This window comes from Rosenbergiella epipactidis, assembly GCF_018494055.1.
Taxonomy (GTDB): Bacteria; Pseudomonadota; Gammaproteobacteria; order Enterobacterales; family Enterobacteriaceae; genus Rosenbergiella; species Rosenbergiella epipactidis.
Map to the genome: position 1 here is coordinate 461,369 of NZ_JABBFQ010000002.1, position 86,273 is coordinate 547,641.

General features: G+C 46.9%; 78 protein-coding genes, 1 rRNA gene and 1 pseudogene (1 of these 80 cut by a window edge). 42 read left to right on the forward strand and 38 right to left on the reverse strand.

The window, feature by feature from the left end:
• On the reverse strand, window positions 1–450 hold the 5' portion of the coding sequence (locus tag HGT71_RS05025) for a fumarylacetoacetate hydrolase family protein (RefSeq protein WP_214216857.1). It extends 159 nt beyond the left edge of the window; the window shows 450 of its 609 coding nt (coding positions 1–450); it begins with the start codon at window positions 448–450; the stop codon falls past the left edge of the window.
• A gap of 300 nt (window positions 451–750) precedes the next feature.
• Between HGT71_RS05025 and HGT71_RS05030 the strand changes: the two genes are divergently transcribed.
• Window positions 751–1,050, forward strand: a complete 300-nt coding sequence (locus HGT71_RS05030) for a helix-turn-helix domain-containing protein (RefSeq protein WP_214216858.1) — start codon at window positions 751–753, stop codon at window positions 1,048–1,050.
• A 72-nt stretch (window positions 1,051–1,122) separates the two neighbouring features.
• On the opposite strand, the gene murA is transcribed toward HGT71_RS05030, so the two are convergent.
• The 7 genes from murA to mlaF form a co-directional block, all read right to left on the reverse strand.
• Window positions 1,123–2,391, reverse strand: a complete 1,269-nt coding sequence (gene murA / locus HGT71_RS05035) for a UDP-N-acetylglucosamine 1-carboxyvinyltransferase (RefSeq protein WP_214216859.1) — start codon at window positions 2,389–2,391, stop codon at window positions 1,123–1,125.
• Between the two features lie 68 nt (window positions 2,392–2,459).
• The gene (ibaG, locus tag HGT71_RS05040) at window positions 2,460–2,714 is read right to left on the reverse strand and encodes a BolA family iron metabolism protein IbaG (protein ID WP_099822931.1); all 255 of its coding nucleotides are present in this window, start codon (window positions 2,712–2,714) and stop codon (window positions 2,460–2,462) included.
• Window positions 2,715–2,814: 100 nt separating this feature from the next.
• Entirely contained in the window at window positions 2,815–3,114 is a 300-nt protein-coding gene (mlaB, locus tag HGT71_RS05045) for a lipid asymmetry maintenance protein MlaB (protein WP_214216860.1), read from the reverse strand.
• Window positions 3,111–3,776: a phospholipid-binding protein MlaC gene (gene mlaC / locus HGT71_RS05050; protein WP_048911369.1), complete on the reverse strand. Its 666-nt coding sequence runs from the start codon at window positions 3,774–3,776 to the stop codon at window positions 3,111–3,113. The genes mlaB and mlaC overlap by 4 nt, the downstream gene beginning before the upstream one ends.
• Before the next feature lie 11 nt (window positions 3,777–3,787).
• Window positions 3,788–4,324 carry an outer membrane lipid asymmetry maintenance protein MlaD gene (gene mlaD, locus HGT71_RS05055; protein ID WP_062812231.1) on the reverse strand — a complete coding sequence of 179 codons (537 nt, stop codon included), beginning with the start codon at window positions 4,322–4,324 and terminating at the stop codon, window positions 3,788–3,790.
• A 4-nt stretch (window positions 4,325–4,328) separates the two neighbouring features.
• Window positions 4,329–5,111, reverse strand: coding sequence for a lipid asymmetry maintenance ABC transporter permease subunit MlaE (gene mlaE / locus HGT71_RS05060; RefSeq protein ID WP_214216861.1), 783 nt, complete (start codon window positions 5,109–5,111; stop codon window positions 4,329–4,331).
• 3 nt (window positions 5,112–5,114) lie between these two features.
• The gene (mlaF, locus tag HGT71_RS05065; protein WP_048911366.1) at window positions 5,115–5,930 is read right to left on the reverse strand and encodes a phospholipid ABC transporter ATP-binding protein MlaF; all 816 of its coding nucleotides are present in this window, start codon (window positions 5,928–5,930) and stop codon (window positions 5,115–5,117) included.
• 202 nt (window positions 5,931–6,132) lie between these two features.
• Here mlaF and HGT71_RS05070 point away from each other — a divergent pair, with 202 nt between their 5' ends.
• The 10 genes from HGT71_RS05070 to npr all read left to right on the forward strand — a co-directional run bounded on the left by HGT71_RS05070 (window position 6,133) and on the right by npr (window position 13,812).
• On the forward strand, window positions 6,133–7,116 hold the full coding sequence (locus HGT71_RS05070) for a calcium/sodium antiporter (protein ID WP_214216862.1): 984 nt from the start codon (window positions 6,133–6,135) through the stop codon (window positions 7,114–7,116).
• Between the two features lie 10 nt (window positions 7,117–7,126).
• Window positions 7,127–8,113, forward strand: coding sequence for an arabinose-5-phosphate isomerase KdsD (gene kdsD / locus HGT71_RS05075; protein WP_214216863.1), 987 nt, complete (start codon window positions 7,127–7,129; stop codon window positions 8,111–8,113).
• A gap of 17 nt (window positions 8,114–8,130) precedes the next feature.
• Window positions 8,131–8,694, forward strand: coding sequence for a 3-deoxy-manno-octulosonate-8-phosphatase KdsC (kdsC, locus tag HGT71_RS05080; RefSeq protein WP_214216864.1), 564 nt, complete (start codon window positions 8,131–8,133; stop codon window positions 8,692–8,694).
• The gene (gene lptC / locus HGT71_RS05085; RefSeq protein WP_214216865.1) at window positions 8,691–9,254 is read left to right on the forward strand and encodes an LPS export ABC transporter periplasmic protein LptC; all 564 of its coding nucleotides are present in this window, start codon (window positions 8,691–8,693) and stop codon (window positions 9,252–9,254) included. Before kdsC ends, lptC begins: the two co-directional genes overlap by 4 nt.
• On the forward strand, window positions 9,238–9,789 hold the full coding sequence (lptA, locus tag HGT71_RS05090) for a lipopolysaccharide ABC transporter substrate-binding protein LptA (RefSeq protein WP_214216866.1): 552 nt from the start codon (window positions 9,238–9,240) through the stop codon (window positions 9,787–9,789). The genes lptC and lptA overlap by 17 nt, the downstream gene beginning before the upstream one ends.
• Window positions 9,790–9,794: 5 nt before the next feature.
• Window positions 9,795–10,520, forward strand: coding sequence for an LPS export ABC transporter ATP-binding protein (gene lptB / locus HGT71_RS05095; protein ID WP_048911363.1), 726 nt, complete (start codon window positions 9,795–9,797; stop codon window positions 10,518–10,520).
• Window positions 10,521–10,563: 43 nt separating this feature from the next.
• Window positions 10,564–11,997 carry an RNA polymerase factor sigma-54 gene (gene rpoN, locus HGT71_RS05100; RefSeq protein ID WP_214216928.1) on the forward strand — a complete coding sequence of 478 codons (1,434 nt, stop codon included), beginning with the start codon at window positions 10,564–10,566 and terminating at the stop codon, window positions 11,995–11,997.
• Between the two features lie 159 nt (window positions 11,998–12,156).
• Window positions 12,157–12,639: a PTS IIA-like nitrogen regulatory protein PtsN gene (gene ptsN, locus HGT71_RS05105; RefSeq protein ID WP_048911362.1), complete on the forward strand. Its 483-nt coding sequence runs from the start codon at window positions 12,157–12,159 to the stop codon at window positions 12,637–12,639.
• A gap of 50 nt (window positions 12,640–12,689) precedes the next feature.
• Complete coding sequence (gene rapZ / locus HGT71_RS05110) at window positions 12,690–13,550, forward strand: RNase adapter RapZ (protein WP_099822940.1); 861 nt, start codon at window positions 12,690–12,692, stop codon at window positions 13,548–13,550.
• Window positions 13,540–13,812 carry a PTS phosphocarrier protein NPr gene (gene npr / locus HGT71_RS05115; protein WP_048911360.1) on the forward strand — a complete coding sequence of 91 codons (273 nt, stop codon included), beginning with the start codon at window positions 13,540–13,542 and terminating at the stop codon, window positions 13,810–13,812. Before rapZ ends, npr begins: the two co-directional genes overlap by 11 nt.
• A gap of 4 nt (window positions 13,813–13,816) precedes the next feature.
• On the opposite strand, the gene mtgA is transcribed toward npr, so the two are convergent.
• Together mtgA and arcB are read right to left on the reverse strand one after the other, a co-directional pair.
• Window positions 13,817–14,539, reverse strand: coding sequence for a monofunctional biosynthetic peptidoglycan transglycosylase (mtgA, locus tag HGT71_RS05120; protein ID WP_214216867.1), 723 nt, complete (start codon window positions 14,537–14,539; stop codon window positions 13,817–13,819).
• 733 nt (window positions 14,540–15,272) lie between these two features.
• Window positions 15,273–17,600 (reverse strand): aerobic respiration two-component sensor histidine kinase ArcB, encoded by a 2,328-nt coding sequence (arcB, locus tag HGT71_RS05125; protein WP_214216868.1) that lies wholly within the window; start codon window positions 17,598–17,600, stop codon window positions 15,273–15,275.
• 627 nt (window positions 17,601–18,227) lie between these two features.
• On the opposite strand from arcB, the gene gltB reads away from it, so the two are divergent.
• Both gltB and HGT71_RS05135 read left to right on the forward strand, forming a co-directional pair.
• Window positions 18,228–22,694, forward strand: coding sequence for a glutamate synthase large subunit (gene gltB, locus HGT71_RS05130; RefSeq protein ID WP_214216869.1), 4,467 nt, complete (start codon window positions 18,228–18,230; stop codon window positions 22,692–22,694).
• A gap of 9 nt (window positions 22,695–22,703) precedes the next feature.
• Window positions 22,704–24,122 carry an FAD-dependent oxidoreductase gene (locus HGT71_RS05135; RefSeq protein ID WP_214216870.1) on the forward strand — a complete coding sequence of 473 codons (1,419 nt, stop codon included), beginning with the start codon at window positions 22,704–22,706 and terminating at the stop codon, window positions 24,120–24,122.
• A 43-nt stretch (window positions 24,123–24,165) separates the two neighbouring features.
• Here HGT71_RS05135 and sspB read toward each other — a convergent pair whose 3' ends face one another.
• The 5 genes from sspB to zapE all read right to left on the reverse strand — a co-directional run bounded on the left by sspB (window position 24,166) and on the right by zapE (window position 27,791).
• Window positions 24,166–24,648, reverse strand: a complete 483-nt coding sequence (sspB, locus tag HGT71_RS05140; protein ID WP_099822946.1) for a ClpXP protease specificity-enhancing factor — start codon at window positions 24,646–24,648, stop codon at window positions 24,166–24,168.
• 14 nt (window positions 24,649–24,662) lie between these two features.
• Window positions 24,663–25,292: a stringent starvation protein SspA gene (sspA, locus tag HGT71_RS05145; RefSeq protein WP_214216871.1), complete on the reverse strand. Its 630-nt coding sequence runs from the start codon at window positions 25,290–25,292 to the stop codon at window positions 24,663–24,665.
• Between the two features lie 287 nt (window positions 25,293–25,579).
• Window positions 25,580–25,972, reverse strand: a complete 393-nt coding sequence (gene rpsI / locus HGT71_RS05150) for a 30S ribosomal protein S9 (RefSeq protein WP_048911352.1) — start codon at window positions 25,970–25,972, stop codon at window positions 25,580–25,582.
• A gap of 15 nt (window positions 25,973–25,987) precedes the next feature.
• On the reverse strand, window positions 25,988–26,416 hold the full coding sequence (gene rplM, locus HGT71_RS05155) for a 50S ribosomal protein L13 (RefSeq protein ID WP_048911351.1): 429 nt from the start codon (window positions 26,414–26,416) through the stop codon (window positions 25,988–25,990).
• Window positions 26,417–26,654: 238 nt separating this feature from the next.
• Entirely contained in the window at window positions 26,655–27,791 is a 1,137-nt protein-coding gene (zapE, locus tag HGT71_RS05160; RefSeq protein WP_214216872.1) for a cell division protein ZapE, read from the reverse strand.
• Window positions 27,792–27,990: 199 nt separating this feature from the next.
• Between zapE and zapG the strand changes: the two genes are divergently transcribed.
• The 4 genes from zapG to argR all read left to right on the forward strand — a co-directional run bounded on the left by zapG (window position 27,991) and on the right by argR (window position 31,664).
• Window positions 27,991–28,389 (forward strand): Z-ring associated protein ZapG, encoded by a 399-nt coding sequence (gene zapG, locus HGT71_RS05165; RefSeq protein ID WP_214216873.1) that lies wholly within the window; start codon window positions 27,991–27,993, stop codon window positions 28,387–28,389.
• 12 nt (window positions 28,390–28,401) lie between these two features.
• Window positions 28,402–29,778, forward strand: coding sequence for a Do family serine endopeptidase (locus HGT71_RS05170; RefSeq protein ID WP_277755736.1), 1,377 nt, complete (start codon window positions 28,402–28,404; stop codon window positions 29,776–29,778).
• Between the two features lie 84 nt (window positions 29,779–29,862).
• Window positions 29,863–30,924 (forward strand): outer membrane-stress sensor serine endopeptidase DegS, encoded by a 1,062-nt coding sequence (gene degS, locus HGT71_RS05175; RefSeq protein ID WP_214216875.1) that lies wholly within the window; start codon window positions 29,863–29,865, stop codon window positions 30,922–30,924.
• Window positions 30,925–31,193: 269 nt separating this feature from the next.
• Window positions 31,194–31,664 carry a transcriptional regulator ArgR gene (gene argR, locus HGT71_RS05180; protein WP_048912807.1) on the forward strand — a complete coding sequence of 157 codons (471 nt, stop codon included), beginning with the start codon at window positions 31,194–31,196 and terminating at the stop codon, window positions 31,662–31,664.
• Between the two features lie 55 nt (window positions 31,665–31,719).
• Here the strand turns inward: argR and aaeB are convergent, their stop codons facing one another.
• Genes aaeB through aaeX form a run of 3 tightly spaced genes read right to left on the reverse strand, consistent with a single transcriptional unit; the run spans window position 31,720 to window position 34,831 of the window.
• A complete protein-coding gene (gene aaeB / locus HGT71_RS05185) occupies window positions 31,720–33,675 on the reverse strand; it encodes a p-hydroxybenzoic acid efflux pump subunit AaeB (protein ID WP_214216876.1) in 1,956 nt (651 codons plus the stop codon).
• A 12-nt stretch (window positions 33,676–33,687) separates the two neighbouring features.
• The gene (aaeA, locus tag HGT71_RS05190) at window positions 33,688–34,620 is read right to left on the reverse strand and encodes a p-hydroxybenzoic acid efflux pump subunit AaeA (RefSeq protein ID WP_214216877.1); all 933 of its coding nucleotides are present in this window, start codon (window positions 34,618–34,620) and stop codon (window positions 33,688–33,690) included.
• A 7-nt stretch (window positions 34,621–34,627) separates the two neighbouring features.
• Complete coding sequence (gene aaeX, locus HGT71_RS05195) at window positions 34,628–34,831, reverse strand: p-hydroxybenzoic acid efflux pump operon protein AaeX (RefSeq protein WP_048912810.1); 204 nt, start codon at window positions 34,829–34,831, stop codon at window positions 34,628–34,630.
• A gap of 265 nt (window positions 34,832–35,096) precedes the next feature.
• On the opposite strand from aaeX, the gene aaeR reads away from it, so the two are divergent.
• Window positions 35,097–36,017: an HTH-type transcriptional activator AaeR gene (gene aaeR / locus HGT71_RS05200; protein ID WP_214216878.1), complete on the forward strand. Its 921-nt coding sequence runs from the start codon at window positions 35,097–35,099 to the stop codon at window positions 36,015–36,017.
• Window positions 36,018–36,039: 22 nt separating this feature from the next.
• On the opposite strand, the gene tldD is transcribed toward aaeR, so the two are convergent.
• From tldD to mreB, 7 genes are all read right to left on the reverse strand, one after another.
• Complete coding sequence (tldD, locus tag HGT71_RS05205; RefSeq protein ID WP_214216879.1) at window positions 36,040–37,485, reverse strand: metalloprotease TldD; 1,446 nt, start codon at window positions 37,483–37,485, stop codon at window positions 36,040–36,042.
• Between the two features lie 60 nt (window positions 37,486–37,545).
• Window positions 37,546–41,376 (reverse strand): AsmA2 domain-containing protein YhdP, encoded by a 3,831-nt coding sequence (gene yhdP / locus HGT71_RS05210; protein WP_214216880.1) that lies wholly within the window; start codon window positions 41,374–41,376, stop codon window positions 37,546–37,548.
• A 32-nt stretch (window positions 41,377–41,408) separates the two neighbouring features.
• A complete protein-coding gene (gene rng, locus HGT71_RS05215; protein ID WP_214216881.1) occupies window positions 41,409–42,878 on the reverse strand; it encodes a ribonuclease G in 1,470 nt (489 codons plus the stop codon).
• Between the two features lie 21 nt (window positions 42,879–42,899).
• Window positions 42,900–43,463, reverse strand: coding sequence for a Maf family protein (locus tag HGT71_RS05220; RefSeq protein WP_214216882.1), 564 nt, complete (start codon window positions 43,461–43,463; stop codon window positions 42,900–42,902).
• 8 nt (window positions 43,464–43,471) lie between these two features.
• Window positions 43,472–43,960 carry a rod shape-determining protein MreD gene (mreD, locus tag HGT71_RS05225; RefSeq protein ID WP_214216883.1) on the reverse strand — a complete coding sequence of 163 codons (489 nt, stop codon included), beginning with the start codon at window positions 43,958–43,960 and terminating at the stop codon, window positions 43,472–43,474.
• Entirely contained in the window at window positions 43,957–44,988 is a 1,032-nt protein-coding gene (gene mreC / locus HGT71_RS05230; RefSeq protein WP_214216884.1) for a rod shape-determining protein MreC, read from the reverse strand. The genes mreD and mreC overlap by 4 nt, the downstream gene beginning before the upstream one ends.
• Before the next feature lie 120 nt (window positions 44,989–45,108).
• Window positions 45,109–46,152, reverse strand: coding sequence for a rod shape-determining protein MreB (gene mreB, locus HGT71_RS05235; protein ID WP_048912818.1), 1,044 nt, complete (start codon window positions 46,150–46,152; stop codon window positions 45,109–45,111).
• A gap of 638 nt (window positions 46,153–46,790) precedes the next feature.
• Between mreB and aroQ the strand changes: the two genes are divergently transcribed.
• From aroQ to fis, 9 genes are all read left to right on the forward strand, one after another.
• Complete coding sequence (gene aroQ / locus HGT71_RS05240) at window positions 46,791–47,243, forward strand: type II 3-dehydroquinate dehydratase (protein ID WP_048912819.1); 453 nt, start codon at window positions 46,791–46,793, stop codon at window positions 47,241–47,243.
• Between the two features lie 20 nt (window positions 47,244–47,263).
• Window positions 47,264–47,737, forward strand: coding sequence for an acetyl-CoA carboxylase biotin carboxyl carrier protein (gene accB, locus HGT71_RS05245; protein ID WP_214216885.1), 474 nt, complete (start codon window positions 47,264–47,266; stop codon window positions 47,735–47,737).
• Between the two features lie 10 nt (window positions 47,738–47,747).
• The gene (gene accC, locus HGT71_RS05250) at window positions 47,748–49,097 is read left to right on the forward strand and encodes an acetyl-CoA carboxylase biotin carboxylase subunit (RefSeq protein WP_214216886.1); all 1,350 of its coding nucleotides are present in this window, start codon (window positions 47,748–47,750) and stop codon (window positions 49,095–49,097) included.
• Between the two features lie 67 nt (window positions 49,098–49,164).
• The gene (locus tag HGT71_RS05255) at window positions 49,165–49,395 is read left to right on the forward strand and encodes a DUF997 family protein (protein ID WP_214216887.1); all 231 of its coding nucleotides are present in this window, start codon (window positions 49,165–49,167) and stop codon (window positions 49,393–49,395) included.
• A 4-nt stretch (window positions 49,396–49,399) separates the two neighbouring features.
• A complete protein-coding gene (gene panF, locus HGT71_RS05260; protein WP_214216888.1) occupies window positions 49,400–50,848 on the forward strand; it encodes a sodium/pantothenate symporter in 1,449 nt (482 codons plus the stop codon).
• A 10-nt stretch (window positions 50,849–50,858) separates the two neighbouring features.
• On the forward strand, window positions 50,859–51,743 hold the full coding sequence (prmA, locus tag HGT71_RS05265; RefSeq protein WP_214216889.1) for a 50S ribosomal protein L11 methyltransferase: 885 nt from the start codon (window positions 50,859–50,861) through the stop codon (window positions 51,741–51,743).
• A 109-nt stretch (window positions 51,744–51,852) separates the two neighbouring features.
• The gene (locus tag HGT71_RS05270; RefSeq protein ID WP_099822962.1) at window positions 51,853–52,581 is read left to right on the forward strand and encodes a carbonic anhydrase; all 729 of its coding nucleotides are present in this window, start codon (window positions 51,853–51,855) and stop codon (window positions 52,579–52,581) included.
• 240 nt (window positions 52,582–52,821) lie between these two features.
• Complete coding sequence (gene dusB, locus HGT71_RS05275; RefSeq protein WP_214216890.1) at window positions 52,822–53,787, forward strand: tRNA dihydrouridine synthase DusB; 966 nt, start codon at window positions 52,822–52,824, stop codon at window positions 53,785–53,787.
• A 25-nt stretch (window positions 53,788–53,812) separates the two neighbouring features.
• Window positions 53,813–54,109: a DNA-binding transcriptional regulator Fis gene (fis, locus tag HGT71_RS05280; RefSeq protein WP_048912826.1), complete on the forward strand. Its 297-nt coding sequence runs from the start codon at window positions 53,813–53,815 to the stop codon at window positions 54,107–54,109.
• 370 nt (window positions 54,110–54,479) lie between these two features.
• Here the strand turns inward: fis and HGT71_RS05285 are convergent, their stop codons facing one another.
• The 6 genes from HGT71_RS05285 to ssuD all read right to left on the reverse strand — a co-directional run bounded on the left by HGT71_RS05285 (window position 54,480) and on the right by ssuD (window position 62,615).
• Window positions 54,480–55,685: an acyl-CoA dehydrogenase family protein gene (locus HGT71_RS05285; RefSeq protein WP_214216891.1), complete on the reverse strand. Its 1,206-nt coding sequence runs from the start codon at window positions 55,683–55,685 to the stop codon at window positions 54,480–54,482.
• Window position 55,686: 1 nt separating this feature from the next.
• Entirely contained in the window at window positions 55,687–57,135 is a 1,449-nt protein-coding gene (locus HGT71_RS05290; RefSeq protein WP_214216892.1) for an MFS transporter, read from the reverse strand.
• A gap of 327 nt (window positions 57,136–57,462) precedes the next feature.
• Window positions 57,463–58,872 carry an LLM class flavin-dependent oxidoreductase gene (locus HGT71_RS05295; RefSeq protein WP_214216893.1) on the reverse strand — a complete coding sequence of 470 codons (1,410 nt, stop codon included), beginning with the start codon at window positions 58,870–58,872 and terminating at the stop codon, window positions 57,463–57,465.
• An 80-nt stretch (window positions 58,873–58,952) separates the two neighbouring features.
• The gene (locus tag HGT71_RS05300; RefSeq protein WP_214216894.1) at window positions 58,953–60,353 is read right to left on the reverse strand and encodes an FAD/NAD(P)-binding protein; all 1,401 of its coding nucleotides are present in this window, start codon (window positions 60,351–60,353) and stop codon (window positions 58,953–58,955) included.
• Window positions 60,346–61,440, reverse strand: a complete 1,095-nt coding sequence (gene sfnG / locus HGT71_RS05305) for a dimethylsulfone monooxygenase SfnG (protein WP_214216895.1) — start codon at window positions 61,438–61,440, stop codon at window positions 60,346–60,348. Before sfnG ends, HGT71_RS05300 begins: the two co-directional genes overlap by 8 nt.
• Window positions 61,437–62,615: an FMNH2-dependent alkanesulfonate monooxygenase gene (ssuD, locus tag HGT71_RS05310; RefSeq protein WP_214216896.1), complete on the reverse strand. Its 1,179-nt coding sequence runs from the start codon at window positions 62,613–62,615 to the stop codon at window positions 61,437–61,439. Before ssuD ends, sfnG begins: the two co-directional genes overlap by 4 nt.
• A gap of 259 nt (window positions 62,616–62,874) precedes the next feature.
• Between ssuD and HGT71_RS05315 the strand changes: the two genes are divergently transcribed.
• Complete coding sequence (locus HGT71_RS05315) at window positions 62,875–64,770, forward strand: sigma 54-interacting transcriptional regulator (protein ID WP_214216897.1); 1,896 nt, start codon at window positions 62,875–62,877, stop codon at window positions 64,768–64,770.
• A gap of 184 nt (window positions 64,771–64,954) precedes the next feature.
• Here the strand turns inward: HGT71_RS05315 and HGT71_RS05320 are convergent.
• Both HGT71_RS05320 and HGT71_RS05325 read right to left on the reverse strand, forming a co-directional pair.
• A pseudogene (locus HGT71_RS05320) lies at window positions 64,955–66,354 on the reverse strand (APC family permease).
• A gap of 137 nt (window positions 66,355–66,491) precedes the next feature.
• Window positions 66,492–67,328, reverse strand: coding sequence for a helix-turn-helix domain-containing protein (locus HGT71_RS05325; protein WP_214216898.1), 837 nt, complete (start codon window positions 67,326–67,328; stop codon window positions 66,492–66,494).
• 195 nt (window positions 67,329–67,523) lie between these two features.
• Here HGT71_RS05325 and HGT71_RS05330 point away from each other — a divergent pair, with 195 nt between their 5' ends.
• From HGT71_RS05330 to HGT71_RS05340, 3 genes are read left to right on the forward strand one after another with little or no spacing between them, the layout of a single operon-like run.
• The gene (locus tag HGT71_RS05330; protein ID WP_214216899.1) at window positions 67,524–68,663 is read left to right on the forward strand and encodes an ornithine cyclodeaminase family protein; all 1,140 of its coding nucleotides are present in this window, start codon (window positions 67,524–67,526) and stop codon (window positions 68,661–68,663) included.
• Between the two features lie 21 nt (window positions 68,664–68,684).
• Complete coding sequence (locus tag HGT71_RS05335) at window positions 68,685–69,107, forward strand: RidA family protein (protein WP_214216900.1); 423 nt, start codon at window positions 68,685–68,687, stop codon at window positions 69,105–69,107.
• Window positions 69,108–69,129: 22 nt separating this feature from the next.
• Entirely contained in the window at window positions 69,130–70,425 is a 1,296-nt protein-coding gene (locus HGT71_RS05340; RefSeq protein ID WP_214216901.1) for an NAD(P)/FAD-dependent oxidoreductase, read from the forward strand.
• Between the two features lie 226 nt (window positions 70,426–70,651).
• Here the strand turns inward: HGT71_RS05340 and HGT71_RS05345 are convergent, their stop codons facing one another.
• Complete coding sequence (locus HGT71_RS05345; RefSeq protein WP_214216902.1) at window positions 70,652–70,891, reverse strand: YdgH/BhsA/McbA-like domain containing protein; 240 nt, start codon at window positions 70,889–70,891, stop codon at window positions 70,652–70,654.
• 806 nt (window positions 70,892–71,697) lie between these two features.
• Between HGT71_RS05345 and HGT71_RS05350 the strand changes: the two genes are divergently transcribed.
• The 9 genes from HGT71_RS05350 to HGT71_RS05390 all read left to right on the forward strand — a co-directional run bounded on the left by HGT71_RS05350 (window position 71,698) and on the right by HGT71_RS05390 (window position 81,686).
• A complete protein-coding gene (locus tag HGT71_RS05350) occupies window positions 71,698–72,840 on the forward strand; it encodes a porin (protein ID WP_048914064.1) in 1,143 nt (380 codons plus the stop codon).
• Window positions 72,841–73,282: 442 nt separating this feature from the next.
• The gene (gene proP / locus HGT71_RS05355; protein WP_214216903.1) at window positions 73,283–74,746 is read left to right on the forward strand and encodes a glycine betaine/L-proline transporter ProP; all 1,464 of its coding nucleotides are present in this window, start codon (window positions 73,283–73,285) and stop codon (window positions 74,744–74,746) included.
• A gap of 377 nt (window positions 74,747–75,123) precedes the next feature.
• Window positions 75,124–75,666 (forward strand): type 1 fimbrial major subunit FimA, encoded by a 543-nt coding sequence (gene fimA, locus HGT71_RS05360; protein ID WP_099822986.1) that lies wholly within the window; start codon window positions 75,124–75,126, stop codon window positions 75,664–75,666.
• A gap of 68 nt (window positions 75,667–75,734) precedes the next feature.
• A complete protein-coding gene (locus tag HGT71_RS05365; RefSeq protein ID WP_214216904.1) occupies window positions 75,735–76,283 on the forward strand; it encodes a fimbrial protein in 549 nt (182 codons plus the stop codon).
• Window positions 76,284–76,367: 84 nt separating this feature from the next.
• Window positions 76,368–77,063, forward strand: a complete 696-nt coding sequence (locus HGT71_RS05370; protein ID WP_214216905.1) for a fimbrial biogenesis chaperone — start codon at window positions 76,368–76,370, stop codon at window positions 77,061–77,063.
• A 52-nt stretch (window positions 77,064–77,115) separates the two neighbouring features.
• A complete protein-coding gene (locus HGT71_RS05375; protein WP_244986398.1) occupies window positions 77,116–79,698 on the forward strand; it encodes a fimbrial biogenesis usher protein in 2,583 nt (860 codons plus the stop codon).
• An 11-nt stretch (window positions 79,699–79,709) separates the two neighbouring features.
• Entirely contained in the window at window positions 79,710–80,234 is a 525-nt protein-coding gene (gene fimF / locus HGT71_RS05380; RefSeq protein ID WP_214216907.1) for a type 1 fimbrial adaptor subunit FimF, read from the forward strand.
• A 16-nt stretch (window positions 80,235–80,250) separates the two neighbouring features.
• On the forward strand, window positions 80,251–80,757 hold the full coding sequence (gene fimG, locus HGT71_RS05385; RefSeq protein ID WP_214216908.1) for a type 1 fimbrial minor subunit FimG: 507 nt from the start codon (window positions 80,251–80,253) through the stop codon (window positions 80,755–80,757).
• An 8-nt stretch (window positions 80,758–80,765) separates the two neighbouring features.
• The gene (locus HGT71_RS05390; protein WP_214216909.1) at window positions 80,766–81,686 is read left to right on the forward strand and encodes a fimbrial protein; all 921 of its coding nucleotides are present in this window, start codon (window positions 80,766–80,768) and stop codon (window positions 81,684–81,686) included.
• Between the two features lie 51 nt (window positions 81,687–81,737).
• Here the strand turns inward: HGT71_RS05390 and HGT71_RS05395 are convergent, their stop codons facing one another.
• Window positions 81,738–83,123, reverse strand: a complete 1,386-nt coding sequence (locus tag HGT71_RS05395) for a sugar porter family MFS transporter (RefSeq protein ID WP_241595737.1) — start codon at window positions 83,121–83,123, stop codon at window positions 81,738–81,740.
• 26 nt (window positions 83,124–83,149) lie between these two features.
• Window positions 83,150–83,770: a nucleoside/nucleotide kinase family protein gene (locus HGT71_RS05400; protein ID WP_214216910.1), complete on the reverse strand. Its 621-nt coding sequence runs from the start codon at window positions 83,768–83,770 to the stop codon at window positions 83,150–83,152.
• A gap of 243 nt (window positions 83,771–84,013) precedes the next feature.
• Between HGT71_RS05400 and HGT71_RS05405 the strand changes: the two genes are divergently transcribed.
• Window positions 84,014–84,673: an HAD family hydrolase gene (locus tag HGT71_RS05405; RefSeq protein WP_244986399.1), complete on the forward strand. Its 660-nt coding sequence runs from the start codon at window positions 84,014–84,016 to the stop codon at window positions 84,671–84,673.
• Window positions 84,674–84,754: 81 nt separating this feature from the next.
• Here HGT71_RS05405 and HGT71_RS05410 read toward each other — a convergent pair whose 3' ends face one another.
• On the reverse strand, window positions 84,755–85,672 hold the full coding sequence (locus HGT71_RS05410) for a polysaccharide deacetylase family protein (RefSeq protein ID WP_214216912.1): 918 nt from the start codon (window positions 85,670–85,672) through the stop codon (window positions 84,755–84,757).
• 115 nt (window positions 85,673–85,787) lie between these two features.
• Here HGT71_RS05410 and HGT71_RS05415 point away from each other — a divergent pair, with 115 nt between their 5' ends.
• Complete coding sequence (locus HGT71_RS05415) at window positions 85,788–85,940, forward strand: hypothetical protein (RefSeq protein WP_168174344.1); 153 nt, start codon at window positions 85,788–85,790, stop codon at window positions 85,938–85,940.
• 62 nt (window positions 85,941–86,002) lie between these two features.
• Here HGT71_RS05415 and rrf read toward each other — a convergent pair.
• Window positions 86,003–86,118 (reverse strand): 5S ribosomal RNA (gene rrf / locus HGT71_RS05420).
• Between the last annotated feature and the right edge of the window lie 155 nt (window positions 86,119–86,273).

The window sequence follows — 86,273 nt, forward strand, 5'->3', positions numbered from 1 at the left end:
ACTGAATACCATTTCACTGCTCACGCCTTGCTGAACTGTCTTACCATTGATAGCCAACCCAAAATGGATCAGTTGCGGTACAGTCTGTTTCGCAACAAAATCACTGACATAGCAGGAGCCATTAAATCCCTTAGCCAGTAACCAGGGTAATTTTTTACTCTTTAAATCGGCTTGCAGATCACGGGCAGTAAGATCTAAGCCTATGGCTACACTGTCGTAATATGCATCAGCTTGATCCGGTTCGATCTGAAAAGCAGGTGCAGAGATCCTAATCACAAGCTCCGTTTCATAGTGAACATCTTGGGAGAACGTCGGCAAGGTGATGGTATTGCCAACGATCAACGCGCTATTTGGTTTACTAAATACCACAGGATCTTCTTCAACTCGATTGCCTAGCTCTTGGGCATGTTCAACGTAATTACGGCCAATACAGTAAATGTTATTGATCATTATTCACTCCAGCTGAGGGGATACGACAGGTTTCCGCTATTTTGATTAGCACTATGCTTGAACATAGCAGGACTGCGTACGCTTTTCCTTATAAATACTCTGTACCCAGACGGGTAATAACCTAATTTTTTGGAATTAATAGGAATATTAACGCATTACAGTAATTACAATAAATTTGCGATATATCCTGCATCTAAAAGTAAACTAATCATATTTATATGGAAACTTTAGGTAATTTTCTGCTATAAATTTCTATAGCATAAGAATTAAATGGATAATTCAAACAGCATGGAGAATGACATGGAAAAGTTAAAAAACGACTGGCACAGCGCTGATATTATTGCAGCATTACGTAAGAAAGGGACATCGTTAGCGGCCGTCTCCAGGGATGCAGGCCTCAGCTCTTCGACCCTTGCCAATGCCCTTTCGCGTCCTTGGCCAAAAGGGGAACTCTTAATTGCACAAGCTATTAATATTCACCCCGCCGAAATCTGGCCGAGTCGTTACTACGATCCGATTACAGAAGAGTTATTAGATAGATCGCAATTGATTCGAACAAAAAGAAAGAAAAAGTCTAGCGAGCCCGATGTCAGCCCTTAACACTACTGCACTCTAGAAATAAAAAAGCCCCGATACTAAGTTGCAGTCGGGGCTTATTATTAGATTACAGCGTTATTCATTATCGCCGGGGACTCGGTCGATGGTTGCCCCTAATCCACGGAGTTTGTCTTCGATATGCTCGTAACCGCGATCGATGTGATAGATGCGCTCCACGTAGGTTGTCCCTTCAGCAATACATCCCGCAAGAACTAAGCTAGCTGAAGCACGTAAATCGGTCGCCATAACTTGCGCGGCAGAGAGTTTTTCAACACCGTGGCAGATTGCAGTGTTGCTCTCAATCTCCGCGTGAGCGCCCATACGAATAAGTTCAGGGATATGCATAAAACGGTTCTCGAAGATCGTTTCAGTAATGATCCCCGTGCCCTCAGCAACTAAGTTAAGCAGCGTGAATTGCGCTTGCATGTCAGTAGGAAAGCCTGGATGAGGTGCAGTGCGTATATTTACCGCCTTTGGTCTACGCCCATGCATATCCAATTTAATCCAATCTTCGCCGGTCTCTACCGTTGCACCCGCGTCACGAAGTTTTGCCAGCACAGCATCCATAGTATCGGGACGTGCTTTCTTACAGAGGATGTTCCCACCCGAAATCGCCGCTGCAACTAAAAACGTTCCCGCTTCGATACGGTCAGCCACTACGGTATAGATGCCGCCCCCAAGACGTTCAACGCCTTCAATGGTAATTTTATCCGTACCCGCTCCGCTAATTTTCGCGCCGAGGGTTTTTAAAAATTCAGCGGTATCGACGATTTCTGGTTCACGCGCTGCATTTTCGATAATGGTTGTGCCTTCAGCGACAGTTGCCGCGCTCATTATCGTGACGGTTGCGCCCACACTCACTTTATCCATGACGATGTGTGCACCTTTTAAGCGTCCATCGACTGTCGCTTTCACGTAGCCTTCTTCAAGCTTGATCTGTGCACCCAGTTGTTCCAGACCAGTGATATGTAAGTCAACAGGACGAGCGCCAATCGCACAACCACCTGGAAGCGAAACCTGACCGTGACCAAAACGCGCGACCAGTGGGCCAAGTGCCCAAATCGATGCACGCATAGTTTTTACTAGCTCATACGGGGCGCAGAAGATATTGACTTGGCTAGCATCAACCAGAACCGCACCATCTTTGCGCTCGACTTTTGCCCCTAATTGGGTCAGCAACTTCATCGTTGTATCGATATCACGCAGTTCAGGAACATTTTGGAGTGTTACAGGTTCCTCAGCGAGCAAAGCGGAAAAAAGAATGGGTAGCGCCGCATTTTTTGCGCCGGAAATGGTGACTTCACCGCTTAAACGTGAAGGCCCCTGTACTCGAAATTTATCCATTGATACGGTTCTCAATTAACACTCAATATGCAGAATAGTGACCGCGGCAAGTCCGCCATCACTATAGTTTAGAAGCCATTTAATTTACGATCACGGGCCCATTCAGTGGGGGTGTAGGCTTTAATGGATACAGCATGAATGCGGTTATCCGCAATATATTGCATTAGGGGCGCGTAAACCGCTTGCTGCTTCTTAACACGGCTAAGCTCAGTAAACATCTCGCCAACCGCTATCACTTGGAAGTGACTGCCATCGCCAGTGACATGGACTTCATCTAGCGTCAGTGCTTGCTCTAGCACCGCTTGGATTTCATTGGTTTCCATTGCGCTTTCCTACTCCTCAATTTAGGGCCGTTATCTTAGTCCAATTTGCCCTCATCATAAACAAGGAAAGCTCCTGAATCTATCAGCCAAATTTATTTGTTTACGCACTAACCTCACAAGGCAAGATACCCTGTAGATTATAGAGAACGACCAGTGAGCGTAGCGCGGGCTGCACCCCCTGCAAGATCAGTGGATCTTTTGCTTCATCAGACGCGGTGAAATGCACCAATAGGGCAAGCCCTGCAGAATCGACACGCGAAAGCTGCGAGAGGTCAATAGTGCGTACCCCTGATAATACCTGATGTCGCTGCTGCCATAGATCGGCAAGCGTGTTATGCACTAATTCGCCTTGTAAGGAGAGAGTGCTCTCCTTACATTGCCAATGGAGTGTCGGGCTCATTTAGCGCCCTGACCTAGAGTAATAGGTTGGTTCGCATAAACTTTTAATTGGGCCGTCAAACCATCAATCCCCTTGGTACGCAGCAGATCCGCCCACTCATTTTGCTTAGTCGTGATCATGCTAATCCCTTCTGCAACCATATCGTAGGCTTGCCATTTACCTGTTTGGGTATTCTTACGCCATTGGAAATCTAAGCGAACTGGCGGGCGACCATCAGGGTCGATAATAGAGACGCGGATCGCAAGCATCTTCGCATCACCTACCGGTTGAGCCGGAGCGATTTGATAGGTTTGTCCATGATAGAGCGCTAACGCTTGACCGTAAGCCTGTGCGAGGTAATCCCCAAAAGCATTAAAATAAGCCTCTTTTTGCGCCGGTGTCGCTTGGCTGTAATAGCGGCCAAGTACCAATGCCCCAGCGTATTTTATTTGTACGTAAGGCAATAACTCTTGGCGCACGACATCGCGTAGGTAGTTTGGATTCTGCTTAATTTTAGGCTGTTCATTTTTCAAACGGTTAAATGTTTTCGCCGCCGCCTGATTCATCAGAGTATAAGGGTTAGTTTGATCCACTTGCCCTTCAGTAGGCGCCGCGGCATACACAGAACCTATTGTCATCGGCATTACAGCCAGTACGCCTGCTAGAAGTAGTGATTTAGACATCGTATTTCCTCTTAGTGAGCGACAGGAGTCGGTTGGGGAGCAGCGCTATCTGACGTGTTATTGTCAGAAGATTTACTATCGTTACTCTTATACAAGAATTGACCGATCAGGTCTTCCAGCACCATCGCCGATTTCGTATCAGTGATTTTCCCGCCATTTTGCAACATGCTGGTTCCCAATTCAGGATCGCTGAAACCTAAGTTTAGCGCGAGATATTGCTCGCCTAATAACCCTTGGGTGCGAATAGCCAGACTACTGCTGTCTGGAATCTTATTCTGGTAGTGATTATCAATCGCCAGCGACACGGTTGGCGTTAACGTGGCATCGTCAAGGGAAATATGGGTGACTCGGCCGATAACAACGCCACCAATTTTCACCGGTGAGCCTGCTTTTAATCCCCCAATATTGTCAAATTGGGCACTTAATGACCACGTTGGTGCACTGCGCCAAGCAGTGATATTCGCGACGCGTAGGCAGAGAAATAATCCTGCAAGGATCGCCAATAATAGAAATAATCCTACCCAGATTTCACTCTTTTTATTTTGCATAACCTTAATTCCCAAACATCAGTGCAGTGAGCACAAAATCTAATCCAAGGATCGCTAACGAAGCATGGACGACCGTTCGTGTCGTGGCACGACTGATCCCTTCAGAAGTCGGCGTCGCATCGTAGCCGTTGAACAGGGCTATCCAGGTCACCGTAATCGCGAAAACGATACTTTTAATCACAGAGTTAACGAGGTCAGTCTGAAAATCGACACTGCTCTGCATTGCGCCCCAAAAGAACCCCGCGTCAATACCTTTCCAGAGCACCCCTACCAGCGCACCGCCTAATATGCCGACTGCGGTAAACATAATGGAGAGCAACGGCATACTGATAACACCTGCCCAAAAACGTGGGGCTACGACTCTACGCAACGGATCAACCGCCATCATTTCCATACTGGAGAGTTGCTCAGTCGCTCTCATTAAGCCGACTTCAGCCGTTAACGCAGATCCCGCACGGCCAGCAAAGAGTAGTGCGGTGACCACCGGTCCTAATTCTCGCAGTAGCGAAAGCGCAACGACCATGCCCAAACTGGTTTCAGCGCCATAAGTTTTTAAAACCATATAACCTTGAAGACCGAGCACCATACCAATAAAAATACCGGAAACTACTATGATCAGTAACGATAAAACCCCTAGGCTATAAAGCTGCCGAAGAAGCAATCGCCCTTGTTGTAAAGGCTCGGGTTTCCCTACAATGGCGTGGAATAACATTAAACCGGCGCGCCCTAGCGCTTGGCAGCGTGCTATTCCCCAGCGGCCAAGCTTCGCAAATACAGTTAATACCATGACTTAGACACTCCTCGTCCCGACTAAATCTGTCAGATAATCTCCGGCAGGATAGCGGAAAGGTACCGGCCCATCAGCTTCCCCATTAATAAACTGCCGTACTTGCGGATTATCGTTCGCGCGTAAATCAGTCGGCACGCCTTGGGCAACAATACGTTCCCCTGCCACAATGTAAGCATAGTCGGCAATACTTAGCACTTCAGGCACATCGTGCGAAACCACAATACAGGTTACGCCTAACGCTTGGTTAAGCTCGTCAATTAACTTCACTAACACACTCATAGTGATGGGATCCTGCCCAACGAACGGCTCATCGAACATGATTAGGTCAGGCTCTAACGCAATCGCCCGCGCTAAGGCAACACGACGGGCCATCCCACCCGATAATTCTGCGGGCATCAACTTTTCTGCCCCGCGTAAGCCGACCGCCTCCAATTTCATCATGACGGTCGTGTGCAATAGCGCAGCGGGGAGCTGTGTATGCTCCCGTAGCGGCCAGGCCACGTTGTCGTACACGTTTAAATCCGTGAAAAGCGCTCCCGATTGGAAAAGCATGCTCATTTTCTTCCGAGCCTGATAAAGCTTACTTCTCGATAGTGTCGGGATATTCTGGTTTTGAAACAAAATTTCTCCAGAATCTGGGGTTAGCTGCCCACCAATCAAGCGTAATAAGGTGGTTTTACCAATGCCCGATGGCCCCATAATCGCGGTGACTTTCCCTTTAGGAACCGTTAACGAAATATTGTCGAAAATCGTTCGGTTTCCCCGTTTAAACGACATATTACGAATATCCACAATGGGAGTTTGTGACTGCACCATAACGACCTCATTTCATGGATAGTGGTGATTAAGGCTAGCGTAAATTTAGCTAGTTGAACGAATTCTACCGAAAGGAGAAATTTTTTTTTAATTAATTACGGCTTAAAATTTACTTTTAGGCAAAGTACCTTCAAAATTCTTAAAAATTAGAGGCTAATCGCCTATACCCCTCTCGTTCGTTTGCGCTTACCAAGGAATATGGATGTTAATCTCAGCCATGCTATTTATTGTTGGCTTATTTTTGCTCGCCTATGGCAGTGATCGGCTAGTTTTTAGCGCAGCAGTATTGAGTCGTATGCTGGGGATTTCTCCCCTCATCATTGGGGGGGGGATTGTAGGACTAGGGACCTCACTTCCGGAGATTATTCTCTCTTTCTCTGCCTCTCAGCAAGGTTTACGGGAGCTTGCGGTTGGACTCGCCTTGGGCTCAAATATTACCAATGTATTGTTCATTCTCGGTATTGCCCTAATACTACGCCCGATTTCCTTGCACTCGGCATTATTACGCCATGAGCTACCGTTGATGTTGCTGGTGACCCTGCTTGCAGGCCTAGTTCTGGTGAACCGGCAATTAACGCTTTGGGATGGTATTGCGCTACTTTTCGTCGCGCTAGTCTATCTTTACGGTATGTTACGCCTGATTACACGCACCTCCCGCGTCACGCCCGATCAGCTCACTCAAGAACAGCTATCAGTATTACCCGATCAGCAAATTTCTTTTACCGTGGCACTCTTATGGTTGGGTGTAGCGCTGATACTCTTACCGATCGCTACCCGAATGATCCTCGATAATGCGTTGGTCGTGGCCGATTTCTTTGGGTTGAGTCAACGTGTTGTCGGACTCCTTTTCTTATCCATCGGCACCAGCCTGCCCGAATTAGCCACCGTCATTGCAGGCGTAACCCGTGGACAACAGCATTTAGCGATAGGGAATTTAGTTGGCGCACATATTTATAATCTCGCCATCGCATTAGGATTACCGGCCCTTATCGATCCTGGCAATATTTCCGAAAAAACCGTTAATTACGATTTTTGGCTAGTATTTGGCGCCAGTTCACTATTAACTTTACTTTGTCTTAAACAAAATAAAGTTAATGGGCGTATTATAGGAATACTTTTGCTAACTGGATTTTTAATCTGGGCGTTTTGGCTATGCTGTCCATTCAGGCCAACGATGACATCTTAAGGATAATACTATGGGTTTTCAGCCTGAACCGAAAAACATCAATTTTATTGATGCGGGCAAGAAAGTGCTGCGTATTGAACGAGAGTGCTTAGAACAATTAGAAGAATTTATTAATCAACAGTTCGCCACCGCCTGTGAAATGATGTTCCATTGCCCTGGAAAAATCGTTGTGATGGGAATGGGTAAATCGGGCCATATTGGTCGTAAAATTGCGGCCACACTCGCCAGCACCGGTACACCGGCCTTTTTCGTTCATCCAGGAGAAGCCAGTCATGGCGATTTAGGGATGATTAGCCCGAATGATATCGTCTTGGCGATCTCGAACAGTGGAGAGTCCCAAGAAATCCTTTCGCTCATCCCTGTTATTAAGCGATTAGCGATCCCACTGATTTGTATGACGGGAAGGCCTGAAAGTACTATGGCACGAGCTGCGCTAGTCCATCTGTGTATTAAGGTTCCTTTTGAGGCTTGCCCGCTCGGATTAGCGCCAACCAGCAGTACAACGGCAACACTGGTGATGGGGGATGCGCTCGCGGTCGCTTTATTAGAAGCGAAAGGGTTTACCCAAGAAGATTTTGCCTTGTCACATCCTGGCGGTGCGTTAGGCCGGAAACTACTGCTTCATGTAAGTGATATAATGCACTCAGGAGATGAAGTCCCTATCGTCACGGAGTATGCCTCGCTGCGCGACGCGCTTTTGGAAATCACCCGGAAAAAAATGGGAATGACCGTGATTACCAAGACTGAAGGCCAAATTGCCGGCATTTTTACCGATGGCGATTTACGTAGGGTGATCGATATGAATATTGATCTACAATCGACGCCTATTGCTCAGGTTATGACGCATGGCGGTATTCGTGTTCCCCCACAAATTTTGGCAGTGGATGCGCTGAATATCATGCAACAAAAAAATATCACCTCCCTCCTCGTTGAGGAGCAGGGAAAACTAATGGGTGTTGTACACTTGCACGATATGTTGCGTGCTGGCGTCGTATAAACAGGATAGATTATTTAATGAATGCAGAAAGCCAGGTTGACACATGTTACGGCCCTATTCCACGTGAAGTGATGGAACGCGCAGCGCAGATAAGACTTCTTATTTGCGATGTGGATGGCGTAATGTCCGATGGTAATGTCTATCAAGGGAATTCTGGTGAAGAACTCAAAGCGTTCAATGTTAGAGACGGTTATGGCATCCGCTGCCTATTAACCAGTGACATCGGCGTGGCAATTATTACTGGGCGAAAAGCCAAATTGCTCGAAGACCGCTGTGCGACGCTTGGTATCCAACATTTATATCAAGGACAATCCAATAAAGTCATCGCCTATCAACAGCTACTGGACACATTGCACTGTGAACCTCATCAAGTCGCCTATATTGGCGATGACCTGATCGATTGGCCAGTAATGAAACAAGTAGGGCTAAGTGTTGCGGTCGCAGATGCTCATCCATTAATTCAGCAAAGAGCACATTACACAACAGGTATTGCCGGTGGACGGGGCGCAGTCAGGGAACTTTGTGATATTATCCTTATGGCACAAGATAAATTTGAACAAGCCGAAGGGTTATCAATATGAGTAACGCGCGTAAATGGATAATAGGGCTTCTCGCGATAATCGCGCTAGTCCTTATCGGCTGGAATATAACGTCATCGGACAATAAAAGCGCTTCTTCGGCAATGAGCGATCAATCTCCGACGTATACCAGCGAAACGTCTAAAACGACTGTTTACAACCCGCAGGGATCATTAGCGTACCAACTCGTCTCTAAGCAAGTCGAATATTTCGACGCACAACAACTGACTTGGTTTACCCAGCCAGTACTAACAACCTATGACGAAACAAAACGCGCGACGTGGGTATTGACTGCTGATAAGGCAAAGCTTACGCAGGACAGAATGCTCTATCTCTATGGGCATGTTGTCGTGCAATCTCAACTTTCAGACTCGCGCTTACAACGTCTTACGACCGATTCCGCGCAAGTTAATTTAGTGACCCAAGATGTCACCTCTAATGATAAAGTGAATCTTCAAGGCATTGGATTTGAGTCTAACGGAATGAAATTACGCGGTAATTTACGCGCGAAAACAGCCGAGTTGCTTGAAAAGGTAAATACTTCTTATGAAATTCAAAAATAAATCTTCATTAAATCTGTTATTAGCAAGCGGATTACTTGCGCTGAGTCTCCCTGCATTAGCCGTCACTGGCGACTCAGATCAGCCTGTTCATATTAACTCGATTAATCAATCCTTAGATATGGATGGCAATATTGCGACGTTCACCGGGAATGTCGTGATCACGCAAGGGACGATTAAAATCCAAGCGGATAAAGTTGTCGTCACCCGCCCGGGGGGCGATAGTAAGAAAACCTTAGTCGATGCTTACGGTAACCCCGCAACTTTCTACCAAATGCAAGACAATGGTAAACCGGTTAAAGGTAGCGCGAGTAAACTTCACTATAATTTAGCCGCAGATTCCGTCGAACTGACGGGTAAAGCTCATGTCCAGCAACTTGATAGTAATATCAACGGCGACCGCATTACCTATCTGGTGAAGGCGCAGAAAATGCAAGCTTATAGCCAAGGTCAATCGAAGCGTGTAACGACAGTATTGATGCCGTCTCAGCTACAGGACGATAAAAAATCCTCCCCCCCTAAAACCAGAGGTCAATAAGTCCTATGGCAACGTTAACGGCAAAAAATTTAGCGAAGTCCTATAAAGGCAGACAAGTCGTCGGTGATGTCAGCCTAGACGTTAAATCGGGTGAAATCGTCGGTTTATTAGGGCCAAATGGTGCAGGAAAAACCACCACGTTCTACATGGTCGTCGGCATTGTCCAACGTGATGCCGGACGGATCATTATTGATGACGAAGATATCAGCTTACTTCCCTTACATGCACGGGCACGGCGCGGAATAGGTTATCTTCCACAAGAAGCCTCTATCTTCAGACGATTAAGCGTTTATGATAACTTAATGGCGGTATTACAGATCCGTGACGATCTGAACAATGACCAACGTAAAGCACGCGCCGATGAGCTTTTGAAAGAGTTCCATATCGAACACTTAAGAAAGAGTTTAGGTCAGTCATTGTCCGGTGGTGAGCGCCGCCGTGTAGAAATTGCACGTGCTTTAGCGGCTAATCCTAAATTTATTTTATTGGATGAACCCTTTGCAGGTGTTGACCCGATCTCGGTGATTGATATAAAAAAGATTATCGAACATTTACGCGACAGTGGCCTAGGTGTGTTGATCACAGACCATAACGTGCGAGAAACTCTCGCGGTCTGTGAACGTGCCTATATAGTCAGCCAAGGACAATTGATTGCTCACGGAACGCCAGAAGAGATTCTCGAAGATGAGCAAGTGAAACGGGTGTATTTAGGAGAGGAATTCCGACTGTAGTATCAGGCTGTTTTTTTACTTTCTGGCAATTGGGTCTAAGATGATGAAACAAAGTCTGCAATTCAGACTCAGCCAGCAGCTGGCAATGACTCCGCAGTTACAGCAGGCGATTCGCTTGCTGCAACTCTCTACTCTTGAACTACAGCAAGAACTGCAATTAGCGTTAGAGAGTAATCCATTATTGGAACAAACTGACTCGCTCTCTGAAATTGATACGGTAGAAGATGTAGAAAGTGCCTCACTTGATACGCGCGAAGCATTAGAACAGCATGATATGCCGTCTGAACTGCCTCTTGATACCGAATGGGACTCGATCTATACCGCGGGTACACCATCCGGTACCGGCAGTGATTATCATCAAGACGAACTCCCCGTTTATCAAGGTGAAACGACGCAATCTCTGCAAGATTACTTAACTTGGCAAGCCGATCTTACGCCCTTTTCAGAAACGGATCGTGCGATCGCCACCTCCATCATTGATGCCATTGACCCCACTGGATACCTCACTGTCCCGCTTGAAGATATTTTGGAGAGCGTGGGAATTGACGACTGCGATCTCGATGAGGTCGAGGCAGTATTAAAACGACTCCAACACTTTGATCCTATCGGTGTTGCGGCTCGGGACCTGCAAGAGACTCTATTAATACAACTCTCGCAATTCGCGGTAAATACCCCTCACCTGCCTGAGGCGAGGAGTATTATTCAACAGCATCTCGACCTGCTCGCTAACCACGACTTTAGGGGATTGATGCGTGTCACACGGCTAAAAGAAGAGGTTTTGAAAGACGCCATACAGCTGATCCAGACCCTTGACCCGCGACCGGGACAGTCAGTGAACACCGGCGACTCAGATTATGTTATCCCCGATGTGTTGGTCAAAAAGATCGGTAAAAAATGGGAAGTTGCACTCAACTCGGATAGCCTGCCGCGCTTAGGTATCAATCAGCATTACGCCGCAATGAGTGGCGGGTCGACCAATGAAAGTGATAATCAATTTATCCGTAGCCACCTGCAAGAGGCTCGTTGGTTAATCAAAAGCGTGGAAAGCCGCAACGAAACGCTGCTGAAGGTTTCTCGGTGTATTGTCGAACAACAACAAGCCTTCTTCGAGCTAGGCGAAGAGCATATGCGCCCGATGGTCTTGGCGGATATTGCCGACGTGATAGAGATGCATGAGTCAACCATTTCACGCGTCACGACCCAGAAATTCTTACACAGCCCGCGAGGCATCTTCGAGCTTAAATATTTCTTCTCGAGCCATGTTAATACGGATAATGGTGGCGAAGCATCGTCTACCGCTATTCGAGCGCTGGTGAAACGCTTTATTGCTGCCGAAAATCCCGCTAAGCCACTTAGCGATAGTCGACTGACGACCTTGCTGTCTGAACAAGGCATTATTGTTGCCCGTCGGACGGTAGCCAAGTACCGAGAGTCTCTGGCCATCCCTCCCTCTAATCAGCGAAAACGGCTTATTTAAGCATATTGCGCAACGGGGATAAAAAGCGCATAGTGATTTCAGCTATGTAAATTATTTGCCTGCATAAAGTGTTCTGTTACCATGCAGGCCAATCAATGATCGTCATTAACCACGGTGTATGTGTCTGACTCATCGTCAAACCGTCAGCAAGTGAATACTATGAATAGCGACCTCCCTTTAGAATTAGGTAATGTGCTAACGCTTGATTGCACGCGCAATAATGTTAACTGCCAAAGTAAGAAAAGAGCGTTAGAGATAATTAGCGAAATCGCGGCGGGCCAGCTTAATCTGCCTCATCAACTCATATTTGAAACGATTCTCAATCGTGAAAAAATGGGCAGTACCGGTATTGGCGGGGGAATAGCTATTCCTCACGGAAAGCTTGAACAAGATACGTTACGTTCAGTCGGCGTATTTATTAAGCTCGAACATCCCATTGCGTTTGATGCCGTCGATAATCAACCCGTCGATCTGCTGTTTGCGCTGTTAGTCCCTGCTGGACAATGCAAAATACACCGCCACACCCTGTCGTTAATCGCTAAACGTTTAGCGAATAAAGCCGTCTGTCGACAACTTCGGCAAGCCGAAAGCGACGAAATGCTCTATCAAATTTTGATGGGCAATGAAGATGATGAAGAGTGATAACCCTCAATCCAGAGTGACTCGTAAGGTTCGCAGGAGAAAATAAAGTCATGGCACTGATGATCGTTAGCGGTCGTTCCGGCTCCGGTAAATCGGTCGCGTTGCGCGCGCTGGAGGATATGGGGTTTTATTGTGTCGATAACCTTCCCGTTGAGCTTTTACCCGAACTTGCGGCAACCTTAGCCAAAAGAGAGATATCAGCGGCGGTGAGTATCGATATCAGGAATATGCCCGAATCTCCGCAGTTGTTTGAAGCCGTCTTGGATAGGCTTGATGTCGAATTCTCTCCTCAACTGCTGTTCTTTGATGCCAATACCAACACTCTCATCCGTCGTTATAGTGACACCCGCCGACTCCACCCATTAACCGCGAGAAATCTCTCGTTAGAAGATGCTATTGAGCACGAGTCTGAACTACTTGAGCCGTTACGCTCTCGGGCAGACCTCGTGGTCGACACCTCTGAAATGTCCGTACACGAACTGGCGGAGATGCTACGTACTCGGCTCTCGGGTAAGCCGGAGCGAGAGCTCACCATTGTCTTCGAATCCTTTGGGTTTAAGTATGGTTTACCCGTCGATGCCGACTACGTGTTTGATGTAAGATTTCTGCCCAATCCACACTGGGATGCAAAGCTCCGCCCGATGACCGGATTGGATCGTCCAGTCTGTCAGTTTTTAGAACGTCATACCGATGTTCACCAATTTATCTATCAGACACGTAGCTATCTTGAGTTATGGCTGCCGATGCTGGAACGTAATAATCGTAGCTACCTCACCGTCGCTATCGGCTGTACGGGTGGTAAGCATCGTTCTGTCTATATTGCTGAGCAACTTGCAGATTACTTTGCCTCTCGCGGTAAAAATGTTCAACGTCGGCATCGCACCTTGGAAAAAAAACATCATGACCGTTAAGCAAACTGTTTCTATCCAAAATAAACTGGGAATGCATGCACGACCTGCAATGAAGCTGTTTGAATTAGTTCAGAGCTTCGATGCTGAAGTTTTACTGCGAAATGAGGCGGGAACCGAAGCTGAAGCAAACAGTGTGATTGCCCTGTTAATGTTAGATTCTGCCCAGGGCGGCAAGATCGAAGTCGAAGCAACTGGCCTGCAAGAAGTTGAAGCCTTACAGGCCGTTGTCGAGCTTTTCGCCTCACGATTTGACGAAGAGTAAGTATTTAATAAAGGTGATGCTGCGTTAAAAAAGGCTGGCCACCCAATTGACGCATTTGACGCATAATCCATTGCTGTCTCATTTGTATGTAACGTGAGGGGGCCTTGGCGCTATAACGCAATGGTGAAGGTAAAACGGCTGCAAGCAGTGCCGCCTGTCCTTCAGTCAGCTGCTTAGCCGGCTTGTGGAAATAGGCCTGTGAAGCAGCTTCAACCCCAAAAATTCCCGGTCCGAACTCTGCTACGTTAAGATAGACGGTAAGGATACGCTTTTTCCCCCAAACCGCTTCAATACCCAGCGTCATGCCAGCCTCAATTGCCTTACGTACCCAACTGCGTCCATCCCATAAAAACATATTTTTAGCCGTTTGCTGTGATAGGGTCGACGCGCCACGTAAATGGGTTTCACCTTGCTGGGTAAGCGCAGTATTGAGCGCGCCAAAATCGATCCCCCAATGTTCAGGAAAGCGCTGGTCCTCCGACGCGATCACGGCGAGAGGCATCCACGGAGAGATCTCATCCATAGCAACCCAATCAGAATGTGCACGGTATGCAAAGTTACCTGATGCCCAAGCACTGATTTGCCGCTCAGCCATTACCGCAGAAAAAGGGACGGGCAGAAAAGTCCATAACAAGACAGCGAGAAACCAGAGGCCTGCGCAAGCTAAAAAAACCTTTAAAAGGCCTTTTTTAATCGATCCCAACCTCGCTTTACGTTTTGATTTCATTGTCTACGTTCGCTCTAACAGGAGACCTTCAATTTTTCATGCCCTATTATAAAGAGTCGTCTCAGCAAGAGGTATCTTTCTGCGCAACTTTCATAGGTCACCAAAAAGGTAACGGTTCCAAAAAATTTCGTACATCGACGATGTACGATAGTTTCCCGATGAGTTATGAATAAAGTTTAAACATATTGAATTAGATATCGCCAATAACACCATCATTTGCTAAACTAATAATTAACATAATGTTAACCATTAGTCTCAAATGCTAGCGGACTATCCTCTTTGAAGATCATCTGTAGGCTGTGTAGAAGAGAAAGATTAAGCTGCGTATGACTAATTCTACCTTTCAATCTTCTAAATCATTAGCAGAATCTATCGATTTTTAAAGATCGAAAGGTATTACCTTAAAACTCTTAGTGCTTCGTATGGGAAAATGGTTGCCTACCCTGTATATCCCTTGATAATATAAGGTTATTAGGCATTAGTAAGGCTTGAGTATCAACATAACTAAGGTTGATGATGCTTTTTTAGCCACTCTGATATTAAATGCATTACTTATGCTAATGTTTTATAGAAATCGATACCATTTTTTTGTTACAGTAGTCTCAGTACCCAATACCACTGAATAGCAACGCGATTACTCTCAAAAAAAGACGATATTTTGCGCTGTTCAGTATAATTTCCCTGGTGTTGGCGCAATCTTCGCGCACCCCGGTTTAACCGGGGTAATTTTTCTCTACGATTTACTTCCTACCCACTCTTTCAGTATTGCGATATCTTTCTGCCAAGTGCTATGCAGCTCGTCTACCCAATCTTGAACATTATCCCACCATGCTGGTAATTCGGGTGACTGGATTTGTTGAGCCACTTTCTGTAGATGCTTAAGACCAATTGCTCCTGCTGCACCCTTAATCTTATGCCCCTGCTCAGCAATCTCAGTTTGATCCCGTGCCAACATATTGGAATCTAGTGCTTCAAGATAGCCCGGCATCATTTTCTCGAACATATTAAGTCCATCATGAATGAGTGAAGGCCCAACTAAACCTAAGTACTGCTCTAACATTTCGGTATCCAGCTTATCCGACAGCTCAGAAGTCAGCGGTTCAACTCGATCAGCTGCCTCTGCCGCATGAGGGTCCCAGAACTGTTTAATTGTTGCCGTCAACGCAGGGACTGAAAGCGGCTTACTTAATACTGCATCGAGCCCAGCGTTGAGATACTCGCTTTTATTCTTCAATACGTTGGCGGTCAAGGCGACCAAAGGGGGAAGCTGTTGTGCAGTGAAGCGCTGTTTTAATGCCCTGGCGACATCTAATCCCGTCATATCCGGTAACTGAATATCGAGCAACACCATATCGAACTCATCAGGCTCAAAAAGATCTAGCGCCTCTTGCCCTGTCATCGCGACGTCAATCGAACAACCTAGGTTTTCGAGCACTGAGCGGGCGACCACGACATTTAACTCAATATCTTCGACCAATAAGATATGCAGAGCGGGAAGTAGCCACTCTTCCTCTTCCTGTGCCTTAGACGTTTCGGTCACCACCTCTGGGGCGCAGACATCGAGGGTAAAACAGGCTCCGTGATGCGGCTCACTTTCTACGCTAAGGCTACCGCCCATGGCTTCAGCAATACGGGCCGACACCGCCAATCCTATTCCGGTTCCCGTTGCAGGTTTCCCCCCATGCTCATCTTCAACTTGATAATACATAGCAAAGATCTTGTCTTGTTCAGACTGAGGGATACCGATACCCGAATCTTGAACCGCAAAGGTCAGATGTTGCGACTGATAACTCACATGGATAGAGATTTCGCCTTCTTTGGTGAACTTGACGGCATTGCTGATTAAATTCCACAGGATCTGCCGTAAGCGCGTCCCATCAGTCATGACAGTTTGCGGCAATGGCGTATCCGCCTGCATCGTGAAAATCAACCCTTTGGGTTGGACCAATAGCCCTGCGAGGTTTTCAAGGTCGGCGATAAAATCTGTAAAGTTAGTCGGCTGGCGGTCCAGTTTAATATTCTGACGTTCGATTTTATCCATCTCGATAACGTCGTTGAAAATATTCCCTAACGTAATGGCAGAAACATGAATGGTTTTTAAGTAATTTAACTGCTCATTGTCCAATTGAGTATCTAGAAGGATACGACTCAATCCAACAATACCATTCAACGGCGTACGCAGCTCATGGCTGATTGTCGAGATAAAAGTTGTTTTATCACGACTCGCATTTTCTAACGCTTCTTGGTAACGCTTACGCTCTGTTATATCGCGACCAAAACCCATCAAACCATTACGCTTCCCGATGCGATCGTAATAAGGGACTTTACGTACCTCAAAGCATGCCTTTTTTCCATCAGGGTAATGCAACCATTGTTCATAGGTCAGCGCAATATTGTGGCGAAAAACCTTTTCATCAGTGGCTAAAATTTTCTCCGCCGCTTCTGGATCATAGACATCTTGTGGGGTTAAGCCCACAAGCTGCTGTTCGCTTTTTCCGGTTAATAACTCTAATGCACGGTTACATCCTGAAAATTGACGATCGATATCGCGGTAGAAGACCAAATCTGGCGACGCATCTAAGAAAGAACGTAAAAATGAAGATTGCTGTTCCAGCTCCGTTTGTGCCTTGATGCGCCCTTCCATCTCTTCTTCTAATTTAACAATCGCGCGTTCACGCGCTTGCTCAGCATTACGACGCTCAGCAATTTCCTGATTAAGCTGCGTAATAGTTTGCTGCTTCTGCTGATTAAGCTGCAAATCGCGGTCACGCATCTCTTCTAATTTATCAACTAATCTCGCTAAGCGCTGGCGAGACTCCTCAAGCTGATCGACGACGACAGAGAGGAAATAAACGGCCCAAGGAGTGATTAATAACCCAAAGAAAATGGAGCGTACGACATCAATCGATTCGACATGGCCATGCAGCAGAAGCGTTACCGCCATTTGCACGATCATCGCCAAGACCACTAACGCAGAAGCAAGGAGAAGGGAAAAGCGAACGAGGCCAAGTTTGACCATCAAATCAACGTAATACTGCGCTAATAGCCGGATATGTTTCATAATCACTCCATCGTCGAGAAGTGAACATGATAGCGTAAAAATAAAGCGGTAAGCAGAAGATTCACTCATGAATTTAAATGCTAATCATTTGCATTTAAATTCAATTTTTCTGACGTCATCGCACAATTCGTGTAGGGGTAAAAATAAAAAAAACACAATAATTAAAACAGTTTAAAAATTCATTAAGTGGCAAATTCACGATATATATCACTAATATTGCCAATCCGAACAGAATTCAGCGATCGAATTCGGGCTGCACCATAGTGATACAGCTCACACAAAACCACTGCACCATAACAATGCAAACGGCTAAAAATAAGGTAAAAAAATAATTAAATCAAGATGATACAATAAAATCGTCAATGAAACATTTGTTACCTTCCTTATTTGACCTCGGTCATAATTCCCGATAAGTTGGAATTCAACTGGTAGCTATCTGTGCGGAAAGCAGCATTCCCGCCCAAATTTTTAGTAATTACACGTTCCCTGCGGCGGCACATTTTGGTCTGCCAAGGTCACAGGCGCTAACGCGAATTTACTCTCCTAACCATTACCCTAGCCCATGCAGCGTTACCTGTAGCAAAGTGCTGGAAGAAAAGGGCCGCAGAGCCCGTGGAGGTTGACTCAATGTTGTATGATAAATCCTTTGAAAAGGATAACTGTGGCTTCGGACTTATTGCTCATATAGAGGGCGAACCCAGTCACAAAGTTGTCAGAACGGCAATCCATGGTCTCGCACGTATGCAACACCGCGGTGCAATTTTAGCGGATGGCAAAACGGGTGACGGTTGCGGACTCTTGCTGCAAAAACCAGACCGCTTCTTTAGATATATTGCGGAAACACAAGGATGGAGCCTAGCGCGCAACTATAGCGTTGGGATGCTATTCCTTAATAACGACCCGGAAAAAGCGGCGATTTCGCGTAAAATCATTGAAGAAGAAGTGCTACGAGAAACCCTGTCTGTCGTAGGTTGGCGTGAAGTGCCGATTAATCGCGATGTCCTCGGCGAAGTTGCCCTCTCTTCGCTTCCGGTCATTGAGCAGCTCTTTATTAATGCTCCTGCGGGTTGGCGCCCACGGGATATGGAACGTCGCCTATATATGGCGCGTCGTCGTATCGAAAAACGTGTTGAGGCGTTAAGAGATACTGAATTCTATATTTGTAGCTTCTCTAACCAGGTCAACATCTATAAAGGCTTATGCATGCCCGCCGATTTACCGAGATTTTATCTCGATCTGGCTGACTTGCGCTTAGAATCTTCTATCTGTCTATTTCACCAACGTTTCTCGACCAATACCGTTCCACGCTGGCCGCTGGCTCAGCCTTTCCGGTATATGGCCCATAATGGCGAGATTAATACCATTGCGGGTAACCGTCAGTGGGCAAGAGCCCGTGCTTACAAATTTAATACGCCATTGATCCCTGATCTGCAGACGATTGCCCCGTTTGTGAATGAAACCGGCTCCGACTCGAGTTCAATGGATAACATGCTGGAGCTATTCTTAAACGGCGGGATGGACTTAGTCCGTGCCATGCGTTTACTGGTCCCGCCAGCCTGGCAGAATAATCCTGATATGGACCCCGATTTACGCGCCTTCTTCGATTTCAACTCTATGCATATGGAACCTTGGGATGGCCCCGCGGGGATCGTGATGTCGGATGGCCGTTATGCTGCCTGTAACTTAGACCGCAATGGTTTACGTCCCGCGCGCTACGTTATCACTAAAGATAAGTTAATCACTTGTGCCTCTGAAGTAGGTATTTGGGATTACCAGCCCGATGAAGTGGTTGAGAAAGGTCGTGTCGGTCCAGGCGAGTTAATGGTTATTGATACCCGTAATGGGCGTATCCTCCATTCGGCAGAAACCGATAATGACTTGAAAAGCCGCCATCCTTACAAAACTTGGATGGAGAAAAACGTTAAACGCTTGGTACCTTTTGAAGAGCTTCCTGAAGACCAAGTGGGTAAACGTCAGCTTGACGACACACAGCTCGCCACTTGGCATAAACAGTTCGGTTATAGCAGTGAAGAGTTAGACACCGTTATTCGAGTACTGGGTGAAAATGGACAGGAAGCCGTCGGTTCGATGGGTGACGACACCCCCTTTGCCGTACTCAGTAGCCGTCCGCGGATTATTTATGACTACTTCCGTCAACAATTCGCTCAGGTGACTAACCCCCCTATCGATCCATTACGTGAAAATCATGTGATGTCGTTAGCGACCTGTATTGGGCAAGAGATGAATGTCTTCTGCGAGGCAGAAGGTCAAGCACACCGTGTCAGTTTTAAATCGCCTATCCTTCTCTATTCAGATTTCTCACAGCTGACGCAATTAGACACTCAATACTACCGTGCGGATACGATTGACTGTACCTTTAACCCAGATGAAGAAACGTTAGAGGCCGCTATCCATCGCCTAAACGACCAAGCAGAGGAGATGGTTCGTAACGGCACCGTATTACTTGTCCTGTCGGATAGACAGATTACGACCGAGAGACTGCCCGTCCCAGCACCAATGATCGTCGGTGCCGTACAAGCGCGTTTGGTGGAGAAGAGTCTTCGTTGTGATGCGAATATTATTGCCGAAACCGCGTCGGCACGCGACCCACATCACTTTGCGGTCCTACTAGGATTTGGTGCAACCGCGATCTATCCTTGGTTAGCCTACGAAACCTTAGCGAAAATGGCAGACAGTGGCATTATCGATCATGACTACCGTAAAGCAATGTTGAACTACCGTAATGGTATCAACAAAGGCTTGTACAAGATCATGTCGAAAATGGGCATTTCAACGGTTGCCTCTTACCGCTGTTCGAAACTCTTTGAAGCCGTAGGTCTACATACCGACATTACAACGCTCTGCTTCCAGAATGTCACCAGCCGTATTGGCGGTGCGAATTTTAGCGACTTCGAACAAGATCTGGTGAATCTATCTAAGCGTGCTTGGCTAGCCCGTAAGCCTATTGATCAAGGTGGATTACTGAAATATGTCCACGGCGGTGAGTACCACGCTTATAATCCGGATATTGTGAACAGCTTACAGCGTGCGGTAGAGAGTGGTGATTATGCAGACTACCTCAACTACGCCCAACATGTGAATAACCGCCCCGCGGCGACGCTACGCGATTTGCTCGCGCTCAAACCGAGCGAACAGGTTATTAAGATTGATGAGGTTGAACCAGCGACTGAGCTGTTCAAACGCTTCGATACTGCTGCCATGTCGATTGGTGCACTCAGCCCAGAGGCCCATGAAGCGCTCGCTGAAGCGATGAACAGCATCGGGGGTTTCTCGAACTCCGGTGAAGGTGGAGAAGATCCCGCGCGCTACGGCACAAATAAAGTGTCGCGCATCAAGCAGGTCGCTTCTGGACGTTTCGGTGTGACACCTGCCTACTTAGTCAACGCAGATGTGATTCAGATTAAGGTTGCACAAGGGGCTAAGCCAGGTGAAGGCGGTCAATTGCCGGGTGATAAGGTCACGCCTTATATTGCACGGTTACGCTATTCCGTCCCGGGTGTCACCTTGATATCGCCTCCGCCACATCACGACATTTATTCGATTGAGGATTTGGCGCAGCTTATTTTTGACCTCAAGCAAGTCAACCCTAAGGCGATGATTTCCGTCAAACTGGTATCAGAGCCAGGCGTAGGAACCATTGCGACCGGCGTTGCAAAAGCCTACGCCGATCTGATTACCGTTGCAGGGTACGATGGCGGTACCGGGGCAAGCCCGCTCACCTCAGTGAAATATGCCGGTTGTCCTTGGGAACTCGGCTTAGTGGAAACACAACAAGCGTTGGTTGCAAACGGATTACGTCACAAAATCCGCTTACAAATTGATGGTGGGTTAAAGACGGGTCTCGATATCATCAAGGCTGCCATTCTTGGTGCAGAAAGCTTCGGTTTCGGTACGGGTCCGATGGTCGCTTTGGGCTGTAAATACCTCCGTATTTGTCACCTGAATAACTGTGCGACAGGCGTTGCAACACAAGACGAGAAATTACGTAAGAACCACTACCACGGTCTCCCTTTCAAAGTGACCAACTACTTTGAATTTATTGCTCGTGAGACACGTGAAATCATGGCTTCCTTAGGGGTAAGTCGCTTAACCGACTTGATAGGCCGGACAGATCTCTTGACCGCATTGGAAGGATTCACAGCAAAACAACAAAAGCTTAATCTAGGCTCGTTACTCGAAACAGCAACGCCAGTTGCTGGAAAGGCGCTGTATTGCACAGAATCGAATCCACCTTTCGATAAAGGAACGCTGAATAAAGCGCTGTTGGAACAGGCACTGCCGTACATTGAGACGAAACAGAGCAAACACTTTTACTTTGATGTCAAAAATACTGACCGCTCAGTTGGTGCAACCCTATCCGGTGCAATCGCCCAACGTTACGGCGATCAAGGATTGGCGAGTGACCCAGTTCAGGTTCATTTAACCGGTACAGCAGGACAAAGCTTCGGTGTCTGGAATGCCGGGGGTCTTGAAATGATCCTAACGGGTGATGCCAATGACTATGTCGGAAAAGGGATGGCTGGCGGCCTCTTGGCGATTCGGCCCCCTATCGGTTCAGCCTTCCGTAGCCACGAAGCGACCATTGCTGGCAACACCTGCTTATATGGCGCAACCGGCGGAAAACTGTTTGCAGCGGGCCGTGCAGGTGAACGTTTTGCGGTACGTAACTCCGGCGCTATCACGGTTGTCGAGGGTATTGGCGACAATGGCTGTGAGTACATGACAGGAGGCGTTGTCTGTGTGATCGGTCGTACAGGGGTCAATTTTGGTGCCGGCATGACCGGGGGCTTCGCTTACGTCCTTGATGAAGACGGGGAGTTCCGTAAACGTGTCAACAGCGAGTTGGTCGAGGTCTTGGACGTCGCCACCCTGCCGATTCACGAAGAACATCTGCGGGGCTTAATCACCGAGCACGTACAATATACCCAATCGAGTCGTGGTGAAGAGATCCTTGCACAATGGGCGAACTGGTCAGAGAAATTTATGCTGATCAAACCTAAGTCAAGCGATGTGAAAGCACTGCTAGGACACCGCAGCCGGTCAGCGGCAGAATTACGAGTACAGGCGCAGTAAGGAGCGACAATGAGCCAAAATGTGTATCAATTTATTGACTTACAGCGCGTTGATCCTCCGAAGAAACCGCTACAACTCCGTAAAATCGAATTTGTTGAAATCTACGAGCCCTTCTCTGAAGGGCAAGTTAAAGCGCAAGCCGACCGTTGTTTAGATTGCGGTAACCCTTATTGTGAATGGAAGTGTCCGGTACATAACTACATTCCCAACTGGTTAAAACTAGCCAACGAGGGGCGGATCATTGAGGCGGCAGAACTGTCACACCAGACCAACAGCCTGCCAGAGGTCTGTGGTCGCGTCTGCCCACAGGATCGTCTCTGCGAAGGATCCTGTACGCTAAATAATGATTTCGGTGCCGTCACTATCGGGAATATCGAACGCTATATCAACGATAAAGCGATGGAAATGGGCTGGCGCCCAGATATGTCGCAAGTTAAATCCGTGAATAAGCGCGTTGCGGTCATCGGTGCAGGCCCTGCCGGACTTGCTTGCGCCGATGTACTCACCCGAAATGGTGTGAGCGTCACCGTCTTTGATCGCCATCCAGAGATTGGTGGGTTACTAACCTTCGGTATCCCCTCTTTCAAATTGGAAAAAGAGGTAATGATCAAGCGCCGGGAACTGTTCGAAGGAATGGGTATTGAGTTCCGATTAAATGTCGAAGTGGGCCAAGATATCACGATGCAAAGCCTGATTGATGAGTATGACTCCGTGTTCTTAGGGGTCGGTACCTATCAATCCATGCGGGGTGGACTCACTAATGAAGATGCCGAAGGTGTCTACGACGCCTTACCCTTCCTTATCGCTAATACCCGTAAAACGATGGGCTTCGAAGCGTTGACTGAGCAACCCTACTTAGATATGAACGGAAAGCGTGTTGTGGTACTCGGCGGTGGTGATACCGCGATGGACTGTGTGAGAACCTCGATTCGCCAAGGCGCGACCAACGTCATTTGTGCCTACCGCCGCGATGAGGCCAATATGCCGGGTTCGCGCCGCGAAGTGAAAAATGCACGTGAAGAAGGCGTCGATTTCCAATTTAACTTACAACCCTTAGGCGTCGAAATTGACGGTAGCGGTAAAGTTATCGGCGTGAAAATGGTTCGTACCGAAATGGGCCCAGCAGATGCTGCCGGTCGCCAACAGGCTCAGCCAGTAGCAGGCTCAGAGCATGTTATCGCAGCCGACGCAGTGATCCTCGCTTTTGGATTCCGTCCACACAGTATGCCTTGGCTCGACGCATTCAACGTTGAGTTCGATGCAACCGGACGCATTGTGGCGCCAGAAGCGGCTGAAATCGCCTTCCAAACCAGCCATCCCCAAATTTTTGCGGGCGGTGATGCGGTAAGAGGATCTGATTTAGTCGTGACCGCGATAGCGGAAGGCAGAAAAGCAGCAGAAGGTATTCTTGATTACCTGGAAGTGTAGAGAAAGAAAAAGAGCGCGAAAGCGCTCTTTTTTTTAGCCGATATTATTTAACGACACGTAATGCTGGTCGGCCACCCTTAGGTGGGGGGGTATCATCATCATCGCCATCGGTATGCTCAGTCTCACCATCGCCATCAATGACTGACATTTTAGGCTCATGCGTGACGTCAAGATCAACATTAGCCTCAACATCATCATACTGCGGCTCAGGCTCAAACATAGTGCCAGCACCGTTTTCACGAGCATAGAGTGCCATAACGGCGGCAAGAGGGACGAAAACCTGACGCGGTACGCCTCCGAAGCGCGCATTGAAGCTAACGAACTCATTACCCAGTTCTAAGTTCCCGACTGCACGCGGCGCAATGTTAAGAACGATTTGTCCATCACGTGCAAACTCTAGAGGGACTTCCACACCAGGTAGATTAATATCAACCACTAGGTGCGGCGTTAGCTCGTTATCTAACAACCAATCATAGAATGCCCGCAGTAAATACGGGCGACGTGCCGTTAAATTTGTCATATCCATAATAGTAGCCTCGATTAGAGACGCATTTCACGCTCAGCTTCGGTAAGAGAAGCGAGGAACGAATCACGTTCAAAGACACGATTCATATAGCCTTTAAGATCTTTAGAACCCGCACCCGATAAATCAACGCCTAAAGAAGGTAAACGCCATAGTAAAGGAGCAAGGTAGCAATCCACCAAGCTGAACTCTTCGCTCAGGAAGTAAGACGTGCGAGCAAACAGTGGCGCGATGGCAAGTAACTGCTCACGTAATTGTTTACGCGCGTCATCGGCTTCTTCACTTGAACCTTGTTCAATCTTGAACAGCAGGCTATACCAATCTTGTTCGATACGATGCATCATCAAACGACTTTCACCGCGAGCAACCGGATAAACTGGCATTAACGGTGGATGCGGGAAACGTTCGTCCAAGTATTCCATAATGATCTGAGATTGATATAACGTCAGCTCGCGATCCACTAAGGTAGGTACAGTGCAATACGGATTTAGATCGATCAAGTCTTGTGGAAGATTTGACTTATCCACCTGTTCAATTTCTACACTCACACCTTTCTCAGCCAGTACAATACGTACTTGATGGCTGTAGATATCAGTGGGTCCAGAAAACAGTGTCATTACCGAACGTTTGTTGGCAGCGACAGCCATGAAAACCTCCACATATACTTATAAGAGCCGCGATTAACCATCTGAATGACCGATGGCAGATAATAGACCATAAACTGCGCGATAGTTTACCAGAAATTGAAGCCTTTGTGGGCAACCTTTCGATTTTGCTGCGAATTCTGGGTAGTTGAAGCGTTTTTGGAAGGAAAAAGTAACAATTGTCGCGAATCGGGAGTACGCGATAACCGATATAGCCCCCTTTTACCGGCAATAAAAAACCCGCCGAAGCGGGTTTTTTCGAAAACACATCGCTGCAGAGCAGCCATGAATTAACGCTTAGAGAACTGTGGACGACGACGTGCTTTACGCAGACCGACTTTCTTACGTTCAACTTCACGCGCATCACGAGTAACAAAGCCCGCTTTACGTAGTTCAGAACGAAGAGATTCGTCATATTCCATCAGAGCGCGAGTGATACCGTGACGGATCGCTCCTGCTTGACCAGAAATACCACCACCTTTAACAGTGATGTACAGATCTAATTTACCAATCAAATCAACCAGTTCCAGAGGTTGACGCACGACCATGCGCGCAGTCTCACGACCGAAATATTGCTCTAAAGAGCGTTGATTGATTACGATGTTTCCGCTACCCGGCTTGATAAAGACGCGTGCGGAAGAGCTTTTGCGGCGACCTGTGCCGTAGTTTTGAGTTTCAGCCATTGCCATTGATCCCGATTAAATGTCCAGAACTTGCGGTTGCTGTGCCGCATGGTTGTGCTCGTTGCCCGCGTAAACTTTCAGTTTACGGAACATTGCACGGCCCAGAGGGCCTTTCGGCAGCATGCCTTTTACCGCGGTTTCAATGACACGCTCAGGAGCACGAGCAATCATTTCTTCAAAGGTCGCTTGCTTGATACCACCGATGTGACCAGTGTGGCGATAGTAGATCTTGTCGCTACGTTTGTTACCTGTTACAGCAACTTTGTCAGCGTTAAGAACGATGATGTAATCACCAGTATCTACGTGCGGAGTGTATTCCGCTTTATGTTTACCACGCAGACGACGAGCCAGTTCAGTCGCTAAACGACCTAAGGTTTTGTCAGTTGCGTCAACAACATACCAGTCGCGTTTGACGGTTTCTGGTTTAGCTGTAAAAGTTTTCATCTAAAAGCTTACCCAAATATAAGTTACACGTTGGTGAAATCCCAAACGCTATTAACGGTTGAGGCTCACACGACCATTTTGCCAGTAAGCCTACCCCTTCGGATAGAACTACCGGAACACAAAGGTTTTTGGGAATAAAACCATTTGTTGTAACGTGGGGTCGCAAGATTATAAAGAAGTCGACATTAAAAATCGACCTCTTTTATCATTAATTCGCAACTCCACGAATATTTCTGCCTTACGGCAAATGAGGAAGACGCAAATATTCTTCGCTTTGCATCTCCTGAAGACGAGATAAGCAACGTTGGTATTCAAATTTCAATTGATTACCTTGATAGATAGCTTCCAACGCCACTTCCGCAGAAACGACAAGTTTAACATGTCTTTCGTAGAATTCATCTACCATTGCAAGAAATCGACGCGCATGATCTTCAGTCTGGCTAGTTAATTGTGGGACATCGAGTAATAATACCGTGTGAAACTGCTGAGAAAGCGCGATGTAGTCATGTTGACTCCGGTTTTCACCACACAGCACACTAAAGCGAACGGCAAGCACCCCCTCAGCAACATGCTCAGTCTTCATCGCACGGTGATTAATCTCTAACACCGGTGAAGGGGCCTGCGCAAAATCAGTACCTGATAGGTTTTTAAATAACGTACTAATGGCTGACTGGGTCTCGTCGTTGATCGGCGATTTCCAGAGATGAGCTGCCGTCAAGGCGCGTAAACGGTAATCGACGCCAGCATCCACATTCATGACTTGGCAATGTTTCTTTATTTGCTCAATCGCCGGTAAAAAGCGTGCGCGTTGTAATCCATTACGGTAGAGCTGATCAGGAGGGATATTAGAGGTCGCCACCAAGGTAATCCCCCGCTCAAATAATGCCTCCATTAACGTGCCGAGTAGCATGGCATCGGTAATATCCGACACAAAAAACTCATCAAAACACAGCAGATCAGTCTGCTCGCGAAAGCGTTCGGCAATAATCAACAGTGGGTCGCTGTGGCCTTGAAGTTGACTCAGTTCCTCATGCACTCGCAGCATAAAACGGTGGAAATGTAATCGTAACTTACGATCACCTGGAACAGATTGGTAAAACATATCCATAATCCAAGTTTTACCGCGCCCTACGCCTCCCCACATATATAAGCCTTGAACCGGTTGTTCGCTGCTCTCACTGCGCTGGAAAAGTTTTGAAAAGCGTCCGAAAAGTCCTTTCTTATCCGTCGAGGGTGAGGCCGTTTGCTGACGGGCGATTAGCGCTTTTTGAATCTTATCAAGCTCCGTTACCGCAGCTTTTTGGACATCATCAGGCTGATAATCACCCTGTTCAAGGGCTTGTTGGTAACATGTCAGGGGAGAAATGGTTTGCATAGTGGGTACCGTTAAGATAATCGAAGACGACAAACACAACATTGAAAACCGCTATACAGTACGCCAGGTTAACTCAGGATTCCACATCCTGAGCATTAACAGGTATAGTGAGGTAAACTATTTTCGACTAGCATCTTACTGTAAATGGGTAGTTGCTTATCGTCGCCCCCTTAGAACAACGGATATTATGGGAGTCATTATGACCTGGGAATATGGGCTTATCGGATTAATTGTCGGCGTTATCGTTGGGATTGTTATCACACGTTTTAGTAGCCGTAAACTGCGTGATCAGCACGCGCTGCAGTACGAATTAGAAAAAACCAAAGATGAACTTAAAGAGTTAAAACAAGAACTCAATGGCCACTTTGTTCGCAGCGCTGAACTGCTGGAAAATATGTCACAGAACTATCAAGAGCTCTATCAACATATGTCGAGCACGACCAAAGAGCTGCTACCAGAGCAAGCGGCACAGAGCAACCCGTTCGTTTGGCAGCAGGGTGCTAAAAACGTTGAATCTGAGAATGGATTAGCTGAAATGCCGCGAGATTACTCTGAAAAATCTTCAGGTTTATTAAGAAATTCTAACACTGAAAAATAATCGTAAGGGTCAATGATGAAGAAAAATCGTACACCCTTGGCGCTAGCGATAGCGCTAAGTATGAGTTTGGGTATGGCTTACCTGCCCGCTTCGTATGCGAATTTACCTGCACAGGTTGGTGATCAACCCTTACCCTCGCTCGCACCAATGCTTGCTAAAACGCTACCTTCTGTTGTCAGCGTACAAGTCAGCGGTACGACGACGGAAAGCCAAGATCAGCAGCTTCCTGAACCGTTGAAACGTTTTCTTGGCCAAGCTCCGCAACAGCAACAGCCAACACCGTTTCAAGGTTTGGGGTCAGGTGTCATCATTGACGCTAAAAATGGTTACATTCTGACCAATAATCATGTCGTCAATGGTGCAGATAAGATTACGGTGCAGTTGGGCGATGGCAATGAATACCCCGCAAAGTTAGTGGGTCATGATAGCCAAACCGATATCGCGCTTATCCGAGTTAAGAACGCGAAAAATTTAGTCCAAATTAATGTTGCGGATTCCGATGCTTTACAAGTGGGTGATTTCGCAGTCGCCATTGGTAACCCCTATGGTCTCGGGCAGACAGCCACCTCTGGCATCATCTCTGCGCTCGGACGTAGCGGCTTAAATATTGAAGGCTTAGAAAATTTCATCCAAACCGATGCAGCGATTAACCGCGGCAACTCCGGCGGCGCCTTGGTTAACCTGAAAGGTGAACTCGTCGGGATCAACACCGCTATTTTAGCTGCCAGCGGCGGAAATATTGGTATCGGCTTTGCTATCCCTTCCAATATGGCGATGAATCTTGCCCATCAGCTGATTAAAAACGGTAAAATTACCCGCGGCCAGCTCGGCTTGAAAGGGACAGAGATGTCTTCGGATATGGCGAAAGCATTCCATGTCGATGTGCAACGTGGGGCATTTGTTGCAGAGGTTTTACCCAATTCAGCTGCCGCCAAAGCGGGGATTAAGGCGGGAGACATTATCACTGGCTTGAATGGTAAACCTATCACCAGTTTCGCCGAACTTCGGGTGAAAGTTGGCACCAGCGCGCCAGGCGATAAAGTGACCTTAACCTTATTGCGAGACGGTAAATCGATTAATGCCGAAGTCACTTTAGAGCAAGGTACACCCGAGGTGGTCCCGACCACCATTGACCTCCCAGCGTTACAAGGTGCAGCGTTCAGCGATGGGATGACCTTGAGTAAAGCGAAAGGCGTCAAAGTAGACAACGTTACGCCGTCTAGCCCTGCTCAACAAATTGGCTTACACACCGGTGACGTCATTACGGCCATTAACCGTCAACGTGTCGAGTCACTTGATGCAATGAGTAAGATTTTAGCGACCAAACCTCCCGTTATCGCCATGAGTGTTATGCGCGGCAAAGATAACCTCTTTTTACTGCTTCGCTAACCGCAATAAGGATAGGTACAGAGGTGCGTACCTATCCTTCTCATGGTATTCTGCAGCAACCTCTCCCTTGGCAACTAAATTAGCATGTTATTTAAATTACTTCGTTCAGCGCTTATCGGCCTTGTTGTCGCCATAATTTTACTTGTCGGTATGCATTTGCTGCGTAACGGTGGCGCACTGTTTTCGAATAATGAAGCACCTGCTAATACCCAAGAATCGGTGTTTAGTTTCAGCCAAGGCGTGCGTCGAGCCGCGCCAGCCGTCGTGAATGTTTATAACCGCAACTCACAAACACAAGGTAAAAGAGACTTCACTACCTTGGGGTCGGGAGTGATTATGAACCAGCGCGGCTATATTCTAACGAATCGCCACGTTATCAGTAATGCGGATCAAATTATCGTCGCCTTGCAAGATGGTCGCTTTTACGAAGCAACCTTGGTCGGTTCTGATGCCATGACTGATCTGGCGGTACTTAAAATTTCTGCACCGAGCTTACCCATTATTCCGATTAACGACGAACGTAACCCGCATATTGGTGATGTCGTTATGGCGATAGGTAATCCCTATAATCTTGGTCAGACCGTTACCCAAGGCATCATTAGTGCTACTGGCCGTGTCGGCTTAAGCTCTTCCGGACGGCAAAACTTTCTACAAACAGATGCCTCGATCAACCAAGGTAACTCTGGAGGCGCATTGATTAACTCATTGGGTGAACTCATGGGGATCAATACACTGACCTTCGATAAGAGTAATGATGGCGAAACGCCTGAAGGAATTGGTTTTGCCATTCCAACACCGTTAGCGATTAAGATTATGAATAAACTTATTCGCGATGGTCGTGTGATCCGTGGCTTTATCGGGATTACTGGTCGAGAAATTCCTCCGATGCATGAGCAAGGGAATAGCTACGAAAAATTACAAGGCATTATTGTGACTAAAGTCACCGGGCCTGCCGAGTTGGCGGGAATTAAGGCCAATGACCTTCTACTCAGTGTTAACAACAAGCCCGCGGTTTCCGCACAAGAAACCATGGATCAAGTTGCAGAAATACGACCTGGCTCTGTCATTGACGTACAGATCCTTAGACAAGGTCAGAAAAAAAGCCTACCTGTCACTATTCAAGAATTCCCTCAGGATAGTAATTAATCATCCTCCTCAGTTCTCTCGCTATTTATGAATAATAAATCGGTTTACTGAGGGGGATGCGTTAAATTCCTTACGTATTATCAGGTGTAAAGCGAGCAACTTTCATAGTCTTTGACCCTGTTTTTATTTACACATAGAATATAATTCGTCTGTATCCTTAGTTATTAAGATTAATTCTCTATAAGCTAATTTTCTCTGTACAGAGTTTATTGAATAAAAATGCAGCAAGATGCATAATAATATTACTCCCCCTATTTCAAAGGTTTTTTATGCGAACCCCTTCTAAACAAGATGATCTGGTACGAGCCTTTAAGGCGCTTCTTAAAGAAGAAAAATTTAGCTCTCAAAGTGAAATTGTTCATGCCCTGCAAGAAGATGGTTTTCAGAATATCAACCAGTCGAAAGTGTCACGTATGCTGACGAAATTTGGCGCGGTAAGAACCCGTAACGCCAAAATGGAAATGGTTTATTGCTTACCCGCTGAATTAGGCGTGCCTACCACGAGCAGCCCACTGAAAAACCTGGTGACCGATATCGACTACAATGACGCCTTGGTCGTTATTCGTACCAGTCCAGGGGCCGCGCAGCTCATTGCTCGTCTATTAGATTCATTAGGTAAGTCAGAGGGAATTTTGGGGACCATTGCTGGCGATGATACGATTTTTATTACGCCTTCCCGCGGCTTTACTGTAAAAAAACTCCATGCCGTTGTACTGACGCTTTTCGAACAAGAGCTTTAATCTGCCTGGTGATAGGTCACTGGCAGACAGCCATCGCCGGCTGCCAGTTAGGGTGTTAGATATTAATCATCGTAGATTGATAACGGGTTAAAATATCCGTTAAGCGGTGAACCGACTCTTGCATTGGGATAGACGCCTGATGCTCACTCAGTAATTGCTCGTAAGCCGTCAACTCCTTTAGCAATCGCATATAGTAGTACTCTTTCTTCTCGACACTGTGTGCCGCTATCACCTTATCCCCCGTTAACCGCAACTGCTGATGAAACTCTGATAACACAGGGTTTGGCGGAATAGCAAAACTCCGCAGACGTTGCTGGCTAATAATGAGTGTTAGGGCTAAGCGGTATTTATTAAGATCCCCAGGAAACATATTGAGCAACATAAAGAGCTGTTGATACAGGGCCGGTAAATGGTTTTCACGGCGACGAGAAGGATTGGTGGTCAAGGATGCCACGGCGGAATACATCAATCGGTTAAGTATTTTACGCCCCGTCTTAGCTTTTGATTTATCCCTAATCAGTAATATCACCATTAACGCTAAGAAACAGCCAATCATTTGCCCCAACGCACTATCTAGAAAAGACTCAATCGGGAACGTAATGGGGTTACTCAGCACAATAATATTGAGCGTACCAATGAATCCCCCTAAGGCCCCTACCTGCCGACGTTGAATCAGCACCCCGGCGACAAAGGCTAATACACCGATAATGAGACAAAGTAAGAAAATACTCTGTTGGGTATTAGGCATTAAGTAAGCGTAGTAAAGTAAACCGATAGGAAACGCTGCAGTCATACCATAAAGGAAATCTTTCGCCATCATCAGTGGATTGGGAATTCGCATCGCCAGTGCAGTTACCACCGCCAGCATGATCATACAACCGCTGCCAGCATTCCAACCGGAATAAAGCCAAAATAATACTCCAGAGAACGTTGCAACAAAGGTACGAATACCATTGATCATCGCGTGATGCGTTTCAGCGGACCGAGGTGCGACAATGACTTCACGACGAAGGATCGCCTCTTCTGTACCATTGATTCTCACGTTGCTGCGGATCCCTTTTGATAGCAAGAGATACTCTGACGCCGCCGTCACCCACGTAGAGAGTGCTAAAGGCACTGACTCTGCCGGATACTCATTGAAAAGCTTACGTAACTCGCGAACTTTATTACGTAACTCACCAATAGTCTCAACCTTCTGATCGATCACTTCGACAAATGCACTAGAAAGATATTCCGGATGCGCCTGCAGGTTGAGGTAGGTTTCGGTAGAGTGGGTGATCATCGTTAGAGAAAGGGTATTTAACATTTTCAATCGACGGCTACTGTTCTGCCAATGCGACGATTCCATTTTTAGCTGGCTTCGCATACCACCGAAGGCACTACTGCGTGCCACTAAGCCACTCCATGCCTTATCGATCGTCTCTTTCTCGCCCTTTCCTACACACAATTGCAGTAGTTGATACTGCACGAGTAAAAGCTGGTCAACCTCTTGGTCGATAACGCGTTTAATGGAACGCGGAGAGAAAAACGTATCAGATAAAATGGCACAGAGAATACCGATAAAGATCTCGCTGCAACGCTCGACGGCTAATCGAGGCATTAGCTCCATAGAGCCAGAAGCGTTTGAGGAAATAATGATAATTAACGCGGTGTAGCCGGCTAAGCCAAAAGCGTAAGAGTTATCCACTTTGACCAACGACGAGATCCAGACACAAAAGCCCGCCCAGAGGCAGCTAAGGAACAGCATAATCATCGGCGCCCTAATCGTCGTCATCACGATAGCCAACGCCGCGATACAACCTAAGAAGGTACCAATAATACGGAGTAATCCGCGGTAGCGGAGCGCACCGGAGTAAGGATCGCCCCCGGCGGCAAAAGCTTGCCCGCCGGCCACAATACCGGCGGTCATCACCGCCCAACGTGGGGTTTCTAAATTAAAGTAGAACCCCAACAACATCGCTAACAAGACAGCAAAAGTTAATTTAACTGGGAAGCGTAAGAACTGAATCATACCGCCTCCCGATTATCCAAATTCGCGTAGTCGATTGGTTAACTTTTCCAGAGGAGAAGGTTCACGATCTTGACGATCTTTTTCACCCGTAATAATCACCGTGGCCGTGGTACCTGCTGGGAAACGATTACCCACTTGTTCATCAAGATGAATACGAACCGGCACACGCTGTGCTAGACGAACCCATTCCAAGTTCGAATCGACGTTCGCCATTCCTTTACTGTCATTACTGCTACTACTATTGGTGACACCCGAGGCGACACTTTCTACCGTCCCGCGCAGTTTTAAATTACTCCCTAAAGGCGTAATCTCTGCACGAAGGCCACGGCGTACCGCATGAAGTTTCGTCTCTTCTAAGTAAGCGGTGACGTAGAAGGTGCGGTCTTTCACCAATGCTACAGCAACTGAACCACGATTGATAAATTCGCCACCGTAAACATTAAGGTTAGTGACCCAGCCATCTGCCGGCGCTTTAACCGTTGCACGAACCAGGTCGAGCTGAGCCAGATCCCGTGCTGCAGCCGCTTTAGCAAGTTGGTGTTCACTGGTTTGGAGATCGTTGTTCGCCTGCTCTACCGCTTCCCGAGATAACGCCACAGTGCTAAGTTGATTACGCCTTGCCGCTTCGCGTCTTTTTTCGGCAACCACTGCTTGGTAGTAATCGACATCGGCCTGCGCTTCGTCTAAGGCTTCCTTAAATCGCGGGCGATCAATTTCAAACAGTGTTTCTCCCTGCTTCACGTATTGGTTATCGTGCACGTTCACTTGTGTAATCAATCCCGTTACGTCGGGTGCAATCGCGACCACATCGGCGGAGAATTTTGCGTCACGTGTCCAAGGGGATTCGGTGTAATACACCCATGTACGAAAAACAATCACAATGGCGATAATCACTAGCACAAAAGTAATCGCGTAGCGGGCCACTTTTTTTATTAACGTTTTCACTGAAACCTCAGACAATTAGACTCGAAACCAGATAAAACACACAGCAGTAAAGGGCGGTATTAACCAGTGCCGGATGCCACACCAAATCGTAGATTCCCGTTGGCGTAAGCACTTTTTTCACTAGCCAAAACACAATGAGAGATAAGATAAGCTCAACAAAAATAGGTGGAAATGAGAGCCCAAATATCACCAAAACTGGATGCACACTCATGTAAAATCCTTTAACACATTAGCCAGCGAGCCACTCGGCATGGGTTACTGGAAAGCTTTAAGATCCATAATGGCGACTTACTTGGTTAGAAGGTAACAAAAACTGTACTATTACCCGTCGGGGACCAAACCAAAAAATCACTACAGTTAGAAACGACGATGCGAGAATAGAGAAATAAACTTCTATTTATATCGCTATAGTAACGTGTCTTTGCGATCATTTTCTATATTTTGTGAACTAAATCACTTTTAACTCAGAGTTAATAATGGAACGATTAAAACGAATGGCTGTGTTTGCCAAAGTTGTCGAACAAGGCTCATTTACCGCCGTTGCACAGCAAATGCAGGTCAGCGTTTCTTCAATCTCACAGACCATCTCCCGCTTAGAGGATGAGCTAAATATTAAGCTGCTCAACCGCAGTACTCGGCGTATTGGAATGACTGAAGCGGGAAAAATTTATTACTTGGGTTGTCAACGAATGCTCAATGAGGCCACTCGCGTCCACGAGCAATTATTTGAGTTTAATAATACGCCAGTGGGGACGTTACGTATTGGCTGCAGCACGACAATGGCACAAAACGTTCTCGCCCCTATCGCAATGAAATTGTTGGCCGATTATCCGGGGCTCGAGATCGATCTGATCACGGATAACCCAACCCCCGATCTGATTACGCATGGACTGGATCTGGTCCTCAGGACCGGACACTTAGAAAATTCTACGCTGTTCTCTCGCCAGATTGGCGCGATGCCGATGGTGATTTGCGCCAGTAAAGAGTATCTCAGCCAAATTTCGCTTCCCACCCATCACAGTGAGTTAGCGTCGCTATGTTGGCTAGAGTATACCTTGTCGCCTTATAATGAGATGGAACTCACCGCCCCAGATGGCGAATTAATTCACCTTTCTCTTAGCGGTCGTTTCGCCACCAATGACCCACAAACCTTGGTGCATTGGCTCAAGTCAGGCGCCGGCATCGCTTATATGCCAATGATGTGGATAATGGATGAAGTGAAACAAGGGAATATCCACATATTACTGCCCGACTACAGTTCTAAGCCGCGTCCCGTCCATGCGTTATATACAGAAAAAGATAAATTACCGCTAAAAGTCCAAATCTGCTTATCTTTACTCGCCGACTATTTTAAAGAGATGGCCACGCGCTACGAGCTGTTTTTAAGTAAAAGGTAGCGTTACGCTACCTTCTATCTCTCTAGGCCGTACCACCTACCGTCAAGCGGTCGAGTTTTAAGGTCGGTTGACCGACACCGACGGGGACACTTTGTCCCTCTTTGCCACACACCCCAACGCCTTTATCAAGCGCCAAGTCATTACCGACCATTGAGATCTGCTGCATCGCTTCAATCCCTGACCCAATCAAGGTTGCCCCTTTAACCGGAGAGGTAATTTTTCCTTTCTCAATTAAATACGCTTCCGACGTCGAGAAGACGAATTTGCCTGACGTAATATCAACTTGCCCGCCCCCAAAATTAGGCGCGTAGATACCATAATCGACACTTTCAATGATCGCTTGCGGGGTTGATTGACCTGCTAACATATAGGTATTGGTCATTCTTGGCATAGGCAGATGTGCATAAGACTCCCTTCGACCGTTACCTGTCGGTGGAAGCCCCATTAATCGTGCGTTCAATTTATCTTGGATAAAGCCTTTCAAGATACCCTTTTCAATCAATACATTGTATTGACCTGGCACCCCTTCATCGTCGATAGCAATCGATCCACGTAGACCATTCAAGGTACCGTCATCCACGACAGTGCACAGCTCCGATGCTACAGGCTGCCCCATTTGGCCGCTAAACATTGACGTACCACGACGGTTAAAATCGCCTTCTAAGCCGTGACCGACCGCTTCGTGGAGTAACACTCCCGGCCAGCCTGCGCCGAGGACCACTGGCAGCGTGCCAGCCGGAGCTGCCACGGCAGAAAGATTGACGAGAGCCATTCTTACCGCTTCTTTTGCCCAGCCGTCACAGCGCGTTTCACCCTGTTCATCGAGTAAGAAGAATTCATAGCCGGTCCGTCCACCCCCGCCGCACGAACCATGCTCGCGTTTCCCTTGATCTTCAACCTGAACGCTAATCGATAAGCGTACTAAGGGCCGAATATCGGCAGCAAAAGTACCATCTGTGGCGGCAATTAGGACTTCTTCGTAAACGCCCGATAAGTGAGCACTTACCTCTTGAACACGTGGGTCGGCATCACGTGCTACGCGGTTAACTCGGTGCAACAGGGCGATTTTATCTTCGCGCGTCAAACTGTCTAATGGGTTAATCGCAGCATATAACGCTTTATGCTCTACCGCGGCGAGGGTGCGTATTTTACCATCGCCTTGCTCTTGAACGATGCTGCGTGCAGCACCGGCACTTTGTTCGAGGGCCTTTAACGTCAGCTGATCCGCATAAGCAAAACCGGTTTTCTCACCGCTCACAGCACGAATACCGACACCTTGGTCAATATGCCAAGACCCTTCTTTAATGATGTTATCTTCAAGTCCCCACGATTCATGCATGCTGGACTGAAAATAGAGATCACCGTAGTCCAAATGGCGTTCTGAAAGCTGGCTGAGTACGCGTGAAAGGTCATCGTGCGTAATAGTATTTTGAGTTAGTAAATGCTCGCTAACCAGGTTCAGTTTCATAAGTTCTCACTTTTAATTTACGCCAACGAGATAATCACTCGTTATGGCTTTTTTCATTCTTTACTTACGCAGGACTTCTTTGACGTGCGGTTTGTCCATAGGTCCAGTGATACTGTAACGTAATAAGGATATTTTACTCCAGATCGGGGACAATACTTTACTTGCCGCCACGACTGAAGCGCCCACAATAGGGTTGATTGCGAAGGCCGCGGCAACACCGACCGGTACTGAAATTTCAGGGGCAACGGTGGCTAACAGATCAAACTGACGATTGACGAAATTCACCTCACCGCGCATACCAATATCCGCTTCTAAGCCATCGATATTAAGATTTTCAGTATGTAACACCCCTTTGTCTAACCAAGCGGTTCCTGTAATGCTGTCGTAGTAAAAACCGCTATCCAAGGTGCCGCGAAAATCTAAACTGACTTTACGCAGTAACGCATCGACGCTTAATAGGCGTAATACTTGCCCGGCAGTACCTGTCTCGACATGCCTGAACGTTCCCTTACCTGCATTCAATGTCAGTAATCCACTTAATGTTTTAATGGAGGGCTGCCAAGGAACATCTTTCCAATGTAAGTCGTAACCAAGATGTAGCGGGGTATCACTCACAGGCACCTCAACGCCAAACCAATGGGCAGCATCCTCTAAATTATCGGTATGCAGATGGCCTTTAAGGGCCGTACGTTCTTGTCCAGGAACATTATTCCACTCTCCCATCACGGATAAACGGCTACGCCCTGTGTCGACAGTCCCCTCTCGTAAGGTTAGCGTGTGCTGATTAGCACTTAATTTTCCTTTAATTTGACCAAAGTTTTGTCCGGCAAACCAACAGGAAGAGCAGGTCGCATCCAATTTCGGCCATTGGCTAAAATCGAGATGATTATCGGGTAGGGCTTTTTCGGCGTGTTGCTCCGTGCGGCGAGTGGAGAACTGTGGATTATAATAGAGGTAATCCATATTGAGCAGCCAAGGCTGCCCCGGCCGAATCTGTAGGGAGCCTCGTGCCTCATCGCTGTTCACCGATAGATGAGGGCTTGACAGTAACTGTTGTACCTGAAGACGAAGGTTACGCCATTGCTGCCCATACAGGGCTAATGCCGGCGTCGTTACCTGCAGTGTTGCAGGCAGCTCAAAGGGAATCGACTCCCGCCAATTTTGCTCTGTGGTAGAGGGCTGCCGCGTTTTTTTCGCCGAGCTTGGTGTGGCTGAAGGAAGCTTTTTCAATGTCGCCATCAACTTGTCGCCGTCAAGGGCGGGTAACCGAATATCCATCATCGCTTGCAAGGGTAAGGATGGATGTTCGTCAGCCTGACTGGTCCACTGCCCTTTCTCAAGTGCCAGCCGAGGTGATAACCGCCATTGGGTGGTGAATCGTTGTTGATGATCGATCACGCCCTGCACTTGTAGCGTCGATAAATTGCCCGTGGCCTCAACAGAGAGCGGGAAGGCACTGGGTTTAAGGTTTAATGCTTCCGGCAGTTTGCCTCTGACTCGGGTTGCATCACTGACGACCTTAACCTGGTAAGTGGCCCCACCATGATGAGGCAAAGCAATTGCCACTTGGCTATGCCAAGGTAACCGCCCAATTAACTGCTGATGTAACGTTTTTGGGAAGGCGTTAATTTTCTCTAAAGCCCAATCACCCTCAGCCTGAATATCAATCGCAAACTGTTGCGCTTGTTCTTGCGTAGAGAAATTCACCTTGATCGGTTGTCCAAACCACTGGGCTGATATCGGGGTACTCTGTAAGCGTCCATTATTATACGTAAACCGCCCCGTTACGCCTTTCATTTGCGTTTGCAGCGGCACAATAGTGAGTTGATTATTTTTTAGGTTAACGTCCCCCTTTGCGATCACCTCTTTTCCATCCAAAGGAATCGTTAACCCTAAATGCCCGTAGACTTCCCCATTAACCTTAAGTTGGTCTAATGCACTGCCGACACTTTTCGCTAGGGGCGTCTGTTTCATATAACGGTGGATATCTTCCCCTTGCCCACGAATATCCCCCTCGATCAATAATTGTTCTTTATGATAGTCGGGGATATCAGCCGTCACCTGTGTGACAGGAACATTACCTAAGCGGATTGCATCAGCTTTCATCCATAGTCCGTTATTGACAAAGTTCAGATCAATATCAAGAGGTGACAATGCAGGCCACCCTGGCTGAAAAGCAAATTTTGCTTGTTTTAACGGAACGGTGACTTGGAACGTTCCCTCGTTATGGATAAACGGGAATTGATGTGGATTCCCCGCAAAGACTAAGGTGGCATCCTTTGCCTTACCCCCTTTAATAGCGGTACTCAGGTAATGCACTAACCCTTTTGGCATAATCTTTATAGGAAAATAACGCCAAGCATCCGCACCATCTGTGGCATTAATCCCCGCCAAAATCTGCAAATTCGGTGGACCATCATTCGACTGTTGGTACGAGAAATCTCCTTTGGCGGCAACCGATTTTGCGCTAACGTCGATATCGTGTCCTGAGAGGGCGAGAGCCTTATCCTGCCGCTTCCATGCAAATCCCCCGGAGAAATGGTTAAGTTCGATCGGAGCCAGCAGTTGTCCCTGAGAGGCCAAAGTTTGTTGGCCTAATTCTAGCGTGGTTTCACCTTGCGCCATCCCTCCAGTCAACGAGCCAGAAAATCCTGTGACTGCCGGTAATTTCTGAAAGGCTTGCCAACTCAGTTGCTGCCACTGCGCGGCAACACGGGTCTGCTGCAGATCGTGAAGCGGGATATCAGCAGCAAGACGAGTGATCAGCCCTTGAGGGTTAGCCTGCTGCCATAAGTTGGCATAAGTAGACTGTAATGGAGAAAGCAGTGGCACCAGCGGGCTAAGGCGAGCAAGATCGATATTGGCTGCACGGAGGCGTATCGCTGAATGCTCTGCCGGTAACCAAGGCTGCTCGTTGTCAGCTTGCCAATTTAGGGCTAAGCTTCCTCGCGGCCAGCGCGTATTGTCGATACTGATCCCTGTATCAGGAAGCAGTAAGACAAAACCTTTACCCACCCGCGTTAACTTAGCCGATAGCTGCGTCAACGATAACTGATGAGCCGCTTGATTTGCCTGTTGCCACTCGGCGTCGCCGCGATTAATGATAACATCGCCAGAGGATAGCTCCCCATCTGACATATGCAGCCAAACCATTAAACTGAGGTGGGCTTTTTTTAAGTTGGTATTCTTATTGACCCAATTCCCTAACCACGGTTTGGCGTCAATATCATCCACTTTGATCCAGACAGTGCCTTTATCCAGTAACTGCTGCTTATCCTGCAAATCCACCCGCAATTGCGCGGTACCATGTTGGCTGGTAAAGCTGCTCAGATTCACTAAACCTTCTGCTCGATGTAATTTCCCTTCATTAAACCAAGTCAAGGTGGGTATGTTCAGCGTCACACGCTGGCCTGAAGGAGAGGGAAAATCAATCGTACTTTCACGGAGAATAAAATGGTCAAAACGCTGTAAAAAGAGATTCTTCACTTTATTACTGTCGTAACCGTTATGCGTCGAAGACTCTTTTTGTGGGAATTGCTGTATAAAGAAGTGAAGCTGCCAGAAGGTTAGGTCGCGGAATTGTAACTTAGCATGAAGGAGAGATTGCCAGACGTCTAAAGCGAGCGTGACTTTCTTTATCTGTAATTTACCGCCATCGGCCAACTCCGCCGAAAAATTATCGACGTTAAGGGTAGGACCAAAGTTTTTCCACTCACCTTGAAGCTTATCGGCCGAGAAGTGGATGCCGGTTGCGGTCGATGCAGCATTAAGCAGTTGTGCGCGATAATGGTCCATGTGAGGCATAGCCAAGCGTAAAGCCGTCACAAACAGTGCAGCAATTACAATCAGCGCGGTAATTATCCGTAATATCCATTGTGATAACCTGCTCACTGTCCCCTCACTCTACGATCCATCGACTGCGATTACATAAGTACTACATCAAACTGCTCTTGAGTATAGAGGGGTTCGACTTGTACCTTGACCTGTTTACCTAAAAAGATTTCGACTTCCGCCAGTGCATGGGCTTCTTCATTCTTTAACGCCTCACAGACTCTCGGCGACGCATACACTAAATAGCTGTCGGAATCGTAACTATGATGAACACGCACAATCTCGCGCATGATCTCATAGCAGACCGTATCGGCGGTTTTCACGCTGCCACGTCCTTGGCAGGTTGGGCATTTTCCACACAAAATATGTTCGAGGCTTTCGCGGGTCCGCTTACGGGTCATTTCCACTAAACCTAACGATGAAAAGCCATTGATACTGCTTTTCACTCTGTCTTTACTCATCGCACTTTCTAATGTGTGTAATACTCGGCGACGGTGTTCTTCATTACTCATATCAATAAAATCGATGATGATAATGCCGCCTAAATTGCGTAACCGAAGTTGACGGGCAATCACTTGTGTGGCTTCGATATTGGTATTGAAAATCGTTTCTTCGAGATTACGATGCCCCACAAAGGCCCCAGTATTAATATCGACGGTGGTCATTGCCTCGGTCTGATCAATAATCAGATAACCACCAGACTTTAACGTCACTTTTCGTTCCATCGCCCGTTGGATTTCATTCTCCACGTCAAACAGATCGAAAATAGGCTGCTTACCGCTATAGTGCTCGAGTTTTTCCGTTAGCTCAGGGACATACTCGGCGGTAAACTCCAGTAGCTTTTCGTAGGTCGCTTTAGAATCGACCCGAATATGGTCAAGCGGTGCCTCAACGAAATCGCGTAATACCCGTGCCGCCAAGGCAATCTCACCATAAAGCTTAATTCGCGTCTGATTACGCTTCTTACGCTTACAAACCTTTGCCCATAAACGCTTTAGAAAGGCGGCATCTCGTGCCAGCTCAGCATCGCTGATCCCTTCTGCTGCGGTACGAATAATGAATCCACCTTGCTCATCACAATATTGATGAACTGCCTGTTTGAGGCGTGCGCGCTCCGCTTCACTCTCGATGCGTTGTGAGACCCCTACATGGGAGGCACCAGGCATAAAAACCAGATAGCGGGAAGGCAGTGTGATATCCGTTGTCAGCCTCGCCCCTTTCGTTCCAAGCGGATCTTTAACCACTTGTACCATCAAATCTTGGCCAGGCCGAACTAATTCAGAAATATTTTTAACATGAAATTTCTTCTGCTCTTCTCCTGCCACACATTCGGTATGTGGCACGATATCGGAAGCATGGAGAAACGCAGATTTATCTAAGCCAATATCGACAAAGGCCGCTTGCATACCGGGCAAGACACGGCTTACACGACCTTTGTAGATATTGCCGACGATCCCTCTTTTCGCTTCTCGCTCAATATGGATTTCTTGCAAAATTCCACTATCGAGGTAAGCAACACGTGTTTCAGAAGGCGTAACATTGATCAGTAGTTCAGCAGTCATTAACACTCCTTATCGCTATCGCTAGGATTGAAAGTCAGTCAGCAATTCATACGTTTCCACCAGCGGCAATCCAACCACTGCAGAATAACTGCCCTGAATTTCACGGACAAAATTTCCACCCAGCCCTTGGATTCCATAGGCGCCCGCTTTATCCATGGGTTCCTGAGTCTCGATATAGTGACGAATTCGCTCGGGCGTCAAATGACAAAAAGTTACCGTTGTTTGTACACACCGCGTTATTATTTTATGTGAATCAGCAAGGGTAACGGCAGTGAATACTTGGTGAGAGTGACCTGATAATTGGGTCAGCATATCAAAGGCATGGCTAGGCGATAACGGTTTTTCCAGCACCCGATCCCCCACCACAACGATAGTATCTGCACCTAATACTGGCCGATTATCTGGGGCTATCTTAACCCCGGCCAGCGCTTTATCTCTCGACAACCTTGTCACATAATCGAGCGGTGACTCATTCGCCTGTCGTTGCTCGACAACCTCAGTAACTAAACGAGTAAAGGGTACGCCTAATTGTGTGAGCAACTCGGCACGACGAGGAGAGGCTGATGCAAGATAAATGGGCAACATAAATAGCCTTACTGAATCGAGAATTGATAACGTATCTTACGCATCAATAAAAATAGCCAAGGCCACAATAATCCATCGACCAATGCACCCATAAAAATTCCTGGGCGGAAGGTGATATCCGTCACCATAAACTGAACCCAAAAAACCATCACATCACTGACCAGCGAGAACAGCACGACAACACCAGCTTGTTGCCACAGCGCCAAATTACGAAATAGCTGAAATCGGTAAACAATCAGGTAAGCAATAATACTGAACGTTAAGGCCCGGATCCCTAGGGTGGAGCCTGACACCAGGTCCATTACCATGCCGATAAAGAAACCTGTGCCGATATTCACGCGATGGGGTAACGCAAGAATCCAGTATAAGAGTAGCAGCAACATCCATGATGGCCGGAACATGTAATATTGCTCCGGCCAAGGCATCACTTGTAAAACGAGGGCGATGACAAACGAAAGCCAGATAACCCAACCACCTTGTCTACGATAGCGACTCAAGGACGCCCTCCAGACGGTAGAGACTGTCCTGTAGCCGCTGGAACTGTAGCGGCAGGGGGTGTTGCACTAGCCGAAGGGGAAGTTGGCGTCGGCGCCGTTGTCGCAGGGGATGTCCCAGCCGGAGTCGGTATTTGCGGCATCATCTGCTGTAAACGCTCATTCGCCACTTGATTGACCTCTTGGGGGGTTGCCGATACGCCGGATTTATTGTCATTGTTCCACAATAATAATAGATAGCGTAAACGTTGCAAGTCCGCCGCAGGCCGCACTTCAATCACCGTTGTCGCGCGCTGCATATCCGGTGTGACAGAAGACACGACACCGACCGGATACCCCTCAGGGAAGCGTCCACCTAACCCGGACGTCACGAGCACATCCCCGACTTTTACATCGGCATTTCCAGTCAAGTGTTCAAGTTGAAGGTTTTCGGTACAACCATTACCCGTTGCAATAGCCCGTAAATCGTTACGGAGTACTTGCACCGGTAGAGCATGTGAACCATCGCAGATCAGTAAGACTCGGCTGGAGAATTGGGCAACCGCAATTACCTGCCCCACGACGCCTTTATCACTAATCACTGGCTGGCCTTCGTACACGCCACTGCGTGAGCCTTTATCGATCACCACTTGATGACTATAAGGGTCGGTAGCTTCCGAAATGACTTGGGTCACCATTTTATGTTCGTCTTGGCGGAGCGGAGAACCGAGGAGTTCTCGTAGGCGCACGTTCTCTTGACGATATTGCCCCAACAACAATAACTGACTATTTTTCAGTCGTAACTCTCGCTGAAGTGCTTGGTTTTCTTGTTCAAGTGTCTGACGGGAGGTGAGAGCGTCTGCAGTACTGTCGAGGAAACGACGAGGGCCGTCAGCCATAAAGTAGAAAGGGCTGACTGAGGTATCGAGGTAGTCGCGTATCCCACGAAACGAGCTAACGTGACTGTCGGTTATGATCACTGCAATAGCCGCCAATACAGCTAATACTAAGCGTATCTGCAGAGAAGAGCCTCTGCTAAAAATCGGCTTCATAAAATCCTGCGTGTTTTTCACAAAAAACAAGGGAGCGCGTTTCGATGCACTCCCAAAGGCCGGAAAGGTAATTATGCTGAATTAAGCGTAGTGCAAGATCCTTTATTCAGCGAATAACCGCTACTCCTCGCTAAAGAGATCGCCGCCGTGAATATCAATCATCTCAAGAGCTTTACCACCCCCACGCGCAACGCATGTCAGCGGGTCTTCAGCAATGACGACAGGAATACCGGTTTCTTCAATCAATAAACGGTCAAGATTACGTAATAACGCACCACCGCCCGTTAGGACCATCCCACGCTCTGAAATATCCGAAGCAAGTTCTGGTGGGCACTGCTCTAATGCCACCATGACGGCACTGACAATACCGGTTAACGGTTCTTGTAGCGCTTCGAGGATTTCGTTTGAGTTCAGGGTAAAGCCACGCGGAACACCTTCAGCAAGGTTACGGCCACGCACTTCAATTTCTAAAACTTCATCGCCCGGGTAAGCCGAACCGATCTCATGTTTAATCCGCTCAGCCGTGGCTTCACCGATGAGTGCCCCATAGTTACGACGAACATAGTTGATAATCGCTTCATCAAAACGGTCACCGCCTACGCGGACTGATGCAGAGTACACCACACCGTTTAGGGAGATCACGGCAACTTCTGTCGTCCCGCCACCAATATCGACAACCATTGAACCTGTTGCTTCAGAAACAGGTAAACCCGCACCAATGGCAGCAGCCATAGGTTCTTCGATAAGGAAGACTTCGCGCGCACCAGCACCTAATGCTGATTCACGGATAGCTTTACGCTCGACTTGCGTCGCGCCAACCGGCACACAAACCAATACGCGTGGGCTTGGGCGCATAAAGCTGTTGCTGTGGACTTGCTTAATAAAGTGCTGAAGCATTTTTTCAGTCACAAAAAAGTCAGCAATGACGCCGTCTTTCATTGGACGAATTGCCGCGATATTACTCGGCGTACGGCCAAGCATTTGCTTAGCCCCTTGGCCCACCGCAGCAACGCTTTTTGGCGAACCGGCGCGATCTTGGCGAATTGCCACAACGGAAGGCTCATTCAGAACGATGCCTTGCCCTTTTACATAAATCAGGGTATTGGCAGTACCCAGGTCAATGGACAGGTCATTAGAAAACATGCCACGAAATTTTTTAAACATACTAGGGGGTAATCCTGCAAGCTGGGGGCGAAAATAAAATCCGCCTACTCTACCAACCACTCGAAGCAGCGACAAGCCACAAAATCTGGCGCTTCGGTGAAAACTTTAAGTTAATTGACATTCAGCACTCGTTAATCGTTTACGATCGAACAAATACTTTTAAAAACAATTCGTTACCCAATTTTTTTAGAAAACGCAAAAACGTATCGAGAAATAAAATCTAACACTTATACTTTATTTCTTTGTCCACCTTCATAGCAGAAAAATTCAACAACGCTTTGCAATGGATAAACGTTGGGGGATTCTACCCTTATTTGGTGATATTTGCTCAACTTTTAGCGTAATAATTCAACATAAAATTGCCACTAAACACTAGCCATCATTCAATTGAATTTTTTCTAAGCAGAATCTTTCGGAACATTCTTTACGGGGAAGCGCGATTAAGTGACAATTAATTGGAAATCTCCCGCCAACTTATCCTCAATACTCAGTTGCTTTAGGGGCTAAAATCGCCAAAACTGCACGACTCAATCACTAAATGACGTTAAATTCGGCTTTTTTTTGGCGTAACGAGTGACAAATAGATTCGGGCAGAGTATTTTACGCAGTGCTTAACTATTGCAGGAGATACCCGCAAGATGGCTAATAAATTTCACATTTTGCTCTTAAACGGTCCAAACCTTAACTTGTTAGGGACCCGAGAGCCAGAAAAATATGGTCATGACACACTAGACGATATCGTGTCATCACTGCAGATTCAGGCTCAGGATTTGAATGTGCAATTAAGTCATTACCAATCCAATGCGGAATCGGCCTTGATCGATCAAATCCATCTTGCCCGTGGCAATGTGGATTATATCATCATCAATCCTGCAGCGTTTACACATACCAGTGTAGCAATACGTGATGCGTTTTTAGCGGTCAGCGTTCCTTTTATTGAAGTGCATCTCTCCAATGTGCATGCGCGTGAACCTTTCCGCCACCATTCATATCTTTCAGATATATCATCCGGCGTGATCTGCGGCCTTGGGGCTGATGGATATCGTTGGGCTTTACATACAGCGGTAAAACGCCTGTTAAATTCAAATTAATATAGAGTACGGAACCCACCATGGATATTCGTAAGATTAAAAAATTAATCGAACTGGTTGAAGAATCAGGCATTGCTGAGCTAGAAATTTCAGAAGGTGAAGAGTCAGTACGTATTAGCCGTTCCCCGGCAAATACCGGTTACCCGATGATGCAACAAGCCTATGCTGCACCGATGCAACCTGCACCAGCCTTAGCGGCAGCCGTCGCGCCAGCGGCAACTGAAGCTGCTGCACCGGTCGCTGCTGCACCAGAAGTGACCGGACACACTGTTCGCTCACCAATGGTCGGGACGTTCTACCGTACCCCAAGCCCAGATGCTAAGCCTTATATCGAAGTTGGCCAAAAAGTTAACGTTGGTGACACACTCTGCATCGTTGAAGCGATGAAGATGATGAACCAAATCGAAGCGGATAAAGCAGGTGTCGTTAAAGCGATCCTCATCGAGAGCGGTCAACCGGTGGAATTCGACGAGCCAATGGTCATCATCGAATAACGAGGTCCCTATGCTGGAAAAAATTGTTATCGCAAACCGCGGTGAAATTGCACTGCGTATTTTACGTGCCTGTAAAGAGCTCGGTATCAAAACGGTGGCCGTTCACTCCACCGCTGACCGCGAGCTGAAGCACGTGCTGATGGCTGACGAGACAGTCTGTATCGGTCCAGCACCATCAGTAAAAAGCTATCTGAATATCCCTGCACTCATCTCCGCCGCGGAGATTACCGGTGCAGATGCTATTCACCCTGGCTATGGATTTTTATCTGAGAACGCCGATTTTGCTGAACAAGTTGAGCGTTCAGGCTTCGTGTTTATTGGTCCTAAAGCAGAGACCATTCGCCTGATGGGTGATAAAGTCTCCGCGATCAATGCAATGAAGAAAACGGGTGTTCCTTGCGTGCCAGGATCCGACGGATCGCTGGGTGACGATATGGATAAGAACCGTCAAATTGCTAACCGTATCGGTTACCCAATTATTGTTAAAGCCTCTGGCGGCGGCGGCGGACGCGGTATGCGTGTCGTGCGCAGCGACAAGGACCTTGAAACTTCCATTAAAATGACTCGTGCTGAAGCCAAAGCGGCCTTCAACAACGATATGGTCTATATGGAAAAATATCTCGAAAATCCACGTCATATCGAGATCCAGGTTCTTGCTGATGGCCAAGGCCAAGCTATCTACCTTGCAGAACGTGATTGTTCGATGCAACGTCGCCACCAAAAAGTGGTCGAGGAAGCGCCAGCACCTGGGATTACGCCTGAATTACGTAAGTTTATTGGCGATCGCTGTGCTAAAGCCTGTATCGATATTAACTATCGCGGTGCTGGGACATTTGAGTTCCTTTTTGAAAACGGCGAGTTCTATTTCATCGAAATGAACACCCGTATTCAGGTAGAGCATCCAGTGACCGAAATGATCACCGGTGTCGATCTGATCAAAGAGCAACTGCGTATTGCGGCAGGGTTACCTTTAAGCATTAAGCAAGAAGATGTCGACGTAGTAGGTCATGCCATTGAATGTCGTATCAATGCTGAAGACGCTAATACCTTTTTACCAAGCCCAGGTAAAATTACTCGTTTCCACTCCCCGGGTGGTTTTGGCATCCGCTGGGAATCGCACATCTACTCTGGCTACACCGTTCCGCCACACTATGACTCCATGATTGGTAAATTGATCACTTATGGAGAAACACGTGAGGTGGCGATTGCGCGGATGAAGAATGCCTTAGCAGAGTTGATCATCGACGGAATTAAAACCAACGTTGATCTGCAGCTTCGCATCATGAACGATGAAAACTTCGAAAAAGGTGGGACTAACATCCACTACTTAGAGAAGAAACTCGGTCTGCAAGAGAAGTAATTGCCTAGCAACCTTTATCAAGGCCGGTCTAACCGGCCTTTTTCTTTGGTCTACTTTGAGGGCGAAGATGGATCCTCGTTTTATACAAGCGCATAAAGAAGCACGCTGGTCCCTGTTACTCAGTATAGCTTGGGTCTTAATTTGGGTCGTAACGGCTTATACTGGTGGCCAAGAGTTAGGGCTATTCGGCTTCCCCCGTTGGTTTGAATGGTCATGTTTGTTTGCCCCTGCCCTATTTATTTTCCTCTGCTGGATGATGGTTCGATATCTCTTTGCAGACCTCCCCTTAGAGGACTGATTCCATGAACACTCATGTGCTCATTCCACTCATTATTTATCTCTTACTCGTCGTCATGATCTCCATCGTGGCCATGGTGCAGCAAAAACGTGCGAAAGGCCCCTTCCTCACAGAATATTTTCTGGGTGGCCGGACGATGAGCGGTTTTCTTCTTGCCATGACCCTTACCACGGCCTATATCAGCGCCAGTTCGTTTATAGGCGGCCCTGGCGCAGCGTATCAATACGGATTAGGGTGGGTAATGATTGCGATGGCCCAAGTGCCAACGGTCTGGCTCTCACTGGGCGTATTGGGGAAAAAATTTGCTATCCTCGCTCGACGCTATCAAGCGATCACCTTAAACGATATGTTATATGCCCATTATCGTAGCCAGTGGGTCGTGTGGATAGCCAGTATCACCTTATTGATTGCATTTATTGCAGTGATGACGGTGCAGTTTATCGGCGGAGCACGGTTGCTGGAAACAGTGGTCGGTATTCCTTACACCCAAGGGCTATTAATCTTTGGGGCGAATATCGCGTTATACACCTCACTCGGCGGTTTTAGAGCCAGCGTTCTCAATGATGTCTTACAAGGTGTGGTGATGTTAGTCGGCACATTTTTGCTTCTCTATGCGGTCATTCATGCTGCAGGGGGGACGGCGCAGGCGGTGCATCAATTAAAACTGATTAATCCACAGCTGATTGAGCTACGAGGTGCGGGAAATATCATTACCCCTAGCCTGATTATTTCTTTTACTGTGCTGGTCTGTTTCGGCGTGTTAGGGCTACCCAATACCGCGATACGGTCTATTTCCTACAGAGATAGCCGCTCCCTACATCGCGGTATCTTATTGGGGACGGCACTGTTGACCGTCTTAATGCTCGGGATGCATCTTTCTGGGGCCTTAGGCCGAGCGATACTGCCTAATCTTACCGTCCCCGATCAAGTCATCCCAACCCTGATGATGAAAGTATTACCGCCTTTTGCCGCCGGTATTTTTCTTGCCGCGCCGATGGCAGCCATGATGTCGAATATTAACGCTCACCTTCTGCAAGCGTCGGCTACCTTAGTAAAAGATCTCTATTTACGGCTACGCCCAGCTGCTGCAACGCAGGAGAAACATCTGCGCCGCCTCTCCGTTAGCTTTACTTTCGTGTTGGGCGTTGCGGTGATCTTGGCGGCGTGGCATCCACCACAAATGATTATTTGGTTAAACTTACTCGCCTTCGGTGCGTTAGAAGCCGTATTCTTATGGCCTTTAGTGTTAGGACTTTACTGGCGAAATGCCAACGCCTATGGTGCAATAAGTGGCATGCTGGTGGGCGCTGTGCTTTATAGTCTTCTCGCCACGTTTTCGATACACCTTGCAGGCTTACACCCGATCGTTCCGGCGTTAATCGCGAGTTTCCTCGCATTTGTTATCGCGAACCGTGTTGGACAGCAGGCCGCCCCTGCCACCCCTAATCAATAATGGAAATGCTATGCCTTGGATTCAAATTAAGATCAATACCACTGGAAACCATGCGGAACAGCTCGCGGAGGCCTTGGAGGAGACAGGTGCAGTCTCTGTCACCTTTCAAGATACCCATGATAATCCGGTCTACGAACCGCTGCCGGGTGAAACGCGTTTATGGGGCGATACCGATATCATCGGCCTATTCGATGCTGAAACCGATATGGCAACAGTTGTGACTATGATGGCGGCTCACCCACTATTAGGGGAAGACTTCCACCACAAGATAGAACAGATCGAAGATAAAGATTGGGAACGTGAATGGATGGATAATTTTCATCCCATGCGCTTCGGTGAGCGTTTATGGATTTGCCCTAGCTGGCGCGATGTCCCCGACGCCAATGCGGTCAATGTGATGCTCGACCCTGGCTTAGCGTTTGGGACGGGTACACACCCAACCACCTCACTTTGCTTAACCTGGTTAGACGGATTGGATCTTGAGGGGAAAACCGTGATCGATTTCGGCTGTGGATCAGGGATCTTAGCGATCGCCGCGTTGAAACTCGGGGCTTCACGGGCTATTGGTATCGATATCGATCCGCAAGCGATCCAAGCAAGCCGTGATAACGCTGAACGTAATGGCGTGGCAGAGAAACTCGACCTTTATCTCCCCCACGAGCAACCGGAAAATCTTCAAGCGGATGTCGTGGTTGCCAATATTCTTGCCGGCCCCTTACGCGAGCTCGCACCGTTAATTCGTGTGCTACCGGTCGCCGGTGGCGAACTGGGCTTATCAGGGATCTTAGCGAGCCAAGCAGAAGGCGTTTGCGAAGCCTATGCAGAACACTTCGTCCTTGATCCCGTTGCTGAAAAAGAAGAGTGGTGCCGTATCACGGGTAAGCGTCGCACTTAATAGGCAAAAGCTTTACATATGCTTTGCATAACCCGTTAATAAGCTTACCTCCGGTAAGCTTATATTATCGCCGCACTAATGATGGTGCAGCGATAATATAGGAAGATACATGAAAGGATTTCTCCCACTCTGTCTAACCGCTCTCCTAGTCACCCCTTCAGCCTATGCAATACCTTGGTCCTACGAAGGGAATAACTCGCCGGAAAACTGGGGAGCCCTAGGCAGTCAATACCAATTATGTAAAGAAGGTGCCTACCAATCGCCCATTGATATCCACGGGACAATTGAAGCCAAACTCCCCCCTTTACCTCTTCATTTTCGTGCCCATGCGACCACTATCATCAATAATGGCCATACCCTACAACTGAACGTCGATGATGAAGATAATTTTTCTTTGGATGGCATTAACTTTACACTTAAGCAATTCCACTTCCATACGCCCAGCGAGAATAGGATAGAGGGTAAATCTTTCCCGCTCGAAGCCCATTTTGTGCACAGTGATACAAAAGGTCACTTAGCGGTACTGGCCGTGATGTTTGACGTCGGCGAGGAAAACGAAGCACTCCAACACATTATCGACCAAGCTCCCGCCGACAAAAACCAAACGCTACCACTTGATAAAGTGATTGATATCGCCTCGTTATTTCCTACCTCAAAACACTATTACCGATTTAGCGGTTCACTCACCACCCCACCTTGTACCGAAGGGGTTCGTTGGCTAGTGATGAAGGAGAGTGTCTCACTTTCTTCACAACAACTTGACCGTATTAAATCGCTGCTTGGCACAACCAATAACCGCCCCACCCAGCCGTTGAATGGGCGGATGGTGGTTCAATAGCAGCATAACACTAGGGAGGGGGATAACTTTTTCAAAGGTTTTTGTCCCCCTAACCCGTGAATTTGAAAACAAAAAAATAGATAACATACTGTTTAATAGAGATATTGTTATACCCCCCCCTAGGCAGCAGTGAACAAAAGGTGACTTTAAAACAAATTGTTCAAAGTTTGGCCTTTCATCTTCCATAAAAAATGCGTAATATACGCCGCCTTGCGAACATTTAAGGCCACTTTCTACCCTATGCGCATTGGACAATACCAGCTTCGAAATCGCCTGATTGCCGCGCCGATGGCCGGGATCACTGATCGTCCTTTTCGTACGCTTTGTTATGAAAATGGTGCTGGATTAACCGTGTCAGAGATGTTGTCATCGAACCCACAAGTATGGGCGAGTGATAAATCTCGACTGCGTATGGTACATAGTGATGAGCCAGGTATCCGCTCGGTACAGATAGCAGGATGTGATCCCGATGAGATGGCTGCAGCCGCGAGAATTAACGTTGATTCTGGCGCGCAAGTTATTGATATCAATATGGGTTGCCCAGCCAAAAAAGTGAATCGTAAGATGGCGGGTTCAGCCTTACTCCAACATCCCGATATCGTAGAGTCTATTCTACGTGCCGTGGTAAATGGGGTTGACGTACCTGTCACGCTAAAGATTCGTACCGGATGGGATACCGATAATCGCAATTGTGTTGAAATTGCCCAATTGGCTGAGCGCTGTGGTATTCAAGCATTAACCATTCATGGCCGGACTCGTGCCTGCTTGTTTAATGGGGAAGCGGAATACGACAGTATTCGGACAGTTAAGCAGAATGTTTCTATTCCCGTTATTGCGAATGGAGACATCACTGACCCGCATAAAGCCAGAGCGGTACTGGACTACACTGGGGCTGATGCCCTAATGATAGGCCGTGCTGCTCAGGGAAGACCATGGATCTTCCGGGAAATCCAGCATTACCTGGACACAGGGGAGCTACTTGCACCGAAACCACTCGTTGAGGTGAAGTCTATGCTAATCGGACATATACGGGAGTTGCATAGCTTTTATGGCCATGCCAAGGGATACCGTATTGCCCGCAAACATGTCTCTTGGTACTTACAAGAACATGCCCCTGATGACCAGTTTCGGCGCTCATTCAACGCTATAGAGGATGCCAGTGAACAACTGGAAGCGTTGGAAGCATACTTCGAAAACCTGGCGTAAACGAAAAAAAAGAGCTTAAAGAACTATGTTCGAACAACGCGTAAATTCTGACGTACTGACCGTTTCAACTGTTAACTCACAAGACCAAGTCACCCAAAAACCATTGCGTGATAATGTAAAACAAGCTTTGAAAAACTACTTTTCACAGTTAAATGGTCAAGATGTTAATGAACTCTATGAATTGGTCCTGGCTGAAGTAGAACAGCCCCTGTTGGACATGGTAATGCAGTACACCCGTGGTAACCAGACTCGTGCAGCACTGATGATGGGTATCAACCGTGGTACGCTGCGCAAGAAACTGAAAAAATACGGCATGAACTAAGTTTCATTCGTAACTGATTCAAAAGAAAGGCATTATCTGCAAGGATAGTGCCTTTTTTTATGGGGGACATTAGGCCTTTTTTATACATCCTATAAGGCTCTAAAATAGTGTAGCGCTGGTCATTGTCTCAGTCCGTTTATCCTCTATTTATCACTAACATCCTTCCTTATTTATCGAGCAAATGCGGTACTACTGCGTTAACTGACTACATAGCAAAAAACACTTTTAAACAGCAAATAGAGGTGTTGGCATAAAAATACCTTAAAGTAGCTCTGTTATTAGGACTAACTACCCAAAAGTGTGCTCCCCTATTTATCCAGCAGCCCCACCGTTATCTCACTAAGACAGTAGAGGACTTAACCCCTCTTCCTCAATCTCCCCCTTTACCAATCTGCCAAATAAAAGTCGGGGTGTTCTTATTAACGTGCCAATCACCGATATCTCTCGTCTTATAAATCACCGGGTTATGAGAAGAGAGCGTACGCGCATTACGCCAATGACGATCAAGGGCTTTGCTTAAACGCGTATCGGAGGCACCTAATGCATTAAAAAGCTCACTCGTACTACGCAGCACTAACTCCGTGGCGATGACTTGAGCTTTAGCTACTTCGACCTCTGCGATAATATTGGCTTGCTGGATAAGCTCCTCATCCACACTATCGTGTACGATAAAGGCATGTTCCAAAGCTTGTGAGGCTCGTTCAACGGTCGCCTCCACCGCATAAGACCAACTGGCAAGCTGGCCGATTACCTGCAGTACTTGAGCATCATGCCTGACTAATTTAGCGTTACCATGGCTATAGACACGTTGGCGAGCAACCACCGCCTCACTTGCGTCGCGGGTCAGGGCTTTGCTGACTCCCGCTAACGTCGCGAGCAGCACTTGCTGATAGAACGCGGTTTGATAACGGAAACGCTGGCTAAATGGATATACGTGCGGTGTCTCGACTTTCGCTTGCACAAAACGCGTGGTCCCACTCCCCGTTAAGCGTTGCCCGAAGCCATCCCAATCATCCTCTCGCTGTACGCCAGCTTGATGAACATTCACTAAAGCAATCACATCACTGCCATCGTCCGACCGTTGCGCATAAACATCGATCCAGTCAGCATATAATGTTCCAGTACTGTAAAACTTCTCCCCATCAAGCCACCAGCCCTCAGTGTCTGGCGTAACTTTGGTGAGGACTTCGCCAACGTTGACCTCACCGATTTCTGTCCAGCCACTGCCGACCAACTCGCCCGCAACAAAGCGAGTAAACCAACGTCGACGTAGCTCGGTATCCGGTTGGTTTAGGAGGTCTTCAATAAAGGCAAAGTGCGCGCGTAAAGCTTGAGGAAGGTTGGAGTCAGCTTCTGCAAGCTCGGTGAGTAAAGTAAAAAGCTGCGGTAAGGTCAGACCATAACCGCCCTGCTCGACAGGGATACGTAACGTTCCGAACTTGGCTTTTTTTAGCCAAGCCAATTGCGTATGAGGTAACTCGCGATCTCTTTCTCGTTGTACGGTTCCTTCTGCGATGCGCGAAAATAGGGGGCGAAAATGCTCGACCAGTTGTTGGAAAGATTGAGGCTGGCTCATATTAGGCTCCTTGTTCAGAATCGATATCTTGTGCAGTGGGCTCAAAACGAATAATCAATAGAAAAATAATCGGTAATGCGGCGCTAAGTGCAACGAACCAAAACATATTGGTGCCGAATTTGGCCTGTAGTATGGGGAGGATAAATAACGCTAAAGCACTTCCTATACCCGATAATGCACGGCTGAAACCGACTCCGGTTGCCCGAATATGGGTTGGGTAAGAGAGTGAGGGGTAAACCATAATCTGTGCGCCAGGGCCAAACCCTTCTGCAAATAACCATAATCCCAGCATTAAGATAGCCACGACAATTGCGAAGACTGAGGTCGGATGGCCTGTTAGCGCTAAAATAGTCAGAGCGATAAATTGTAAGGCAAATCCCGCTATGGCTACATGACGACTGGCGAATTTCCACGCTAAACGCATCCCCAATAACCCGCCCGTTAAGGCAAACAAAGCATTGAGGCCTAACGAAGCCGAAATGGTCTCGAAAACCCCCGCCCCTAAAAACTGGCTTAAAATGGAAGGAAGGAAGAAAGCGATTGCCGTGTACTCAAAAGAGACACACACATTCATTACTGATGAGACCAATGTCCGTTGTCGGTAAGGGGCTTTGAATAGTTCGACGTAGCTGACCTTAGGTCGTGGTTGAGGTTCCTTATCTTCAGGCTCCGCCGCATTGTAGGCCTCAATCCCATAGGATTTTTTCAAAATACGCACAGCGCCATTAACATCCCCTTGGTTAGCGGCCCATAGAGGGGATTCATTCATAAAGCGACTACGTACTGCGATGATCAACAGTGCAGGGACCGCGCCAAAGAGCAGTGAAGCACGCCAGAGCCAGTCAATATGCTGCGCCGGTAAAAGAAAATAGAGTCCAAAGATCAGTAAAAAACAGACGGTTGAGGCGGCATACCACATCGGGCACCAAGAAGCGACACGTGACGCTTTATTCGCTTGCCCGGTGAATTTCGAAAACTCGGCGAGATAGGCCATCGCTACCGGTAAATCCACCCCAACGCCGATCCCCATTAAAAAACGCGCACCGATAAGTACCCAAACATTTGGCGCTAACCCTGCCGCAATCGCAGATACAACAAAAAACAGCATATCGGCCATAAAAACCGAGTATCGGCCGTACTTATCCGTTAACCATCCTCCGAGTAAATTGCCAATAATAGTGCCAACCATAATCGCCGAGGCCACGACCCCCGTCAGGGTGGGCGTTAGATGAAACTCCCGCACAACATCATCAATGCCATAAGATAAGGTCGTTAAATCATAAGCATCTAAAAACACACCACCTAGCGCTAGAAAAACGATCCAACGGGCATAATGACTCTTCTGTGTCGATCCATTTATTAACTGCGCCACATCGCTCACTGAGCGAATAGGCGCGGAACTCTCGGGTCGGATATCCGATGTTCCGACCTCAATATTTAGTGAACTCATAGCATCCTCTCAACGAATAATAGTGAGTTTGTTATAGAGCGTCTTTTGTCTAAGCTGAAATAGAAAAAGATGATATCTATTTCATAAAATTCAATAAGTTAATTTATTACAGGCGCACTGGGACCCGAGCCTATTTATGCCCGTTCGCTGTTAATTAACCATAACTTCGTGCTCAGAAATCTATATTGCGAGCGGCGATTTTCCTGTACCGCTCGCTGCGATCATCTCAGTAAGCTAGCCAAGAAGTACATTAAAAAAATGCCTTTAAGAATGACACATCGTTAGTCTCTCTCGAGCTATTAATTCCTGAGAGATGTTCGAGAGTAATCATGTCACCTCCTGCTTTTGAATCGCTGGAGCGATTTGCGTTTGCTGGCGATAACCCACTGCGGGATGAGGCGACTGAAGGCGGGCACTTTGGGAAAAGAGCTTTTCGCGTAGGGTTCCAGATTGATAGTCCTGCTTATAAACACCTCGTTTCTGTAATTCTGGTACCAACAATTCCACCACATCACTAAAGGTTTCATGGGTGACCGCATAGGCGAGGTTAAAGCCATCAACATCAGTCTCGTCGACCCAGCTTTGTAGCTCATCGGCGACGGTTTGTGGGCTTCCTACCAGTAAAGGACCAAATCCGCCAATTCCTACCCAATCCGCTAGCCCTTGTACGGTCCATTGGCGAGAGGGGTCTGCACTAGAAAATGTCTCGACTGCAGATTGAATCGCGTTGGTATGAATATGTTTCAACACCTGATCGGGCTGGTACTGACCAAAGTCAATGCCTGTCCAGCCCGAGAGCAAGGCAAGAGCACCTTCATAATTAACGTATTGCTTATACTCTTGCCATTTTGCCTGTGCTTTGGCATCAGTCTCATCAACGATCACTGTTTGGAGATTAAAAATTAAAATACTGTAAGGGTCTCTCCCCGCCGCGACAGCACGTTGACGAATATCCGCCACCGTTTTCTTCAGCAGTGCCTTTGAGGGTGATGCGACGAATACGCACTCCGCATGCTCCGCTGCAAATTGTTTACCTCGGCTTGAGGCCCCTGCTTGATAGAGCACCGGTGTACGTTGCGGGGAAGGTTCGCAGAGATGGATCCCTGGTACTTGGAAAAAGCGCCCTTGATGGTTGATCGGATGAATTTTACTGGGATCACTGAAAATTTGCCGTTGGCGATCGCGTAATACTGCCCCGTCTTCCCAGCTCCCTTCCCATAATTTATAGACAACCTGTAGATACTCATCAGCATAGTCATAGCGGGCATCGTGATCGGTCTGCGCAGATTGGCCAATATTTCGTGCACCACTCTCTAAATAAGAGGTGACGATATTCCAACCAATACGACCTTGAGTAAGATGATCCAAAGTTGAAAGACGCCGTGCAAAAGGATACGGATGTTCAAAAGAGAGAGAGGCCGTTAACCCAAACCCTAAGTGCTCTGTCACCATCGACATCGGGGTAATCAGCGCGAGGGGATCATTGACCGGTACCTGGGTGGCCTGCCGTATTGCGGCTTCGTTGCTGTCATCTAATACATCGTATACGCCAAGAACATCCGCGATAAACAGCCCGTCGAACTTACCTTTTTCCAAAAGTTTAGCCAGATCAGTCCAGTAGGCCAGATCTTTATATTGCCAAGAGCGGTCTCGCGGGTGTGCCCAAAGCCCCGGCGATTGATGGCCCACACAGTTCATGTCAAAGGCATTAAGACGAATTTCACGTTTTACAGACATAGCGGCTCCTCGACAGCATCACAAGATGCTGTATATCGGTAATCAATAAGGGTTTTAGTCGGATTATTTGATTAAATCAGTTAGCTGGGACATCGTTCCTTTAAAGCACTGGATTGGGCAGTAATAAGCTGTTTAGCGATAAATTCTGCGTGCTCGGCAACCTGAGGTAAGCCCATCAATTCGCCGAAACGCCCCCTCGCAGCAGGACCCACCACAAATAGGTGCGGTTGCGTGATACCTGCAGGAGATAACGTCTGAGATTGAGGATTCACGGCAATGCCGACACCAAGAGGATCAGCGGTAATCAGGTCCTGCGACGCTAGGCTGGTGAGCAAAGGTTGACTCGCGATAAGCCGTTGATGATCCGGTCCCGTCGTGAGTATCACCTTATCAACTACTAGTTTTTTAACTCCACCCTGCCGTCGGCTTAAGGTCAACTCCAGCTGTTGGGAAATCCGGCTTACGCTGAGTAACCGCGCGGCATTTATCTGAAGTTGCCCCGAAGTTAATAGCGCTTCAATGACTTCCGCGACTTGTGGTGCGAGGCGATAGCGATGTACATCCCACCATGGACGTAGATGCCGATAAAAACGTTGTTGTTCTAATAGACTTAGTTGCTGCCAAATCATCTGTCCTTGCCGTCTTACGTCGTCCAATACTAACTGCCAAGGTTTTTGCTGCGCGGCTGCTATATTAACGTTTTCGCGAATATAGTGAAGCCACCCCCTTACCGTTACTGGGCGAGTCTCTTTAGGTTCTAGCGAATAATCCTTATAGTCACCACTTAGGTTGGTGCGCGGTAATTGCCCGCGACGTGATATCGCTTGGATCGTCCCGCGGTGCCCTTGCCTCGTCAATGAGGCAACAACATCAGACATCGTCAATCCCGTCCCAATAATGGCCACCGTAGCTTGACGATCAACCGTCTGCAGTGCCCCTTCTTGCCAAGGATCACTGATGATGTTCGGGTCTGTTGAAAACGCCTGAAACCTAGACGGGATCAATGGTGCGGGATGACTGATTGCTAACACCAGTTGATCCACGGGTAACGTTAGCCCTTTCTGTGTCACTAACAGGCCAGTACGATAGAATTGAGCATAATCCTGAATATGGCGAAAAGTGGCCCTGGCGTCTTTTAAGGCATCACTTAATTTTTCTCTCAGGTAAGCCGCGAAATAACGACGTTGTGGATAGACATTTCCATCCTGCCACTGCGCGGTACCATCTTGTAGAAAAGCCGGTTGCTGCCGATACCACTTATCGAAGTCACCTTTTTCAGCCTCAGAGAGTTGCATCCTTGCGGCAGGAACATTTATTCGATGAACCGGATCCGTCGTGCTGTAAGCGATCCCCTCAGCTAGATCCGCACGGGGTTCGATCAAGGTGATAGCGAGGCTATCATCCCCTCGACGTAATAATTGAATAGCTAACGCCGTACCGGAAAAACCCCCTCCCACGATAACGATTTGCCGTCTAGTCATCCTGCTGCTCCTGTCGCTCAAGTTCCCTGACGCGTGGCAATACTTCACGGCCAAAGTACTCGACCTCTTCTTGAAAATGTAAAAAACCCAAAAGCAGTAGATCGACACCGATACGCTTCAACGCAACAATACGCTCCGCGATTTGTTGGGGGGTGCCAATCAAATTAGTCTTGAACCCATCGTTATACTGAACCAGATCGTCAAAACTCGACGCAGTCCAGTTACCTTCTTTTTCTGGTGACGCACTCCCTGCATTTTTTACCTCTGCGGCAAATCCTTCGACTGCACGGGGGTTAGCTTTCGCGATAATCTCATTTAATACTTGTTGAGCCTGCTCTTCGGTATCGCGTGCGATAACAAAACCATTTACGCCTATCCGCACGCTATGCTGGTTTGCTGACGCTTTCTGCTTAATGTCTTTGACTTGCCGACGGATACCGTCGAGATCATTACCATTCGTAAAATACCAATCTGAAACACGAGCAGCCATATCTCGCGCTGCACGAGAACTCCCGCCTTGGAAAATTTCAGGGAGAGGTGATAAAGGCTTGGGTTTCATCACATAATCTCGGTACCGATAGAAATCACCATTAAACGAGAAACGTTCTTCTTGCCAAATCCCCTTTAAGCAACGAATGAATTCCTCTGAGCGTAAATAACGCTCTTCATGATCAAGCCACGGCTCACCAATAGCTTTAAACTCGCCACGAAACCAGCCGCTAACAATATTCACGGCAATCCTACCTGCGGTAAGGTGGCTAATGGTCGCAATCTGTTTAGCAGCGAGTGTCGGGTTCCAAGGACCAGGTAATAAGGCTGCAATCACCTTAAGTTTTTGAGTCGCGCCTAATAATCCTTGGGAGAAGCTGACAGACTCATGCTGATTTTCTGCGCCATATCCGGCAGTAAAACGAATTTGTGTTAACGCATAATCAAACCCTGCGTTTTCAGCAATCTGGGCTAGTTTACGGTTATAGTCAAAATCCCAAGAGGTACGCTGTTCAATCTCACTAATGACTAATCCACCGGAAACATTAGGTACCCAGTAAGCAAATTTTAGCGCAGAATCGTGCGAAGTCTCTGTCATGGGGTCACCTCTGAATGCGTCGTTTTCTCGGCAGTTGGTCGACGATCGCCACCGATCGTTTCACCGAATGGTCCCATATTGATCGCGGTATCACGATGCTTCGCACCGGGTAATAAGGGCATCACTAATTCGGCAAAGCGGTGCGCTTCTTCAAGGTGTGGGTATCCTGAAAAGATAAAGTTATCGATACCAAGCGCTTGATATTCTCGTATCCGTGCAGCGACTTGTTCGGGATCCCCGACCAACGCCGTACCCGCTCCCCCTCGAACCAAACCGACCCCGGCCCATAGATTGGGCGAAATTTCTAAATTCTCGCGGGAACCGCGATGTAAAGCACTCATTCTGGATTGACCCGTTGAATCCATGCGCGCAAAAACCTGTTGCGCGGCGGCAATCGTTTCATCATCAACATGAGCAATCAATTTTTTAGCTGCTGCCCAAGCTTCGGCCTCGGTCTCTCGGACAATAACGTGTAGACGAATACCATAAGTGACCGTCCTACCGGCCTGTTGCGCTCGCTCCCTTACCACAGCAAGTTTTTCAGCCACCGCAGCCGGAGGCTCTCCCCAGGTTAAATAGGTATCGATGTGCTTAGCGGCGACGTCGATGGCGGGTTCCGAAGAACCACCAAAAAAGAGCGGTGGCCCATCTTGCTGAATGGGAGGAAAAAGAATCTCAGCCCCTTCAACATGCAAATGCTCCCCTTGGTAGTCGACTGTTTGACCCTTTAAGAGTTGCGAATAGATGGATAGAAATTCATCTGTCACTTTGTAACGGTCGGCATGGGAAAGAAAAATACCATCCCCTTTATTTTCGACAGGATCTCCGCCCGTCACGACATTTATCAGTAATCTCCCTTCCGATAAGCGGTCTAGGGTTGCCGCCATTCTTGCAGCCAAAGTGGGAGGTTGTAACCCCGGACGAACCGCCACCAAGTAGCGTAATTTTTTGGTGACGGGAGCTAATGCCGAGGCGACTAACCATGCGTCCTCACAGCTTTTTCCCGTGGGGATCAATACGCCATAAAAGCCCAAATTATCTGCCGCTATCGCCACTTGCTGCAGGTAAGCCAGATCGACGGGACGCCCTCCTTGGGCCGTCCCCAGATAACGCCCATCGCCATGCGTCGGTAGGAACCAAAATAAATTAAGAGAGGTTGATAGATTTTCGCTCATTATCACTTTCCTATATAACGTTATCTTTTTTATTTAGATACATAAATTCCATTGAGTTATAAGAGTAAGAGCAACAACCATGCCATCATATTTAAAATATTTTTATGCTATTTTTCAGTTGGTTAAATAAAGTTTTCATTTAATAAACTGTTGTTATTGCAACAGTACCACTCTCTCTGTGCTGCAAAAGCAACATTCGCGATATCGATTTGTGTTAACGGAAGGCATAAAGTGAAACAGGCGCTTGGAGGAGAGACGAATGAATAACGACTACATAAAATTAAATGATCCGCTATCTCAACAACTGCAGCAGACTATTCTGCGTCTCGCCCCTAGCGATGCGACGGTACTCATTACCGGAGAGACTGGGACAGGAAAAGAGGTGATTGCACGTGCACTGCATGATATGAGCCCTCGCCACCAGCACCCTTTTCTTGCGGTCAACTGTGGGGCTCTCACACCGAGCTTGGCTGAGTCTGAACTCTTCGGCCACGAAAAAGGGGCATTTACGGGGGCATCACAACGACATTATGGATGGTTTGAGGCGGCTGAAGGGGGAACCTTATTACTTGATGAGGTAGGCGAACTCAGTCCAAGTCTGCAAGTGAAACTGCTACGCGTATTACAACAGCGTGAAGTGATTCGCGTCGGCTCCTATCGTGCGATACCGATTAACGTTCGGGTCATTGCGGCAACACACGTCGACTTACGGCAAGCGATTCACTCTCGGTTATTTCGGGAAGATCTCTATTATCGTCTCAACGTCGCCCCCCTGCATCTACAACCTCTTCGCCAGCGCCCACAAGATGTCACCGTCCTGGCACAACATTTCTTACAGCGGTATACCCAACGCCATGGTAAATCCGGCATAGTGTTTTCCAATGAAGCGATGAATACTCTGATGGAACATTCATGGCCAGGCAATATTCGTGAACTCGATAATGTAGTGAATAACGCCGTATTAGTGTGCGAGAATCTTGAAATTGCCTCAACACATTTACCTTTAAAGTCTCCTATCAAAGGCGATACCAGCGATCGACCCAATGCTTTCTCCTCTTTTATCCGAGAGCAGTTACAGCGCGGAGAACCTGAGCTTTATCAACGTACCCTCGAGACATTAATTAGTGAAGCCTTTCAACTTTCTGGACAGAATCAATGCCAAGCCGCAGAGATGCTGGGTATCTCACGCAATACTTTTCGTACACAGTTGAGCCATTTAGGCTTGATAAAACCTCGGAATCAATCGGTGTTAGCGTTAAAGAATTCGACTTCGCCGCACAGTCCTGTTCCGGAAAGAGAACTCCGTATTGGTTATCAGAAATTTGGTAACCTTGGCGTACTCAAGGCACAACGTTATTTAGAACAACTCTTCCAACCGTTAGGCGTAACTGTACTCTGGAGTGAATTCCCAGCTGGGCCTCAACTCCTTCAAGCGTTAGCTCACGGCGAGATCGACTTTGGAACAACGGGTGAAGTTCCCCCTCTACTCGCTCAAGCAGAGAATAACCAATTACGCTACATCGCATGGGAACCTGCCGCGCCAAGTAGTGTTGCACTGATGGTTCCTAATTCTAGCGCTATCCAGACACTTTCTGACTTACGCGGTAAACGTATTGCGGTCAATAAAGGGTCCAATGTTCATTACCTACTTTTGCAATTACTGGATGAGGCTGGACTGGCCCTGTCAGACGTTCGGCTCATTTATACTCCGCCTAAGTACCCCTTGACGCCGAGTGACTCTCTGTCTGCGGATGCATGGATGATGTGGGATCCCTTACTTAGCCAAGCGGAATGTGAAGGGCACCTTAGACGTCTGGAAAATGGGGAGGGACGTGTTAATAATCATCAATTTTATCTTTCACGTCATGACTTTATCAGACACTCCTCAGACTTATTCCCAGTACTCATGGATGCCTTAAAAACGACCGGAAAATACATTGATAGTACTCGGCAACAGGCCGCGAGTCTTTTATCCAAGGAGATTGCTATCGATGCCCATGCACTGGAAATGGCACTCTCTAGGCGGAGCCATCAGGCGCATGTTATGAATAGACATATTATTCGAGAACAACAAATTATTGCCGACCGTTTTTATGCATTAGGGCTACTACCTCGACCGATAAGTATTCGCCAAGCAGTGTGGGAATATAAATGATCCATTTTTCGTGTAGTGGCTAAAAATAATATTTTTAATATTAACCTTTAGTATTTTACAATTTTTTTATTTAGTAGAAAGAAAGACATTCACCTTGAGAATAAAGTCTTTCTTTATTTTCGAAAATTAATCTTCGCCCCTTAAATCGATACCACATCAGTAGTGAGTGAATCTGTTATTGTATTCAATTCTTTTCAGCACAGCCCCTTTTAATCGCCACCCTCTTCGACCATAAATACCCCAGTACGCTACAGATCACGATCACTGCCGGTATCATCCGGGTCATCCTACTTTCTCCCCCCACTAGAACGGGTAAATTATTGATGACGAGAAGGACCGTGAATAACATCGCAAAAAACGACAGTAAAGGGGCCAAAAAGGTAGACCAAGCACCCCACTGATGGCGTTGATGACGGAAAAAATTGATCACGGCGGCACAAACGCCCAGCTGTAAAAGTAAAACACAAAGCGTGGAGATGGCCGACCCTAGTGCAAAAATATGCATCATAGGATCCACATTCATTGCCCCGAGGCCTATCAGTAATAACAGTATAATAACGCTATGAAGGTGGCTAGCATTATGTGGTGTACCGTTATCCGGGTGAATTTTGCAAAGCTCCTGCCAAATCAAGCCATCACGATTCATGCTAAATAAATATCGCGAGATATTATTATGAAAGGCGACGGTCGCGGCAAACAAGCTACTAATTAATAACACCGACATGGCGGTGACTGCCCATTGCCCCACATTATCGCGTGTAATCATTAGGATTAAATTTTCAGGCTCTTTACGAGCGAGGCGAATTAATTGATCTGCGCCATAGGTTTGGACCAGACACCAGCTTGTGAAACAGAAAAAAGCCGTGATCAATAATAATGCACAGATCGTTGCTCGAGGGATCGTTTTATGAGGATCCTTACACTCTTCGGCATAAATAGCGGTCGACTCGAATCCAATAAAAGCAGCAATGGTAAATATAAAGCTGATCCCTAGATTGCCATGTAAAAAGACAGAGGGCTGAAACGGCTGTAAGCTATGATGATGCCCATGTTTGAGCAGCAAAACGATATCCGTTAACAGCACAATCCCCACCTCAGCAAGCATCAATATGCCGAGAATTTTTCCTCCAACCTCTACCCGTTTAATGCTTAAGAACCAAGTGATTAAAAGAAACGTTATACTGCATAACCACCAAGGAACTGCCAGAGAGAATTGTTCAGCGATAAGTTGAGCAGAAAAATAGCCCAGCATTGCAACAATAGCGATTTGGATCGAGATATAGGCAAGTAATGCAATGATTGAGGCTGAAGAGCCCCAGTTATCACCTAATCCTTGACGTATATAAGTGTAAAAGGCACCGGAATTTTTTACGTATTGGCTCATCGCCAAAAAACCAATCGAAAATAAAATCAAAATAACGCAAGAGAGTAAATAAAACGTCGCAATCCCGGCACTATTGCCGCCAGCGATGGCAACGGGGAGTCCCCCAACGACCCCAGTAAGGGGTGAGGCGGCAGCCACAACAAAAAAATTAATGAAAATAACCCCAATGTGTTTTTACGTAAGCCCGACTCTCTTTCCATCATCATTGCCCCTGAGTGAGAAAGGCGCGCCAATGAGGATTCCCTCATTAGTCTGCCACGATGAACTCATCATTCTCTAGGCTTTCAGATTCTGATAGAAAAATTACGACATCCCCCGAGTGCAAACATGCACTGCTTTAGTGCTGCGGATCGACTAATCGTTGGCCATAATGTTGTGCGGTAATCTGATTCAAATAATGCGTCGGGGTTGTACTACTAAAACGCTTAAATTCTCGTAGAAAATGGGATTGGTCACTGAATCCTAACTCATAGGGAATGTCACCATAGGAGCAGACCCCTGCATCAGGGATACGATTTAACGCTGACTGACAGCGAACAATCCGGCTGAATATTTTTGGCGATAAACCGATATCATGCTTGAACTGACGTTGGATGGTTCGGCAACTGTAACCCGTTAGATTCGCTAATTGATCGATACGAACATTCCCTTCTGCAGCATGAATTTCTTGTATCACTGATTGCGTAACCCTGGAGTTTTTACGCGTCAAATAACGACTAAAGTACTGCTGAAATAACGTAATTTTCGAGGAAAAGTCTTTTGCCTCAATAATCCTCGAAAAGATCGTTTTGCCTTGGGGAGCAGCATCGAGAAAATTAAACTCATTATCCGGAATATCATCAGCATAGGCATCTAAGAAGTCAGGAATGACGCCTGCGCTAAAGCGTACGCCGAAATAAAGCCGTTCTTCTGATAAATAGGCGTTACGTGCCTCCAACGTCGTACCGCAAATTCGAGCCGTCGGAAACTGTGGATGACAATCAAATAAGATATCGACACAACCGTCAGGGATCGCCAAAGTGAGCGTTGCTTGTTGACTCGTCTTAAAACTATAGAAATGCGATATTTCGGGTAACGTTGCATTCGTCTGCCAAAAATAATGCGACGTATTTAAGACAAACCATGGCTGTTCAGGATGGAATTTTTTCTCTTTAAAAATCGGGCTATTTTTCATTGTCGTACCCATTATAAAAGTCTACTGGCTTACTCCCAATGCAACTTCCACACCATTAATCCAAGCTCTGTCGCAAATATTCAATACATCCCAAAACACATCAGGCTATTTCTATAAACAGCGACTGTCACTGACTAGGCGACAGAGCTAACAGAGATGCTTTCTGGCGGATAAATTCTGAGTGAGGTGGTGGCAATGACTGATTCAACAAGAATTGATTTTTTATATCTCTCTGAGCAAGACATGATCCGTGCGGGCGTTACCGATATGCCCGCCTGTATTACCAGCATGGAAGAGATGTTCAAATTACTCTACCACGGTGACTACCGAATGGCCGGACCGAATAATGATTCCCATGGTGCGATGGTCACATTTCCGGAAAATTCACCCTTCCCAACCATGCCGAAACCGACGGCAGACCGGCGTATGATGGCGATGCCTGCATACTTAGGTGGGAATTTCCAAACGGCGGGGGTTAAGTGGTATGGCTCCAATATCGCTAACCGAGAAAAAGGCTTACCACGCTCGATATTAATGTTCACACTTAACGATGCCGATACCGGTGCGCCGTTGGCGCATATGTCAGCTAATTTATTATCGGCGTATCGGACGGGGGCAATTCCTGGCGTGGGAGCTAAATACCTTGCCAGGCAGGATTCCCGCGTAATTGGGCTATTAGGGCCTGGAGTCATGGGTAAAACAACCATTGCCTCATTCCTTTCTGTCTGTCCCAACGTCGACACGGTGAAAGTCAAAGGTCGCGGTGCGGCAAGTCTCGATGCATTTATCGCTTGGCTAAAAAATACCTACCCTCAAGTTACTACTATCCAAATCGTCGACACGCTTGAAGAAGTCGTACGCGACAGCGATCTGGTCGCTTACTGTAGCTCCGGCGAAACGGGCGATGCCTCCACTTATCCCATTGTGAAACGCGAATGGGTAAAAGCCGGAGCCTTTTTAGCAATGCCCGCCCTCTGTGCCCTAGATGAAGGAATGGAGCGGACTGATGTACGAAAGGTCCTTGATAATACGGGGCTTTATAATGCTTGGTTCGAAGAGGTGCCTAAGCCCGCTCACAACACCATCCCCATTATTGGCGTCCGCTTTATGGATATGCTCGCAGAAGGCGCACTGACCGCCGATCAACTCGAAGATATTGGCCAAATTATCGCAGGCGAAGCACCCGGTCGAAAAAATGACGATGAAATAATCATTATGTCTGTCGGAGGTATGCCCGTTGAAGATGTGGCATGGGGAACCGTGCTGTACCGAAATGCGCTGCAACGCAATATTGGTGTGAAATTAAATCTTTGGGAAACGCCTGAACTGGCTTAATCACTTTACGAGGGTACCGCTATGACCACCATTATCAAAGTAAAATCCGGTTCTATCTTTGAAGAGAAAGCCAGTTACTCACGATTAGTTGCCGTCGATAACTGGATTTACGTTTCAAATACGGCCGGACGCCATCCTGTCACTAAAGAGATCCCCGAGGATGTCATCGATCAAACTGCGCAAGTTTTTGCCAATATTGAAGCGGCGTTAAGCGCCGTCGAGGCAAGCTTAGACGATGTAGTCTGTTCACGAGTATTTATCCAATCACCCGAAGACGTGCCAAGTGTAATGGCTTTTATTGGTGACAAATTCCGTGGTATTGACCCTGCATCGACCGTCACCTGCCCACCGCTAGGATCGACAGTGTACAAAGTGGAGATCGAAGTCACCGCCTACCGTGGTGCGGGACAAACTAACGCGACGACACTCACTTTATCGCAGTAATATCCACGAGGAGATCCCAGCTATGTCCCCACGTATTGATCCGGTGAATACCTCAACGATGATCCCCACACAGAGTACTGTCGTGATTATAGGGGGAGGGATCATCGGTTTAGTGGCAGCACTCAACCTCGCAGAGAGGAATATCCCCGTTGTAGTAATTGAAAAGGGGAAACTAGCTGCCGAGCAGTCATCACGTAATTTAGGCTGGGTGCGTAAAACGAGCCGCCTTCCTGAAGATATCCCTTTAGCGCAGGCTGCTGACCGATTATGGGCGACGATGGCAGAAAGAGTCGACAGCGATGTCGGCTATCGACAAGCTGGTATCATGTTCGTTGCGCGTCAAGCAGACCAGATGGCGATGCATGAGCGTTGGTTTGAACACGTCAAACATCTCCAACTTGATTCAGCACTCTTGAGTTCAGCAGAGATTGCCCGCCGCGTCCCTGGAGGAAATTGCGCTTGGGCTGGTGGGATTTTTACCCCATCAGATGGACGTGCTGAGCCAACCAAAGCCGCAAGTGCCATAGCGAAAGCGGCTCAACGCTTGGGCGCTGTGATCGTGGAAAATTGTGCAGTAAGAAGCCTAGTTACTAGTGGTGGACGCATCAGTGGAGTATTAACTGAACGCGGCGAGATCAAATGTGAACAGGTTTTACTTGCTGCAGGGGCGTGGTCACGACGCTTTTTAATCAATCATCACATCGCTCTGCCCACCCTACCCTTAATCTGTTCCGTGTTACAGACAAAACCTCTTGAGGGTCCCACCGATATCGCAGTCGGCGCGCCGGATTTCTCATTTCGACGCCATCACACCGGAGGGTTTATCGTTACACAGCGTGGTGCATTAGATGCGCCGCTGACTTTAGACCATATGCTGATTGGCTTGCGTTATCGCCAGCAGCTTAAACAGGGTCGAGGCAATTTACGTATCGGCTTTGGCCGCTATTCTTTCCAAGATTTGCGGCTTGCCCGCCACTGGAAGGAAAACCAGCGCACCCCTTTTGAACAGATCCGTACTCTCGACCCACAAGCCAATAGTGGTCTTAATCAGGAGGCCCTCAAAAATTTAATTGAGGCATGGCCCGCCTTCAAGGCGGCACAAATTGCTCAGCAGTGGGCTGGCGTTATTGATGTCACCCCTGATTCTAATCCAGTTATTGGTTCCGTCACTAGCCTTCCCGGATTAGTCCTGGCCACGGGATTCTCTGGACATGGGTTCGGGACTTCACCTGCAGCGGGTCAATTAGCCGCAGACATCCTTAGTGGTCAATCACCTTTGGTCGACCCCGCACCTTATCGATATGAACGGCTTAGTTAGGGCAAAGGAAGGCCTTGTCAAAACCGACGTTCGGCTTAGGGAAAACTGACTAGCAAGATGAGATTTTCTGTGGTTCGGAGGCTTCACTAAATCGTGAGGGCTCAGTCAAGAAAGGAAAGGACTTAGGCCACCGCCGAAGCACGCACGCTTCGGTGGTGGTGACTTACTATGGCCTAATCTTAAGGATAGGAAAGGTCGCTAGGGTCAGAGTAGATTAAAGAATGTCTTAGTTTTTTAATCCATGTGACGGTGCGCTGTTAATCTCTGCCGTCATACGAACGAAATTATTGGAGCTTGCACCAGTAATTTTATAGTGACCGCCTGCTTGATTGGCCATCGCTGCAATTTGAGACTCTGCGCCGTCTAAGGTCGAATCGGTGACGGAGACGCTTTGTGCAAAGCTCCCAAATGAGAGTAATGACAAGGCTGCGGTAGAGGCGAGTGCAAGTGTTTTTAAGGTTTTCATAATAAGGTCCTCGATCTTTTTAAAGGGTAATTTGTTTAACTGAGATAATAATAACTATAGTTACTATAACTAGATTAACTATGTGTGCGATTTGAATAATTATTGATCGAAGGCGTAGCGGATGGACCTTCATTTCCCTAATCAACAGCCTTTGCTGTGGCGTCAACTCATTTAGGGTAACGGTGTATTGATCGAAACAATCAACGAGATATGGAATAGGAGATTGGTACGTTGGCGGGGGATGGAAAGAGTAGAATTTCCTCTATCAGAAGATGGCTATTCTTCCCACACTCCAAAGTTAATAATGTTAGCGAGGGAATATAAAAGTCACCGATAAGCTATTGATAGAAAACGTATAGCACCAATCAGAGCCCCCCAATCTAAGAACTCATTCATTATTAGCGTGCTAATATTTACGGGCTAATAGACTCTTCAATTTAAATGGTCGCTCACACTACAAATCCCCCAAAAAAATCACTCCTCTCGACAAAAATATTTATCCATACAAAATTCTAATAAAACCGCAATCATTCAAGAAATAGTGATGAACATCATATATTTATAATAGCTTTACATTTCTTTAAATTAAATATCCAAATTAATCAATCGGATAGCTGATAAATGTCACTTTATGCAAAAAAATCTTGTTGCATCATTTACCTTTCTAACGTTATGTTCTTGGGGTAAGTTATAAATAAATCGGTACAACAACAATAAAACCGAGTCAGTGCCTTATTTTACGTGCTGATAAGAGTGGTTTAACGATTAACTCTATGAATATATTATCGCTATGGAGACAGGAAGTGGTGAAAAAACATAAAATTATTGGTTTCAGCGGCAGTTTGATAGCATTGGCGATTGCTGCACCTTCACACGCAGAAATTACTATTCTGGATAAAAATCCGCAAAGTAATTCTTTATTAGCCCCTTTAAGCTTACAAGTCGGCGGTAGCATCCGTCCTGAGTGGGTTTTCACCAACGGTCCTGATGCCAATAAATCTAACAAGCGCGGTCACGATGGTGGTTCACGCGTACGTTTTCGTGCTGACTACAAACTGACTGATCATACCTCTGTTATTGGCTATTACGAGTGGGGGTTCAACGTCCCGCACTTCTTAGGTATGAAAGGGAACTACGAACCGGGTTCCTTGCGTGATCGTCAGCGCCAACTTTATGCAGGCTTCAAAGATGATCGCTATGGTACGCTAACTTATGGTCACCAATACGGCATCTACTACTCCGTCGTCGGCATCAAAAGTGACGTATGGGATAACGATGGCCATGCTGGCGCAACAGGTATTGGATTTAATGGTGACTATGATGGCGCAAATAAGCCTAAAAATAGCATCATGTATAAAAATACTTTTGGCCCAGTCACGGTTTCTGCTAACTATCTGCTTCCTGAAGATCAAAAAGACGATGGTAGCGGTACTGGCCGTTCTTACCGCCGTAACCATGGCGCAGGCTTTGGTTTCGACTACGCTATTATGCCGACCTTGTCATGGGCCGCAGCGTACAGCAGTACTGAAGCAAATGTGAAAAATAGCACCACCCAGAAGGGTTATAACCAACAGGTTTCCGGTACAGCGTTAACATGGCAACCGGGTAACTGGTATCTGACCTCGACGGCTAGCTACTATAAGGATTTCGTTCCTTCAACACGCAACCATACGGTGTCGCATTACTTCGCGGGCAGCGGTTATGGTTTGGAAGAGTTCGTCGGTTATACCTTTAATATCGATAAGCCATTCCTGAAATCAATCCAACCCTATGTGGCGGTCGATTCATTACGCCTTAAGGGTGATGAAAATTACCACGCTAACCACGTTTACTTAGGTGCGGGGACAGAGATGGGCCACGGCTTAAGCGTCTATCTTGAAAGAACTATCGCGACAACGACCGATAACGAACCAGATAGTACTTGGATTACCGTATTCTATAACTTCTAATCATCAAGCCGGCTTATCTTAAGGTAAGTCGGTTTTTTTCACCTCTCGGCTTAATATTCTCCCCAGAACGCGCTTTTTTTCGACGTATCCCATTTCGAGTTAAAATATTTATCTTTTAAAATCATTTACTTATAAAATTTATCATATAATTATTTGTCCTACTGAAATAAACCCACCTCATCGCCACACTCAATAAATTATAAATTTACTCCATTAATTCAATGAGTTAAGCACTACGTAGCTGTAAAAGTTTTATCGCTAAAAGAGCCCTACTCGGCACTTTCCTTGAAATTGAATCAAAAGCATGTTTACAGTATTAATCTTAAATTGACCTAAACTTAAGAATATGGGGAAGCTATTTATATCTTTCTTTTCCCACTATGACGGGATGTCTGGCTAAGAAAGCTATACATTGCTCTATCATTCCATCGTGAGGATCACAATGTCTGAAGAACAACCAATAACACAAAAACCAAAGAAACATTTTTGGAATCGTAAAAAGGAAAAAGAGCTAACGCTGGACGATATCACCATCGTCGACAACGATATGCTTAAGCGTGCCGTCGGGGCTGCGGCGCTAGGTAATGCCATGGAATGGTTTGACTTTGGGGTATATAGCTATCTAGCCGTAACGATTGGTAAGGTCTTTTTCCCAGCGGCGAGTGGGCCAGCACAGCTTATCGCTACCTTTGGCGCATTTGCTGCCGCCTTCTTAATTCGTCCAATTGGCGGGTTAGTATTTGGGCCTTTAGGCGATAAAATTGGTCGGCAGAAAGTGCTCGCTATTACCATGATCATGATGGCGATTGGGACATTCTGTATCGGTTTAATCCCCTCCTATCAATCAATAGGTATCGCCGCGCCCATCTTGCTGTTAGCGGCTCGTCTGTTACAAGGCTTCTCAACCGGGGGAGAATACGGTGGTGCAGCCACTTTTATTGCTGAGTATTCAACCGACAACCGTCGCGGATTTATGGGGAGTTTTCTTGAGTTCGGGACATTAGGCGGTTATCTCATCGGTGCGACACTCGTCACCGTAATGACATCGGTCTTCACGCCACAACAAATGCTTGATTGGGGATGGCGGATACCCTTCTTTATCGCAGCGCCTCTCGGTATTTTCGGCTTGTATGTGCGACTGAAGCTAGAAGAGACCCCGGCTTTCCAACAACATATGGAGAAGCAGGAAGCGTTGGAGCATAGCAAGCCACGTTTAGGTTTATTTCAGCTGTTAAATAAATACCGTGGGCAAATGCTGAAGTGTATTGGCTTAGTGCTACTGTTCAACGTCTCTAACTATATGCTGACATCCTACATGCCTAGCTACCTAACCGGCATCCTAGGTTTGAGCGAGCTGAGTAGTCTGTTACTGATTATGGTTGTGATGTTCGTGATGATGCCTCTGACCCTGATGTCAGGACACTGGACAGATAAGCTTGGCCGTCGACCTGTCATTGCGGGAGGGGCGATTGGCCTGATCCTCTTCTCGGTACCTTGCTTGCTGTTGATCAGTTCTGGGAATATGTGGTTAGTCTTCTTGGGGCTAATTATCTTAGGCCTTATCCATACCTGCTTTAGCGGCACAATGCCTGCGACGCTGCCTGCATTATTTGCAACCGATATTCGTTACAGTGCATTAGCGATTGGTTTCAACATCTCTGTATCGCTATTTGGTGGAACAACACCGCTCATTACGGCGTGGTTGGTCGATACCTCTCATAACCTGTTGATGCCCGCTTATTACTTAATGGGCGCGGGAGTAATTGGCTTGATCACGGTGTACACCCTACGTGAAACAGCGCGTAAGCCACTTGCCGGGTCGGCCCCCGCAGTAGCGAACAAAGCTGAAGCCATGAGCTTGTTGAAAAAAATCAAACAGAAAAAAATGAAGCAATCCCAGCATTAATTTCCTGTTTATCAGTAAAAAAATACCACAGTGCCCCTGTGGTATTTTTTTGTTCTATAAAAACAAAAATCTATTAATTTACTGATTCTAATCATAAAAACTACAAATCTTATTTGTTACTTGAAATTTAATGATCTAAATCAATACATTTTAAATCCATATTTACCTATCAATAAGCGCCTATCCATCGCTATCACTATCATTTTCTGTTTTAAGATTAGTCTTACAATCCATTTCGTTGCAAGGCGTTATCGAGTTCATAACTTATGGATGAGTCGCTAATGCACAATATCCGGTTCGCTAAAGCGGACTGAACATTCAGGTGCTGGAGTACACAACTACGCCGCGCCGCGCGTCTCTCAATAAGGATTGAACACATGAAAATGAAAACTCTTGCTTTAGCTTCTATCGCTGCATTCGGTTTAGTCTCTGCTGCTGCGCAGGCTGACACTGTGACGGTTAACGGCGGAACTGTACACTTTAAAGGTCAAGTTGTTTCTGCAGCTTGTGCCGTTGATGCAGGTTCAGTTGATCAAACTGTTCAATTAGGTCAAGTTAAAACTTCAACTTTAACTGCTGCGAACAGCACTAGCTCACCTGTTGGTTTTAACATCCAACTTGATGACTGTGACGCAACGGCAACACAAGCATCAATCATCTGGAACGGAACTCAAGGTGGCGCAACTAACATCCTAGCTCTACAAAGCTCTTCTGCAGGCGGCGCGACTAACGTCGGTATCCAAGTTTTGGATAAAGCAGGTAAGCCAGTCGTATTTGATGGTGCGACAGCAAGCACAGCTAGCACCCTGTCAACAGGTACTAACACCCTGCCATTCCAAGCGCGTTATATCTCTCTTGCGGGTAAAGCAACTGCAGGTACTGCGAACGCAGACGCAACATTTAAAGTTCAATACCAATAAGGTATTAACTTGCAAGGATGCGAATGAGGCCAGGATGGCCCGTTATCGTTGAATCCAGGACTCACTCCATGAAAATCAATTATTCAGGAATTTTGGGTGCAATACTGCTGTTTTCACCTTGCGTTATTCTGGCAGAAAATATTGTTCTGGATCCCAGCGAAAATATTTTAGAGTTTCAGGGAAAAATTGTTGAATCATCCTGCGCGGTCGATTTGGCAAACCACGATTTCACGGTAACTCTCGATAAAATCGGCACCAATCAGTTTAGTGTCGCGGGTGCTGAAGCTGCCCCCGTTGACTTCACTATCGATCTTGGAATGTGTACCTCTCCAACGAGAAATAATATTTCGGTACTCTTTCAAGGCGATGAAGACCCCCAAAATACTCAAATTCTCGCTGTCCGACAGCAACGTGATTCAGCTAAAGGGCTAGGCCTTGCTATCTATGATATGCAAAACAATTTAATCCCAATTAATCGTCCTTATCGCTTGTTCACGACGACTAGCCGGGTGTTTGAGAATACAGAGAAGTTTGTCGTCAGGTATAAATCGACATCGCTAAATGTTTTACCAGGCAGAGTCAATGCTGAAGCCAAACTCTTATTTATCTATCAGTAAATTTTCCTTAAGTTTTTTTTCAAAAATTCCCATGATTGTGGTCTCTCTGTTGCCACAAAATATCACCAGATGTCAGAGGTTTATATGATTAACTTTTCTTTGAAAGATCTCCCTAAAGCCTTGATTGCAAGCTCTGTCTTCTTTTTAAGCGCACAGGCCTATGCCGGTGTTGGGCTGGATGCAACGCGCGTGGTCTATCCTGCAGGGCAGAAAGAGGCAAGCTTAGGGGTTCGTAGCCTCAAAGAAACAGATTCATTCCTTATCCAATCTTGGGTGGAAAATGCCGAAGGAAATAAGGTCAATAGCTTTGTTATTACTCCCCCGCTTTTCTTAATGCAAGGGAAAAAAGAGAATACTCTGCGTATTGTTGATAATACCAATGGCGCATTACCTAACGATCGTGAATCTCTTTTTTGGTTAAATGTAAAAGCGATTCCTTCTATGAATAAGAGCCAAGATCAACAAAATACGTTACAGTTTGCAATTACTAGCCGTATTAAAATGTTTTATCGCCCAAGTAATATCAAGATGGCGCCAGAAGATGCACCGTCTAAATTAACTTTCTCACACCAAGGAAGTGCTATTCAGGTTAATAACCCAACGCCTTATTATTTAACCTTAGTGTCTATTAAAGCTAATGGTACCGCGTTGAAAGATAATATGGTTGCACCAATGAGTAACCTCACACTTTCTCCAGAAAGTTCAGCGTCTTCTATAAGCTATAAAACAATCAATGACTTCGGGGCTCAAACACCAACGATCACTGCCTCCGTAAAATAGTTGTTAGATAAATTTTATGTTATGAAGCCATTTTGCATGTATGGATAAAAATATGAAAAGAGACAGATCTCAGCAACCTTCCTTTCGCATAACCAAATTGGTTGTGTGTCTGTCTCTTTGTGGCTACGCCAGTCAATCTCTGGCAGAGACTTACTTTAACCCACGTTTTTTATCCGATGATCCTTCGGCTGTCGCATCATTAAGTAACTTTGAAAAAGGCATTGAAGCGCCTCCTGGCTCGTACCGAGTCAATATTTATGTCAACGACAACTTTGTGACCAACAAAGAAGTCAAGTTCGACATTAATAAGGAGAAGAATCGCCTTGAACCTTGTTTAAGTTACCAAGAACTTGTCCAGTTAGGAATGAATGGCTCTGCAGTCAAAGATATCAGCAAAGATAATCTGACCGTGCAGTGTTTCCCTCTATCAAATAAAATCTCCGATGCCACCAGCTCTTTCGATGTCGGTACCCAAAAGTTATCGTTAAATATCCCTCAAGCATATATGCAAGCTCATGGTCGTGATTATATATCACCTGAGTTATGGAGTGAGGGGATCCCCGCTGCAATGGTGAACTATAACTTCACGGGGAATAAAGCTAAAAGTCCGCATGGCGTAAGCTCAGATATTGCTTACCTCAACCTGCAGTCAGGCATCAACTTGGGCGCATGGCGACTAAGAGATAATACAACGTGGAACTATAGTAGTAGCAAAAATAGCCACGAAAATAATTGGCAACATGTAAATACCTATTTAGAGCGAGATATCATTCCGTTACAAAGCCGTTTAACGTTGGGTGATAGTTTCACCGATAGCGACATCTTTGATAGCGTCAACTTTCGCGGTATCAAACTCGCCAAAACCGACAGCATGCTGCCGGATAGCGAACGAGGTTATGCACCAGTTATTCATGGTGTTGCCCGTACTACTGCCGTGGTAACGGTTAAGCAAAATGGATTTGAAGTCTACCAAAGCACCGTTTCGCCAGGGCCGTTTGTGATTAAAGATATTTACTCGGCGAGCAACAGCGGCGATCTACTTGTTACGGTAAAAGAAGCCGATGGTAGCGTTCAAAGCTTCACAATCCCTTATTCTTCAGTCCCGCTTTTACAACGTGAAGGCTACCTCAAATATAATATTAGTGCCGGTGAGTTCCGTAGCGGTAACAGCCAGCAAAGTCACCCTGATTTCGTCCAAGCGAGTTTGCTACAAGGCCTATCTGCTGGCTGGACAATCTATTCGGGAACACAGCTCTCTAATCACTATAAATCGGTGAATGCGGGTATCGGTAAAAACCTTGGCGGTTGGGGAGCGTTATCTGCCGACCTGACTTATGCCAAAACCACCCTTTATGATGATTCAGAACACACCGGTCAATCATTACGCGTGCTCTACAGCAAAGCCTTAACAGACTGGGGAACGAACCTTCAGCTAGTGGGTTATCGCTACTCGACGAAAGGCTATTATTCGATGTCCGATTCCACTTGGAAGGCGATGAGTGGCTACAGCGTCGACACGAACACGCTGACGGGTGAGCGCTCAGTCGTCGATGCGTATAACCTCAATTTTAACAAGAAAGGACGTTTCCAATTAAGCTTGACCCAAAAAGCAGGAAGCGCAGGCACCCTTTTCGCCAGTGGTTCGGAGCAAACTTATTGGGGAACTGACTCGAAAGATCAGCAACTACAGGCTGGCTACAGTGGTAATATCACCGACATCTCTTATAGCGTGACCTATGCTCTAACCAAAACAGCTTGGGTAGATGGAACAGATAAAAGTATCGCATTCAATATCAGCATTCCATTTAGCCACTTTATGCAGTCCAATACGCAATCCATTTTCCGCAATGCCAGTGCTAGCTATAACATGACCAACGATATGAAGGGTCATAGCATCCACCAAGCCGGTATTTATGGAACACTGTTAGAAGACCAGAACCTCAGTTATAACCTTCAAAAAGGGTATAGTAATACAACGTCTGGATCAGGCGGCTCGACTTATGCCTCGATGTACTATCGTGGTGGCTATGGGAATACCAACATTAACTACAGTGATAACAGCGGTTCTCGACAACTTTATGTGGGCCAAAGTGGCGGGATATTGCTCCATAGACAAGGAGTTACTTTTAGCCAACCGTTAAACGATACCGTTATTTTAGTCAGAGCACCTGGTGCTAAGAATGTCTCAATACTTAACCAGACAGGCGTTAAAACTGACTGGCGTGGTTACGCCGTACTGCCTTATGCAACGGATTATCGTAATAACCGCGTCGCAATCGATACTAACAGCCTCGCCAATAACGTCGATGTGGATGATGCCGTTACAACGATTGTACCGACTCATGGTGCGGTGGTTGCCGCTGACTTTAATACCCATGTTGGCGTGAAATTACTGCTTACGCTCACGCATAATGGTAAAGCTATACCTTTTGGATCCAACGTTACCGCTGTGGATAACAACAATAGCAGTATTGCTGGCGACAATGGCCAAGTTTACTTAACGGGTATGCCACTCAAGGGTTCAGTCAAAGTCTCTTGGGGCGATGAGGCGAGCCAACAATGTTTGGCCACTTATCAACTTACCGAGTTGAACACGAACAAATTACTCAGCTATGCAACTGCCGAGTGTAAGTAACGGAGTTCTTGATGAAATATTCATATATTGCACTAGGTATACTCTGGGCTTCTTGCTTCAGTGCTAATGCTGCGGACAGTACGATTACCATTACAGGTCGATTGAAAGACAACATGTGTTCAGTCTCGGTAGGCTCCAAAGACTTTACTGTCGATCTACGAATTTACGCAACAAACGCCTTTCGTTCGGTAGGGAGCACCTCAAATGCTGTTCCCTTCTCTATAACACTAGAGAACTGTGGCAGAGCGGCTTCTGGAGTAAAAATAAATATGACGGGTACCACCGACAGTACGAATAGTACCCTCTTCAGGAATTCCCCCGCGACCGGATATGCCACCGGTATTGGCGTACAAGTGTTGAATAGTGCAGGGGTGGTCGTCCAACCGAATCAGAGTAGCAGCAACCTTACTTCAACTGCGTTAACTGCCAACCAAACTAATGTGATTACTTACTATGCTCGCATGGTCAGTACCGCAAATCCAGTCGGGGCGGGTACGGTGTCTGCAGCAGCCAATTTTACCCTGCAGTATGATTAATTTAAGGGGATAGACAATGAAAGGCATCTCTCTTTTCATCAGTAGTGTAATACTATTCGCTGGGTCACTTCATATCGCGCAAGCCGCAGATGTAACCATCACCATAAACGGTAAGGTAGTGGCCACCCCCTGTACCGTTGCAACATCAAATGTTGACATTGATTTAGGGACACTGACGAGTACGGATTTCGTTACCGCAGGATCAGCATCCGCTTGGCATAGCTTTACGTTGAACCTCACAAATTGTCCTGTGGGCACATCGAAGGTCACCGCTACGTTTTCTGGATCGTCTGACAGTAGCAATAGCTATTTTGCCAACACTGGCGATGCCACAAATATGGCGATACAATTGGCCGACAGTGATGGTAATAACTTAAAGAACGGAAGTTCGAAGGTTGTTGCCGTTAACGACAGCAGTAAATCTGCGGCACTTAATTTAGAAGTTCGTGCCATTACCACCCAAGGAAAAGCGACTCAGGGAACGATTCAATCAATTATAAATGTTACCTACACCTATTCCTGAGGGTGATTATGACTCGCCAAAAATTATGGCTTACCACATCATTTATCTCATTATTTTCTGCGTGTTTCGCCCCGCATGTTTATGCCTTCACATGCCAAGCACAGGGTACTACATTAAGTAGCAGTGGGTCGGTAAGGGTTAATGTTGCTCTCGCCCCACAAGTTCAATCAGGACAAAATTTAGTCATTGATTTATCGAACAGTATCCAGTGTAAAAATGATGCGCCTCAGCAATATGATGATCCCATCAGAATCGCGGTCAGCTCTGCCTATTCGGGCTCCCTTAATGGTTTTACCGGAAGTATTAATTATTATGGTGTCTCATACCCGTTTCCGACTACCACGGCAACCGCTTATGTTAATAACAAGAATGCGGCATATACGCCTTGGAAAGCGATACTGTATCTCACCCCTCTTTCAGGTGCCTCTGTAAGTGGAGTCGCAATAAAAACTGGGGAATTGTTTGCCAAGGTGGTTCTGGAAAAAGGCCCCAACGCCAGTCAGAGCATTACTTGGAATCTATATGCCAGTAATGATGTCACCGTACCAACAGGTACCTGCGATGTGTCTGCACGCAGTGTCACAGTGCAACTGCCCAACTATTCTCAAGACTCAACGGGAAGCACGGATATACCGTTAACCGTGCATTGTTCACAAACTCGGTCACTCAATTATATTATTTCGGGTAGCACGACGGATAGTGGAGCAACTATTTTCTCGAATGTATTAACATCATCGCCAGCAACTGGCATTGGCGTTAAAATTAGAAATAATGGAAGTGTACTAGCCGCGAACCAGACGGTATCACTAGGTAATGTCGGAACGACCCCTGTCAGTTCAGGCCTTAGTGCCGAGTATGCGAGAACAACTGGACAAGTTACGGCGGGAAATGTGCAATCATTGGTTAATGTTACGTTCTCTTACCAGTAGCCATTAATTATCATCGCGATAAAAAAGGGAGCTTTACGCTCCCTTTTTCAATTACTTATTCTGAAACGCGTAGAATTTTTTATTCTTCAGATCTTGCTCAATTTGCTCCAAACTTTTTCCTTTCGTTTCTGGCACAAGATAGATAATGAAAACCAGAGCGCCTATCGAGATAAGGGCGTACAACCAGAAGGTGTAAGAGGCGCCTAGCCACGTAACGAGGCTTAATGTGGTCAGTGTTACCAATAAATCGAAAATCCAGTGGCTGAATGCGCCTAAGCTCGCGCCTTTGCCCCGTACGAATAATGGATACACTTCCGCGTTGATCAACCATATGCATACACCAAACCCGCCACAGTTCAGCATTAGATAAGCCGCTAAACAGACCACGACCATAATTTGACTGACTTGGTTTTGTGGACCATTACCTAAAAAGAGGTAGCCCATCACCAGTAACGCGACAATCGAACCGGGAATTGTCCAAAGGAGGTAGCGGCGGCGCCCTATTTTATCGACCAAAATACTGCCGATGACAGTCATAATCACCACAAGTAAAGTACTTAGCCCGGTGCCGAGAATCGCGGCTTGATTAGAAAAGCCAGCATGGGTAAGGATGGTCGGTGCGTAATAGATCAGGGCGTTATTACCGGTGATTTGCGAAAACATCGCTATGGCAGCACCCACCACCACGGCGGGACGAATCCAGGGTTGAGCTAAGTCACGCCATGACCCTTCCGGTTGATTAGCGACGGTATGTATCTCTTCAATTTCTTGCTGGGCTAAAGCATTGGTACCGCGGACACGGGTTAGAATACGTAGTGCTTCATCATCACGTTTACGCATCACCAGCCAACGTGGGCTTTCAGGCAAGAACACCATACCGGACAATAAAATTAACGCAGGGATAACCCCTAAACCAAACATCCATCGCCAATGATCACCGAGTACAAAGCCGCTGGCATAAGCGACGGTAATCCCGAATACCACCATAAATTGGAACAAGACGACCATCTTGCCACGATGCTTGGGCGGTGCCACTTCAGCAATATAGACGGGGATGATTTGTGTCGAACTCCCCGCAGAGAGGCCAAGGATGAAACGCGAAATAATTAAGATCGTGACATTTGGCGACATAGCTGAAGCGACGGAACCTATCGCAAAGAGGATTGCGACAAAGATAACCATTTTACGGCGGCCAAGGCGGTCAGAAAACGGCCCAGTACCTAAACACCCAAATATAGCGCCAAAGATAATGGCTCCGGTAACAAGTTGTTTGACCGTATCATCCATCGCGAATGCTTTACCCAATCCGAGTAATGCAACACCAATCACACCGGTGTCATAGCCAAATAACAGCCCCCCCAATGCCGCAATGACGGCAATCCATACCACGATGGTCGGATTAGGCTTTTCGAGCTGCCTCTCCATTGTTTTTTCCATCGCGTTCCCCTAAATTTTAATTGTCGTTATTGTTTGATAAAAATTTGTTTATCCGCACGTTCAGCGGTAGCCTGAATACATTCTGCGTTAGGCTGGTCGGTCGTTGCAATCCACTGTTCTGCCTCGTGATCACTACGACCAAATTCCATATGCCTGCGCTTAAGTTGCTGCAATCGCTGAGTTTCATCGACATGAATGAACCAAGTGTGATCCAAGAACGAAGGCGTTGCTGCCCAGCCATTCTCTTCCAATAATAAATAGTTTCCTTCAGTAATAATTAAGCGTGTCTCTGCCGGTATAGCGATTTCCCCAGCGATCGATTCTTCAATTTCTCGATGGAAGCTGGGGGCATAAACGGTCTCTTGTCGATAAGCCTGTTTAACTCGATGCAATAACGCGTGGTAACCACTGACGTCAAAAGTATCTGGGGCGCCTTTACGCTGTAGACGGCCTAGGCGTTTGAGTTGGTTGTTAGCGAGGTGAAAACCATCCATGGGGATAACCACTAATGTTTCAGCAAACTGCTTTTTTAACCAGTCGGTTAATGTTGATTTACCTGCTCCGGGTAAGCCAACAATACCGAGGATATAGCGGCTATCGCCTTCGCTCCATTGACGGAGTTGTCGTAATGCATTGTCATCAATCATAAGAGGTCTATCCGGACGGAAATAGAAAGCTGCAAAGTGCTAATAACTTAAATAACATTTACAAAACACTCCAATAACAAGGATGAAAATGTGAGCTGGATCATAATGTTTGAGCTAACTTAGCCGACCAAGCTGAATCTTTTCAAATAAACAGCCGATTCATAATTGGGATACATGATTCACCCTAACAGGGGGTTCTGCTATGATCACCTTATTAACGGACTTTTTACTGGGATGGTATCTATGGCAGGCAAGACATTGGGGAACGCGCCGACGCTCTCTGTTTTCGATTTCGATGGGACACTTACGCGACACGACAGCTTTATCCCCTTCTTACGTTTCGCCTTTGGCCGTCGACGTTTCACGCGAAAAATGCTGCATTTGGTTTTCCCAACGCTTCGTTGCTTACGCCGTAAATTAACTCGCGATGAGCTTAAAGAAGTGCTTATTCATACTTTTATGAAGGATATCGAAGAAAGGTGGGTAAAAGAGAAAGCGAATGCCTACTGCCGTAAGTATTTTAAAAAACTAATGCGTCCGAAAGGATTGCTCGCCGTTGCGGCTGAATTGAACACTGGTGCTACCGTGACACTTTGTTCCGCCTCTCCGGAGATCGTTTTACGACCTTTTGCGGATCAACTAGGGATCAATTTAATCAGTACTCAATTAGAAGTCATTGATGGAAAGTTAACCGGTAAAATCTCTGGTAATAATTGCCGTTGTGCACATAAGGTTTCTCGTTTAGAGCAAGTCTACGGTCCTTTAGAAAATTATCATCTACGTGCTTGGGGCGATACCCGCGGCGATTATGAGCTACTCTCTGCAGCACAAGATCCTCATTGGCGGCATTTTCACTCTTCTTCCGCTCCCAAAAAATCGCCGCTAGATAAAATCAAAACATAATTACTGAGAAGCGACTAGGGATAGTGATCAGTAAATCGCTCAAGAGTTCATTAGCAGTAAGAACCCTTGAGCTAGCTGGGCCTATACTGCCTTATCATCCTTTTTCTCAGCGAATAATGAATAATGTTCAGCTATCTTACCTGGTGTAGTTAACCAATACTCTTCACGACGCGCCAACAGCTTTTTCAATGTTTGTTTTAAGCGGAAAAAACGGTAGGGTTGACCCACGATGTAGGGATGTAGCGCTATTCCCATTACTTGAGGCGAACGTTGACTCCGTGCTAACAACTCTTCAAATTGGTATTCAATCATCTGACAAAATGTATCTATTGAAGCCCCATTGGGAATTATCGTCGGTATATCATTGATTTCTTGTGGGTAAGGAATAGAAAGCAAGGGACCATTCTCCGTCGAAAATGAGGTTGGCATATCATCGTGTGCCCAATTTAAGGTGTAGCTAAACTGATTTTTGGCCAGCAATTCAGGTGTATTGAAACTCTCTGATATCCAAGGTGATAACCATCCTTTGACTGATTTGTTATAGGCTGTGAGGCGCTGTAAACAGTAAGCAATCATTTTATCCTCCTCGTTCAACGAGAGTTCACCTTGTCGTTGTGAGTTAGTATGCCCATGACCGATCAGTTCACTCTCGGGTAGTGATAACCATCGCTCGAGTAGCGCTGGACAATAATCAATGATCGACGTATTCGCGATTACTGCAGGAGGGATCTGTAATGTTTCAAATAATTCGGCTAGGTGCCAACCTCCAACTCGATTCCCGTAATCCCGCCAACTGTAGTTTAATACATCTGGATAGTTGGCATTAGCCGATAGCTTTGCCCCTTCTAACGAATCGAACGCAAAGTGTTCGAGATTCATTGCGACATAGAGCGCGAGCCCTTTTCCATTCGGCCAGCGTTGAGACGACGTTGATGCTATCGCTCTATAGGGATATCGCTGAGGAGTGGTAAGAGTATCGAGTTGAGCTTTCTTTGACATAGTTAGCCAGCCTAAAATTGAGGTAAAAAGCCAGTATAGTCATTTCTACGACAATTCGACGAGATGGGCACTATTACATGCTAAAATTACGGATAGAGTAATAAGGAATGAGACAATGAAGAAGATACTTTTTTTATTCGCTGCGCTTCTATTGGTAGGCTGTGCGGCAAAGAAAGAAAAAACACCGGACCAACCAACGTTACATAATGGTAAGTGTGCCAATGCGGGCAAAACCATTAACTGCACTTGGAATGATGTATCTATTTAACTATTTTTCGTAGCCAATGCAAAAAGGCCATCCGTTAGGATGGCCTTTTCGACTTATTGGATGCCTGGCAGTTCCCTACTCTCGCATGGGGAGACCCCACACTACCATCGGCGCTACGGCGTTTCACTTCTGAGTTCGGCATGGGGTCAGGTGGGACCACCGCGCTAGTGCCGCCAGGCAAATTCTTGGTGCTAAAAACGTGCCTTTTTAACGTACTCGGCGTTAACTTCCCTCGCGCTAGTCAGTCACATACCTCTGTATGCGCCTTCTTATCGCTTGGTTGTCGCCTTGATTACGATAAAAATTCATCGTTTCTACAAATTCGTTTCTTAA

What these genes read in the sequence shown, in the direction of transcription:
- arcB (WP_214216868.1), bottom strand. Translation starts at nt 17,600, where the DNA reads ATGAAACATATCCGGCTATTAGCGCAGTATTACGTTGATTTGATGGTC.
- ptsN (WP_048911362.1), top strand. Translation starts at nt 12,157, where the DNA reads ATGAATAGCGACCTCCCTTTAGAATTAGGTAATGTGCTAACGCTTGAT.
- kdsC (WP_214216864.1), top strand. Translation starts at nt 8,131, where the DNA reads ATGAATGCAGAAAGCCAGGTTGACACATGTTACGGCCCTATTCCACGT.
- HGT71_RS05330 (WP_214216899.1), top strand. Translation starts at nt 67,524, where the DNA reads ATGACTGATTCAACAAGAATTGATTTTTTATATCTCTCTGAGCAAGAC.
- aaeB (WP_214216876.1), bottom strand. Translation starts at nt 33,675, where the DNA reads ATGATTCAGTTCTTACGCTTCCCAGTTAAATTAACTTTTGCTGTCTTG.
- mlaC (WP_048911369.1), bottom strand. Translation starts at nt 3,776, where the DNA reads ATGTCTAAATCACTACTTCTAGCAGGCGTACTGGCTGTAATGCCGATG.
- mlaF (WP_048911366.1), bottom strand. Translation starts at nt 5,930, where the DNA reads ATGGTGCAGTCACAAACTCCCATTGTGGATATTCGTAATATGTCGTTT.
- aaeX (WP_048912810.1), bottom strand. Translation starts at nt 34,831, where the DNA reads ATGAGTGTGCATCCAGTTTTGGTGATATTTGGGCTCTCATTTCCACCT.
- mtgA (WP_214216867.1), bottom strand. Translation starts at nt 14,539, where the DNA reads ATGAAATCAAAACGTAAAGCGAGGTTGGGATCGATTAAAAAAGGCCTT.
- sspA (WP_214216871.1), bottom strand. Translation starts at nt 25,292, where the DNA reads ATGGCTGTCGCTGCCAACAAACGTTCGGTAATGACACTGTTTTCTGGA.
- HGT71_RS05400 (WP_214216910.1), bottom strand. Translation starts at nt 83,770, where the DNA reads ATGATTGATGACAATGCATTACGACAACTCCGTCAATGGAGCGAAGGC.
- HGT71_RS05405 (WP_244986399.1), top strand. Translation starts at nt 84,014, where the DNA reads ATGGCAGGCAAGACATTGGGGAACGCGCCGACGCTCTCTGTTTTCGAT.
- HGT71_RS05295 (WP_214216893.1), bottom strand. Translation starts at nt 58,872, where the DNA reads ATGTCTGTAAAACGTGAAATTCGTCTTAATGCCTTTGACATGAACTGT.
- HGT71_RS05255 (WP_214216887.1), top strand. Translation starts at nt 49,165, where the DNA reads ATGGATCCTCGTTTTATACAAGCGCATAAAGAAGCACGCTGGTCCCTG.
- HGT71_RS05345 (WP_214216902.1), bottom strand. Translation starts at nt 70,891, where the DNA reads ATGAAAACCTTAAAAACACTTGCACTCGCCTCTACCGCAGCCTTGTCA.
- HGT71_RS05415 (WP_168174344.1), top strand. Translation starts at nt 85,788, where the DNA reads ATGAAGAAGATACTTTTTTTATTCGCTGCGCTTCTATTGGTAGGCTGT.
- HGT71_RS05325 (WP_214216898.1), bottom strand. Translation starts at nt 67,328, where the DNA reads ATGAAAAATAGCCCGATTTTTAAAGAGAAAAAATTCCATCCTGAACAG.
- fis (WP_048912826.1), top strand. Translation starts at nt 53,813, where the DNA reads ATGTTCGAACAACGCGTAAATTCTGACGTACTGACCGTTTCAACTGTT.
- zapE (WP_214216872.1), bottom strand. Translation starts at nt 27,791, where the DNA reads ATGCAAACCATTTCTCCCCTGACATGTTACCAACAAGCCCTTGAACAG.
- lptA (WP_214216866.1), top strand. Translation starts at nt 9,238, where the DNA reads ATGAAATTCAAAAATAAATCTTCATTAAATCTGTTATTAGCAAGCGGA.
- HGT71_RS05270 (WP_099822962.1), top strand. Translation starts at nt 51,853, where the DNA reads ATGAAAGGATTTCTCCCACTCTGTCTAACCGCTCTCCTAGTCACCCCT.
- panF (WP_214216888.1), top strand. Translation starts at nt 49,400, where the DNA reads ATGAACACTCATGTGCTCATTCCACTCATTATTTATCTCTTACTCGTC.
- sfnG (WP_214216895.1), bottom strand. Translation starts at nt 61,440, where the DNA reads ATGACAGAGACTTCGCACGATTCTGCGCTAAAATTTGCTTACTGGGTA.
- mlaB (WP_214216860.1), bottom strand. Translation starts at nt 3,114, where the DNA reads ATGAGCCCGACACTCCATTGGCAATGTAAGGAGAGCACTCTCTCCTTA.
- HGT71_RS05390 (WP_214216909.1), top strand. Translation starts at nt 80,766, where the DNA reads ATGACTCGCCAAAAATTATGGCTTACCACATCATTTATCTCATTATTT.
- mlaE (WP_214216861.1), bottom strand. Translation starts at nt 5,111, where the DNA reads ATGGTATTAACTGTATTTGCGAAGCTTGGCCGCTGGGGAATAGCACGC.
- zapG (WP_214216873.1), top strand. Translation starts at nt 27,991, where the DNA reads ATGACCTGGGAATATGGGCTTATCGGATTAATTGTCGGCGTTATCGTT.
- mlaD (WP_062812231.1), bottom strand. Translation starts at nt 4,324, where the DNA reads ATGCAAAATAAAAAGAGTGAAATCTGGGTAGGATTATTTCTATTATTG.
- HGT71_RS05030 (WP_214216858.1), top strand. Translation starts at nt 751, where the DNA reads ATGGAAAAGTTAAAAAACGACTGGCACAGCGCTGATATTATTGCAGCA.
- HGT71_RS05375 (WP_244986398.1), top strand. Translation starts at nt 77,116, where the DNA reads ATGAAAAGAGACAGATCTCAGCAACCTTCCTTTCGCATAACCAAATTG.
- ssuD (WP_214216896.1), bottom strand. Translation starts at nt 62,615, where the DNA reads ATGAGCGAAAATCTATCAACCTCTCTTAATTTATTTTGGTTCCTACCG.
- HGT71_RS05070 (WP_214216862.1), top strand. Translation starts at nt 6,133, where the DNA reads ATGTTAATCTCAGCCATGCTATTTATTGTTGGCTTATTTTTGCTCGCC.
- rpoN (WP_214216928.1), top strand. Translation starts at nt 10,564, where the DNA reads ATGAAACAAAGTCTGCAATTCAGACTCAGCCAGCAGCTGGCAATGACT.
- aaeR (WP_214216878.1), top strand. Translation starts at nt 35,097, where the DNA reads ATGGAACGATTAAAACGAATGGCTGTGTTTGCCAAAGTTGTCGAACAA.
- HGT71_RS05135 (WP_214216870.1), top strand. Translation starts at nt 22,704, where the DNA reads ATGAGCCAAAATGTGTATCAATTTATTGACTTACAGCGCGTTGATCCT.
- fimG (WP_214216908.1), top strand. Translation starts at nt 80,251, where the DNA reads ATGAAAGGCATCTCTCTTTTCATCAGTAGTGTAATACTATTCGCTGGG.
- HGT71_RS05170 (WP_277755736.1), top strand. Translation starts at nt 28,402, where the DNA reads ATGATGAAGAAAAATCGTACACCCTTGGCGCTAGCGATAGCGCTAAGT.
- HGT71_RS05290 (WP_214216892.1), bottom strand. Translation starts at nt 57,135, where the DNA reads ATGAGTTCACTAAATATTGAGGTCGGAACATCGGATATCCGACCCGAG.
- HGT71_RS05300 (WP_214216894.1), bottom strand. Translation starts at nt 60,353, where the DNA reads ATGACTAGACGGCAAATCGTTATCGTGGGAGGGGGTTTTTCCGGTACG.
- HGT71_RS05315 (WP_214216897.1), top strand. Translation starts at nt 62,875, where the DNA reads ATGAATAACGACTACATAAAATTAAATGATCCGCTATCTCAACAACTG.
- dusB (WP_214216890.1), top strand. Translation starts at nt 52,822, where the DNA reads ATGCGCATTGGACAATACCAGCTTCGAAATCGCCTGATTGCCGCGCCG.
- lptC (WP_214216865.1), top strand. Translation starts at nt 8,691, where the DNA reads ATGAGTAACGCGCGTAAATGGATAATAGGGCTTCTCGCGATAATCGCG.
- accB (WP_214216885.1), top strand. Translation starts at nt 47,264, where the DNA reads ATGGATATTCGTAAGATTAAAAAATTAATCGAACTGGTTGAAGAATCA.
- HGT71_RS05365 (WP_214216904.1), top strand. Translation starts at nt 75,735, where the DNA reads ATGAAAATCAATTATTCAGGAATTTTGGGTGCAATACTGCTGTTTTCA.
- npr (WP_048911360.1), top strand. Translation starts at nt 13,540, where the DNA reads ATGACCGTTAAGCAAACTGTTTCTATCCAAAATAAACTGGGAATGCAT.
- HGT71_RS05220 (WP_214216882.1), bottom strand. Translation starts at nt 43,463, where the DNA reads ATGTTGCCCATTTATCTTGCATCAGCCTCTCCTCGTCGTGCCGAGTTG.
- sspB (WP_099822946.1), bottom strand. Translation starts at nt 24,648, where the DNA reads ATGGATATGACAAATTTAACGGCACGTCGCCCGTATTTACTGCGGGCA.
- ibaG (WP_099822931.1), bottom strand. Translation starts at nt 2,714, where the DNA reads ATGGAAACCAATGAAATCCAAGCGGTGCTAGAGCAAGCACTGACGCTA.
- argR (WP_048912807.1), top strand. Translation starts at nt 31,194, where the DNA reads ATGCGAACCCCTTCTAAACAAGATGATCTGGTACGAGCCTTTAAGGCG.
- tldD (WP_214216879.1), bottom strand. Translation starts at nt 37,485, where the DNA reads ATGAAACTGAACCTGGTTAGCGAGCATTTACTAACTCAAAATACTATT.
- fimF (WP_214216907.1), top strand. Translation starts at nt 79,710, where the DNA reads ATGAAATATTCATATATTGCACTAGGTATACTCTGGGCTTCTTGCTTC.
- rplM (WP_048911351.1), bottom strand. Translation starts at nt 26,416, where the DNA reads ATGAAAACTTTTACAGCTAAACCAGAAACCGTCAAACGCGACTGGTAT.
- lptB (WP_048911363.1), top strand. Translation starts at nt 9,795, where the DNA reads ATGGCAACGTTAACGGCAAAAAATTTAGCGAAGTCCTATAAAGGCAGA.
- kdsD (WP_214216863.1), top strand. Translation starts at nt 7,127, where the DNA reads ATGGGTTTTCAGCCTGAACCGAAAAACATCAATTTTATTGATGCGGGC.
- prmA (WP_214216889.1), top strand. Translation starts at nt 50,859, where the DNA reads ATGCCTTGGATTCAAATTAAGATCAATACCACTGGAAACCATGCGGAA.
- HGT71_RS05410 (WP_214216912.1), bottom strand. Translation starts at nt 85,672, where the DNA reads ATGTCAAAGAAAGCTCAACTCGATACTCTTACCACTCCTCAGCGATAT.
- proP (WP_214216903.1), top strand. Translation starts at nt 73,283, where the DNA reads ATGTCTGAAGAACAACCAATAACACAAAAACCAAAGAAACATTTTTGG.
- mreC (WP_214216884.1), bottom strand. Translation starts at nt 44,988, where the DNA reads ATGAAGCCGATTTTTAGCAGAGGCTCTTCTCTGCAGATACGCTTAGTA.
- rpsI (WP_048911352.1), bottom strand. Translation starts at nt 25,972, where the DNA reads ATGGCTGAAACTCAAAACTACGGCACAGGTCGCCGCAAAAGCTCTTCC.
- HGT71_RS05285 (WP_214216891.1), bottom strand. Translation starts at nt 55,685, where the DNA reads ATGAGCCAGCCTCAATCTTTCCAACAACTGGTCGAGCATTTTCGCCCC.
- mreB (WP_048912818.1), bottom strand. Translation starts at nt 46,152, where the DNA reads ATGTTTAAAAAATTTCGTGGCATGTTTTCTAATGACCTGTCCATTGAC.
- HGT71_RS05370 (WP_214216905.1), top strand. Translation starts at nt 76,368, where the DNA reads ATGATTAACTTTTCTTTGAAAGATCTCCCTAAAGCCTTGATTGCAAGC.
- HGT71_RS05340 (WP_214216901.1), top strand. Translation starts at nt 69,130, where the DNA reads ATGTCCCCACGTATTGATCCGGTGAATACCTCAACGATGATCCCCACA.
- HGT71_RS05335 (WP_214216900.1), top strand. Translation starts at nt 68,685, where the DNA reads ATGACCACCATTATCAAAGTAAAATCCGGTTCTATCTTTGAAGAGAAA.
- gltB (WP_214216869.1), top strand. Translation starts at nt 18,228, where the DNA reads ATGTTGTATGATAAATCCTTTGAAAAGGATAACTGTGGCTTCGGACTT.
- accC (WP_214216886.1), top strand. Translation starts at nt 47,748, where the DNA reads ATGCTGGAAAAAATTGTTATCGCAAACCGCGGTGAAATTGCACTGCGT.
- murA (WP_214216859.1), bottom strand. Translation starts at nt 2,391, where the DNA reads ATGGATAAATTTCGAGTACAGGGGCCTTCACGTTTAAGCGGTGAAGTC.
- rng (WP_214216881.1), bottom strand. Translation starts at nt 42,878, where the DNA reads ATGACTGCTGAACTACTGATCAATGTTACGCCTTCTGAAACACGTGTT.
- aroQ (WP_048912819.1), top strand. Translation starts at nt 46,791, where the DNA reads ATGGCTAATAAATTTCACATTTTGCTCTTAAACGGTCCAAACCTTAAC.
- fimA (WP_099822986.1), top strand. Translation starts at nt 75,124, where the DNA reads ATGAAAATGAAAACTCTTGCTTTAGCTTCTATCGCTGCATTCGGTTTA.
- degS (WP_214216875.1), top strand. Translation starts at nt 29,863, where the DNA reads ATGTTATTTAAATTACTTCGTTCAGCGCTTATCGGCCTTGTTGTCGCC.
- rapZ (WP_099822940.1), top strand. Translation starts at nt 12,690, where the DNA reads ATGGCACTGATGATCGTTAGCGGTCGTTCCGGCTCCGGTAAATCGGTC.
- HGT71_RS05395 (WP_241595737.1), bottom strand. Translation starts at nt 83,123, where the DNA reads ATGGAAAAAACAATGGAGAGGCAGCTCGAAAAGCCTAATCCGACCATC.